This window comes from Ruegeria sp. ABM4_193 (assembly GCF_056158705.1).
Map to the genome: position 1 here is coordinate 691,226 of NZ_JBSWTT010000003.1, position 115,343 is coordinate 806,568.

The 115,343-nt window shown below is 57.3% G+C and carries 98 protein-coding genes (2 of these 98 running past the window's edge); 64 read left to right on the top strand and 34 right to left on the bottom strand.

What is annotated here, in order from left to right:
- The 8 genes from ACXADZ_RS21475 to ACXADZ_RS21510 form a co-directional block, all read right to left on the bottom strand.
- Positions 1-2,063, bottom strand: partial view of a GcvT family protein gene (locus ACXADZ_RS21475; protein WP_475199784.1) — the 5' portion only. The gene continues 352 nt to the left of window position 1, outside the view; 2,063 of the gene's 2,415 nt are visible here — the first part of the coding sequence; it begins with the start codon at positions 2,061-2,063; its stop codon lies beyond the left edge, outside the window.
- Between the two features lie 5 nt (positions 2,064-2,068).
- On the bottom strand, positions 2,069-4,486 hold the full coding sequence (locus ACXADZ_RS21480; protein ID WP_475199786.1) for a GcvT family protein: 2,418 nt from the start codon (positions 4,484-4,486) through the stop codon (positions 2,069-2,071).
- A gap of 4 nt (positions 4,487-4,490) precedes the next feature.
- Positions 4,491-5,987, bottom strand: coding sequence for a trimethylamine methyltransferase family protein (locus ACXADZ_RS21485; protein ID WP_475199787.1), 1,497 nt, complete (start codon positions 5,985-5,987; stop codon positions 4,491-4,493).
- A gap of 176 nt (positions 5,988-6,163) precedes the next feature.
- The gene (locus ACXADZ_RS21490) at positions 6,164-7,408 is read right to left on the bottom strand and encodes a Tm-1-like ATP-binding domain-containing protein (protein ID WP_475199790.1); all 1,245 of its coding nucleotides are present in this window, start codon (positions 7,406-7,408) and stop codon (positions 6,164-6,166) included.
- A 25-nt stretch (positions 7,409-7,433) separates the two neighbouring features.
- A complete protein-coding gene (locus ACXADZ_RS21495) occupies positions 7,434-8,918 on the bottom strand; it encodes an aldehyde dehydrogenase family protein (protein ID WP_475199791.1) in 1,485 nt (494 codons plus the stop codon).
- Between the two features lie 6 nt (positions 8,919-8,924).
- A complete protein-coding gene (locus ACXADZ_RS21500; protein WP_475199793.1) occupies positions 8,925-10,445 on the bottom strand; it encodes a tripartite tricarboxylate transporter permease in 1,521 nt (506 codons plus the stop codon).
- Positions 10,446-10,452: 7 nt separating this feature from the next.
- Positions 10,453-10,989, bottom strand: coding sequence for a tripartite tricarboxylate transporter TctB family protein (locus tag ACXADZ_RS21505; protein WP_171176603.1), 537 nt, complete (start codon positions 10,987-10,989; stop codon positions 10,453-10,455).
- A gap of 62 nt (positions 10,990-11,051) precedes the next feature.
- Entirely contained in the window at positions 11,052-11,981 is a 930-nt protein-coding gene (locus ACXADZ_RS21510) for a tripartite tricarboxylate transporter substrate binding protein (RefSeq protein WP_171176605.1), read from the bottom strand.
- A 108-nt stretch (positions 11,982-12,089) separates the two neighbouring features.
- Here ACXADZ_RS21510 and ACXADZ_RS21515 point away from each other — a divergent pair, with 108 nt between their 5' ends.
- Complete coding sequence (locus ACXADZ_RS21515) at positions 12,090-12,869, top strand: IclR family transcriptional regulator (protein ID WP_171648059.1); 780 nt, start codon at positions 12,090-12,092, stop codon at positions 12,867-12,869.
- Positions 12,870-12,903: 34 nt separating this feature from the next.
- Complete coding sequence (locus tag ACXADZ_RS21520; RefSeq protein ID WP_475199795.1) at positions 12,904-14,256, top strand: aminotransferase class III-fold pyridoxal phosphate-dependent enzyme; 1,353 nt, start codon at positions 12,904-12,906, stop codon at positions 14,254-14,256.
- Positions 14,257-14,289: 33 nt separating this feature from the next.
- On the opposite strand, the gene hpaR is transcribed toward ACXADZ_RS21520, so the two are convergent.
- Positions 14,290-14,730: a homoprotocatechuate degradation operon regulator HpaR gene (gene hpaR, locus ACXADZ_RS21525; RefSeq protein ID WP_475199796.1), complete on the bottom strand. Its 441-nt coding sequence runs from the start codon at positions 14,728-14,730 to the stop codon at positions 14,290-14,292.
- Positions 14,731-14,835: 105 nt separating this feature from the next.
- On the opposite strand from hpaR, the gene ACXADZ_RS21530 reads away from it, so the two are divergent.
- The 8 genes from ACXADZ_RS21530 to ACXADZ_RS21565 all read left to right on the top strand — a co-directional run bounded on the left by ACXADZ_RS21530 (position 14,836) and on the right by ACXADZ_RS21565 (position 22,710).
- The gene (locus tag ACXADZ_RS21530; RefSeq protein ID WP_475199798.1) at positions 14,836-15,234 is read left to right on the top strand and encodes a 5-carboxymethyl-2-hydroxymuconate Delta-isomerase; all 399 of its coding nucleotides are present in this window, start codon (positions 14,836-14,838) and stop codon (positions 15,232-15,234) included.
- A gap of 3 nt (positions 15,235-15,237) precedes the next feature.
- Positions 15,238-16,746 carry a 5-carboxymethyl-2-hydroxymuconate semialdehyde dehydrogenase gene (gene hpaE, locus ACXADZ_RS21535; protein ID WP_475199800.1) on the top strand — a complete coding sequence of 503 codons (1,509 nt, stop codon included), beginning with the start codon at positions 15,238-15,240 and terminating at the stop codon, positions 16,744-16,746.
- 54 nt (positions 16,747-16,800) lie between these two features.
- Entirely contained in the window at positions 16,801-17,643 is an 843-nt protein-coding gene (hpaD, locus tag ACXADZ_RS21540; RefSeq protein WP_475199802.1) for a 3,4-dihydroxyphenylacetate 2,3-dioxygenase, read from the top strand.
- Positions 17,644-17,754: 111 nt separating this feature from the next.
- Entirely contained in the window at positions 17,755-19,152 is a 1,398-nt protein-coding gene (locus ACXADZ_RS21545) for a pyridoxal phosphate-dependent decarboxylase family protein (RefSeq protein ID WP_475199803.1), read from the top strand.
- On the top strand, positions 19,149-20,003 hold the full coding sequence (locus ACXADZ_RS21550; protein WP_475199804.1) for a fumarylacetoacetate hydrolase family protein: 855 nt from the start codon (positions 19,149-19,151) through the stop codon (positions 20,001-20,003). The genes ACXADZ_RS21545 and ACXADZ_RS21550 overlap by 4 nt, the downstream gene beginning before the upstream one ends.
- A complete protein-coding gene (gene hpaH / locus ACXADZ_RS21555) occupies positions 20,000-20,800 on the top strand; it encodes a 2-oxo-hept-4-ene-1,7-dioate hydratase (protein ID WP_475199805.1) in 801 nt (266 codons plus the stop codon). Before ACXADZ_RS21550 ends, hpaH begins: the two co-directional genes overlap by 4 nt.
- Before the next feature lie 11 nt (positions 20,801-20,811).
- Positions 20,812-21,867, top strand: a complete 1,056-nt coding sequence (locus tag ACXADZ_RS21560) for an aldolase/citrate lyase family protein (protein WP_475199806.1) — start codon at positions 20,812-20,814, stop codon at positions 21,865-21,867.
- A 252-nt stretch (positions 21,868-22,119) separates the two neighbouring features.
- Entirely contained in the window at positions 22,120-22,710 is a 591-nt protein-coding gene (locus tag ACXADZ_RS21565) for a hypothetical protein (RefSeq protein ID WP_475199807.1), read from the top strand.
- A 24-nt stretch (positions 22,711-22,734) separates the two neighbouring features.
- Here ACXADZ_RS21565 and ACXADZ_RS21570 read toward each other — a convergent pair whose 3' ends face one another.
- Genes ACXADZ_RS21570 through paaG form a run of 4 tightly spaced genes read right to left on the bottom strand, consistent with a single transcriptional unit; the run spans position 22,735 to position 25,883 of the window.
- On the bottom strand, positions 22,735-23,331 hold the full coding sequence (locus ACXADZ_RS21570) for a TetR-type transcription factor C-terminal domain-containing protein (protein WP_171176628.1): 597 nt from the start codon (positions 23,329-23,331) through the stop codon (positions 22,735-22,737).
- A 3-nt stretch (positions 23,332-23,334) separates the two neighbouring features.
- Complete coding sequence (gene paaK, locus ACXADZ_RS21575) at positions 23,335-24,645, bottom strand: phenylacetate--CoA ligase PaaK (protein WP_475199809.1); 1,311 nt, start codon at positions 24,643-24,645, stop codon at positions 23,335-23,337.
- Positions 24,646-24,669: 24 nt separating this feature from the next.
- Positions 24,670-25,095, bottom strand: a complete 426-nt coding sequence (paaI, locus tag ACXADZ_RS21580) for a hydroxyphenylacetyl-CoA thioesterase PaaI (RefSeq protein WP_475199810.1) — start codon at positions 25,093-25,095, stop codon at positions 24,670-24,672.
- 2 nt (positions 25,096-25,097) lie between these two features.
- The gene (paaG, locus tag ACXADZ_RS21585) at positions 25,098-25,883 is read right to left on the bottom strand and encodes a 2-(1,2-epoxy-1,2-dihydrophenyl)acetyl-CoA isomerase PaaG (protein ID WP_475199811.1); all 786 of its coding nucleotides are present in this window, start codon (positions 25,881-25,883) and stop codon (positions 25,098-25,100) included.
- A 103-nt stretch (positions 25,884-25,986) separates the two neighbouring features.
- On the opposite strand from paaG, the gene ACXADZ_RS21590 reads away from it, so the two are divergent.
- The 22 genes from ACXADZ_RS21590 to ACXADZ_RS21695 all read left to right on the top strand — a co-directional run bounded on the left by ACXADZ_RS21590 (position 25,987) and on the right by ACXADZ_RS21695 (position 52,189).
- Positions 25,987-28,020 (top strand): FAD-dependent oxidoreductase, encoded by a 2,034-nt coding sequence (locus ACXADZ_RS21590; RefSeq protein ID WP_475199812.1) that lies wholly within the window; start codon positions 25,987-25,989, stop codon positions 28,018-28,020.
- Between the two features lie 70 nt (positions 28,021-28,090).
- A complete protein-coding gene (locus tag ACXADZ_RS21595) occupies positions 28,091-29,110 on the top strand; it encodes a TRAP transporter substrate-binding protein (RefSeq protein ID WP_475199813.1) in 1,020 nt (339 codons plus the stop codon).
- A 57-nt stretch (positions 29,111-29,167) separates the two neighbouring features.
- Complete coding sequence (locus tag ACXADZ_RS21600) at positions 29,168-29,671, top strand: TRAP transporter small permease (RefSeq protein ID WP_475199814.1); 504 nt, start codon at positions 29,168-29,170, stop codon at positions 29,669-29,671.
- Positions 29,671-31,023: a TRAP transporter large permease gene (locus ACXADZ_RS21605; protein ID WP_171095159.1), complete on the top strand. Its 1,353-nt coding sequence runs from the start codon at positions 29,671-29,673 to the stop codon at positions 31,021-31,023. Before ACXADZ_RS21600 ends, ACXADZ_RS21605 begins: the two co-directional genes overlap by 1 nt.
- Positions 31,023-32,210: a cytochrome P450 gene (locus ACXADZ_RS21610; protein ID WP_475199817.1), complete on the top strand. Its 1,188-nt coding sequence runs from the start codon at positions 31,023-31,025 to the stop codon at positions 32,208-32,210. Before ACXADZ_RS21605 ends, ACXADZ_RS21610 begins: the two co-directional genes overlap by 1 nt.
- Before the next feature lie 117 nt (positions 32,211-32,327).
- The gene (paaZ, locus tag ACXADZ_RS21615; protein ID WP_475199819.1) at positions 32,328-34,358 is read left to right on the top strand and encodes a phenylacetic acid degradation bifunctional protein PaaZ; all 2,031 of its coding nucleotides are present in this window, start codon (positions 32,328-32,330) and stop codon (positions 34,356-34,358) included.
- Between the two features lie 61 nt (positions 34,359-34,419).
- Entirely contained in the window at positions 34,420-35,235 is an 816-nt protein-coding gene (locus tag ACXADZ_RS21620) for a PaaX family transcriptional regulator C-terminal domain-containing protein (protein WP_475199820.1), read from the top strand.
- Between the two features lie 221 nt (positions 35,236-35,456).
- Positions 35,457-36,659, top strand: coding sequence for a 3-oxoadipyl-CoA thiolase (gene pcaF / locus ACXADZ_RS21625; RefSeq protein WP_475199822.1), 1,203 nt, complete (start codon positions 35,457-35,459; stop codon positions 36,657-36,659).
- A 15-nt stretch (positions 36,660-36,674) separates the two neighbouring features.
- Complete coding sequence (paaA, locus tag ACXADZ_RS21630) at positions 36,675-37,652, top strand: 1,2-phenylacetyl-CoA epoxidase subunit PaaA (protein ID WP_475199824.1); 978 nt, start codon at positions 36,675-36,677, stop codon at positions 37,650-37,652.
- Positions 37,653-37,670: 18 nt separating this feature from the next.
- Entirely contained in the window at positions 37,671-37,955 is a 285-nt protein-coding gene (gene paaB, locus ACXADZ_RS21635) for a 1,2-phenylacetyl-CoA epoxidase subunit PaaB (protein ID WP_475199826.1), read from the top strand.
- Complete coding sequence (paaC, locus tag ACXADZ_RS21640) at positions 37,955-38,713, top strand: 1,2-phenylacetyl-CoA epoxidase subunit PaaC (protein ID WP_475199828.1); 759 nt, start codon at positions 37,955-37,957, stop codon at positions 38,711-38,713. Before paaB ends, paaC begins: the two co-directional genes overlap by 1 nt.
- 6 nt (positions 38,714-38,719) lie before the next feature.
- On the top strand, positions 38,720-39,178 hold the full coding sequence (gene paaD, locus ACXADZ_RS21645; RefSeq protein ID WP_475199830.1) for a 1,2-phenylacetyl-CoA epoxidase subunit PaaD: 459 nt from the start codon (positions 38,720-38,722) through the stop codon (positions 39,176-39,178).
- A 13-nt stretch (positions 39,179-39,191) separates the two neighbouring features.
- Positions 39,192-40,265, top strand: a complete 1,074-nt coding sequence (locus tag ACXADZ_RS21650; protein ID WP_475199831.1) for a 2Fe-2S iron-sulfur cluster-binding protein — start codon at positions 39,192-39,194, stop codon at positions 40,263-40,265.
- 13 nt (positions 40,266-40,278) lie between these two features.
- Entirely contained in the window at positions 40,279-41,040 is a 762-nt protein-coding gene (locus tag ACXADZ_RS21655) for a Phenylacetic acid catabolic protein (protein WP_475199833.1), read from the top strand.
- Between the two features lie 269 nt (positions 41,041-41,309).
- A complete protein-coding gene (locus ACXADZ_RS21660; RefSeq protein ID WP_475199834.1) occupies positions 41,310-43,784 on the top strand; it encodes a CoA transferase in 2,475 nt (824 codons plus the stop codon).
- 9 nt (positions 43,785-43,793) lie between these two features.
- Positions 43,794-45,434 carry a N,N-dimethylformamidase beta subunit family domain-containing protein gene (locus tag ACXADZ_RS21665; RefSeq protein WP_171105465.1) on the top strand — a complete coding sequence of 547 codons (1,641 nt, stop codon included), beginning with the start codon at positions 43,794-43,796 and terminating at the stop codon, positions 45,432-45,434.
- A gap of 132 nt (positions 45,435-45,566) precedes the next feature.
- Positions 45,567-45,842 carry a PepSY domain-containing protein gene (locus tag ACXADZ_RS21670; protein ID WP_171095138.1) on the top strand — a complete coding sequence of 92 codons (276 nt, stop codon included), beginning with the start codon at positions 45,567-45,569 and terminating at the stop codon, positions 45,840-45,842.
- 56 nt (positions 45,843-45,898) lie between these two features.
- The gene (locus ACXADZ_RS21675; RefSeq protein ID WP_475199836.1) at positions 45,899-46,420 is read left to right on the top strand and encodes a helix-turn-helix transcriptional regulator; all 522 of its coding nucleotides are present in this window, start codon (positions 45,899-45,901) and stop codon (positions 46,418-46,420) included.
- 222 nt (positions 46,421-46,642) lie between these two features.
- Positions 46,643-48,739, top strand: a complete 2,097-nt coding sequence (locus ACXADZ_RS21680; RefSeq protein WP_475199838.1) for a hydantoinase/oxoprolinase family protein — start codon at positions 46,643-46,645, stop codon at positions 48,737-48,739.
- Positions 48,736-50,388: a hydantoinase B/oxoprolinase family protein gene (locus ACXADZ_RS21685; protein WP_475199839.1), complete on the top strand. Its 1,653-nt coding sequence runs from the start codon at positions 48,736-48,738 to the stop codon at positions 50,386-50,388. Before ACXADZ_RS21680 ends, ACXADZ_RS21685 begins: the two co-directional genes overlap by 4 nt.
- Positions 50,385-51,452 (top strand): pyridoxal phosphate-dependent aminotransferase, encoded by a 1,068-nt coding sequence (locus tag ACXADZ_RS21690; protein WP_475199841.1) that lies wholly within the window; start codon positions 50,385-50,387, stop codon positions 51,450-51,452. The genes ACXADZ_RS21685 and ACXADZ_RS21690 overlap by 4 nt, the downstream gene beginning before the upstream one ends.
- The gene (locus ACXADZ_RS21695; RefSeq protein ID WP_171669831.1) at positions 51,449-52,189 is read left to right on the top strand and encodes a maleate cis-trans isomerase family protein; all 741 of its coding nucleotides are present in this window, start codon (positions 51,449-51,451) and stop codon (positions 52,187-52,189) included. Before ACXADZ_RS21690 ends, ACXADZ_RS21695 begins: the two co-directional genes overlap by 4 nt.
- Positions 52,190-52,221: 32 nt before the next feature.
- Here ACXADZ_RS21695 and ACXADZ_RS21700 read toward each other — a convergent pair whose 3' ends face one another.
- The 7 genes from ACXADZ_RS21700 to ACXADZ_RS21730 are packed head-to-tail and all read right to left on the bottom strand — an operon-like array spanning position 52,222 to position 60,977.
- Entirely contained in the window at positions 52,222-53,769 is a 1,548-nt protein-coding gene (locus ACXADZ_RS21700; RefSeq protein WP_475199842.1) for a trimethylamine methyltransferase family protein, read from the bottom strand.
- A gap of 1 nt (position 53,770) precedes the next feature.
- Positions 53,771-54,736, bottom strand: a complete 966-nt coding sequence (locus ACXADZ_RS21705) for a D-2-hydroxyacid dehydrogenase (protein WP_475199844.1) — start codon at positions 54,734-54,736, stop codon at positions 53,771-53,773.
- A complete protein-coding gene (locus ACXADZ_RS21710) occupies positions 54,733-55,284 on the bottom strand; it encodes a hypothetical protein (protein ID WP_475199845.1) in 552 nt (183 codons plus the stop codon). Before ACXADZ_RS21710 ends, ACXADZ_RS21705 begins: the two co-directional genes overlap by 4 nt.
- 2 nt (positions 55,285-55,286) lie before the next feature.
- Complete coding sequence (locus ACXADZ_RS21715; protein WP_475199847.1) at positions 55,287-58,109, bottom strand: 2Fe-2S iron-sulfur cluster-binding protein; 2,823 nt, start codon at positions 58,107-58,109, stop codon at positions 55,287-55,289.
- Positions 58,106-58,366 (bottom strand): sarcosine oxidase subunit delta, encoded by a 261-nt coding sequence (locus ACXADZ_RS21720; RefSeq protein ID WP_171669836.1) that lies wholly within the window; start codon positions 58,364-58,366, stop codon positions 58,106-58,108. Before ACXADZ_RS21720 ends, ACXADZ_RS21715 begins: the two co-directional genes overlap by 4 nt.
- 1 nt (position 58,367) lies before the next feature.
- A complete protein-coding gene (locus ACXADZ_RS21725) occupies positions 58,368-59,609 on the bottom strand; it encodes an FAD-dependent oxidoreductase (protein WP_475199849.1) in 1,242 nt (413 codons plus the stop codon).
- Between the two features lie 15 nt (positions 59,610-59,624).
- Positions 59,625-60,977, bottom strand: a complete 1,353-nt coding sequence (locus ACXADZ_RS21730) for an MmgE/PrpD family protein (RefSeq protein WP_475199851.1) — start codon at positions 60,975-60,977, stop codon at positions 59,625-59,627.
- A gap of 223 nt (positions 60,978-61,200) precedes the next feature.
- Between ACXADZ_RS21730 and ACXADZ_RS21735 the strand changes: the two genes are divergently transcribed.
- The 3 genes from ACXADZ_RS21735 to ACXADZ_RS21745 all read left to right on the top strand — a co-directional run bounded on the left by ACXADZ_RS21735 (position 61,201) and on the right by ACXADZ_RS21745 (position 65,974).
- A complete protein-coding gene (locus ACXADZ_RS21735; RefSeq protein WP_475199853.1) occupies positions 61,201-62,097 on the top strand; it encodes a LysR substrate-binding domain-containing protein in 897 nt (298 codons plus the stop codon).
- 180 nt (positions 62,098-62,277) lie between these two features.
- Positions 62,278-63,528 carry an aminotransferase class V-fold PLP-dependent enzyme gene (locus ACXADZ_RS21740; RefSeq protein ID WP_475199856.1) on the top strand — a complete coding sequence of 417 codons (1,251 nt, stop codon included), beginning with the start codon at positions 62,278-62,280 and terminating at the stop codon, positions 63,526-63,528.
- Positions 63,529-63,556: 28 nt separating this feature from the next.
- A complete protein-coding gene (locus ACXADZ_RS21745) occupies positions 63,557-65,974 on the top strand; it encodes a GcvT family protein (RefSeq protein WP_171187732.1) in 2,418 nt (805 codons plus the stop codon).
- A 112-nt stretch (positions 65,975-66,086) separates the two neighbouring features.
- On the opposite strand, the gene ACXADZ_RS21750 is transcribed toward ACXADZ_RS21745, so the two are convergent.
- Positions 66,087-66,965 carry a LysR family transcriptional regulator gene (locus ACXADZ_RS21750; protein WP_171187734.1) on the bottom strand — a complete coding sequence of 293 codons (879 nt, stop codon included), beginning with the start codon at positions 66,963-66,965 and terminating at the stop codon, positions 66,087-66,089.
- A 107-nt stretch (positions 66,966-67,072) separates the two neighbouring features.
- Here ACXADZ_RS21750 and ACXADZ_RS21755 point away from each other — a divergent pair, with 107 nt between their 5' ends.
- The 6 genes from ACXADZ_RS21755 to ACXADZ_RS21780 are packed head-to-tail and all read left to right on the top strand — an operon-like array spanning position 67,073 to position 77,754.
- Positions 67,073-68,617 carry a trimethylamine methyltransferase family protein gene (locus ACXADZ_RS21755; RefSeq protein ID WP_475199861.1) on the top strand — a complete coding sequence of 515 codons (1,545 nt, stop codon included), beginning with the start codon at positions 67,073-67,075 and terminating at the stop codon, positions 68,615-68,617.
- The gene (locus tag ACXADZ_RS21760) at positions 68,614-69,906 is read left to right on the top strand and encodes an aspartate aminotransferase family protein (protein ID WP_475199864.1); all 1,293 of its coding nucleotides are present in this window, start codon (positions 68,614-68,616) and stop codon (positions 69,904-69,906) included. The genes ACXADZ_RS21755 and ACXADZ_RS21760 overlap by 4 nt, the downstream gene beginning before the upstream one ends.
- Entirely contained in the window at positions 69,903-72,302 is a 2,400-nt protein-coding gene (locus ACXADZ_RS21765; RefSeq protein ID WP_475199866.1) for a GcvT family protein, read from the top strand. Before ACXADZ_RS21760 ends, ACXADZ_RS21765 begins: the two co-directional genes overlap by 4 nt.
- The gene (locus ACXADZ_RS21770; protein WP_475199869.1) at positions 72,299-74,710 is read left to right on the top strand and encodes a GcvT family protein; all 2,412 of its coding nucleotides are present in this window, start codon (positions 72,299-72,301) and stop codon (positions 74,708-74,710) included. Before ACXADZ_RS21765 ends, ACXADZ_RS21770 begins: the two co-directional genes overlap by 4 nt.
- Positions 74,711-74,713: 3 nt before the next feature.
- Entirely contained in the window at positions 74,714-76,081 is a 1,368-nt protein-coding gene (locus tag ACXADZ_RS21775; RefSeq protein ID WP_475199872.1) for an amidase, read from the top strand.
- Between the two features lie 2 nt (positions 76,082-76,083).
- On the top strand, positions 76,084-77,754 hold the full coding sequence (locus tag ACXADZ_RS21780) for a thiamine pyrophosphate-binding protein (protein WP_475199874.1): 1,671 nt from the start codon (positions 76,084-76,086) through the stop codon (positions 77,752-77,754).
- 184 nt (positions 77,755-77,938) lie between these two features.
- Here the strand turns inward: ACXADZ_RS21780 and ACXADZ_RS21785 are convergent, their stop codons facing one another.
- The 6 genes from ACXADZ_RS21785 to ACXADZ_RS21810 all read right to left on the bottom strand — a co-directional run bounded on the left by ACXADZ_RS21785 (position 77,939) and on the right by ACXADZ_RS21810 (position 84,218).
- On the bottom strand, positions 77,939-78,880 hold the full coding sequence (locus ACXADZ_RS21785; protein WP_475199877.1) for a hypothetical protein: 942 nt from the start codon (positions 78,878-78,880) through the stop codon (positions 77,939-77,941).
- A gap of 7 nt (positions 78,881-78,887) precedes the next feature.
- Entirely contained in the window at positions 78,888-80,201 is a 1,314-nt protein-coding gene (locus ACXADZ_RS21790; RefSeq protein ID WP_475199879.1) for a TRAP transporter large permease, read from the bottom strand.
- Between the two features lie 3 nt (positions 80,202-80,204).
- Positions 80,205-80,738, bottom strand: coding sequence for a TRAP transporter small permease (locus ACXADZ_RS21795; protein WP_171095088.1), 534 nt, complete (start codon positions 80,736-80,738; stop codon positions 80,205-80,207).
- A 69-nt stretch (positions 80,739-80,807) separates the two neighbouring features.
- The gene (locus ACXADZ_RS21800; protein WP_171095086.1) at positions 80,808-81,785 is read right to left on the bottom strand and encodes a TRAP transporter substrate-binding protein; all 978 of its coding nucleotides are present in this window, start codon (positions 81,783-81,785) and stop codon (positions 80,808-80,810) included.
- Between the two features lie 52 nt (positions 81,786-81,837).
- Complete coding sequence (locus ACXADZ_RS21805; RefSeq protein ID WP_475199883.1) at positions 81,838-83,088, bottom strand: NAD(P)/FAD-dependent oxidoreductase; 1,251 nt, start codon at positions 83,086-83,088, stop codon at positions 81,838-81,840.
- Positions 83,085-84,218, bottom strand: coding sequence for an enolase C-terminal domain-like protein (locus ACXADZ_RS21810; RefSeq protein WP_475199886.1), 1,134 nt, complete (start codon positions 84,216-84,218; stop codon positions 83,085-83,087). Before ACXADZ_RS21810 ends, ACXADZ_RS21805 begins: the two co-directional genes overlap by 4 nt.
- Positions 84,219-84,315: 97 nt before the next feature.
- On the opposite strand from ACXADZ_RS21810, the gene ACXADZ_RS21815 reads away from it, so the two are divergent.
- Positions 84,316-85,236 carry a LysR family transcriptional regulator gene (locus tag ACXADZ_RS21815; RefSeq protein ID WP_475199888.1) on the top strand — a complete coding sequence of 307 codons (921 nt, stop codon included), beginning with the start codon at positions 84,316-84,318 and terminating at the stop codon, positions 85,234-85,236.
- Here the strand turns inward: ACXADZ_RS21815 and ACXADZ_RS21820 are convergent.
- Entirely contained in the window at positions 85,197-86,891 is a 1,695-nt protein-coding gene (locus ACXADZ_RS21820; protein ID WP_475199891.1) for a thiamine pyrophosphate-binding protein, read from the bottom strand. The two genes, ACXADZ_RS21815 and ACXADZ_RS21820, sit on opposite strands and share 40 nt — an antisense overlap.
- 111 nt (positions 86,892-87,002) lie before the next feature.
- Between ACXADZ_RS21820 and ACXADZ_RS21825 the strand changes: the two genes are divergently transcribed.
- Positions 87,003-87,707, top strand: a complete 705-nt coding sequence (locus ACXADZ_RS21825) for a GntR family transcriptional regulator (RefSeq protein WP_475199892.1) — start codon at positions 87,003-87,005, stop codon at positions 87,705-87,707.
- Positions 87,704-88,414 carry an aspartate/glutamate racemase family protein gene (locus ACXADZ_RS21830; protein WP_475199893.1) on the top strand — a complete coding sequence of 237 codons (711 nt, stop codon included), beginning with the start codon at positions 87,704-87,706 and terminating at the stop codon, positions 88,412-88,414. The genes ACXADZ_RS21825 and ACXADZ_RS21830 overlap by 4 nt, the downstream gene beginning before the upstream one ends.
- Positions 88,415-88,517: 103 nt before the next feature.
- Here the strand turns inward: ACXADZ_RS21830 and ACXADZ_RS21835 are convergent, their stop codons facing one another.
- Positions 88,518-89,288, bottom strand: coding sequence for a transporter substrate-binding domain-containing protein (locus ACXADZ_RS21835; protein WP_171095077.1), 771 nt, complete (start codon positions 89,286-89,288; stop codon positions 88,518-88,520).
- A gap of 121 nt (positions 89,289-89,409) precedes the next feature.
- On the opposite strand from ACXADZ_RS21835, the gene ACXADZ_RS21840 reads away from it, so the two are divergent.
- The 3 genes from ACXADZ_RS21840 to ACXADZ_RS21850 are packed head-to-tail and all read left to right on the top strand — an operon-like array spanning position 89,410 to position 91,264.
- Positions 89,410-90,150, top strand: coding sequence for an amino acid ABC transporter ATP-binding protein (locus ACXADZ_RS21840; RefSeq protein WP_171235849.1), 741 nt, complete (start codon positions 89,410-89,412; stop codon positions 90,148-90,150).
- 8 nt (positions 90,151-90,158) lie between these two features.
- Positions 90,159-90,917: an amino acid ABC transporter permease gene (locus tag ACXADZ_RS21845; protein WP_171669858.1), complete on the top strand. Its 759-nt coding sequence runs from the start codon at positions 90,159-90,161 to the stop codon at positions 90,915-90,917.
- 11 nt (positions 90,918-90,928) lie between these two features.
- On the top strand, positions 90,929-91,264 hold the full coding sequence (locus ACXADZ_RS21850) for a carboxymuconolactone decarboxylase family protein (protein WP_475199898.1): 336 nt from the start codon (positions 90,929-90,931) through the stop codon (positions 91,262-91,264).
- Positions 91,265-91,316: 52 nt separating this feature from the next.
- Here the strand turns inward: ACXADZ_RS21850 and ACXADZ_RS21855 are convergent, their stop codons facing one another.
- The gene (locus tag ACXADZ_RS21855; protein ID WP_171095073.1) at positions 91,317-92,249 is read right to left on the bottom strand and encodes a hydrogen peroxide-inducible genes activator; all 933 of its coding nucleotides are present in this window, start codon (positions 92,247-92,249) and stop codon (positions 91,317-91,319) included.
- A 107-nt stretch (positions 92,250-92,356) separates the two neighbouring features.
- On the opposite strand from ACXADZ_RS21855, the gene katG reads away from it, so the two are divergent.
- Positions 92,357-94,537 carry a catalase/peroxidase HPI gene (katG, locus tag ACXADZ_RS21860; protein WP_475199899.1) on the top strand — a complete coding sequence of 727 codons (2,181 nt, stop codon included), beginning with the start codon at positions 92,357-92,359 and terminating at the stop codon, positions 94,535-94,537.
- Positions 94,538-94,669: 132 nt separating this feature from the next.
- On the opposite strand, the gene ACXADZ_RS21865 is transcribed toward katG, so the two are convergent.
- Together ACXADZ_RS21865 and ACXADZ_RS21870 are read right to left on the bottom strand one after the other, a co-directional pair.
- Positions 94,670-95,413 (bottom strand): FHA domain-containing protein, encoded by a 744-nt coding sequence (locus ACXADZ_RS21865; RefSeq protein WP_171095071.1) that lies wholly within the window; start codon positions 95,411-95,413, stop codon positions 94,670-94,672.
- Positions 95,410-95,961, bottom strand: coding sequence for a hypothetical protein (locus ACXADZ_RS21870; protein WP_475199902.1), 552 nt, complete (start codon positions 95,959-95,961; stop codon positions 95,410-95,412). Before ACXADZ_RS21870 ends, ACXADZ_RS21865 begins: the two co-directional genes overlap by 4 nt.
- 161 nt (positions 95,962-96,122) lie before the next feature.
- Between ACXADZ_RS21870 and ACXADZ_RS21875 the strand changes: the two genes are divergently transcribed.
- The 13 genes from ACXADZ_RS21875 to ACXADZ_RS21935 all read left to right on the top strand — a co-directional run bounded on the left by ACXADZ_RS21875 (position 96,123) and on the right by ACXADZ_RS21935 (position 110,274).
- Positions 96,123-96,827: a hypothetical protein gene (locus ACXADZ_RS21875; protein ID WP_171095069.1), complete on the top strand. Its 705-nt coding sequence runs from the start codon at positions 96,123-96,125 to the stop codon at positions 96,825-96,827.
- 59 nt (positions 96,828-96,886) lie between these two features.
- Positions 96,887-97,354 (top strand): hypothetical protein, encoded by a 468-nt coding sequence (locus ACXADZ_RS21880; RefSeq protein WP_475199903.1) that lies wholly within the window; start codon positions 96,887-96,889, stop codon positions 97,352-97,354.
- A gap of 76 nt (positions 97,355-97,430) precedes the next feature.
- Positions 97,431-98,948 (top strand): FHA domain-containing protein, encoded by a 1,518-nt coding sequence (locus ACXADZ_RS21885; RefSeq protein WP_475199905.1) that lies wholly within the window; start codon positions 97,431-97,433, stop codon positions 98,946-98,948.
- Between the two features lie 34 nt (positions 98,949-98,982).
- A complete protein-coding gene (locus tag ACXADZ_RS21890; RefSeq protein ID WP_171095062.1) occupies positions 98,983-99,597 on the top strand; it encodes an FHA domain-containing protein in 615 nt (204 codons plus the stop codon).
- A gap of 5 nt (positions 99,598-99,602) precedes the next feature.
- Positions 99,603-100,811: a PP2C family protein-serine/threonine phosphatase gene (locus ACXADZ_RS21895; protein ID WP_475199909.1), complete on the top strand. Its 1,209-nt coding sequence runs from the start codon at positions 99,603-99,605 to the stop codon at positions 100,809-100,811.
- An 8-nt stretch (positions 100,812-100,819) separates the two neighbouring features.
- Positions 100,820-101,914 carry a serine/threonine protein kinase gene (locus tag ACXADZ_RS21900; protein WP_475199912.1) on the top strand — a complete coding sequence of 365 codons (1,095 nt, stop codon included), beginning with the start codon at positions 100,820-100,822 and terminating at the stop codon, positions 101,912-101,914.
- A gap of 5 nt (positions 101,915-101,919) precedes the next feature.
- Positions 101,920-103,176, top strand: coding sequence for a trypsin-like peptidase domain-containing protein (locus tag ACXADZ_RS21905; RefSeq protein WP_475199914.1), 1,257 nt, complete (start codon positions 101,920-101,922; stop codon positions 103,174-103,176).
- Positions 103,157-103,888 carry an ATP-binding cassette domain-containing protein gene (locus ACXADZ_RS21910; RefSeq protein WP_475199916.1) on the top strand — a complete coding sequence of 244 codons (732 nt, stop codon included), beginning with the start codon at positions 103,157-103,159 and terminating at the stop codon, positions 103,886-103,888. Before ACXADZ_RS21905 ends, ACXADZ_RS21910 begins: the two co-directional genes overlap by 20 nt.
- Positions 103,888-105,078: an ABC transporter permease family protein gene (locus ACXADZ_RS21915; RefSeq protein ID WP_475199918.1), complete on the top strand. Its 1,191-nt coding sequence runs from the start codon at positions 103,888-103,890 to the stop codon at positions 105,076-105,078. Before ACXADZ_RS21910 ends, ACXADZ_RS21915 begins: the two co-directional genes overlap by 1 nt.
- Positions 105,071-106,702: a formylglycine-generating enzyme family protein gene (locus ACXADZ_RS21920; protein WP_475199920.1), complete on the top strand. Its 1,632-nt coding sequence runs from the start codon at positions 105,071-105,073 to the stop codon at positions 106,700-106,702. Before ACXADZ_RS21915 ends, ACXADZ_RS21920 begins: the two co-directional genes overlap by 8 nt.
- A gap of 17 nt (positions 106,703-106,719) precedes the next feature.
- Complete coding sequence (locus ACXADZ_RS21925; RefSeq protein ID WP_171095038.1) at positions 106,720-106,980, top strand: hypothetical protein; 261 nt, start codon at positions 106,720-106,722, stop codon at positions 106,978-106,980.
- 8 nt (positions 106,981-106,988) lie between these two features.
- Positions 106,989-108,320 carry a serine/threonine-protein kinase gene (locus ACXADZ_RS21930; RefSeq protein WP_475199922.1) on the top strand — a complete coding sequence of 444 codons (1,332 nt, stop codon included), beginning with the start codon at positions 106,989-106,991 and terminating at the stop codon, positions 108,318-108,320.
- A 13-nt stretch (positions 108,321-108,333) separates the two neighbouring features.
- Positions 108,334-110,274, top strand: a complete 1,941-nt coding sequence (locus tag ACXADZ_RS21935; RefSeq protein WP_475199924.1) for a vWA domain-containing protein — start codon at positions 108,334-108,336, stop codon at positions 110,272-110,274.
- Positions 110,275-110,328: 54 nt separating this feature from the next.
- On the opposite strand, the gene ACXADZ_RS21940 is transcribed toward ACXADZ_RS21935, so the two are convergent.
- Both ACXADZ_RS21940 and ACXADZ_RS21945 read right to left on the bottom strand, forming a co-directional pair.
- Positions 110,329-112,113, bottom strand: a complete 1,785-nt coding sequence (locus tag ACXADZ_RS21940) for an ABC transporter ATP-binding protein (protein ID WP_475199925.1) — start codon at positions 112,111-112,113, stop codon at positions 110,329-110,331.
- Between the two features lie 287 nt (positions 112,114-112,400).
- On the bottom strand, positions 112,401-113,339 hold the full coding sequence (locus ACXADZ_RS21945) for a c-type cytochrome (RefSeq protein ID WP_475199927.1): 939 nt from the start codon (positions 113,337-113,339) through the stop codon (positions 112,401-112,403).
- A 96-nt stretch (positions 113,340-113,435) separates the two neighbouring features.
- On the opposite strand from ACXADZ_RS21945, the gene ACXADZ_RS21950 reads away from it, so the two are divergent.
- The 3 genes in view from ACXADZ_RS21950 to ACXADZ_RS21960 are tightly spaced (at most 57 nt apart) and all read left to right on the top strand, a layout consistent with a single transcriptional unit that may run on beyond the window.
- Positions 113,436-113,960, top strand: coding sequence for an RNA polymerase sigma factor (locus tag ACXADZ_RS21950; RefSeq protein ID WP_253284777.1), 525 nt, complete (start codon positions 113,436-113,438; stop codon positions 113,958-113,960).
- Positions 113,957-114,694 (top strand): anti-sigma factor, encoded by a 738-nt coding sequence (locus tag ACXADZ_RS21955; protein WP_475199928.1) that lies wholly within the window; start codon positions 113,957-113,959, stop codon positions 114,692-114,694. Before ACXADZ_RS21950 ends, ACXADZ_RS21955 begins: the two co-directional genes overlap by 4 nt.
- Positions 114,695-114,751: 57 nt before the next feature.
- Positions 114,752-115,343: the 5' portion of a helix-turn-helix domain-containing protein gene (locus ACXADZ_RS21960; RefSeq protein WP_475199930.1), read on the top strand. It continues 485 nt past the right edge of the window; only the first 592 of its 1,077 coding nucleotides appear in the window; its start codon is at positions 114,752-114,754; the stop codon falls past the right edge of the window.

Genomic DNA, 115,343 nt, shown 5'->3' on the forward strand with positions numbered 1-115,343 from the left:
AAAGTCAGGCCGCTGTCTACCGGGCTGTCATGCGGGCCGATGTCGTGGCCCCAGTGGCGGAAGCCTTTTTCGATCCGGCAGCTGTCTACTGACATGCCACCGCACAGGCGCGGCGCTTCAGGGGCGGCCATGATGGTCTCGAAAACCTGCTGCGCGAACTCGGCCGGGATGTGCAATTCCCACCCTAGCTCGCCCACATAGGTGATCCGCTGGGCGCGAACTGGCGCGTGACCAACATGCAGGGATTGCCAAGATCCAAAGGGGAAGGCGTCATTCGACAGATCCGCGTCCGTCAGCCCGGCCAGGAAGTCCCGCGCACGCGGGCCCATCAGGGCCAGCGTCGCCTCAGATGAGGTGACGTTGACAACTGAAACCGAGGTGCCTGTCAGTTGCGTTTTCAGCCAATATTCCGTTTGCGGTTCAGCTCCGGCAGACGCCATGACCAAATAGCGGGATGTGCTAAGCCGCGCAACGGTTACATCCGCTTCGATCCCGCCTTGTGGGTTGAACATGTGGGTATAGATCAAAGCACCCGGCGCAACTGCCATATTGGCCCCGCAAAGCCGTTGCATCTGTGACTCGGCATCCTGCCCGTCGACAATGAACCGCCCAAAGGTCAGGTCGATGCAGCCCAGATCGGTGCGCAGAGCCTGATGTTCTGCCTGCCAATCGTCGAACCACGGCTCGCGTCCGAACCCATCCGTCATCTCGCGCCCATAGTACAGCGGGCGTTCCCAGCCATTGGCGCTGCCGAACTGTGCGCCCGCGTCTCGTAGATGCGTATAGTAGGGCGTCCGCCGCAAACCACGTGCCTCAGTCTTGCGAAGATAAGGCCAGTGCATCGCATAGGCATGCCCAAGAGTTTCGGCGGCCTTGGTCGCGGTGTAGCTGCGCGCGTTCAAGCCCGGCACGATGCGGCGGCTGTCCACATCGGTGAGGTCCATGGTCATGTGACCGGCCATGATCCACTCGGCCAGAGCTTTGCCCGCGCCGGGGCCGTTCTGGATCCCGGTTGAGTTGAAACCTGCGGCGACCCAATAGCCTGTCACATCCGAGATTCGGCCCAGATAGTGTTTGGCGTCCGGGGTAAAACACTCAGGCCCGTTAAAGAACTTGCGAATGCCGGATTCAGCCAGCGTGGGAACACGCTCCATTGCCGCTTCAAGGATGGGATAGAGGTGTTCTTCGTCGCAGGGCAGTTCGTCGAATTCGAACGTCTCGGGCAGGCCATCCTTGGGCAGCCAAGGGGTCGCGTTAGGTTCGGAACAGCCGATCAGCAGTTTGCCCGCATCCTCTTTGTAATAGGCGTATTCATCCATCACCCGCAGGACAGGCAGGTCTCCGGTCACACCCTCAATCGGGTCGGTGACCACGTAATAGTGGTTGGTGTAATGCAGCGGGATCTGCACCCCATGAGTCAGGCCAAACTCGCGTGCCCACATGCCGGTGGCGTTGACCACATGCTCGGCGCGGACCAGACCTTCGGCGGTTTCAACACCGACAGCGCGCCCGCCTTCGATCACAACGCGGGTGACCTTGGTATCTTCAAAAACCTGCGCGCCGTTCATCCGCGCGCCCTTGGCCAGAGCCATCGTCGTGTCGATGGGGTTGGTATAGCCGTCGCCGGGAAACCAGAACGCGCCCTTTGCACCGTCGACGGACAGCAGAGGCCAGCGCTCCTGTGCCTCTCTTAGGCTGATCTCTTCTGCGCGCAACCCGCATCCATGGGCATAGTCGACCTTGCGCCGCAGCTCCTCCATACGCGCCTTGGTCAGAGCCACAGTCATCGAGCCGTTGCGCTTGAACCCGGTATTCTGCCCGGTCTCGTCCTCGAGGTTTTCCATCAGGTCGAGGCCGTACTTTGCCAACGCCGACATGACCGGCACGCCTTGTGTTTCGCTGACCAAGCCAGCGGCATGCCATGTCGTTCCGCTGGTCAGTTTCTTGCGCTCGAACAGGGCGACCGACCAGCCTGCCTTGGCGAGGTGATAAGCGGTCGCGCAGCCGACAATGCCGCCGCCGATGATAGCGACCTGAACGTCCGTCGGAAGAGATTTCGCCATGGGTCTTATCCCCGCAACCGGTCGTTTTCGGGATCGTAGAAGGGCACGCTCGACACGGTTGCGTTGACCGGAACACCCAGCACTTCGATCTGGTACACATCACCAGGCTTCGCGGCCTCTGTCAGATAGCCCAGAGCGATCCGCTGGCCGATGCGAAAGCCGGTGCCGCCCGAGCTGACATAGCCCACCGGCTTTCCATCCCGGCAGATGGGGTCGGAAGACAGCGCGTCAGCGCCGTGGCCGTCGAGTACGAAGGCGGTGAAGTGATAGTCCTTCGGCTGCTCAGCCTGCGCCAGAAACGCGTCGCGCCCGACAAAGCTGCTTTTCTTCTTGCTGACAAAGCGATCCAGACCGGCGTCAAAGGCAGTATATTCGATGCCGAAATCAGCGCCCCAGCCGTGATAGCCTTTCTCAAGCCGCATGGCGTTCAGCCCGTAAGAGCCGAACTCGACAATACCGTGAACTGCGCCTTGCTCCATGATAGCGGTGTAGACGCGGACCAGATCCGCGCTGCGCATGTGCAGTTCCCAGCCCAATTCACCTACGTAAGACACCCGCAGCGCGATGACCGGTGCACCTGCAATGGTGATCTCGCGCACCGACATCCAAGGGGCGTTTTCTTTGGACAGATCATCCTCGGTCAACGGTTGCAGCACTTCGCGCGATTTTGGTCCCATGACCATCAGAGCAGCGTCAAAATCAGAACCTCGGGTCAGGGTCACGCCCTCGTCCGGCAGGAATTTCGACATCCAGTCGTGATCGCGCTGATCGGCCAGAGTCGGGCCGCAGAGCAGGTATTTGTTCTCATCCAGCCGTGCAATCGTGGCCTCGGTCCAAATCTTGCCCTTGGGGGTCAGCATATAGGACAGCTTGACCCGGCCCACGGCGGGCATTGCGCCACAGAAGACATGATTGAGGAATTCGGTGGCCTTTGGTCCTTCAACCTCATACCGGGTGAAGCCGCCGTGATCCATCACACCAACCCGGTCGCGCACGCCTTCGCACTCAGCTTTGACCGCATCGTGCCAGACCTCGTGATGGAAGCTGAGCTGGCCGTCATCCTTGACTTGATCCGTTTCAAACCAGAAGGCGCGTTCCCATCCGGCAACCTGTCCGAACACGGCACCTTTAGCTTTGAGCGTATCGTAAAGCGGAGTGGTCTGCACTGGTCGGCCCGATTTCCACAAGCGATGCGGGTAGGGGATCGCGTATTGGTGCTCATACAACTCACTTGATCGTTTGACAGTATAGTCGAACGTCGCCCACTCCTCGCCAAAGCGGCGCGGGTCCCAGAAGGACATGTCCCATTCGGTTTCGCCTTCGGTGATCCACTCGGTCAGGGTTTTCGCTGCTGCTGCTGAGTGGGTGATACCCACCGGGAAACAGCAGGCATGGTAGAAGTTCGGCAGACCAAACGCCGGACCGCAAAGCGGCGCGCCATCGGGGCTGTAGGGGATCGGACCATTCACGAAGCGGCTGACCCCGGCCTCACCCAGCAGCGGAACATGTTCCAATGCGGCTTCGAGGATTTCGGCGATGTCGTCGACGCTGTCGGGATAAAGCTGATTGGCAAAGCAATCGGGCATCCCGTCCAGCCATGCGGGCCGGCCTTCGTGACCGTATGAGCCCAGCAGCAGCCCGTTCCGCTCACGCCGTAGGTAGTACATGATGTCTGGGTCGCGGACGAGCGGGAAGTTTTCCGGATTGGCTTCAAGTTCCGGCAGGCTTTCGGTGACCAGATACTGATGTTCCAGCGTGACAACGGGCAGTTTCTGGCCGACCATCTCACCGACCTGACGACCGTAATAGCCCCCGGCGTTGATCACGATGTCACAGACAACATTGCCCTTGTCGGTCTGAACCTCCCACTCGCCGGACACGCGGCGACTAATGCCGGTGACTGTGGTGAACCGCGCGATCGCCGCGCCCTGATCCCGCGCGCCTTTGGCCAGTGCCTGAGTCAGTTGGCTTGGGTCCACGTCACCTTCATACGGGTCGAAAATCCCGCCGATGATGCTGTCACCCGAGCTGAAATAGGGATGCATGTCGTCCATTTCGGACGGGGTGAGCATCGCCATGTCATAGCCCAAGCCTTTCGAGATGCCGACAAGATGACGGAACAGGTCCATGCGTTCGGGCGTGTGGGCGGGCCAGAACGCACCGGTGTGGCGGTAGGTGATCGGATAGTCGACCTCTTCCGCCAGTTCCTTATACAGTTGCAAGGCGTAGTTGCCCGCGCGCATGCCGCCCCAGCTGTTGGCATAGGTGGGGATGTTACCTGCTGCGTGCCAGGTCGATCCGCTGGTCAATTCGTTCTTTTCGATCAGCAGTGTGTCGGTCACCCCGGCTTTGGCAAGATGATAAAGGGTCGAGACACCAACCGCGCCGCCCCCGATGATCACAACTTTGGTTTGGCTTTTCATGTGTTTAATCTTTCAGATGGATGGGCAGGCGAGCGCGCAGGGCGGCCTCGATATCGGCCGGCAGGTGGGAAGGCGCAGGCTGCGCTTCGATCTCGGCAACGCGGGCTATGGCTTTGTCCCAGACGGTTTGCGCACCGCTTTCAAGCCAATCATTGACGCTCTGGCGGTCGCCCAGAGACGGATAGACGTATTCCTTGGTCATCAGATCCAGGGTCTGAGCGGTGCCGAGGAAGTGCCCTTCGCCGGTCACGACCTGTTCGATCATGTCCAGATCAATCGAGCCTTCGAACATTTCAACGCCGCGCACTGAACGCAGGATGGCACCGCACATGTCGTTGTCGATCACCAGAGCTTCTTTGCTGGCTGCCATGATCGAGCCCAGCATACCCACGGACAAGTTTATCATGTCAGCGCCGCCCTGTGCGGCCAGCGCAGTTGTATAACCCTTTTCATAGCCCGACTGCGCGTCCGCCGTCTTGGCATCGGTCATGCCCGCTGAAACGGTTGAAGGCAGGCCGAGGTTCAAAAGCAGTTGCGCAGCGGCAGCATTGGCCACAGCAGCCTCACCTGAACCGCCGGTCATAGCGCCAGTTCGCAGGTCGGAAATGAACGGCAGGAACGCCAGAATACATGGAAAGCCAGGCTGCATCATGTTGACCAGAACCAGACCGGCCAGAGACTCGGCCAAACCCTGTGCCAATGCGCCAGCCAGCGCGGCCGGACTTGTTGCACCCGCCTGCGCCGCTGAGCAGATCTGCAACGGCATCCCCAATCGGACGCATTCACGCATCACCCCGCAGGCCTCTTCGGCCAGCGTCAGCGGTGGCACCACGTGACAAACGGATGCGAAACAGAAGGGCTGCGCCTTGAACGCGCCGTCGCCGCCTAAGGCCGCATCGAACATTTCAACCACGGGGGTCACGTTGGCAGGCTCGAAAAAGCTTGTGCCAATGGGTTTCGAGGTTGCCTTCATCGCGGCAAAAGCCGTGTTGATATCCAGCGTCAGCGGGTCTTCCAGATCCCGCGCCACAACGGGACGCAGGGAATAGTGAATGCTGTCGCAGGCATCCACGATGCGCATCAGGCTGTACAAGTCTTGTAACGTGCTGTCGCGGAACGTATTTGTGGCGGCGTCAAGCACTTGCACCGCTGCGCCACCGGTACCGATATGGACACGACCGCCGCCAACCTCGATCCCGCGGTCCCGAATGAAACCGGGCAGTTCTACGCGCTTACACGCTCTTGCGATTATGTCCTCGACCAAGGTACGTGAAAAGGTGATGCGGCCATCAGCCCGTTCTGTCGCCCCATTCTCTAACGCCAGTGTGCGAATGTCTTCAGGTGCCCCGGACACACCAATTTTTTCCAAAATGTCGAAGGCGGTATCGGTGATATGCGCCAGTTTGCTGTTATCCAGCGGCATAAATCGACCGCCAAGGGGCGGTAAAGTCATCTGTGGCGTCGCGGAACCAGAAGCCCGTCTTGATCGTGTTCGCCGCATGAGCGCGTCCTTGATGAGGTGTTTTCCCGCGCATCTTAGGAAGGGTGTAGTTTTAGCTCAATTCCATTATTAGCTGATTTTTGTGAATGCAATTCATTCAAAGATGTGGCGCAGCCTATGAATTCACGCGCCGAAGATTTCATGTTTCAATGAGGGCGATACTGCCCCGTGAAAAGTCAAATATGTGGCGTTGACGTAATCACACCACGTTCGACCCAATCGTCGAAAAGCGTTAAAACGGCGTCGCAGAACGCGGTATCGTTGATATGGGCGTCCAGTTCGGTCATTGGCACCTGATCAGGCATCACTCGGCGGGCTTCGTCGATCATTTCGGCTAGTGCTTGTGGGTCATGCGCCTCTTCACCTTCCTTGTCCCAGGCTTCGATGCCTTGCAGTGGCAGAAAGAAATGCGTTGGTCCTTTTGCTGCAACCAATCGATTGGCAAGTTCCCGAATCCAGGCGCGCCGTTCGGCTCCGTTGAAGACCGAACTTTTGATCAGCCGGTTGTGTTCGTGGAAAGGCCGGTCGGCATAGTGTTCGGGGATGTCCTGCCAGCCTGCAAAATCCAGCAAATCCAGCGCGCCGGGGGCGACCATCTGTGGGATACCCATGCGCCCGGCATTTGTAACCCGGTCCTCGCCGCTTGAAACGACCGAGCCCGCCATGAGGTTTCCAAATTCCTGCATGCAGAAATCCATAACACAGGCGAACGCGCCTTCGCTGGCCAGTTTTTCGTAGGCCATGCCACCCATACCTGTGGAATGAAACACGGCCACTTCAAACCCGCGCTCTTCCAGTGCTGGTTTGAGGGTTTTCATGTACCGAAGGCAGGATGATCCCAGGCTGGTCATGCCAACCAGTGGCTTGCTACGGTCCGGTGAAATGGCGGCCTTTGTCGCGCCGACCACGGCCCCAGCCGCCTGACTGAGCGAGGACTGACAGATTGAATTCATGCCATAGAGCCCGCCAGCCCAAAGGATCATCTGAATATCGGGGGCCAGCCGGTGTGGCGGGATAAGCGGTGAAAAGCTGACGGTTGAGACAATGTATTTCGGCACGCCCATCGGCAGCGCCTGCGCACAATCCAGCGCAAGGTCGGTGCCCATTGTGCCGCCGGTGGCCAGCATCCCGTCAAACCGTCCGTCGGCATAGGCCCGTGCAACCACTTTGGCGGCCCCGGCAGACATGATGCGGAAGGCTTTATTTTCGTCTCCTTGGGCGATGACCTCATCAATTGTCATGCCACCAGCTGCGGCCACGTCATGCTTTGAGATGTCAGTTGGTGCAGAGGGATCGCCCAAAACAGACACATCCGTCGTCAATACATTAGCACCCTGCGCTTGAATTGCGTCTTCGATAAAACGCATTTCGGCTTCTTTGGTGTCGTAGGTGCCGATCAACAGGATTGTTTTATTGGTCATTTGTGCCTCTCTTGCTTCTCGGCGGTCAGAGTTTGATCCAAGCGGTTTTCAGATCGAAGTACTTTTCCATTGCATGCAACGACTTGTCATGCCCATTGCCCGACTGACGAACACCACCAAGGGGAACAGTCAGGTCTGCGCCTCCATAGGTGTTCACGTGGACAACCCCGGCACGGATGCCTGCGACCATGCGATGCGCGCGGCCCAAGTTCGAGGTCCAGACCCCGCCCGCCAACCCGTAAACGGTCGCATTGGCCAAACGGATCGCGTCTTCTTCGTCCGTGAAGGGCGTGACGGCCAGAACAGGGCCAAAGACTTCGTTTTGGAACAGCGTGTCGGTCTCTTTCACCCCGGCCATGACCGTCGGGGCCATGTAATAACCACCAGTCTCGGTCAGAATACGGGCTCCACCTATGCGGCGCTCAGCGCCTTCCGCTTCGGCTGTGCTCACGAAATCCAGATTGGCCTCCAGTTCGGACAGGCTGTGAACCGCGCCGATCTGGCTATTCAGGTCCAACGGATCGCCAACGCGAAAGGCTGAGGCGTGGCGGGTGATTTCGGAGACGAAGTCCTCGTAAATCTCCTGTTGGACCAACAGGCGCGATCCGGCGACGCAGACCTGGCCCGAATTGCGGAAAACACCAGCGGCTGAAATCTTGGCCGCTTCGGTAAGGTCCGGGGCATCGGCAAAGACGATGTTCGGCGATTTGCCCCCCAGTTCCAGATAACAGCGCTTTAGGTTGGACCGCGCGGAATATTCCAAAAGCCGCCGCCCTGTTGCGCCGGACCCGGTGAAGACAAGGATGTCGACATCCATCGACAGCGCCAACGCTTCGCCGACGACTGGTCCGCGCCCTGTCACCACGTTGAACACGCCGTCGGGCACCCCGGCCTCAGCTGCCAGTTCGGCGATTTTCAACAGGCTGAGCGAAGCGCTTTCTGCTGGTTTCAAGACCACGGAGTTGCCTGCCGCCAACGCCGGGGCGATTTTCCAACTGCCGATCATCAGAGGGAAGTTCCATGGCACAATCGCGCCGACTACGCCGACGGGTGTGTGATGTATCAGACCCAGAACGTCGTCACCCGTGGGGGCGATCTGGCCGTACAGCTTGTCGATGGCTTCGGCATAATACCGGAACGTTGCCGCGGCTGAGAGTGCCTCGGCCTTATAGGCCATATTGATCTCGGTCCCGTTGTCGCGAACGCCCAGAACAGCGATCTCCAGCGCTTGGGATTCGATTAGATCAGCAAGCTTCAGCAGCACTTTCTTACGGCCCGCAGGGGCCAGTCGTGACCACCGCCCATCTTCAAACGATACCCGCGCCGCACGTACGGCGGCGTCGACATCTGCGGCACTGCCTTCGGCGATCACCGCCAGCGGCTGACCGTTGATTGGGGAATGCACTTGATGCTGAGCACCGGTTTCACCATCCTGAAAGCGGCCGTTTATGAAGTGTCCGCGCGGAGCGATTGCCTGAGTGCGCAGCGCGTCAATCGAGGACTGATCCATGAGGCTTTATCCTTGCTGTGTCGTGTCTTCGTCGAGAACCGGTTGCGGTTTGACGCGGTCCTTGTGTTCCTGGATCAGAGAGCGGATGTGCAACAGTATGATCCCCAGGATCATCACAAAAAGGACTGCCGCGATGGGCCGGTCGATGAAATCAAGCGGTGATTTCACACGGGCCATGGCGCTGCGCAGTTTGACCTCCATGATGCCACCCAAAACCATACCCAAAATGATGGGCACGATCGGCAGGTTCAGGCGTTTCAGGATCAGGCCAAAAACGCCGAACCCGGCCGCAATCGCGCAATCGGTGATCGAGTTTCGCAGGCTGTACACGCCCACAAAAGAAAGGGTCAGGATCATGATGCCCAGAAATCGGGTAGGGATCTGAATGAGTTTCAACAACAGATTGGTCGAAAACAGCAAAAAGATCAGAACGACCACGTTCAGAAGGATCAACGCCATATAGAGCGCCATGACAAAATCCATTTGTTCCGCAAACAGTTGCGGGCCGGGGATCACGTTGTGGACGTAGAAAACCGACAACATCATCGCGGTCAGAGCCTCACCCGGAATGCCCAGCGCCAAAAGCGGGATCATTGCAGCCCCCGGAACAGCGTTGTTGGCGGCCTCAGACGCCACCAGACCTTCGGGTGATCCTTTGCCAAACGCATTGGGATCTTTCGAGCTTTTCTGAGCGTAGGTGTAAGACAGGAACTGAGACGTGAATTCGCCGGTGCCCGGCACCATACCCATGAGAACGCCCAGTGATGACGACACGGTGGCAATGCGCTTCAGGCCCAGAAGCTCCTTCAGGCCGGTAAATATATTGCCGCGAACATGTGCTTCGCCAGGAGCGTGTTCCTTATCGACCAGCAAAAGCAACGCCTGACTGATGGCAAACAGGCCCAATACAACAACGATCAGATCGACGCCCGACGACAGCCAGGTTTGTTCAAAGGTGAAACGCCGCGTGTATTTGACAGGCTCCAGCCCCACCGTGTTCAGAAAAATCCCAAAAAACGCCAGCATGGCGGCGGAAAATGTCTGTCCGCGATGGGCCAGGATCACGAGTAAAATACCCATGAAAGCGGCCAGAAAAATCTCGCGACTGCCGAAATGCGGGGCGACCCATGCCAGAACGGGCGAAAGAACGATCAGGCAAAGGATCGAGAAAATACCCCCAAAGAACGATGCTGAATAGGCCAGCGACAAAGCCCGATGGCCTTCGCCGCGTTTGGTCATGGGATATCCATCATAGGTGGTCAGCGCGTTCACGGCCGTGCCTGGGGTGTTGATCAGAATGGCCGGGATCGCGCCGCCATACATGGATGACCCATAGATGCCCAACAGCAGGGTCAGACCTACGATGGGTTCGAAAGCAAATGTAGCAGGCAGCAGGATCGCGATGGCCACGGCGGCGCCTACGCCGGGCAAGGCGCCAATGATAACGCCCCCGACAGAGCCGATGATCAGCGCCACCATGACCTGCCACTGGGCCAGAATTGCAAATCCGGAAATCAGATTGTCCATTGCGGCCTCATAGATAGGTCAGCGCAAAGGCGCGCAGCCCGTCGGGCAGGTATTCATAAACGCGACCCGCGGGGATGTTCACCTGCAGCAGCGCCCGAAAGACGATTGCGACCACCGCGCCGAAGATGAGTGCAATGCAAAAGGCCCCGGGCAAGCGAAACCCTAGGCGGACCGTCAAAAGGGCGGCGAACAGCATGGTGGAGGGCAGGTACCCAAGCCATGGAACAGCAACAACGTAAATCAGAAAATAGACAACGTATTCGAGCGATTTCAGCCAAAACGTGATCTCTCGCAAACGGCCTGGAATACGTGGTGACAGGAATGAGCTCAGCAAATGCAGACCGCTGAACACAACCATGCCCCAGATCGCGATAGTTGGCCACAAAGCAGGCTGCGCAAACCACTTTGTCCGTTTGACGACCTGAGTTTCGCTTCCAAGCTGGCTGAGAAGGAACAGCGAGAACACGAAGAACATCGTGGCAAACACGATGTCACCGGGGCGTCGATAGCGCCGGAACATGTCTTGCAAGGTCTTTGCAATCATCGTGGCCTCCTGTTGGATGGAAAGAGGCCCGGCAGTGTAAAACGTGCCGGGCCCGTTCCGGTTTATTCGCCCAGGATCTCTTCGATCTTGGCGAACGAGGCTTTGTCCTGCTCGATCTGAGCGTTGGAGGCATCCGGATCCTGCCAATAAATCAGAGCGCCGGTTTCCTCGGCCAATTGTTTGGCCTTGTCAGAGCTCAGCGCCTTTTGAGCCGCCGCCGAAATTTTTTCGCGGGCGTCTGCTGGGGTGTCCTTGTGGACAAACAATCCGTTCCACAGGGCCAAAGGCAGATCCGGGTTTAGTTCCACGACTGTTGGTGTATCGGGCACCAGCGAAATCCGCTCGCCGCCGATGCTGGCAAGGACGTTCACCTGATCCAGACAGGGCAGGATAAGCTGAAGGGTGGTGTTGATCACGTCGACGTCGCCCGATGCCAAAGTGTTGCAGTCCAGCGCATCAAATGCGGCTTCGCTGGCAAAGTCGAACCCGCTGCTGACGGCTGCGGCAAAGGTCACCTGGGTCGGTGGCAAAACGGAACCGAAATGGCCAAGTGCGACGTCGTTTTCCTTACCGTGTTCCGCCAGCTCTTCCCAGCTTGAGAAAGGCGCATCCTTGCTGGCCGCGATCACGAAGGGATAGGTCAGGAAGATCCCGATGGGATCAAACGGGTTGGGGTTGAGCTCGGGGATGCCGATTTCGGGACCAATGACTGGCACGCCGATGACAAAAGACCCGATGGTGTAGCCGTCCGCAGGGGCGGTTGCCACCTCGACGGCACCCGGGAACGGACCACCGCCACCGCCGGGTTTGTTTACGACAGCGGCTGGAACGCCGTACATGGCTTGAAATTCATCGGCGATCATCCGCGTCAGAACATCTTCCAGATCGCCCGGAGGCCACGGCACCACAAAGCTGACCGGCTTTTCGGGGTACTCGGCCAGTGCAGCGGTAGCTGATGCCACTAAAGCCGCAGCTGTAAGAAATTTCTTCATTGACTCCTCCCATACGTGGTTCATTATTTGATCCGCGTTAACAATAATAATGTTGCTTTGTTAAGTTAGTTCTGTCAAGTATTCCCTGAGTAAGAGGAAGCGAAACACATGGGCACAGCCCTTAACGCCTTAAAAATGCTGGATTACTTTTCAAGCGCGCGACCGGAAATCGGGCTGAGTCACTTTGCGCGACTGTCCGGATTGAACAAGGCAACCGCGCTGCGCCACCTGCGTGCGCTTGAGGAATACGGTCTGATCGAACAGAATCCTATGACCAAGTCTTATGCTATCGGACCGGCGGCCTTGCGCCTGGCAGCGCTGCGTGAAATCGCGCGGCCAGGCATCGAAAGTGCGCGCCAGAAAATGCAAATGGCGATGCAAAGCGTTGGCGAAAGCCTGCATTTGTCGCTATTGGAAAAGACTGGGCTGCAAACCGCATTGGTGGTTGAAACAACGCGGCACAGCGTGCGCGTCAGCCTTGACCCCAGTGAGATCCTGCCGATCAATGCAACGGCCTCGGGTCTTTGTATGCTCAGTTTTGGCCCACCCAGTCTGATGGAAGATTTGGATCACAAAGAGCAGGCGCGCTTCACGGACGCCACGCTCATTGATCCTGAAATCATCAAAGAACGGGTTGCGCGGATCAGCGCCTCAGGCTGGGCCAACAGCAACGGCAGCTACGAAGAAGGCGTCTTTGGGTACGCCGCGCCGATTTTTGGTATTGATCAAGTCGCTCTGGGGACCATTGCAATTGCTGTGCCAGAAGGCCGCGCCACCGACGACCGCCTGCCATCCATTCTGTCTGCATTGCACACTCTTTCGACGGACCTGACCGCCGATTTTGGCGGTCAGTTACCCGACACTTTTCCCACTGAATTCCACCCTTGACCGAGGGTGAACGATACTTCCGGAGGCCCGCACCATGAAAGACTCGAACTTTCTGAAGGAAAACAACGCCCGTTATTTCTGGCACCCGATGGCACATCCTGCCGACAGTCAAAAGAACCCGCCGACCATTTTGAATGGCGGTGAAGGTGTCAGCATTATCGATGTTGATGGTCACAAAGCGCTGGATGCCGTGGGGGGGCTGTGGAACGTCAATCTGGGCTATTCCTGCGAACCGGTGAAACAGGCCATTGCCGATCAGCTGAACGCGTTGCCTTACTACTCGACCTTTCGCGGAACCAGCAATGACAAAGCCATTGAACTGTCTTATGAGCTGGCGCAGTTTTTTGCACCAGATGGTTTGACCCGCGCGTTCTTTACGTCGGGCGGATCGGACTCTGTCGAAATTGCACTGAAGCTTGCACGGCAATATCACAAGGTGAGGGGCGATGCCGGTCGCACCAAGTTCATCAGCCTCAAGCAGGGCTATCACGGCACCCATTTCGCGGCGGCATCCGTCAACGGCAATCAAAAGTTTCGCGCGGTCTATGAGCCGATGATGCCGGGTTGTTTCCACGTGCCCGCACCCTGGACCTATCGCAATCCGTTTGATGAGACGGACCCCGAGCGTCTGGCGCAACTTTGCGTCAAGGCGTTGGAAGCCGAGATTGCGTTTCAGGGGGCAAACACGGTTGCGGCGTTTATCATGGAGCCGGTTCTGGGGGCAGGGGGTGTGATCCCTCCGCACAAAAGCTTTATGCCCATGGTGCGCGAGGTGTGTTCCAAACACGGTATTCTTTTGATCTCTGACGAGATCATTACCGCATTTGGCCGCACCGGCAGCGAAAGTGGCGCACGGCATTGGGGTGTTCAGCCCGACATCATGACAACAGCAAAGGCGATCACCAACGGGTACTTTCCGTTTGGCGCGGCAATGATTTCGGGCTCTGTCGCTGAAGTCTTCGAAAAGGACACCACGGGTCTTGCATCGGTCGATCAGGGCTACACTTACTCTGGTCATCCGGTTGGAGCAGCAGCGGCGCTGGCTGCCTTGTCCGAAATCAACAGGCTGCGGGTTTGGGAAAATGCAGCGGCGCGCGGGGATGAATTATTTGCCGGGTTGCAGAAGCTGGCCGAAAAGCATGACGTGATCGGCGACGTGCGCGGTGGCGAGGGCTTGATGTGCGCGCTCGAACTCGTTTCTGATCGGGCGACCAAAGTCCCAATTGCCAAACACCTGCCGTTGCAGATTCAGAAAGCGGCTTACGAAGATGGCGTAATGGTGCGCGTTTCCGGCAACAACATCATTCTGTCGCCCCCGCTGATTATCACGTCAGATGATGTGACTAGAATCCTGTCAGCGTTGGATACGGGTCTGTCGACCCTTTGAGAGTTCAACCGGCCTCGTCTGCTCAAGGCGAGGTCAAACTTTAACGGCCTGTAGTTCTTCCAGAAGATCCAGCAATTGGTCCAGCTTTTCACGACCCATCTGAGCCTCGATATTGCTGGAGATCGCAAGTGACGTGGCCAGGTTTTCCTTAAGGATGGACCGGCCTGCATCCGTGATCGTGACCATGGTGCGGCGCTTGTCGTTACTGTCCTGGCGGCGAGTGATCTGGCCATCAGCCTCCATCGTGCGCAAGATGCGGGTCACACTTGGAAGCAGCAGACAAGCCTCGTGCGCAATGGTGCTTTGTTCCACTTCGCCCAGTTCATCCAGCACGCGTAGGATCCGCCACTTCTGCTCAGTTATCTGGATGCCTTGCAGCATGTCCCGGATCGGGGCCATGACGGTTTCACGGGCACGCAGCAGCGCGATAGGAAGGGACCGGGCGGTGCTCTTGGTGTGGCTTTGAGTGGTCATGCGGCCTTCTAGAGCGGTGGTTCGGAAATTGCAAAGATTAACAAAGCAATCTCTTGACGTGGGACACATTAAATACTAAACATGTTAAGTAATGAGGGAGGAATCATGCCGCATTTCCACGTCGAATATTCCGGAAACCTGGAAGACAAGATCGACATGGGTGGCCTGTGCGAATGCATAAGGGCAACAGCTGCCGAGATCGACACCTTTCCGATGCCTGGCATTCGCGTGCGCGCAACGCGTGTGGACCACTATGCCATTGCGGATGGAAATCCGGCGCATGGATTTGTTGATATCTCGATCCGCCTGCGTGCAGGGCGGTCGGAAGACGTCAAGCAGGACGCGACGCGGCGTATATTTGACGCGGTCAAAGCCTATCTGGCGTCCGCCCTTTCGCAACACTCCATCGCTCTGTCGCTTGAGATGCGCGACATCGACCCCAACCTTTCGCCTAAAACCGGCACGATCCGCGACCATCTGGCCGCGACCACGCAGGAGACCTGAAACATGAGTGCGCTGGATACGAACATCGAAAAACTGACAGGCTTTCTGGCTCGATTCAGAGAAACCGGCATCCGCAATCGTATTGCCGGTGAGGATCGGGACGGGTCTGCGGGAGTGTTCCAATCCACTTCGCCAGTCGACAAATCTGTGATCTGCGATGTTGCTCATGGCACCGCAGCTGATATTGACGCGGCGGCCAAGGCCGCCCATTCCGCGTTTGCTGAATGGCGCGACATGTCTGCCACCGAACGCCGCCGCATCTTGTTGCGCGTTGCAGATGCTATCGAAGCCCGGGCCGAGGAAATCGCGCTGTGTGAATGCTGGGACACGGGCCAGACGCTGCGCTTTATGTCCAAGGCCGCGTTGCGCGGGGCAGAGAATTTTCGGTATTTTGCAGATCAGGTGGTTCAGGCGCGCGACGGGCAACATCTGAAATCCCCGACGCTGATGAACGTGACCACGCGCGTTCCAATTGGACCAGTTGGCGTGATTACCCCATGGAACACACCGTTCATGCTGTCGACCTGGAAAATTGCACCTGCTCTGGCTGCGGGCTGCACGGTGGTTCATAAGCCCGCTGAAGACTCTCCACTGACGGCCCGCCTGCTGGTGGAAATCGCCGAAGAGGCCGGGCTGCCCAAAGGCGTGCTGAACACGGTCAATGGGTTTGGCCCCGATGCAGGCAAAGCCTTGTGCGAACATAAGCTGATCAAGGCGATTGCTTTTGTCGGCGAAAGCCGCACTGGCAGCCTTATCGTCAAGCAGGGCGCGGACACGCATAAGCGCAACCATCTGGAGCTGGGTGGAAAAAACCCTGTGATCGTGTTTGATGACGCCGATCTGGATCGTGCGCTGGATGCGGTGATTTTCATGATCTATTCGATCAACGGCGAGCGTTGCACCTCATCCTCGCGGTTACTGGTGCAAGATACGATCAAGGATGAGTTCGAGGCAAAGCTGGTCGAGCGTGTGAACAATATCAAGGTTGGTCACCCGCTGGACCCGGCGACCGAAATTGGGCCACTGGTGACCGAGGAGCATTACAAGAAAGTCACCAGCTACTTCGACATCGCCAAAAAGGACGGTGCAACCGTTGCTGCCGGTGGGGTCAAGGTGGGCGATGAAGGCTACTTTATCCGTCCGACCTTGTTCACCGATGCCACCAACCAGATGCGCATCGCACGCGAGGAAATCTTTGGACCTGTTCTGACCTCGATCCCCTTTGCAACCGAGGAGGAGGCGCTTCAGATTGCCAACGACACGCCCTATGGTTTGACGGGCTATGTCTGGACCAATGACCTGACCCGTGCCTTACGCTTTACAGACAAGCTGGAGGCTGGGATGATTTGGGTGAATTCAGAAAACGTGCGTCACCTGCCTACGCCCTTTGGCGGGGTCAAAGCGTCTGGAATCGGGCGAGACGGCGGGGATTGGAGCTTTGAGTTCTATATGGAACAAAAGCACATCGGTTTTGCCACCGGTCAGCACAAGATCATGCAATTGGGGAAATAAACCCCTCAGGAGATCCTGATACGGGATCACCAGAACGCATTAGGAGGAACCGTCATGGGAAAGATCGTACAGGCCGCGAAAATAACGCATGTGCCCAGCATCTGGATGTCCCACACGATGCCGAAATACAAAGGTATCCGGCAATCTGCCATTGATGGGTATGCCCGCCTGCGTCAGGACGCGATAGACCGCGAAGTCGAGACGTTCATTGTGTTCGATACCCACTGGATCACCAATCAGGGCTTTCACCTTAACACTAAGGAGCACCACAAAGGTCGATTCATCAGTCACGAACTGCCGCATATGTTGGCTGATATGGAGTTTGACTATCGCGGCGATCATGAGTTGGGGGAAACGATCCTTGATGTTCTGCGCGAGCGTGGAGAGCGCGCGCTGGGTCATTCGCATCCAGATATGGGTATGGAATACGGAACTCTGTTGCCCATGCATTTCATCAACGAAGGGGTGAATGCGCGGGTCTTGCCCGTGGCTGTCAATCAATTCTCTTCAATTGCGGAAAACCGGGTTTGGGGTGAGGCCATTGCCGAAGGCATCCGGCGTTCTGACCGCAACGTGTCTGTTCTGGCATCAGGGTCTCTCAGCCATGATTTCACCCCGAATGAACGATCGGTCGAAGGGTTGAATGCGGTGAATGGTGAATTCAACCGCCAGATGGACATGCGCGTGTTGGAATTATGGGAGCAACGCCGTTTTGAAGAGTTCCTTGAAATGCTGCCCGACTATGCCAAGAAATGCACCGGAGAGTGCGCGATGAACGACACCGCCTTGTTGTTCGGGGCGCTGGGCTGGGGCAGCTACAAGGGTAAGATTGATATCTACACCCCATATTTTGGCAGCTCTGGCACGGGTCAGGCAAATGTCAGCTTTTCGGTCTGACATCAGGCATCACGGATTGCTTCATTAGATCGAAACATATCGGTTTGTTACGACCGCGTATCTCGCAGGGTCGAGCGGGTTGAGTTTTCTGCGACAACAAAAGGCTAACGCATGGATTGGGACACGTTTTCGCATTGGGGCCAGCACATTTCAAAATGGGCGGCCGATTACCATAAGACACTTGCGGAACGCCCCGTGCGCGCACAGACCGCACCGGGGGAAATCGCAGCCCAGCTTGTGGCAACCCCACCCGAGGCGGGTGAACCGATGGATGCCATTTTGGCCGATTTCGAACGGATCGTGATGCCAGGCATCACCCATTGGCAGCACCCACGCTTCTTTGCCTATTTTCCGGCCAACGCTGCGCCCCCGTCGATGCTGGCCGAGATGCTGGTCACGACAATCGCGGCGCAATGCATGTTGTGGCAAACCTCGCCCGCCGCGACCGAGGTCGAAGGCGTCATGGTCGACTGGTTGCGGCAGGCACTTGGACTGCCCGAAGGTATGACCGGAGTTATTCAGGACAGCGCCTCATCCGCCACTTTGTCGGCGGTTCTGACGATGCGGGAACGGGCCACGGGCTTTACCGGCAACCGCGAAGGTTTGAACACCAAAGGAGCGCTGCGAATTTATTGTTCCGATCAAGTGCATTCGTCCATCGACAGGGCTTGCTGGGTAGCGGGGATTGGACAGGACAATCTGGTCAAGCTGCCCACGCAGGGGACCAGCTTTTCAATTGACGCCTCCGAGCTTGAAGCTGCCATTCAACGCGATCTAGCCGCCGGGCATGTCCCTGCTGGTATCATTGCCATCACGGGCGGAACCGGTGTTGGGGCCTGTGATGACTTGGTGGCGGTTGCAGATACCGCGCAGAAACACGACCTTTACACCCACCTGGACGCAGCCTGGGCCGGATCGGCCATGATCTGCCCTGAATTTCGCGAAGCCCTGTGGCAGGGTGCCGACCGCTATGACAGCCTTGTTTTCAACCCGCATAAATGGATGGGCGCGCAATTTGATTGCGCTATCCAGTTCTTACGGGACGCCGCGCCGCAGCTCAACACGCTAAAGATCGAGCCGGAATACCTCAAGACAACCGGAGCAGAGGTGACCAATTACTCGGAGTGGACGATCCCACTGGGGCGCAGGTTCCGGGCGTTGAAGATCTGGTTTCTATTGCGCTCATACGGATTGGAAGGACTGCGCGAACGCATCCGCAATCATGTGACTTGGGCGCAGGAGCTCGTTGATCGGATCGGCGCGATGGAGGGGTTCGAGATAACGACAGGCCCGATTCTAAGCCTGTTTTCGTTCCGGTGTCCGGGAGACGATGCAATGCAGCAGCGGTTGGTCGACGCGTTGAACGATGATGGCCGGATTTATCTCACCCAAGGCATGTTCGACGGCCGCAAGATCATCCGCTTTCAGGTCGGGCAATTCGATACAACCAGAGATGACGTGCTGATTGCAGCCGAAGTGATCCGGGACGTGTGGGAGACACTTGAATGAAGTTTGCAACTTTCTTAGCGGGTGAGGAACGGTTTTTCGGAGCAATCACTGACGACGGTGCGATTGCATTGAACCAAGCGTTCCCCGATCACGACAGCCTTTACGAGGTGATTGTCGCGGGGGCGTTCGAGCAACTTGCAGAGGCCGCTGAGGGCAAAGCCGTCACGCATACCGAATTCACCTATGACATGGTCATGCCAGATGCGCGCCGCATCCTGTGTGTCGGCGTAAACTTCCCTGACCGGAATGCCGAATACAAAGATGGCAGCGAACAGCCCAAGTACATGTCGCTGTTCCCGCGCTTTGCCAGCGGGTTCACCGGTCATGACCGCCCTCTGATCAGGCCACCGGAAAACCACACTCTGGACTATGAAGGCGAAGTGGCCATCGTGATTGGCAAGACTGGTCGGCGCATTTCACAGGACGATGCATACAATCACATTGCCGCGCTGACCTTGTGCAATGAAGGCACCATTCGCGACTGGGTGCGGCACGCAAAGTTCAATGTCACGCAAGGTAAGAACTGGGACAATTCGGGGGCCATTGGTCCATGGCTGGTGCCGTTCACTGACGCGGCCCAACTGGATGATGCCCGCATCCAGACCCGCGTGAACGGTGAGCTTCGACAGGACGATACTCTGAACCGCATGATGTTCCCGATCCGGCGCGAGATTGAATACATCTCGACCTTCATGACGCTTCAGCCGGGCGACATTATTGTCACTGGTACACCAACCGGGGCAGGGGCACGGTTCGACCCGCCGAAATACCTGGTGCCGGGAGATGTGGTCGAGGTTTCGGTCGAAGGTATCGGAACCCTGCGCAACACGGTGGAGGACGAACAGGTATGACGACCGAAGACCACGCCCGAGCCGCCGCCGAATTGTTGCAAGCCGAACGCAGGCGCGAACAGATCGGCCTGCTTAGCCTGCGGCACCCCGAGATGGGTATGGATGACGCTTATGAGATTCAGAACGCCATCTATCGCCAGAAACTGGCCGAAGGGCGCAAGGTGATCGGGTGGAAGATTGGGCTGACTTCGAAGGCGATGCAATATGCCTTGAACATCGACATTCCCGACAGTGGAATTTTGTTTGATGACATGGCGTTTGACAATGGCGCGACCGTTCCGGCAGGCCGTTTCATTCAGCCCCGGATTGAGGCCGAGATCGCCTTTGTTATGAAGTCCGCCGTTGGTGGCGAAAACGTATCTCGCGACGACATCATCGCTGCCACGGATTACGTCGCCCCTGCACTAGAAATTCTGGACACTCGCATACAAAGAGTGGATTCCGAGACCGGCAAGGCGCGCACTGTCTTTGACACGATCAGCGACAACGCCGCCAATGCAGGCATCGTTTTGGGTGCCGAACGCCACGCAGTTGATGCCTTTGATCTGCGTTGGGTTGGGGCGCTTACCTTCCGTAATGATGAGATCGAAGAAACCGGTCTGGGTGCTGGTGTGTTGAACGACCCTGTTGAAAGCGTGGTCTGGTTGGCGCGTCGCATGGCGCAATATGGTCAGAGCATCGAACCGGGGCAGATCATTCTGTCCGGTAGTTTCATCCGCCCCGTCGAATGCCCCTCGGGCACCAAAATTCACGCGGATTTCGGGCCGTTTGGCTCGGTCGATATCAATTTCGCCTGAAAGGAATACCAATGCCTGCGCCACAAAGTGCATTCAAGGCTGCGTTAAAGGCCGGCTCTCCGCAGATCGGATGCTGGGTTGGTTTGGCCAATGCCTATGCGGCCGAGATTGCCGCCACAGCGCAGTTCGATTGGTTGCTGGTCGATGGCGAACACGCGCCTAACGATCTGCAATCGATCCTGGAGCAGGTGCGCGTGATTGAGGGGTCCGGCAGAGTGCCGGTTGCACGCTTGCCGATCGGCGAAACCTGGATGATCAAGCAATATCTGGACGCCGGTGTTCAGAATATCCTGGTGCCGATGGTCGAAAGCGGCGATCAGGCGCGCGAACTGGTTCGGGCCGTTCAGTATCCGCCGCATGGCGTTCGTGGGGTTGGATCATCGTTGGCGCGGGCGTCACGCTTTGCTGCGATCCCGGACTATTTGAAAACCGCCGACGAACAGATTTGCCTGCTTGTGCAGGTCGAGAACAACAAGGGCATGGACGCGCTGGATGATATTCTGGCGACTGATGTGGACGGGGTGTTCATCGGACCCGCCGACCTGGCCGCAGATATGGGTCATCTGGGGGATGCGAACCACCCTGAGGTGGTTACCGCAGTGCTGGATGCAATCCATCGGATCGTGATGGCAGGCAAGGCCGCCGGGATTTTGACACTGGACCCGAGTCTTCAACGCAAGTGCCTGGATCTTGGCGCAACTTTCGTGGCCACCAGCATCGACGTGACCTTGTTTGCCACAGCAATCCGGTCTGCCGCTGTCGCGGGTCTGAGCCTGCTGCCTGATCAGACCGCAACAGGCATTGCGCAAACGAGCGCGGCCTCAAAATACCTGCAGCAGCTCTGCACACATTGGTCGCACAAGGCCGAGGTCTCCTTTGATGGAACACAGGGCAGCGTGTCTTTCCCTGACGGCGATCGGGTGACATTGACAGCAGATGCAGCCACTTTGACGGTGACCGCCACAACCGGCCCGCGTGGCGATCTGCGTCGTTGGCAACAGGTGATCGAGACGCATTTGACCCGCTTTGCGTTTCGAGAAGACCTGAGCATCGACTGGACAGCTTGATGTTTTTGATGCGGTAACCCTAAATGCTGATGTGAGGCGTGGGTTAGTTCAATAGGGTCGATGCTGAAGGTTGTTGTCCATCAAGGGTTTCACAAAACCGGAACCAGAACCCTGCAAACGATGCTGTACAGGAACCGTTTCCGGTTAAAGACCCGAGTCAATGTTTTGGTGCCACGGAATTTGAAAGACGCTGGTGTTGCCGCGCGCCGTTTTTCAGTGGTACCGGCAGAAAGAACGCTTGAAAAATTTCGCATGAAATTCCGTCAGGTTCTGCTGTCGTCGGATGGCCACTCTGAAATGCCGTTGCTGATCAGCAGCGAAGAGTTTGCAGGCATGATCCCGGGGCGCAAGGGTGTTTGGTCCTATGGCCAAACGCACATCCTTGCCGAAGTTATCTGGGAGGAAATCAACAGACTCACAGACAACAAGGCGCGGATCACATTCTTTTACACGACCAGAGATACCGCGGATTGGATCAAAAGCGTGTATTGGCAGAACATTCGCGGAAACAGAATTCAAGAAGACCTGTACGAATACACTGAACTGCTGAACCCGGGCGCGGACCTCGATGGCGTTGTGGCTCGGGTCTCGGATCAGATGTCTTCACGCGCGGACGTTATCTCTTTGAACACCTCGGGTTTAAGCGATCGTCTGTTTCCTGTCACCAAGGTGCTTTCGATTTTGAATGTACGGTCGGACGATCTGAAGCCCGTCAACAACCTGAATGTTCAGCCAGTTGGGGCATCAGAACACTTTCTTGATCTGAACCGATCAAACATGTCGGACGAGGATGTTATGGTCGCAAAACAAGCCTACCTGAAGAGGTTCAAAGCGTCGACATAGCGTATTGTGGGCCGCGCCGCGCGCCTACAGCTTTTGCACGCCATGCACTGTCAGCGTGCTGACCAGATCGGCATAGTCTTCGCGGGCTTTGGGGCCCGCGCCGGTGTTCCACATGTAATACCAGTTCAGCATCCCAAAGACCGACATCGTGGCACCGCGCAATTTATCTTTAGCATCGTCGAAAGCCTCGGGAGACAACTCTTTGAGGATGTCGCGCACAAAATTCACCAAATCAAGCTGATAGCCCCGCAGGAGTTTCTGCTGCTCGTCCGTCAGCGCGCTCATGCCGCTGATTTGTACACGGTGTTCGTCATCCGCGCCCTGATAGGCAAACAGGATTTCGCGCACCGCTGTGCGCAGCTTCTGCTCGGGGTTCAAACCGCTCAGATCCACGTTGCAAATCCGATCCCTTAGCTCGCGCAGATAGGTTTCAAGGATGTCATACAGGATGGCATCCTTGCTGTCGTAGTAGTGGTAGATGTTGGCCTTCGAGATCCCGCACTCTTTGGCGAGCAGTGTCATCGACGCGCGATCAAACCCCTGATCGGCAAACACTTTGGCTGCCATTTTCAGGATCTGTTCCCGCTTTTGGTCGTGGTCTTTGGCGATTGTTCGGGCCACGGTTTATTCCTTATCGCGATTGTCGACGACACGCTTCGCCTTGCCCTGAGAGCGTTCGACGTCGCCGGGGTCACCTACAACAATTTCCGTTGAAACGCCAACGACGTCCTTGATCCGCTTGGTCAGCATGCGGGCCGCCGCAGTTTTGGAGAGTTCGTCGGTGGAATCGGTTGAGGATTCAACAAAGACCCGCATCGCGTCCATGCGGCCCGACTTATACAATTCGATCTGATAATACGGGGCAAGACCCCCCGTCGCCATGACCTGTTCTTCGATCTGGCTGGGGAAGACGTTGACGCCGCGCAGGATCATCATGTCGTCGCTGCGACCTGTGATCTTTGCCATCCGGCGCATGGAACGTGCTGTTCCCGGCAGCAGGCACGTCAGATCGCGCGTGCGGTACCGGATCATCGGCAACCCTTCCTTTGTCAGGGTTGTGAACACCAATTCGCCGGTTTCGCCGTCGGGCAAAACCTCACCAGACACGGGGTCGATGATTTCCGGCAGGAAATGATCTTCCCAGATCACAGGACCGTCTTTGGTTTCAACGCATTCATTGGCCACCCCGGGACCCATGATCTCGGACAGGCCATAGATATCGACCGCATGCATATCAAACGCGGCTTCGACCTCGGCCCGCATCGCATCAGTCCAGGGTTCAGCACCAAACACTCCAACCTTCAATGAGCTTTCGCGGGGGTCGAGACCGGCCTTGTGGAACTGCTCAAGGATATTGAGCATATAGGACGGTGTTACCATGATCCCGTCGGGCCGAAAGTCGTTGATCAGGTTAACCTGCTTTTCGGTTTGCCCCCCGGACATGGGAACAACCGTCGCGCCAAGGCGTTCAATTCCATAATGTGCACCCAGCCCGCCGGTGAACAGCCCATAACCATAAGCATTGTGGACCATGTCGCCTTTGCGCAGGCCCGAAGCGCGCAGAGAGCGCGCGCCCAAATCCGCCCAGTTGTCGATGTCATTCTTGGTGTAACCCACCACGGTCGGTTTGCCCGTCGTGCCCGAGGACGCGTGTAGACGGATGATCTCGCTGCGCGGAACTGCGAACAAACCAAACGGGTAATTGTCACGCAGATCGTTTTTGTATGTGAACGGAAACTTCGAAAGGTCGGACAGTTGCTGTAGATCGTCGGGATGCACTCCGGCCTCGTCAAACCGCTGTTTGTACATCGCAACGTTTTCGTATGCGTGGCGTACGGACCACTTGAGCCGTTCAAGCTGTGTGGCGCGAATTTCGTCGATCGAGGCGATCTCGATCGGGTCCAGATCCGCTTTGTTTGGGGATAGGTCTTCCATCGCGTCACTCCTCCAGTCGCGAAGCTATTCTTGAAAATTCTGACCGCCCACCGCGCGGGACATGCCGCGAAACTCAGCGATCAGAGTGTTGTTTTGGTTTGTGACGCGAACGTCATAGATACCGCTGCGTCCGGACACAGTGACCTCTTTCGCGGTGGCTGTCAGACGGTCGCCTTTGCTTCCGGGGGCGAGGAAGCTGATCATTGTGTGTTGCGCGACGGTTGCCTTGTTTCGGCTGTTGCAGGCAAAGGCAAAAGCGCTGTCGGCCAGAGCGTGGGTGACGCCCCCATGGCATGTGCCATGCCCGTTGCAGTGATGGCTGGCGACCGTCAGGGTCAGAACGGCGTGGCCTTCGTCAATCTCAACAAGCTCCATGCCAAACCATTTGCTTGCCTCGTCATTTGCCCACATTGCAGCGGCGGATTTTTCGGCGCGTTCCTTTGGTGTCATCGTCACCGCCCCTGAAAGTTTGGCGCGCGTTTTTCAAGGAAACTGGATACGCCTTCGGCATAATCCGCGCTTTCCCCGCAGGTTTTCATTGCGTCAGCTTCAATTTCAAGCTGATCTGATAGGGACGTGGTGGCCGCAGCTTGAATGCATTGTTTTGTCAGGCCCAGCCCGAGTGTGGGGCCGTTGGCCAATTGCGCGGCAAGCGCGCGCGCCTCGTTCAGCAGTTGATCGTCGGGCAGTGTTTTCCAGATCAGTCCCCAGTCTTCTGCCTGTTTGGCTGAAAGAGGTTGAGCGGTCAGAGCCAACCCCTTGGCGCGTGCCTCACCCAAAAGGCGTGGCAAGTGCCAACTGCCACCCGTATCCGGGATCAGGCCGACCTTTGAAAAGCTCTGTATGAATTTGGCACTTTCCCCAGCCACAACCATGTCACAGGCCAAAGCCAGATTTGTACCTGCGCCTGCGGCGACCCCGTTTACGGCGCAGATGACCGGGAACTCCAGGGACCGGATCAACCGGACCAGAGGAGCGTAAAACGTTCGTACCGTTTTGCTCAGATCCGGAGGGCCATCCATTTTGGATGGATCGCGATCGCCCAGGTCTTGACCTGCGCAGAACCCGCGCCCGGCACCGGTCAGCAGTATTGCGCGGGCCCCGTTGTCGCGTGCGGTCTTCAAAGCGTTTTGCAGGGCAACGTGCATGTCTTCATTGAACGCGTTCAACTTGTCTGGGCGGTTCAGGGTAATTTCAACCCAGTTCCCGTGGTCTTGTGCAAGTATCGTATCGCTCATGACTGTCTCTTTCGGCCTCATTTCAACTTAATCATTGCATTAACCGAACGGTTGGTCAATATATAAATCAGTACCGAATCTGGTCCGATCAAAAGGGTTGTTGATGTTGCAGTCGTCGCTGGTGAGCGTTGAATTCAAGGGTGACGTGGCTTGGGTCACGGTCAACAACCCACCAGTGAACGCGACCTCTACCGCAGTGCGGCGGGGGCTGTCCGACGCAGTTGATGCGGTTCAAGGTGCGCGCGTGGCGATTCTATTTTGCGCGGGCAGGACCTTCATTGCAGGCGGTGATATGTCCGAGTTTGATGCACCACCAGTTGAGCCGCATTTGCCGGATGTTGTTCAGAAGATCGAAGACAGCAAAGTGCCGTTTGTCGCCTGTATGCACGGCAATGTGCTGGGCGGCGGGTTCGAAATTGCCATGGCTTGCGCGTGGCGGATTGCTGCACCGGACACCGGTTTTGGTTTGCCCGAGGTCAATGTGGGGTTGATCCCCGGGGCAGGCGGCACGCAACGCTTGCCGCGTCTTGTGGGGATGCAGGCAGCAATCGACATTGCGTGTTCCGGCAAGATCCTGAAAGCAGACGCATTGGCGGCACTCGGGGGCGTTGATCTGGTCGCCGACAACCCCAAAGCTGCTGTAATAGAGTTTGTTGCCAAACTGCCAGAGCGGCCATTGGCTGTCAGTCGACGCTCTGTCCCTGATTTCTCGTCTGATCTGCTAGAGACAAGTCGTCAAACGTTGACGAAACGCGCGAAAGGGCAACAATCTCCACTGGAAAACCTGACCGCACTCGGCTGGTCCGTTAAGCCATTCGCTAAGGCGCAACCGAAAGAACGCGCCCGCCATCTGGCCCTGCGCCAAAGCGCTGAAAGCCGGGCGTTGCGCCACGCATTCTTTGCTGAACGCACCGTATCCAGACCTGCGTTGATCAAGGGCGCTACTGCGCGCGACATTTCCCGAATTGCCGTTGTGGGCGGCGGGCTGATGGGCGCAGGCATTGCTACGGCCGCCCTGAATGGTGGATTGTCGGTCACTGTGATCGAGCAAAACGCCGAGGCAGCATTGGCGGCGAAGGGGCGGGTTGAATCTCTGCTTCAAGGGGCTGTTAAACGGGGCAGGATGTCCGAGGCGCAGCTGCGAGACCACCTGTCCAAATTCAAGGCTGCCCATAGCTATGCCGCAGCTGCGGATGCCGAGTTGGCTATCGAAGCCGTGTTCGAAAGCTTGCCCGTCAAGCAGGCGGTGTTTGCGGAACTGGCCAGATACATGAACCACGATGCCATCCTGGCCACGAATACATCCTACCTGAACCCGGTGGATATTTTTGCAGGTGTTGAAAACCAAACCCGCTGCATTGGTCTGCATTTCTTCAGTCCAGCTCATGTCATGAAGTTGCTGGAAATAGTGCACATGCCGCAGACATCCCCAGACACCGTCGCCACTGGCTTTGCGTTGGGTAAGAAGCTGCGAAAAGTTTCGGTTCTGTCCGGCATTTGCGATGGCTTTATCGGCAATCGCATGTTGGCCGCCTATCGGCGACAAGCCGACTATTTGCTGGCCGATGGGGCGCTGCCCTATCAGGTGGATGCGGCGATGCGGGCGTTTGGGATGCCCATGGGGCCTTATGAGCTGCAGGATCTGACTGGTCTTCAGATCGCCTGGGCCAACCGGCAGCGCAATGCCGCAACTCGCGACCCAAACGAACGCTATGTGCCCATCCCTGATCAACTGTGTGAGATGGAGCGTTTTGGTCAGCGTAAAAGTAAGGGTTGGTATCGTTACTCGGATGGCGACCGCACACCGATCCGCGACCCTGAGGTTGAGGCTTTGATCGAAACCTATTCAGCCGAACAGGGCATAACCCGCCGAAACTTTACAGAGCAGGACATTTCCTCGCGTATTCTGGCGGTTCTGGCTAACGAGGGTGCCCTGATCATCCAAGAGGGTATCGCAGAGAACGCAGACGCTGTCGATATGGTACAAATCCATGGATACGGTTTCCCGCGTTGGCGTGGAGGGCCAATGCACTACAGCAACGAGATCGGTATCGACGTATCTCACGCGACGATGCTGACAATTGCGAACGAAAACCCCGGGTCGTGGCGCATCGCGGACCGTGGAGGGAACCATTAACATGTTGATGGTTACAAAAGCGACCATTAACGCATTCTTGACTCATGTTTCACTGGGAGGAGACAGAACCATGAAATTCACCAAGCTAAGCACCTTACTGGCATCGGCTGCGCTTGCCGTCACGGGCACAGTGGCACTGGCGGCAGATTACACGCTGACCATTTCCAGCTGGGCGCCGCCGACCCATGGCATCAATGCCAAGATGTGGCCGAAATTCGTGGAGATGGTTGAAGAGGCGACAGACGGTCAGGTCACGGCAGAACTCAAGTTGGGCATTGCGCCGCCACCGGCACAGATGGACCTGATTATGGATGGCGCGGCAGATGCGTCGATCATCTTCCATGGTTACCAGCCCGGTCGCTTTGTCACCACCAAGATGATCGAACTGCCCGGATATGAGGGCTCGGCCGAGGACGCCTCGGTCGCATATTGGCGTACCTATGACAAGTTCCTAAAAGAGGCAGACGAACATCGCGGTGTGAAGGTAATTGCGCTGCACACGCATGGCCCTGCCCAGTTGCATTCCAGCAGCCCTGTGACCTCGCTGGATGAGGTCTCGGGTCTCAAAGTGCGTATCCCGGGTGGCGTTGGCGGGGACGTCGGCACGGCTCTGGGTGCGACCGGCATTCAGGTGCCTGCGCCGAAAGTCTATGAAACCCTGGCCTCGAAAGCTGCGGATGGGGTTGTGATGCCCTTTGAATCCCGTAAAGGGTTCAAGCTGACGGAAGTGGCGCAGAATGTTTACGAAGTTCCGGGTGGTCTATATCGCGGATCGTTTGCATTCATCATGAACGAAGACACTTTTGCCGATCTGCCCGCCGATCTGCAGGCCGCGCTGGAAGAGAACGTCTTTGGTGAACCGCTGAGCCGTGAGATTGGCAAGATCTGGGACGAGATCGACGCTATAGGTCGCGAAGCAACCGAAACCACTGAAGGCAACGCGATCAACGCGGCCTCTGTTGAAGATCTTGAGAAATTCAACACCATTGCCGTCGATGTGCGCGCCAAGGTCATTGACGAAGTCAACGGCGCGGGTATCGACGCTCAGGCCGCTTATGACATGATCGTAAATGAAATGGCTTCGCAGTAATGCAGCCCGGCTGGCGGGTGTGACCCGCCAGCCCTTTTCACCCGCCGGGGACCAATCATGCACTCACTCGTGACCTTTGCGCGACGCATCAGTGTCGTTCCGACGATGCTGGCCTGCTTGGCGCTGTTCATCCTGATGGTGATGACCTTTTTCGACGTTATCCTGCGCTCTGTCTTCAACGCGCCTATCGAGGCTGCAACCGAGCTGACGCGGATTCTGATGGCGATCCTTGTCTTTTCGGTCCTACCGATAATCTCGGCCGGACGCGGACAGATCGCTGTGGACCTGACAGATGGGATTTTCGCACGTTTGCGGCTAAGCCGAGCGCGTGACGCGATTGTATATCTGGTATCCGGCATCATGCTGATCTGGCCAATTCAGCGCGTGTGGGTGCTGGCAGAGCGGGCGCGGGATTACGGCGATGTCACCGAATACTTGTCGATCCCTGTCTTCTATGTGGGCTGGTTCATCGCCGCCTTCACCGCGATCACTGCTTTCGCGATGATCATCACCGGGATTTTGCACATTTTTGCCCCCCAAGCCTTGTCGGAGCACTCCTGATGACTGCCGCTTTGATCGGTTTTGCCCTTGTCCTTGTTCTGGTGCTGCTGCGCCTGCCCATAGTCTTTGCGATGGGCCTGGTCGGGACGCTTGGCTTTGCATACGAACGCGGCGGCAGCATCCTGTCCGAACGTGGGTTGAAGGCTGCGATGTCCATGGTGGGCCGCCAGATCACTGACACGGCGCAGGATTATGGGCTGTCTGTTGTGCCGTTGTTCATCCTGATGGGCCTGTTCGTCAACAAGGGCGGCCTTGCGCGTGAACTTTATGCGGTATCGAATGCCTTTCTGGGCCATTTCCGCGGCGGCATAGCCATGGCCACGGTTGCAGCCTGTGGTGGGTTTTCTGCCATTTGTGGCTCGTCGCTGGCCACGGCGGCAACGATGTCGAAAGTCGCAATGCCGGAAATGCGTCGCTATGGTTATTCGGATGAGCTGTCGACGGCGTCGATTGCGGCGGGTGGAACACTGGGCATTCTGATCCCGCCATCGGTCATTCTGGTGATCTATGGCCTTTTGACCGAAACCTCGATTGGCAAGCTTTTCGTTGCGGGAATAATTCCCGGCGTGTTGGGCATCCTGTTCTATCTGCTGGCGGTGCGTTGGACCGTTTGGCGCAGACCCGACGCCGGACCAGCAGGAGAGCGGCACGGCTGGGGCGAACGCCTTTCGGCGCTGCGCTCGGTCTGGGCCGTGCTGCTGCTGTTCTTCCTTGTGATCGGCGGGTTGTACGGGGTGTTTGACTTCTATCCGCTGAACCTGACCTTCAGCCCGACCGAGGCAGCTGGCATGGGCGCAATGGGTGCCTTCCTGATTGCGCTGTCTCGGGGTGGGCTAACCCTTGGTTCCACCTTTGAAGTGTTGAAAGAGACCAGTTTCACTGCTGCGGCATTGTTCTCGGTTCTGATCGGGGCGCAGATCTTTTCGAACTTCATCAACTTGGCCGGTCTGCCCGAAGCTTTGATCGCATTGGTCACGGCCTATGAGGTGGAGCCGTTTGTGGTGATCCTGATGATACTCGGGATCTACATCATTCTGGGCTGTGTCTTTGAATCACTGTCGATGCTGCTGCTGACAGTGCCGATCTTCTTCCCGCTGGTGACATCGCTGGGATATGATCCGATCTGGTTTGGCATCGTTGTCGTTGTCGTGACTGAGATCAGCCTGATCACTCCCCCAGTCGGTTTGAACGTGTTCATTCTAAAAGGTGTGGTGGGGGATGTCTCGACCGGGACCATCTTCAAGGGCGTCACTCCGTTTTGGGTGGCAGATATCTTTCGTTTGGCGCTGATTGTTCTGGTGCCATGGCTGGTTCTGGTTCTGCCTGAACATATGGGGGCGATGGGTCACTGATGTTCTCGCTGACCGCACTTCCAACCGGTTTTCACGCAGACCCTTATCCGGCCTATTCTGCGCTGCGCGAAGACACGCCCGTCTGCTTTCAAGCCGATGGGTCTGTCATCCTTTCGCGCTATGACGATCTGGATCTGGTGTATCGGGACACAAAACGTTTCATTTCGGACAAGAAGGCGGTTTTCGGGCCGAAATACGGGGTCGACAGCCCCTTATACGAACATCACACGACCAGTTTGGTGTTCAATGATCCGCCTTTGCACACCCGTGTGCGCAAAGTGATGGTCGGTGCGATGAACCCGCGCGCGCTGGTGCAGATGGAGCCGGGCCTGGTGCAGCTGGTCGACGGCTTGCTGGACCAGATGCAGACCAAGGGCTCTGTTGAGTTGATCGAGGATTTTGCGGGAGCCATCCCGATTGAAATCATCGGCAACTTACTGGGCATTCCCCGATCCGAGCGCGGCCCACTGCGGGATTGGTCTCTGGCCATTTTGGGCGCTTTGGAGCCCGAGCTGACTCAGGAACAAGAAGACTGGGGCAATCGCGCGGTGTCTGACTTCAAGGCATTCCTGCGCCACATCATAGATGATCGTCGCGCTAATCCAGGTGACCCGTCAACGGACGTGCTGACACGATTGATGCAGGATGACACCGATGGCGGGTTGACCGAGGTCGAGCTGTACCAGAACTGCATTTTCATCCTGAATGCTGGGCATGAAACCACGACCAATCTGATCGGCAACGCGCTGGAGTTGCTGGACCGGCACCGTGACAAGCGTGCCGAGTTGCTGGCCGACCCGGAGCTCAAAAACACAGCCGTGGACGAGTTTCTGAGATTGGAAAGCCCCAACCAATTCGGCAACCGTTTAACCGCCGAGGATGTCATCTTCCACGGCCATACCATTCCCGCCGGAACAGATATCCATCTTTGCATCGGGGCCGCCAACCGCGACCCGCGACAGTTTGAGCGGCCCGATGAAATGATGTTGAACCGACGCCCCAATAAACACCACGCCTTTGCTGGTGGGCCACACACCTGCGTTGGCCTGACTTTGGCCCGAATGGAGGGGCGCGTCGCGGTCGGGCGGTTTCTGGCCCGCTTCCCGAATTTTTGCATCACCGATGGTGCTGAACGCGGTGGCCGTATCCGGTTTCGGGGTTTCGCGCGATTGCCCGCGCAGGTTTGAAGGGTACGGTTTGTGGTGTTGCTGTGCAAAAATAACGACCGACCGTACGGTTAAAGATATGACCTCACACGTTCGACTAGGTGATGTGAGGATCCAGACACTGATGAGGAGACGCTCATGACCATCCAACAGATATCCAGCTTTGCCGCCGGTGCATGGGTGCCGCCTGGTGCCGGGGCGCGCACTATTTCCAGCGCCGTAACGGGCGAGGTGATTGCAACTGCGGGCAACGCGGAACTGGATGTGCAAGGAATGCTGGACTATGCGCGCGACGTCGGCGGGCCGGCCCTGCGCAAGATGACCTTTCATGAGCGGGCCAAAATGCTCAAGGCGGTGTCGCTGCATCTGGGTCAGCACAAGCAGGCGCTCTATGATCTGTCTTTCAACACAGGCGCGACGCAGTCGGACCACATGATCGACATCGACGGCGGCATTGGCACAATGTTTGTCTTTGCCTCGAAAGGACGCCGGGAAATGCCGGACGGGCATGTCTATCTGGACGGTGATGTTGAGCAACTATCGCGCAACGGGACGTTTTTGGGCCAGCACATCTGCACCCCGTTGCACGGCGTGGCGGTTCACATAAACGCGTTTAACTTTCCGGTCTGGGGTATGTTGGAGAAACTGGCGCCAACTCTGTTGGCCGGTGTTCCGGCCATCGTTAAACCGGCGACGAATTCTTGCTACGTGACCGAACTGTGCGTGCGGTTGATGTTGGAATCCGGTATTTTGCCCGCCGGGGCGCTTCAGTTGGTGTCGGGCGGTTTGGGCGACATGCTGGACCGTTTGACCCTGCAGGATGTGGTCAGCTTTACCGGCTCGGCGGATACGGCGCTGAAACTGCGATCCAACCCCGTGATCCTTGAAAACTCTGTTCGGTTCGTCGCCGAACAGGACAGCCTGAACTGTTCGATTCTTGGCCCTGATGCCGTACCGGGTACACCCGAGTTTGACCTTTTCGTCAAAGAGGTCCAGCGCGAGACGACGGCGAAGGCTGGTCAGAAATGTACCGCAATCCGTCGGATCATCGCGCCGGAGGTGCAGGTGCAAGCTGTGATCGAGGCGTTGTCCGCGCGGCTGGCCAAAACCGTTATCGGCGACCCAAGGCTTGAAACCACGCGCATGGGCGCATTGGTCTCGAATGGTCAGAAACGTGACGTTCTGGAAAAGGCGGCGATCATTGGCCAAGAGGCCGAGCGTGTCTTTGGCAACCCGGATGATTTTGCGGTCGATGGAGCAGATCCCGAAAAAGGGGCGTTTCTGCCGCCCATGCTTTACCATTGTGCCAACCCTGACGCGGCGCAGCGTGTGCATGATACCGAAGCTTTTGGGCCGGTCAGCACGGTCATGGGCTATCGCGATCTCGACCATGCGATTGAACTGGCAAACCGGGGGCAAGGATCTTTGGTGGCATCGGTCATTACGCATGACCCTGACGTGGCGCGTCAGGTCGCCATTGGGGCAGGGGCCTATCATGGGCGTTTGTACTTCAACAACCGTGACTCGATGAAAGAATCCACCGGTCACGGTTCACCTTTGCCTCATATGGTGCACGGCGGCCCCGGGCGCGCTGGCGGCGGCGAAGAGATGGGCGGCGTACGTGGTGTTAAACACTATATGCAACGGACCGCCATTCAGGGCTCACCTGATCTGTTGACTACGATTGGAAACAGATGGGTGCCCGGTGCGACCGAGGTCAAAGGCCCTGCCCATCCCTTTACGCGCAGGTTTCATGACCTTGCAATTGGCGAGACGATTCACACGGAACCCCGCACCATCACCATGGAAGATATCGAACACTTCGCCACTTTCACCGGCGATACCTTCTATGCCCACATGGATCAGGCTGCGGCGGAACGGAACCCGTTCTTTCCGGGTCGCGTCGCCCATGGCTATTTGTTGCTGTCATTTGCGGCTGGATTGTTCGTCGAACCGAATGAAGGGCCGGTGCTGGCCAACACGGGCCTTGATGGGTTGCGTTTTATGAAGCCGGTTGAAGCCGGTGACAGCATCAAAGTGCGCCTGACGGTCAAGGCCAAAACTAAGCGCAATGACGAATATGGCGAAGTTCGTTGGCACGTCACGCTGACCCAGCAAGATGACGAACAGGTCGCAGAATATGAGCTGTTGACGATGGTTGCTTACTAGCTAGCTGGATGCGTGCGATGGGCCGGATGGTAATTCCCTTCGGCCCGATTATACTTCGTGTATGAAAGACATCAGCCCTGATTGGTTCGAAACCTGTGTCAGTCAACTGACCAACACCGGCACACAGCGGGTGTGGTCAGTGCTGGTTACGATATTTGGAGATTTGGCGCCCAGCGGATCGGACCAAGTCAGTGGCAGCTTGATCACGGCGCTCACCAGTCTGGCCGGAATCAAGTCTGAGGCGACGCGTGTTGCATTGCATCGGTTGCGGAAAGAAGGTTGGATCGAAAGTACGCGGGTGGGGCGCACCAGCGTGCACCGCTTGACGGATTTTGGTCGCAGCCAAAGTGCCGCCGCCGCGCCGCGTATCTATTCCCGCGAGACCGAAAAGCCCGACATCTGGCATGTTCTGATCGCCAGCGGTTCTGAAAGTTCCCGCAAAGAACTGTCAGATCTGATGCTCATTGGTGATTATATCGCTGTGAATGCCTCTACGGCCATGGCACCGGGCCCGGCCCCTGATGGGCTGGAAGACCTTTTGGGGATTGAAAGCAGTGCCATATCAGTGCCCGATTGGATGCGGGATCTATGTGGACCTGAACCTCTGAAAGACGCCTACGATCAGTTCTGGACCACGCTTCAGTTCGTCGAACAGCATTTGCCGACCAAAGGGATGGGCGACCCCATGCTAACTGCCGTTCTGCGTGTTCTGATCGTTCATGGGTGGCGGCGTCTAATCCTGCGCCATCCCCCTTTGCCACCTGCCTTTCTGCCAGAAGACTGGAAAGGTGCGGAGTGCCGACAGTCCGTGGCGCAGCTGTTAGACAGGTTGCCTCGCCCGAGCCTTGCGTCACTGGAAGCCGTATTGGGGGATTGAGACCGAGCGGGACGTGAGTGTCGCCCGGTCAGCTTAATGTTGTTGGGATCACCGCCCTAATCGGCCCCGAATATCGCAACGATAAAGTTCTGATCTTTTATGTTACAAAAATGGTGAAAGAGATCAAATAAAGGTAACATAAAGCTTGCCTCGAATCGGTTGCTTTTATAAAAACCGACCAGACGGTTAATGAATACTGACGCGAACAGGAGACCTCGGACATGGACGCATTCATTTGCGACGCGACGCGTACACCGATTGGGCGGTATGGCGGAGCGCTGTCTTCCGTTCGCACGGATGATCTTGCGGCTTTGCCATTGGCGGCGTTGAAAGAACGCAACCCTCAGGTCGATTGGGCCAGCGTCGACGATGTGATCTATGGCGATGCCAATCAAGCCGGAGAGAGCAACAGGAACGTTGCACGCATGGCGGCCTTGTTGGCCGGGCTGCCGATCGACGTTCCGGGCACAACGGTAAACCGTCTTTGCGCCAGCGGTATGGATGCCGTTGGAATGGCAGCCCGCGGCATCAAGGCAGGCGATTACGATCTGGCCATTGCGGGGGGCGTGGAAAGCATGTCCCGCGCACCATTTGTAATGCCCAAGGCAACTTCGGCGTTCACTCGCAACAACGCGGTATACGACACCACGATCGGCTGGCGTTTCGTGAACCCGAAGATGAAGCAGGACTACGGCGTGGATTCCATGCCGCAGACTGCTGACAATGTGGCCGAAGACTATGGCATCAGTCGTGAAGATCAGGATGCCTTTGCTGCGCGCAGCCAGGCCCGGTGGGCGGCCGCTCATGCGGCGGGTGTTTTCAACGATGAAATCACTCCGGTTTCGGTGCCACAGCGAAAGGGCGACCCGATCATTGTGGATTCGGATGAACACCCGCGTCCGGGAACCACAGCAGAAAAGCTGTCGGGTCTCAAAGGGGTGAACGGACCGGAAAAGACCGTCACAGCGGGCAATGCTTCGGGTGTAAATGATGGCGCGGCAGCCATGCTGATGGCGAATGAGGCGGCAGCGGTCAAGAATGGTCTGACCCCGATGGCCCGAGTGGTGGGGATGTCGGTTGCGGGTGTTGCGCCGCGTGTCATGGGCATCGGCCCGGTGCCCGCCAGCCGCAAGGTTCTGGCCCGTGCAGGGCTGAGCATCGAACAGATGGATGTGATCGAATTGAATGAGGCATTTGCCTCTCAGGGTTTGGCAACATTGCGCGAGTTGGGCCTGCCGGACGATGCGCCCCACGTGAACCCCAATGGCGGGGCCATCGCTTTGGGCCACCCACTGGGCATGAGCGGTGTGCGTCTGGTGCTGACCGCAGCCTATCAATTGAAGCGAACCGGGGGTCGCTTTGCGCTCTGCACCATGTGTGTGGGCGTCGGGCAGGGCGCGGCCCTTATTCTTGAACGCTTGTAACAGAGGAGACGGGACATGTATGCTCAGATGGTTAAATCCGAAGCATCAAACGAAGATCTGGAGAAACTGGCAGAGTTCCAGGCGCGGATTGATGCCGATATCAAGATCGAGCCCAAGGACTGGATGCCTCAGGCTTATCGTAAGACCCTGATCCGTCAGATCGGTCAGCACGCGCACTCTGAAATCGTAGGTCAACTGCCCGAAGGCAACTGGATCACCCGCGCACCGACGTTGGAGCGCAAGGCGATCCTGTTGGCCAAGGTGCAGGATGAGGCCGGGCATGGGCTTTACCTCTATTGCGCAGCTGAAACGCTGGGCGTAAGCCGGGACGAGATCACTGAGATGCTGCTAGACGGGCGCATGAAATACTCGTCGATCTTCAACTATCCAACGCTGAACTGGGCCGATATTGGCGCGGTGGGGTGGTTGGTCGACGGGGCGGCGATCATGAATCAAGTTCCGCTGCAGCGGACATCTTTCGGGCCATACTCGCGCGCCATGATCCGCATCTGTAAAGAAGAGAGCTTTCACCAGCGGCAAGGCTACGACGCGATCCGCAAAATGGCCGAAGGCACGCCCGAGCAGCGCAAGATGGCTCAGGATGCGATGAACCGCTTCTGGTATCCGTCACTGATGATGTTCGGCCCATCCGACAAGGACTCGGTCCATTCCGCGCAGTCGATGGCGTGGAAAATCAAGATCAACACCAACGATGAGCTGCGTCAAAAGTTTGTCGACCAGACCGTGCCGCAGGCCGAGTATCTGGGCCTGTCCATTCCCGATCCAGACCTGAAATGGAACGAAGAACGCGGGCACTACGATTTCTCAGAACCTGACTGGTCGGAATTCTTCGACGTGATCAAGGGCAATGGCCCGTGCAACGTGGATCGTTTGGCCGCGCGAAACAAGGCCTGGGATGACGGGAAATGGGTGCGGGACGGTCTTTTGGCGCACGCCCGCAAGAAGCAATCCGGCAATCTGGCAGCAGAGTGAACCCAAGGAGGAAACCCGATGAACAACGAATGGCCCCTGTGGGAAGTCTTTATACGCGGCCAACACGGTATGAGCCACCGACATGTTGGATCGCTGCACGCCCCGGACGCAGAAATGGCAATCAAGAACGCGCGCGACGTCTACACGCGCCGTAACGAAGGCGTTTCGATCTGGGTTGTCGAGGCAAACAACATCTCGGCCTCATCGCCCAGTGATAAAGGCCCGCTGTACGAACCCAGCGAAAGCAAGGTGTATCGCCACCCGACTTTCTTCGATATCCCAGATGAAGTGGGGGCCATGTGATGACCCGGGATGAGGCACTACTGCAATTCCTGCTGCGGATGGGAGACAACACTCTAATCCTCGGTCATCGCGTCAGCGAGTGGTGTGGTCACGCGCCGGTTCTGGAGGAAGACATAGCGCTAGCCAACACTGCGCTGGATCTGATTGGTCAGACCCAGATGTGGCTTGGTCTTGCGGGCGAGATTGATGGTGGCAAAAGCGCTGACGATCTGGCCTTTCTGCGTGACGCTTGGGATTTCCGCAATGTACTGCTGGTCGAGGTTCCGAACGGAGATTTCGGCCGCACACTGATGCGCCAGTTCTTGTTCGACGCCTGGCATTCGATCAGCCTGGGGCGCTTGATGGCTTCCTCGGACGAACGTGTCGCTGCAATTGCTGCCAAAGCCAGCAAAGAGGTTGCCTATCACCTCGAACGCTCAGGCGACACGGTTGTGGGGCTGGGCGACGGGACCGAGGAAAGCCATGCCCGAATGCAGGAAGCCCTTGATTATCTGTGGCCCTATGTCGGTGAGATGTTTGCCAGCGACGAGGTCGACGCCCAGATGGCCGCCGCAGGTATCGCACCCAATCCGACAGACCTGCGCGAAGAATATGACACTCTGGTCGGAAGGATCCTGACCCAGGCAACACTGAGCATTCCAGAAAGCCAGTTTGCCCATAAGGGCGGGCGTGACGGGCGCATGCATACCGAGCATCTGGGTCATCTGCTGACGCAGATGCAATGGCTGCAACGCGCCTATCCCGGAGCCAAGTGGTGAGAGCGGATGCAATCCTCGACTGATCAGATCTGGAGTTGGTTGGATGCTGTTCCCGATCCCGAGATACCGGTGATCTCGGTCGTGGATCTGGGAATCGTTCGCGGTGTGCGTTGGGACGCCGGAACGTTGGTTGTGACCGTCACACCAACGTACTCAGGCTGTCCGGCGACTTCCGTCATCAGCATGGATATCGAAACCGCGCTGCGAGACCATGGGATCAGCGAAGTGAGGATCGAAACCAGCATTTCGCCCGCCTGGACCACCGATTGGCTAAGTGAAAAAGGCCGCGCCAAGCTGGAAGACTATGGCATTGCGCCACCGCAACCGGCGGGCGGGCCAGAACGGTGCCCGCATTGCGACAGCAAGGCTGTTGAAAAAGTCAGCCAGTTCGGCTCGACCCCATGCAAGGCCCATTGGCGCTGCACCGACTGCCTGGAACCTTTTGACTATTTCAAGTGCATCTGAGGAGGAGCACCGGATGGCACGTTTTCATGACCTGAAAGTCACCGACATCCACAAAACCATCCGCGATGCGGTTGTTGTGACGCTTGAGCCTGTGAATGGCGCAACGGATCAGTTCGACTTTACCGCTGGTCAATACCTGACCTTCCGGCGCGATTTTGAAGGCGAAGAACTGCGCCGCTCGTATTCGATCTGCGCGGGAAAGGATGACGGCGTTCTTCAAGTTGGCATTAAACGCGTCGAAGGGGGCGCTTTCTCAAGCTGGGCCAATGTAGAGTTGAGCGTTGGTGACGTTGTTCAAGCGATGCCGCCAATGGGCAGCTTTCATGTGCCAATCGAAGCGGACGCGGAAAAACAATACCTCGGCTTTGCTGGCGGATCGGGGATTACACCCGTCCTTTCGATCCTGAAAACAACGCTGGCGCGTGAACCCAAGTCCCGCTTCACGCTGATCTACGCCAACAAAGGCATCAACACGATCATGTTCCGAGAGGAGCTGGAGGACCTGAAAAACCTCTATATGGGTCGCTTGAACGTGATCCATATTCTTGAGAGCGACGCGCAGGAGATTGATCTGTTCACCGGGCTTGTAACGCAGGAAAAATGCGGCGAGCTATTTGAACACTGGATCGACATCAAAAACGTGGATACGGCCTTTATTTGTGGACCAGAGCCGATGATGCTGGGGATTGCCGCCGCGCTGCGCGAGCATGGGCTTGAGGACAGCCAGATCAAGTTCGAGCTTTTTGCCAGCGCCCAACCTGGGCGGGCCAAGCGCAAGACAAATGCAGCAGAGGCGGGCACGCAGGCGAACCAGACTAGCGCTTCAATCACGCTTGACGGCTCGACCCAGACAGTAACCCTGCCCAAGGATCAATCCATTTTGGACGCAGCCTTGGAAAACGCCATGGACGCGCCATACGCGTGCAAGGCCGGGGTTTGTTCCACCTGTCGTTGTCGCGTTCTGGAAGGCGAAGTCGAAATGCTCGCCAATCACGCGCTCGAGGATTACGAGGTCGAAAAAGGCTATGTGCTGAGCTGTCAGGCTTATCCGATGACCGACCGTGTGGTCGTGGACTACGACCAGTAAAGGGAGAGGATCAATGACCGAAGCCATGACACTCGACAGCTATCTGGCCGCAGGCGGTGTACTGACCAATCCGACAAACGTGCCACCACGCTACCGCGCCGAATTGATGAAGCTGATGGCCACCTTTGTGGACAGCGAATTGGCTGGCGCCGCGGGTTTTGCGGATATCATCAATCAGGGGCCGGGCATCAAGGAACGGATCGCGGCAGCAAAAATAGTGCTTGAGAAAACCGATCATGCAGATCGCGTTCTTAAAATAATGGGCGAGTTTGGCGCAGATACAGAACGATACGCCACGCACCATCCATGGACCGCGGGACTGGATCGCGATGACGATATCGGCGCAACGCGCAGCGCACATGACATGCGCCTTGCTGTGTTCAATTATCCGATCTCGGGCTGGACCGACGCTGTGATCATGAACCTGTTGATGAGCCGCGCGGTGGCCGAGCAACTGGCTGAGTTTTCGACGGTTTCTTACCAACCGCTGGCTGAAGCCTTCCGACAGATCGCCCCTGTCGAAGCACATCATGGCGCACTTGCCATGGAAGGCGCAGTGAAGCTGGCAGAAGGCGGAGAAACAGAGCAGATGCAACATGCCGTGGACTATTGGTGGCCCCGCGTCGCGCTGTCCTTTGGTGGAGATGATCCGAAACGGTTCGCTTTCCTGACTTCAATCGGTTTGCGTCACAACCGAAACAGCGCTTTGAAAGAACGTTGGAGCCAATCGGCACAGGCCGCTCTTGGGCAGTTGGGTCTGACCGCACCCGAATAACTTCTTAATTTCCCCGTTTCGCCTTTCTGCAATGAGAGGCCCTTCCAAGCGCCGCGCTGCACCAAAGACCTTTTTGCTGCGATTAAAGCGGTCAAATTGCGACATTGGCTGGTTGATTCAAACAACCTCCTCCGCTCATTCGTGCCCAAGATGGTGCTAACGCGCGTGGGAGGACACAATGCGGTGCAACCAAACCCTGATCACTCAGATGTGCCTGTGTATTCCTGCGGTGTGTTCTCTCATATCAGCCTGAAACAAAAGTGCCGCGCATGACATCAAGACCTCTCGACCATATCCGCGTTCTCGACTTTGGCCAGTATCTGGCTGGTCCTTTGGTTGGCATGATGCTGGCCGACATGGGGGCCGAGGTGATCCGTATCGATCCACCCGGCGGACCGCGCTTAAAGGATCCGGCCACCGACATGCTATCGCGGGGCAAGTCGGCCATTACCATCGACCTCAAGTCGGATGAGGGTTTGAAATTAGCGCGCGATCTGGTGGCAAGAGCCGACGTCGTGATCGAAAATTTCCGCCCCGGCGTGATGAGCCGTTTGGGCCTTGGCCCGCAGGCGCTGCGTGATATCAATCCGAGCATCGTGTCTGTCTCATTGCCGGGGTTCGCCTCGAACGACCCCGCTCTTGCGAATGTACCAGCGTGGGAGGCGGTTATCGCTGCGCGCACAGGGCAGTTTACGGATATGGGGTTGAACCGGCGTTTGATGGGGATCAACCCGTCCTTTACGCCGCTCACCCTGGCATCGGCTTACGGAGCAGCCTTTGGGGCAATGGCGGTGCAATTTGCCCTGACGGCGCGCGACCGGAATGGGGGGGATCACATCGAAGTTCCTTTGGCCTCGGCCTTACTGGAAGGGTTGGTTTATAATTGCGAACAGATTGAGGATTATCCCGAACGCTACAAATCCCCTCGAGAGGTGGAGCTGGACCGACGCGCAGCCGAAGGTCTGCCAATGGACCTGAGCTTTGCAGAACTGGAAGAGTTTCTGGATCCATTCTACCGAACCTATACCTGCGCTGATGGCCGAGGATTTTATGTAGTCGCAGGCAGTGTGAAAACGCATCCCCTGCGCGTGCTGGAGGTTCTGGGTTTAGGGGCGTTGGCAGACGAATTGCCGGATTTTGATGCCTACTTGGACACAGCAGACTGGCCCGATGAATGGTCTTTGCGAAATTACCCGGTCGGCGCCAGAGACCGGACACGGGTATCTGCTGCAATGAAACAGGCGTTTCGAACCAAGCCTTCTCATGAATGGGAAGCCTTGTTCGGTGCCGCCAAAGCTCCTGCCACGGCACAGCGATTCACCAAGGAATGGCTGGCAGATCCGCACGCTTTGGCTTCGGGGCTGGTGGTTCAGGTGCAAGACCCGCGTCACGGCGACATGAAACAAATGGGCAATGTGGCTTGGCTTGCCGATGACGCCGGGGCGCTTGGCAAACAGCCTGGACCGGACCCGGACAATGCGCCCATTTCCGCTATCCTGGCCGAGTCACCGCGCAACGGGGTGGCGGGTGTGGAAGAAAGCGGCTGGCTTGAGGGGCTTAAAGTCCTGGACCTGACCAATGTCATCGCTGGTCCAACCATAGGCTCTACGTTGGCGCGCTACGGGGCTCAGGTTACCTCGGTTCAGCCGGTAGAGCCGTCGGTCGACCCGTGGAACACGGTTGTATTTGGTTTGCACGCCCATCGTGGCAAACGCAGCGTGTTGCTGAACCTCGGTTCAGAGCAGGGACAGCGCGCTTTGCGACGGCTCATCGAAGCGTCAGACGTCATAACGATGAACGGCACGGACGAACAGCGCGACGCCTTGGGCCTTGGACCAGAGCAGTTGGCCGCGATCAACCCACGGCTCATTTTGGTTCAACTGGATGCTTTCGGGGGTCCTGCACGCGGCCCCAAATCGGACCATTTGGGCTATGATGATCTGGCACAAGCCGCGACCGGGGTGATGGTGCGCTTTGGCGGAGGGATGGAGACACCGGAAGAACACGCGCATTTCGGCACGATCGACGTTCTGACCGGATATTGCGCCTGTGTTGCGCTGGGCGCGGCCCTTCTGAGGCTGCAGAAAACCGGCAAAGGCGGAATCGCCCGCGCGGCGCTGGCTGGGGCAGGGAACCTCATTCAAGCACAGCTGATGTATGATTTTGAAACCCGCGCCCATTTTGACGAACCCGCAGGGCGTTCGGCGTTGGGATGGGGCCCGTATTACCACTGTTACCGTGCCGCTGACGGTTGGCTTTTCTTCGCGGCACCAAAAGATCAACGAGACGCCTTGCGCCACGTTGACGAACTGGCAGATATTGCTGACATGCCGGAACCGCAGATGGCCAAAGCCCTGGCAGATCGGATTGCCACGCAACCCGCCGCATTTTGGCAACAAGCTTTCACGGGCACGTCTTCAACTGTTGTGCCGCTGGGTTCGCTGCACGACACACGTGATGCTGTTTTGCATCTCGAAAGCTCTGGTCAGGTTGATCTGACGCAGAATACGTTCAGCGTCATCCGGCATGATTTGCACCCTATGGGTCGTTGGTGTGATCTTGTTGCTCCGAACGCAGTTCGGCCTGAACGAGCTAGGATCGTAATCCCCGGACCGATGCCAAAGTACGGCGCGGATACACGATCAATCCTGAGCGAAGTCGGGTTTTCTGACGCGGAAATTGACGCAATGATCGCCAGCGGTTCGGCAGGTGAAAGCTGGTCAGACCGCTACCTGCCGGAGTGACACCAACCCATGACGCGTTCTGAGGACCAAGGCCCTGCCATCACCCCAAGAACCCGCGCCAAGGCGCGACATATTCTCGACCACTACTACATCGGGCCGTCCCGTGACGCGTCGGTTCTTGAGATATGGGGGTACACAGAGCGTATGACTTATGCGCCGGGCGAACTGTTGGCTCTGCGCGTTTCTACCACCGCTCGGGAGTGGGATCTGGAGATCGGGCGCGATGGTGCAACTTACGAGGTGATGCATCGCGAGAGCGGCTTGAAAGGTGTGCATCAGAGGACGCCCAAAGATTGCTCGGTCACCGGATGCGGGTGGGAGGTGACTTACGAGTTCAGGATACCGGACGACTGGCGTGAAGGCGGCTACCTGGTGACATTGCGTGCCGAACAAGATGGGGATCGGGTGGAAGAGCATCACTTGTTCCTGCTGCGGCGCGCGCCTGAAAAACCAGCAGCACCTTTTGTACTGATCTGCGCCACTGGGACATGGCTGGCCTACAATTGCTGGGGAGGGTCCAATCACTACGAAGGCATCACCGGACCCGAGGGCAAGTCGTTCTCTCCGGTGGTGTCGACACAACGGCCGTGGTCACGGGGATTTTGTAAGCTTCCTGCAGGTGCCCCGCGTGCTGTGCCGGATACACCGCATAAACCAGGAGATATGGTGCGCTACCCCTATATGGAATGGGCCTATTCCTATGGATATTCCAAGAAATACGCCTCGGCGGGATGGGCCAGCTACGAGCGTCATTTTGCGCGCTGGGCCGAAGCGGAAGGGTACGAGTTCGATTTCGCGACCCAGCATGATCTTGAGGCTGACCCGGACCTGTTGAAGGACTATCAATGCGCTGTTTTTGTGGGCCACGACGAATATTGGTCAGCCAATATGCGCCACGCTGTCGACAGCTTTACGGAAGGTGGCGGGCGTGTCGCCCGATTCGCTGGAAACTTCCTGTGGCAAACCCGGATCGAAGATCAGGGCCGAACCCAGGTTTGCTATAAATACACCGCAGATCTTGACCCTTTGGTGGCGAGCGACCGCGAACATCTCGTGACATCGGCGTGGGAGGTCTTTCCCGCTAACTGGCCTGGTGCCCGGACCTTTGGGGTTAACGGCTTGAAGGGCGTCTATGCAGGTCTGGGCCGATGTGTCGGGCAGGGAAGTGGCGGATTTACGGTCTATCGACCCGACCACTGGGCGTTTGAAGGCGCACAACTGGGATATGGTGACCAATTGGGCGCAGGAGCGCGTGTCTTCGGGTATGAAGTCGACGGTCTGGATTACAGAATGGACGACGGGCTGCCCTTTCCCACCGGCTTGGATGGCGCGGATTTGGGCGTACAGATCCTCGCACTCGGTCTGGCGACCAATATCGAGCCTGACCACGAAATCTGGGGCGAGACCTTGTATATCGGAAACTCAGATGCGGTGTTTAAAGCCGAAAGCATGTTTGGGGTTTGCACGGACGAGACACTGGATCGCAGCAGCCGGGGCAACGGGGCGGTCATCTATTGGCAACGTGGGCTTGGAGAGGTCTTTACCGCAGGCACGTGTGAATGGGTGATGGGCCTTGTTCGCCAAGATCGTCAGGTCGAACAGATCACGCGCAATGTACTGAACAGGTTTGGAAACTGTCAGCCGCTCTAACGTTTTTCTGCATAAACCTTTGGCCTAAGCCGGTTGAATTCTGCCAAAAGTCCAATTTTGTTGAGCCAGCAAGCCGCACAGTTCAGGACAACCGCAATCTCGCGGTGACTGATATCCTTGAAAGGAATGCAAATGAACAAAATTGGCAAACTGGCAGTGCTGGCGGCTTTTGTGACACCCGGCTTGGCGTTGGCGCAAATCAACGTGAATGATGTGCTGGGATCCTCTGAGGGTGCAATTCGCGCGGCATTAGAAGCCAAGGGCTATTCCATCACAAAGTTCGAAGTCGAAGAGGACGAGATTGAAGTTTATGCGTCACTCGACGGCAAGACCTATGAGATCGAAGTTTCACCTGAAACCGGCGCCGTTCTGGAAATTGAGCTGGAAGACGACGAGGACGACAGCTGATATTAATGGGGTGTGTCCAGCTCCGGACGCACCCCGGACTGACCGAAAGCAAAATCATGACGCGTGCCACAGTTTTATGGTCCTTATTTGCAGTGCAGGCTAGCTGTAGCGCTTACTTCCTGTTGGACATTGTTTTGGACTTTTGGCCCAACTCCACGTTTTTTCTGGCGGAAAGTGATCTTGTCGAATTGTTCGTCACGGTTGCGCTGATTAGTGGGTTGGCGTTCACCACGGTCGAGCTGCGCAAAATGCTGAGCCGTCAGGCCAAGCTTGAGGATCAGATGAAAGTCGCCTCTGGCGCATTTGGCGAGGTGCTTGAAGCGCGGTTCCAGGCATGGTCGTTGACTCGAGCCGAACGGGACGTCGCCATTCTGGCGATAAAAGGATACGCGATCGCTGAAATCGCTGAAATTCGGGCGACAAAACAGGGCACGATCAAAGCGCAATGTGCGTCAATTTACCGAAAGGCCGGAGTATCGGGTCGATTGCAACTTTTAAGTCTTTTTGTTGATGACCTGCTTGCGGATGATCTGGTCTCTGTCCCCACTCATCAAACAGGCAAAGTGGGTTTGACCTGAAGTCTATTGGCGAGGTGGACAACATTGTGTCGCTTGAGGACAGTAATGTCGCAAACTCGCTAGTGGGATTTTGGTCAACGGGCCAAAGAACGGTATGACTCGTTTGTGTATCCCCAATCGTCTGGACCGCCGTGCAACCGGTTGTGATCTGGTGACACCGCGCCGGTAGCCGCCCTGCGGGGCGAACTACCTGCATGCTTTCAGACGACAACGGAATACCAAATGACTACCGCGCTACGCCTTGCCATCGATATTGGTGGCACCTTTACCGACACAGTTTTGGTCTCGGGGGATGAGACGATACTGGCGTCGACGAAAACCCTGACCACGCATAAAAACCCAGCCGAAGGCGCTATGGAAGGCGCTCAGCGCGTCATGACGCAGACCGGTCGGTCGCTAATGGAAGTTACCGGGTTTATTCATGGTACTACGCTTGCGACCAACGCGCTGATTGAACGGCGTGGGGCGGTTGTGGCAACGATCTGTACCGAAGGGTTCCGAGACATCCTCGATATCGGGTACGAGCGGCGCTATTCGCAATACGACATTAATCTTGAAAAGCCGGACCTTCTGGTGCCGCGTGAACGATCCTTCGTCATTCGCGAACGTATGTCGGCCGAAGGCGGGGTTCTGATCGATTTGGATGAGGCGCAGATTGAGCACCTGCTGATCGAGCTCGATGCCAGCGGTGCCGAGGCGGTGGCGATCTGCCTTATGCACTCTTACGCCAACCCCACCCACGAACAACGCTTGCGCGATCTTCTGGCTGAACACCGTCCCGATTTAACGGTTTCGATCTCGTCCGACGTCAGTCCCGAAGCGCGTGAGTTTGACCGGCTCTGCACCACCGTCGCAAACGCCTACATTCAACCGTTGATGGAATCTTATCTGTCCCGGTTCGTCGAACAGTTCGCGGCCGAGGGTGTAACTTGTCCGATCCTGATGATGACTGCGGGTGGTGGGATGTGCACCGTGGAAACTGCTGCACGGTTTCCAATCCGTCTGGTTGAATCCGGCCCTGCGGGCGGTGCCATTCTGGCTGCACGGATTGCGGCGCGGTCTGGGCTGGATCAGGTCCTGTCATTTGATGTCGGTGGCACCACAGCCAAGCTTTGCCTGATCGACAACGCGCGTCCTCAGACCTCCAGATCCTTTGAAATTGCACGTGCGGCACGGTTCATCAAAGGCTCGGGCATGCCGGTGCGTATCCCGGTGATTGAGATGATTGAAATCGGCGCTGGTGGTGGCTCGATAGCAGGTGTTGACCGTCTGGGCCGTCTGACCGTTGGCCCCAAATCCGCGGGGTCAGAACCCGGGCCGGTGGCCTTCATGCGCGGCGGCACAGATCCAACCGTGACCGACAGCGACATCACGCTTGGCTATATCGTGCCAGACACGTTTGCCGAGGGGCATATTCAACTGGACCCCGAAGGCTCAAAGGCCGCACTAACGCGCGTGATCGGCGAGAAACTGGACTTGGATGCGGTCGGTTCGGCGGACGGCGTCAGCCGGATCGTGGATGAAAGCATGGCCAGCGCCGGGCGTATGCATGCCGTTGAAAGCGGCAAGGATCTGGGGCCGCGCACGATGATAGCCTTTGGCGGCAACGGGCCGTTGCATGCAAGCCGCGTTGCACGCTCAGCCGGGGTGTCGCGTATCGTGATCCCACCCAATCCGGGCGTTGGATCAGCGGTTGGTTTCCTGTTTGCGCCGGTGTCGTTCGAAATCGTCCGCTCACGCTATTCCTTGCTCGACAGTATGGATATGGATGGGGTGAATGCCCTTTTCGATACAATGATTGCCGAAGCAAAAGAGGTTGTTGCCAAAGGGGCAGGCGATGCACCGACCGAAAGCCAGCGCACTGCCTTTATGCGATATAACGGGCAGGGCCACGAGATCGAGATCCAGCTACCGGATCGTGCCCTGACGCGCGACGATATTGCGCCGCTGACCGCCGCCTTTGAAGAGGAATACAGAAAGCAATTCTCGCGCCCCGTGCCGGGGATGGAGATTGAGATTCTCAATTGGGCGGTTCGGGTCGCAACGCCGGACAGTTCTGTGCCGCCGGTGCCTCAAACACCGGACCTCACGGCGTTTGACGTCACTGAAACGCGGCCCATCACTTGCGATGTGGATGGTGCTGCGAAAAACGCGGCCTTTGTGGCTCGTGCCGACCTGAAACCCGGTGACCATGTACGCGGCCCGGCGCTGATCCATGAACCGCAAACCACCACGCTCGTATCTGCCGATTTCTCGGCGCACATGGATGCCATTGGCAACCTTGTCCTGGTCCAGGACCAGAAAGGAGGCGCAAAATGACTGCTGAACTTTCCCCCGCCCGTTTGCAAGTGATGTGGAACCGCCTGCTGGCCGTAGTAGAAGAGCAGGGCCAAACCCTGATCCGTGCCGCGTTCTCGCCCATTGTACGCGAATGTGGCGATATTTCCGCCGGTATCTTTGACGTCAATGGTCGGATGCTGGCCCAGGCCGTGACCGGCACGCCCGGCCATATCAACACAATGGCCGAAGCTGTTCTGCACTTGCGAGAGCGATTTGCGCTGCAGGACATGAAACCCGGCGACATCTACATGACCAATGATCCGTGGCTGGCCTCGGGGCACCTGAACGACTTTCTGCTGATGATGCCCGCGTTCAAGGATGGCAAAGTTGTTGGGTTTACATCGTGCACCTCGCATCTGGTCGATCTGGGTGGTCTGGGGATGGGGCCAGAGGGGTCAGACATCTACGACGAAGGCCTTTTGATCCCGCCTTGTAAACTGGTCGAAGAAGGTACGCCCAACGCGCTTTTGATGGACATTATCCGCGCAAACTCGCGCGAGCCGATCGCCAACGAAGGCGACATCTACGCTCTGATCGCCTGTTGCGAGGCGGGCGTGAACCGTCTGGTGGCGATGATGGAAGAGTTCGGGATCGACGATCTGGACACGTTGGGCAGCTATATCATCGAAACCTCGCGCAAGGGCGCGCTGGAGGCCATCGCCGAGGTGCCAGAAGGCGTTTACAAGAACGTGCTGCGCATGGACGGATATGAGAATGAGCTGGAGTTGCACGCCACGCTGACTGTCACCAAGGACGGGATGCATGTGGATTTTACCGGCACATCGGGTTGTTCGAAAAAAGGTATCAACGTCCCGTTGAACTATGCAACGGCCTATACGGTGTTTGCCTTGCGCTGCATCGTTGGCCCGGACATTCCGAACAATGCAGGTTCGCTGGAGCCGTTCACGGTGGATGGCCCCAAGGGCTGTATTCTGAATGCACAACGCCCTGTGCCGGTCGCCATGCGCCATACGCTGGGACAAGTGACCCCGGATCTGGTCTTGGGATGCCTGCATCAGGCACTGCCGGATCAGGTTCCGGCCGAGGGTGCGTCGTGCATGTTCGATCTGCCCATGCGCCATGCGCCCGAAGTTGCGGCCAATGGCGGGCGGGAATTTGCGATCGAACCTGTCCACAACGGTGGCACCGGTGCGCGACCCCACGCAGACGGATTGTCTGCAACCGCCTACCCCTCGGGCGTGTTTGGATCGCAGGTCGAGATCACAGAAAGCGTCGCACCAGTCGTGATGTGGCGGCGCGAACTGTTGCCGGATTCAGGAGGAGCAGGTAAATATCGCGGAGGTCTCGGACAAAGGATCGAAATGACCTCGTCCAACAACGCGCCTTTCATCGTTTTCCTCTCGGTCGAGCGTCTGAAGTTCCCAGCCTTGGGCCGAATGGGCGGCCAGCCTGGTGCCCCGGGGCGCATCCGGTTCCGCGATGGCAACAGCGACATTCCCGGCAAAGGAGAACTGCGAGTGGAAGGCGATGATTACCTGATCTTCGACACGCCGGGCGGTGGAGGCTTTGGCGATCCGTCAGAACGGGATCCAAAGGCCCTGGCGCTGGACCTCAAACGTGGTTTTGTGACCGAAGCAGGCGCGAAAGCTTATGGAGGGACGTCATGATCCGCGCGGTCGAGCATGTCCGCCAGATGGCAGCGTACGCTCTGGCAGATCTGGGAGGCCCCGAGACCGTGTCTCTGGCCCAAAACGAAAGCGCCTTTCCAGCCAGTCCAGCGGCGGTTGCGGCAGGGCAGGCGGCGTTGGACCAAATGCCACTTTACCCCGATCCCGATTGGCCAGAGCTTCGCGCTGCAATTGCCGAAACCCATGGTGTCGCGGCCGGGAATATCCTGTGCGGTGCGGGCTCGATGGAGTTGATCGGATGCCTGATCCGGGCATTCGCCGGGCCGGGCGACCGGGTGCTGGGCACGGATTATGGCTATGCTTACGTTGCTTCTGCAACGGCGCAAGTGCAGGCCGACTACGTGAAAGCGCGTGAGGTGGATTTGACCGTTTCGGTCGATGACATATTGGCCGCTATCACGCCTCAAACGCGGATTGCTTTTGTCTGTAACCCGGGCAACCCCACAGGGACATTGATCCCGAATGCCGAAATTCTGCGCCTGCGTAACGCGTTACCGGCGGACGTGTTGTTGGTGGTCGACCAGGCCTATGCCGAGTTCGCCGATCAGGATCAAAACCCGGACGAAGTCTTCGCGCTGGTAGATCGCGGCGACACTGTGGTCATGAGAACCTTTTCCAAGGCCTACGGATTGGCGGGCGCGCGCGTGGGTTGGGGTCTGTTCCCCGACGCTATTGCCGGTGAGGTGCGGAAGCTGTTGAACCCGAACAATGTCTCAATACCCTCGCAGGCCATGGCGACCGCAGCCATGCGGGATCAGGCTCATATGCTGGATACGGTTTCCAAAACCGCTGCCATTCGGGATCAGTTCGCCAATGGGTGCCGCGCTCTGGGGCTGACGGTCGCGTCCAGCCATACGAATTTCGTGTTGATCCGTTTTGCGGACGTGGAGATGGCGCAAAAAGCAGATGATGCCCTGCGTGCCCAAGGGTTACTGATGCGCGGGATGGGGGGCTATGGATTGGGCGATTGTCTACGCGCCACCATCTGTGAAGAACCAGTCATGGATCGGTGCCTGACCGTTTTGAAAGAGGTGACGTCATGACCCATGAGACCCGAACACGGGCCAAGATCGGCGTGCTGGTGCCGTTCACCAACACCAACCTTGAGGCAGACATGATGCTGATGCGCTGCCCGGACACGACGGTGCATTTCCAGCGCATGGGCGGGTATGACGTCGATGAAATTCCAGGCTCGGATCAAATGGCGGGTCTTGGGGCGTCGGACATCAGCCATGATCTGAAGATGATAGCAGGTGTGCGACCCGATGTGGTGCTCTATGGCTGCACGTCCGCCACCCTGACACACGGCCCGTCATTTGATGAGCAATTGGCACAGGACATCAAGGCAGGGTCGGGCGCACTATCTTTGACCGCCGCCGGATCATTGATCCAAGCAATCAAGGCTTTGGGCGTGACCAAAGTGGGGTTCTCGTCACCCTATCTGGGCGAGATCAACACGCAGGCAGTTGATTTTCTGGCGCAAAACCAAATCACAACAGTCAAATGCGCCGATATTGGTCGTGAGCTTGGGAATTACGGGCAGGGTGAACTAACCCCGGATGAGGTGTTCGATCTGGCCTGTCAGGCCGATCATCCAGAAGCCGAAGCCATCGTACTCAGCTGTACCGACATGCGCGCGGTCGAGGCCGTAGACCGGATCGAAGCCACGCTGGGCAAACCCGTGGTGACGTCCAATCAGGCCATGATGTTTGCGCTGATGCGGGCTTTGGGCTTGCCCCGACAAGGAAACGTGCCGGGGCGCTTGTTCGATCTGTTGTAAACAAAAGCCGGGCTGATAACCCGGCCTTTTCTTTAAGGCTCGTCGGAACCGATTTCTTCTTTGCGCTTGGCAATATAAGCGTCCAATTCCTCGCGGATCGCTGGGTCCATAACTGGTTCTTCGTATTCGCGCAGCGCTTGCTGCCAGATTTCCGTCGCCCGGTTCAGCGCGGTTTTTGACCCCGCTGCTTCCCATGCGCCATGGTTTTGCCAGTCGGACAGCATGGGGGCATAAAACGCAGTTTCATAGCGCTCCATCGTGTGTTCAGTGCCAAAGAAATGGCCACCAGTGGGCACGTCTTTGATCGCGTCCAGCGCCAGTTCGCTTTCGTCGAACTTCAGTGGTTTCAGATACTCCATCATGTTTTGCAGGATTTCCACATCCATGACGAGCTTCTCATAAGACGCCGTCAGCCCACCTTCGAGCCAACCGGCTGCGTGATAGACCAGATTGGCCCCACCCAGCACAGCGCCCCAAGTTGCCATCATCGTCTCATAGGCTGCCTGCAAATCGACCACGTTCGAGGCGTTGGCGTTCGAAGTTCGGTAGGGAATGCCATAACGGCGGGTCAGCTGACCGCTGATCATATTGGCCTTGGTGTTTTCTGGCGTTCCAAAGGCGGGCGCCCCCGAGCGCATGTCCACGTTCGAGGTGAACGCCCCGTACATCACCGGCGTGCCGGGATTGACCAATTGAGTCAGGGTCACGCCGAACAGCGCCTCGGCATTTTGCTGGGCCAAAGCGGCGGGAAGGGTGACAGGGGTCATAGCGCCCATCAAAGTGAAGGGTGTGATAGTGACCGGCTGTCCGTGCTCGGCCATTGCGATCAGGCCGTCGCCCATCGCGTCGTCAAACAGGCGGGGCGAGTTCACGGAAATGATCGTAATCAGCCCAGGGTCGGCGCGCATCTGATCCAATGAGATACCCCGAGCGATGGCCATCATGTTGATGCCATCCATCGCCCGTCCTCGGCCAATCGCTGTGGCGTGAAAACTGAGGTCGCTATAGCTGAGGTTCGCGTTGTAGGTATCCAGATGCCGATTATTGGCCGGCATTTCCTGCGGCGCGGTCACCTGATTGCCGATCAGGTGGATGGCGTTGAAGTGGTGCGCCAGCTTGATGAAGTTGCAATAGTCTTCATAATTGCCCGAACGTCGCCCGTTGATGCAATCATCCACATTCGGCGGACCGGCCACGAGACCGAAATTGACGTGTTCGCCACCCAACGTAATCCGTTTGTCCGGGTTGCGGCCTGTCAGCGTAAAGGTCTTCGGAACGGTTTTCAGAGCCTCATTGACGATGCTTTCGTCGATACGGATCGTCTTGGTTTCGCGGTCCACTAGGGCTCCGGCCTGTTCAAACAGGTTCATCACGTTGTCGCCCATGACACGAATACCTGCTTCAGACAGGATACGCATCGACGTGGCGTGAAGCTGATCCAGTTGCTCTTCGCTCAGCAATTCCATCTTGGGGGACGTGTTGATCACATCCTGCCAGGGCAACTGCCGGATGGCTGCGCTACCGCGATCGCTTTTGCTTCGTCGCCCGCCACCCCGGGTGCTACGTCTTTCTCGTGCCATGTCAGTATCCTCGTTCGGGGTTAACGATATTGGTCAGCGCTTCACCCTTGCGATAGCGCCAGAGGTTGTCAGAAAACATCTCGACCGATTTCAGGTCCCAACCTTCATAAACCGATGAGCAATGTGGGGTGATGATCACGTTGTCGAAGCCCCAAAGCACATGGTCCGAAGGCAGTGGTTCGATGGTAAAGACATCAAGCGCCGCGCCTTTCAACGCGCCGGTTTCCAGAGCGTAAACCAGAGGGGCTTCATCTATCACACCGCCGCGCGAGACATCGATGATCAGGGCGCCGGGCTTCATGCCGGCAAACGCGCGGGCATTGACCAGTCCTTTGGTACTGTCCAGCAGCGGGACACAAACGACGATGAAATCCGCACGCACCCAAAGGTCGTGCAGATCGTCCATGCCATACACTTCATCTACATTTGGGGTCTGTTTGGGACGGGCCCGTACACCGACCGTGGTCAGACCCATCGCCTTGCACCGCGCGGCGACGGCCATACCCGTCTGGCCGAGGCCGAGGATCAGTACCGTTTTGCCGTCAATTGGTTCAACTGTGCCCGACACCCATTCGCGACGGGTTTGAGCCGCGCGAAACCCGGGCAGGTCCAACGTAAAGTGGAACATTGCCCCCAGCGCATATTGCGCCATCATGTCAGCGGCCACTCCGGCGGCGTTGGTCACGGTAAGGGTTTCAGGGTCCCAAGGATTCATATGGTCGGTGCCCGAGCCGCCGACCGAAACCCATTTGACGCTGGGCGCATCAATCAGTGCTTGGCGTGGAAAGCCGGGTGTGCCTGCAAAGCGGACGGAATAGACCACCTCAGCTTTGGTATCCGCGATCATCTGCGGCAAAGCCTCGTAGCTGTCGCAGGTGTGGATTTCCAGATCCGGGTGCCGCTGGGCCAGCACGGCCTTGGATCCCGAAGGGTTGTCTGTGTGAAGGATGGTGACAGGGGAATTCACAGTACAGCCTCTTTCTTGAACTCCTGAGCGGCGGTTTCAATGGCTTGGGCGAAAAAGGCAGTGGCGGAGATGTCGAACAGAACGCAGAATCCGTCCAACCCCTTATGATGCGCGCGCCACACAACCGCTTCTGTGTAACCGACGCGAGTTTGGGCGATCTGGCCTTCGGTGAATGTGTTTGCACGCAGGTCTACGGGGCAAATCTTGGCCATCAGATCATCAAGCCGCGGGCCGGACAGATGCATCCAGGCCCATGTTTCTTCGCGCCATGCATTATAACCTTTGGGCGCGTCTGCTGCCTGCCATGCCGCGCGCAGGTCGTCGGCCCCTTCGATGACAACAAGATCATTGCCGCCAAGGCGTAGAACACCATCGCTCAATCGATTGATCTCGGGCAGATTATACCCTTGGGCGGCAAGCCAGTCGGCGCTACCGCGGCCCTTCAGGCCAAAGCGCGGCAGAGCGGTCATGTCAGACAACGTGACTGGTCCTGACGCAAGGGCCACACCCTCGGCGGCCCCGCCCGGTTGCAACGGATAGATCTGCATCCTTACACCTCCTGCCGCGTGTTGTCCGGGTCAAAGAAGGCATGACCTTCGACCGGCACCTGAACCCGATTGCCATTGCGACACTTCACCGTGACAGGAGAGCCGATTTCGGCGTCGCGCCCGTCCACATAGGCCAACGCGATATGTTTACGCAGGGTAGGGGACCACAGAACCGAGGTTACATGCCCCACCGGCACTTCGTCGCGCAGAACCAGACAGCTTTCGTGCGGAACATCGCCCCCTTCAAAGCTGAGGCCCACCAGCTTGCGGGACAGCCCCTTGTTCCGGCGCATCTCGATGGAGCGTTTGCCGACGAAGAACGGTTTGGTCTTGGACACGGCCCAGTCAAAGCCCAGCTCGTCCGGCGAGGTCAGCGCGTCTGTATCCTGCCCAATCAGAATATGCCCTTTTTCCAGGCGTAAGATGCGGCTTGCCTCAAGGCCGTAAGGGCGCAGACCAACGGGTTCGCCCGCCGCCAAAATCGCATCCCATAGGGTTTTGGCATAGCTTGAAGGGCAGTGAAGCTCATAGCTCAGCTCGCCGGTAAAGCCGATCCGCATGGCACGTACCGGTATGCTCGACACCGAACCCGAGCGCCCGTCGAGATAGGCAAACCCGTCGCGCGAGAAGTCGATGTCGCTGTGCAGTGCTTCGACCACCTGACGCGCCTTTGGCCCGGTGATGTTGAACCCGGAGAAAGCAGAAGTGACATTCAGCACATCCACATCCAGCCGCCATTGCGCGTTCCAGAACAGCATATCCGCATAGACGCGGGCCACAGCACCGGTGGTGGCTGTGACATAATACATGTCTTCAGCCAGACGATAGGCGACGCCATCATCTATCACGGTGCCCATTTCATTGGTCATCAGACAATACCGGCATCTTCCGACGGGCTGTTTTTTATACGCCATCGTATAGATACGGTTGAGTAATTCGCCCGCATCCGGGCCGCGCACTTCCAACCCGCCAAGGGTCGAGACATCCAGCACGCCGACACCTTCGCGCACCGCTTTGACTTCTTCTTCGATCAGCCGGTTGGCATCGGCTTCAGGCCCGTAGAAATAGGGCCGCCACCACGCGCCCACGGGCCTCATATCAGCGCCCAGTCGGATATGTTCCTGATGCAACGCGCTGCGCCGCTGCGCGGGATGGTGATGCCCGGACAATACCCCCAGCGTTTCCGGCGCAAACGGGGGCCGCGCCGTGGTCACGCCGGTCTCAGCAATATTGCGCCCGGTGGCGTCGGCCACAACCCGCGCCGTTGCCAGAGCGGAATGGCGGCCCTGTGATGGTCCCATGCCCACCGTGGTAAACCGCTTGATCAGCTCCAGCTCGCGATAGCCCTCTTTCGCAGCATTTTGCAGGTCTTTGACTTGAATATCCTCGTCACGGTCGATGATATCCTTGCCTTTGGGGTGCGGGGTGATGTTGGGCTCGAAATTGGCCAATTCAGCTTCAGGGTCGGCGATCTGGGCTATCTTTTCATGCGGCAGACCCAGCCGAGCCAGCGCCGCATGGCTCGCGATGCGGGCATCATTGATCACCACATCCGCAGCGACCGGTCCGTTGATGCTGCCTGCGGTTCCCAGTGGGCCATTGGGCAAAGCCAGAGAGAAGCGGGCGGTCGCGTCATCGTAGCTGAGTTTTGCGCCAGCCTGACAAGGCAACTGCCAACTGGGCGCTGACCCGACCGAGACCACCACCAGACCGCAGTCGATCCGCTGACCGGCGACTGTGATGCCGGTGACATGGGTTTTACCGTGCGCCTCAGTGATATCGCCTGCAATGGTCTGGACGCCCTGTAGTGCTTCGCCCGAGCCGCCATCGCGCGGATCAACAATTGCGGCCAGTTCGACCCCCGCGTCCCGCAAGTCATGCGCGACGCGATAGCCCTCGGGATTGGCGGCCAGAACCACTGCACGCTGACCGGGTTTGACCGCATAGTGCCGCATAAGGCGTTGCGCGGCTGAACCCAGAATGATGCCGGGCAGGTCATTGTTTCGGAAGACAGCGGGCTGTTCGATGCAGCCGGTTGCCAGAATGACCTCTCGCGCGCGGGTTTTGAACAGTTTGTTGCCCCGGATCAGCGGCAACCAGTTATCCTCGTACCAGCCATTCACAATCGTTGAGGTCATGATCCGGAGGTTGGCCAATTTATCTGCGCGCTCTGTCAGGTCTGCCAGCCGGTCCGCGCCGTCGCGGCGGTAAGTTAACGCACCACCCAGATCCGGCTCCATCTCGGCCAGGATCACATCGGCGCCTGCCTCAGCGGCTTCAATCGCTGCAGTCAGTCCCGCCAGACCGCCACCCACGACCAGCAGGTCGCAGAACAGGTTTACTTTTTCGAAGTCCTTATGTTCGGCATTGGTGTCCAAAACGCCCAGACCCGCCTTCTTGCGGATCAAGGGCTCCCAGAGCTTTAACCAACTATTACGCGTGGGGCCCATGAAGGTGCGGTAATAGAAGCCCACGGGCATGAAACGGCCCAGCTTGTCGAGAAACGCATCCCGGTCCCGCGCAAGTGAGCCATTGACGTTTTGTGCCGTGACCGTCAGTCCTTCGGTGATCCCGTGCCGGTCCGCCTGCACGTTGGGGTCCGAGGGCAACTGCACCAGCGTGTCTGCCTCTGATCCGGCCATTGACATCAAACCGCGCGGGCGGTGGTACTTGAAACTGCGCGACAGCATCCACTGGCCATTTGCGGCGAGTGCCGAGGCGATCACGTCGCCGTCAAACCCGCTAAAGTTTTGACCTTCAAAGGTAAACCGCACCGGGGTGTCGCGCCGAATGCGCGTGCCATAAGGTTCGGGCAGGCGGGTCATTGGGCGATCTCCGATGCGTCGAATGTGCGGATCACCTCGTTGGTCGTCGCGTTGCGCTCGGCCAGAAAGAAATAGTTGGACGGTACGTGCCGCCACCACTCGGTGATCACTCCGGTTGTATTGTCTGCGCGGAAAAGATGCCGCGCCCAATCCTGATCCGAGGATGTGGCGGGATCGGGGTCGGATTTCACAGGGCCAAAGCACTGGAATTCGTTGATATTGCGGGGGCCGTTCATCGGGCAGGTCAGAATCTTCATGTCAGTGACTCGCGGCGGTTGCGCCCATTTCGTTGAGCAGATCGAACGTAGCGAAGCGTTCCATGGTGAAGGGTTCGAGGATCGGCGCGACCTTTTGGTTGGCGATTGTCTGGGCCATGTACTTCCCGGCCACGGGCGTCGCCTTGAACCCCCACGTGCCCCAGCCGCAATCTAGCCACAGGTTCGCCAGCGGGCTGGCCCCCATGATGGGCGAATAATCGGGCGTCATATCGGTGATCCCGGCCCATTGCCGCAGCAGACGCACACCTTGCAGGAAGGGGAACAGATGCACTGCGCCTTCGGCCAGATGCTCTTTCATATCCAGCGTCGAGCGGGTGGAATACAGCTGATACGGGTCCGAGCCGCCGCCAATCACGATCTCACCGCGCGAAGATTGCACCAGATAGGTGTGCAGACTGACCGAGCTGACCAGCGTGTGCAGCCAGGGTTTCAGCGGCTGTGTCACCATGGCCTGCAAGGGAAAGCAGCGGATCGGCAGCTCAACGCCTGCCTTAAGGGCCATATCGTAATTCATGCCGCCCACGGCAATCATCACCTGACCGGCAGAGATGTTCCCCCGGTTGGTGCGGACCGTGGTGATCTTGCCGCCGTCGATGTCGAAGCCTTCGACCTCGGTGCGCTGGTGGATTTCCACGCCCCGACGGCTAGCCTGCGCGGCATAACCCCATGCCACAGCGTCATGCCGCGCTGTGCCGCCATCGGCGTGCCACAGCCCGCCCATGATCTCAAGCGGGCCGCCTTGGTCCATGTTCAGATGCGGGCTGAGTTCTTTTACGGTTTGCGGATCCACTACTTCGATATTGGTGCCCGCGTGCTTGCCCATCTCGGCGCGCAGGTGGAAACTGCGCAAGGTGGCCTCGGTATGGGCCAAAGTCAGCTGACCGCGCTGGCTGAACATCACGTTGAAGTCCAGCTCTTCGCTCATCTCCTCATAAAGCTGAACGCCTTCCTTGTAGAATGCGATGCCCTCTTTGGTGATATAGTTCGAGCGGATTGTTGTGGTGTTCCGGGCGGTATTGCCACCGGCCAGATAGCCTTTTTCTAGAACGGCGACGTTTGAGATGCCGTGATACTTGGACAGGTAGTGTGCGCAGGCCAAACCGTGGCCTCCGCCGCCCACGATCACCACGTCATAGTTGGGCTTTAGATCGGGTGTCGCCGGGATGTCACCGGTCACGGGATAGGTCGATGACAACCCGTATTTCAGGAGCGTAAATAGCATTCCAGTAAGCCCCACCTACGCTTTTGGCGCGTCATAGAGCAGCGCTGAAAGGTCCGAGAACCTGGAACCCGGCTGGCACAGCCCCCATACGGCATCGCGGATGGCAGCGGCGCGGGTGTCTCCCAGCGATGGGGCCGCGAACTCCATGAATTTTTCGTCCACTTCCGCGTCATCCATAGGGGCTTCGGGTCCACCCCGGGCGTGAACGTCGCCAGAGTCCAGAATGCGGCCGTCTTTCAACGTTATGGAAATATCAGCAATGCGGCTTTTCGGGAAGCGGGCCGAATGGCGTTCGGTTTCAAAAACGGAAACGCGGTCTACAATCGACGCAACAAGAGGGTCTGACAATCCGGACCCTGTTATATGTTCGACCCCTATCCGCCCATACGCGGCCATGGTGGCGACCGCAAACGGCAGGGAGTATTGCGCCTTTGACGTGTCGTCCGGCATTCCCCGAAACAAACAAGCACTTTCGCGGAACGTGTTGACGCGGATTGATGCGATGTCCTTGTGCGTAATGTCATGATCCCGCATCAGGGCGCGTGTGGCGTCGATTGCAGCGTGCGCCCAGCGGCAGATTGGATAAGGCTTCACGTATTGATGCTCCATCTGCCAGAACTGGCCCAGATCCTGCCAATATGGCGCGACCTCGTCAGCTTCGATGGTGATGGCGGGTGCGCCAGTAAATCCTTTTTCGGCCAGTAGGGTCGACGAGAGCCCGACCAACGCACCCCAGCCCGAGCCGTCATGCAGCATTGTGGGATTGGCGATTTCGCGCATCATCTGGCTGCGGGGTCCGTGATACTCGGCGATACCCATGGCCTGCCGCATCTGGTCTTGGTTCATTCCGCGCAATCGCGCCGCGACGGCCACCACCCCCAACGCGTTCCAAGCGCCTGAGGTATGGTAATCGCTGACAGTGTTGTGCAGTGAAATACCGGCGCGCCCTGCAACTTCGTAGCCGATGGTCACGGCGCTCAGTGCCTCGGGGCCAGAAATATCCCCTATCGTTTCCGCGACTGCTGCAAGCGCGGGAACGACCGCCACCCCGATATGGCCTTTGGTCGGGTTGTAGCCGTCATGCCCGTCCAGGTTGTCAGTTTGTGTAGCAGCGGCATAAGCCGCCCCAGCGGCGCTGACCCGACGCCCATCAAACATCATACGTGCGCTGAATGTTTCGTCACCGGCGCCGTACAAGGCAAGTGCGCTTTCGCGCGCGATCACCCCTGCTGTCATGGGGCCTGAGCCGATTGTGATGCCCAGCGTGTCCAGCGTCATTCTGGCTGCGGCGCTCAGCGTCGAGTCCGGGATATCTCCGGCAGTCGTTTCAAGAGTAAAACATGCTATTTTGTGAAATCTGTCTGCCACGGGCTGCCTGCTTGCGTTTGAAGTCTGGATACCGGTCTCAGCTCACATGTTAGGCTCAATTGTGTCCGGCGGCACGAAAACAATCTTTGGGCTATGGCACCGGAATTTTTGTGGGTCCGCTGGTGGCCATGTCGCTTGCGTAACAGTGTTTATGTCGCAAAAGAACAAGAGGCCGGGCCGGTCACGCCATACTCGACATATATACCGCACCGGATCACTGCACATGATGAACCTGCCGCACCTGTCTTTTCTGCGCTCTTTCGAGGCCGCCGCCCGCCATCTGAGCTTTACAAGTGCTGCGGAAGAGTTGAACTGCACGCAATCCGCCGTCAGCAATCACGTCCGATCGCTTGAGGAGTTTCTCAAACGACCGCTCTTTGTGCGCCACCCACGGTCTCTGTCACTCACCGATGTGGGCAAAGCGTATCTGCCTTCAGTGCGCCATGCGTTGCAGGAAATTGACGTAGCCACTCAGTCACTTGTACTTAGACCGCATACCCGAACTGTGGTCGTCTCCTGTCCTGTTAGCCTCGCCGCAAACTGGCTGCCCGACGTCATTCGGGGATTTTCCGAAAATCACCCGGATATTTCCGTGACTGTCCACGGGACCATCTGGACGGATGTGGACCCCAACGTTTCGGACATTTCGATCACGATCAATCATAGGGATGATGCATCTGAAAGCCTGACGCGTTTGTGGGCGGAAAAGCTGACGGTGGTCTGTGCGCCGGGCTATACCGTCGGTGATCAACCTTTGACCGACCCACAGCAATTGCACGATGCGCAACTGATCCATATTCTGGGTCGCTCGGCGTATTGGGAAAAAGTGGCTGCAAAATTTGGGCTAAAGGATCTGGACCAGAAAGAAGGCCCAAGAAGCAACAGTTCGAACCTGGCGCTGGAATTGGCGGCAAAATCCCTGGGATGTGTGGCTTTGCCGAAATCGCTGGCGCGGCCTTATGTCGAACGCGGGCTTCTGATCGAGCCTTTTGCCCTGAACCTCGACAGCCCATGGGCGTATTATGCCAATCTGCGCGAGGCGAATGCCACGCCAGCGGTTCGACTGTTTCAAAACTGGTTGTTGAAAGTCGCGGCTGAAACGGAGGGTCAGATTGGTTAGTCTGTCCATTCCGTGCGGTGTATTCGATACCCCGACCGCGCCCCAGCCAGCCAATCGGTGTTTGCCTTTGGTGCAGAAAATTCGACTGCATTGCATCCGTTTTTTTTGCATGTCCTGCAGGTGGAACCGTCATAGGGTCCGCGACATACCGCGCACCATCAACACAAAGCATCGCATGTCATGAGCCAGATATCAGAAAGCCTGCTAGAGCAGATCCGCAACCAGTTTGCCCAGATCGACCATTGCCCCCAACAGGGTGAGCGCATTTTTTTCGAAAATGCAGGCGGCGCGCTGACCCTGAATTCGGTTCTGGACAGTTCTGAGCGTTACGCGGCGATCCCGGATAATCAGGGGCGCGACAACCCAGGGTCACATGCGCTTGTTGATACCATCAATGCTGCAAAAGCCGATATGCGAGATTTCATGAATGCGCCCGGCGGGCAGTTCTTTGTTGGGGAAAGCGGCACTGAATTGCTGTTTCGGTTGATCATGAACGCCTGTCTGGGCACAGGTTCAGGTGTCGTACTGGGATCGACGCTGGAACATCCTGCCACGCGTTCGGCTTGCGATCGCTGGGCACGTATTGCCGGGCAGGAACATGTGTTGATACCGCATGATGATGAGACGGGGCTTGTGACGGCCGATGCCTATGCAGCAGCCGTCACCCCAGAGACCAAAGTGGCAACGATCCTGCACACGTCGCCGGTGACAGGGATGGGCGTGGATGTGGCCGCCGTATCAAAGGTTATTCGTGCCGTAGCGCCCGACTGTTTCATTATCGTCGATGGCATCCAGCACGCGGCGCATGGTCGGATCGATCTGACTGCCTATGACGTCGATGGATACGTGATCTCACCCTACAAAGTGTTTTCGCGTCATGGATATGGTGTTGCCTGGATATCCGACCGATTGACCGTGTTGGACCACAACGCTCTTTTGGATGGCCCTGCGGAAAATTGGGAAATGGGGACCCGAGACACCGGGGCTTATGCCACCATGTCCGATGTCGTGTCTTATTTTGAGTGGTTGGGCAGTCAGGTCAGCGATGCCAGCGACCGGCGTGGCAAGTTCCTGGCGGCGGGTGATGCCATCCATACGCAGGAGAAAGCGCTGACCGATGCGATGATCCACGGTACTGGCAACCTGAGTGGCCTGGCCGAAATGGAGAAAGTCACCATTCTGGGTGGGGTCGATAATCCGGCGCGCGAAGGCTTGGTCTCGCTGCGTGTTGAGGGCGTGGCCTCTGTCGATGTGGTGAAACGACTGAACGATCAGGGCATTCGTACCCATCTGCGCAAAGCAGATCACTATTCAGGGAATATTCTCACCCCGTTGGGCTACGACTCTTGCGTGCGGGTTTCGATGTGTCACTACAACTCAACTGGCGAGGTCGCTCAATTCCTTGCCGCTATGAAAGAAATCGCCGCCTGAGCCGCGTCATATCTAGGGAAACAGATCCATGAAAACCCACGCACAAGCTGTTGTCATCGGTGGCGGTCTCGCCGGTACGTCGATTTTGTATCACCTTGCCAAACTCGGCTGGACGGACTCGATCCTGCTGGAGCGCGATGAACTGACCAGTGGCTCAACCTGGCACGCGGCGGCCAATATTCACGGGCTGCACGACAACAACAACATCACGCGAATCCAGCACTATACGATGAACCTGTATAAAGAGCTGGAAAAGGAAACCGGCCAAAGTTGCGGCGTGTTCCAGCCGGGCTCGCTGTACTTGGCCCAAACCGAAGAACGCGAGCAGCAATTGCGCTTGCAAGAGGCCAAAGCGCGTTTTTACGGCCTGAACTTTCACGAAGTCAGCCGCGAAGAAGCGAAAGAGCTTCACCCGCTGGCACAGTTCGATGACATCCGTTGCATCATGTACGAACCCGATGGCGGCAATGTGGACCCTTCGGGCGTGCCCCATGCTTATGCTGCCGGGGCGCGTGCCATGGGCGCAACAATCGAACGTTTCTGCCCCGTAACAGGGACCGAGCAGCAACAGGACGGAAGCTGGATTGTTCGGACACCGAAAGGTGATATCCACACACAATGGGTGGTCAATGCATCTGGTCTTTGGGGGCGCGAAGTGGCGGCTCTGGCAGGGTTGACGCTGCCGCTGCAACCGACCGAACATCAGTATTTCGTGACCGAAACCATCGATGAAGTCGCCAATCTGGGCCGTCGATTACCTTCGATCGCCGACCGGGACGGCGAGTATTACTTCCGGCAGGAAGGCAACGGGCTTCTTATTGGTGCCTATGAAAAGGATATGAAGTTCTGGGCCGAAGAGGGCACACCGTTGGATTTTGCCCACGATCTGTTCCCTGACGATTTGGACCGGATCATGGAAAACGTGATCCGCGCGACCGAACGCGTACCGGTTGCAGCAACAGCCGGGGTCAAGCGGGTGATCAATGGGCCGATGATATGGTCGCCCGATGCCAACATGCTGTGGGGGCCTGTGCCAGAGTTGAAGAACTATTTCCTCTGTGGCGGTCTGATCCCGGGCTTTTCGCAATCAGGTGGGTTGGGCTTGCTGGCAGCGCAGTGGATGATCGAGGGCGAGCCGCAATATGACATGTTCGCTTGGGATCTGGCACGGTTTGGCGACTGGGCCGACAAGAAATTCACCAAAGCGCGGGTGGAAGACGCCTATACGCACCGTTTCAAGATCCACTTCCCCAATGAAGAACGCAGCGCTGGCCGTCCGGCCCGTGTGCGCCCGGCCTTTGAAATGCAAAAACAGATGGGCTGTGTCTTTGGTCTGAACTGCGGTTGGGAACACCCGCTGTGGTTCGCGGATGAACCCGGCGCCCAAGAGACAACCGGTTTTACCCGCCAAAATTGGTTCGATCCGGTTGGTCGCGAGGTGCAGATGCTGCGCGACAGCGTGGGCGTCATCGACATCTCGAACTTTGCAAATTACGTGATCAAAGGACCGGGTGCTTACGACTGGCTGGACCGTCTAGTGGCCAACCGTGTGCCAACCGAAGTCGGGCGCAGTTGCCTGACGCCTCTGATCTCGGTTCGCGGTGGCGTGGCAGGGGACTTTACCATTACCAAGCTGGCCGAAGACGAATACATGATGATCGGATCGGGTATGGCCGAGCGCTATCATCAACGCTTTTTCCAGATGGTCGAGATGCCCGAGGGCACCACGCTGGAGGTCGCGACAGACCGCATTGCCGGGTTCAACGTCGCAGGTCCGAAATCGCGTGAGGCATTGGCACGTCTGACCAATGCCGATCTGTCCAATGAAGCGTTCCGTTTCATGCGATCCCAGAAAATCACCGTTGCAGGTGTGGACTGTGTGGCCATCCGCGTCAGTTTTTCAGGTGATCTGGGTTGGGAGCTGCACTGCGCCGAGGCTGATCAGGTCGCGCTTTACACCGCATTGCTTGAGGCCGCCAAAGACTGCGGTGGCGGTCCCGTTGGCGGGCGTGCGCTGGGGTCGTTGCGCATCGAAAAGGGCTATGGATCCTGGGGTCGGGAATACAGCCAGGAATACTGGCCGCAAGAGGTTGGGCTGACCGGTCTGATCAAGCTCGACAAGGATTTCCTTCACAAGGACGCCTACCTTTCCGTAAAGGACAACGCCCCACGAGAAGTTCTGACGGTCTTCGAACTGGACGTGACCGAGGACGCAGATGCCACCGGCAGTGAGCCGATTTTTACACCCGACGGCACGCCTGTTGGCCGGGTCACATCCGGGGCGTATGGCTATTCGGTCGGGAAATCACTGGCCATTGGCTTCCGCAACCCCGAAGTGGCGCAACCCGGAGATGAGGTGGTGATTCAGGTGATTGGCAAGGCGCACAAAGGGCGTGTTCTGTCAGAGGCGCCGTTTGACCCCATGGGCAGCAGACTGCGAAGCTAAGCTTTACATAGGCTTAGAAGGACGCGCCAGGTCAAAACCGATCTGTGTCCGACGAGACAAATTAAGCGCGCTGCCTTCAGCGGCGTGCTTTTGCCTTCAATGGCCAATGTTTTTAGCCAGGTTCGCAGCTCTGGGACCTCAGCCACTCAATAACGTCCCGGACTTCACGCTTGTCCCGGCTTCCGTCCTGTGCCTCGACAAAATAGCCGTGTGTGGGTTTGATATCTTCGTCGAACAGGCGCAAAATCCGCCCCTCCCTGAGATCTTGATCAATCAGTGGCAGCCAGCCCACCACTGCGCCTTGTCCTTCGGCAGCCCCGCGTAACAGAATGTTTGCATCTTCAAACACAACGCCCATCAGGGGGGACCCCGGCTGCACGTTCATCGCGGCAAACCAGTCCAACCAGCCCCAATGATTGCGTTGGTGCAGGATGGGTTTGTTCAATAGATCTTCAGGCGCATCGATGGGCCCATATTGGTCGATGTACTGCGCGCTTGCTATGGCGACAGGTCGAAGTTCCAGCAGTTTGAGTGAGCCGCGCGGCATGTCCGCCAATCGATGCCAGCTCAGAACAATATCTGCGTGGGTTTGGTCCGCCATCCGCGGACGATACGAAGGCACGACCTCAAGCTCGACCTCGGGGAAACTCTGCCAAAGGTCGCTGATGCGTGGCATCAGCCACCGGGCCGTTAAGATGGGTCCGGCGGCCAATCGCACAACCTTGCGTGATGTTCTGCGCAAGGCTCCAACCGTGTCTTCCAGCATCCCAAACGCCCGTCCAGTCGTTTCGGCCAGCCGTGTTCCATCCTCCGTTAGTCTGACCTCGCGCCCCACGCGTTCAAACAATAGGGTGCCCAGTTGATCTTCCAGTCCACGGATGTGGTGGCTGATGGCCGTTGGCGTCACCACAAGATGCTCGGCGGCGGCGCGAAAACTGCCGGTTTTCGCGGCTGCATCGAAAGCGCGTAGTGCGGAAAGAGAGGGGAGCATAACCGTCCTAATGATGAGTGAAACTTACTAGTCGCTGAGGAAAGACCATTTGTAAACTGCTGTTTGGGCTGTAATCATGGCAAGTAGGTAATCTGGACTCATGTAAAATGACCGCTACAGTGCGCAGGCGTGGCCGCAAACAGCGCCTCACCCAAACAACAGAACCCGAGTCGAACCCGCCTGTTTGGCCAGGTATCTGTGGCGGGCGTTTCAAGCCGCTTTCTCCCCAAGAGGTCGCGCTGGTTGAAGAAACGGCGCTGACCCTTCTGGAAACGCTTGGCCTGAGTCAGGCTATACCTTCGATGATCGAAAAGGTGGTTGCTGCGGGTGGGTCATTGACAGATGACCACCGTTTGCAGTTCCCCCGCGCTTTGGTGCGTCAGGCGATCAGCGAAGCAAACCGTGATTTTAGCCTTTGCGGTCAAGTTCCTGAACATGATCTGGATATCAGTCAGGCCCGCGCGCACATGTCCAGTGGCGGCGCGGCCCCCGGTGTTTTTGATCTGGACACGGGCGTCTATCGGGACTCGACACTGGCTGACCTGTATGACGCGGCCCGCATTGTCGACCAGATGGACAATATCCACCATTTCAGCCGTTCAGTGGTTGCCCGGGATATCGAAGACAACGCGGTTATGGATCTCAACACGGCTTATGCATGTCTGGCGGGGACGTCCAAGCATGTGTCGATCTCGATCACCGAGCCCGACAATGTGCCCGCGATCGCACAGCTGTGTTATGCCATTGCCGGCAGTGAAGAGGCCTTTCGCGCGCGTCCTTTCTTGACTGTGATGGTGTGCCACGTCGTGCCACCCATGCGCTTTGCCGAAGAAGCGTGTGAAGTTCTCGAAGCCGCAATTCTGGCCGGGTTCCCGGTTCAATTGATCAGCGCTGGACAGGCCGGTGCTACCAGCCCGGCAACCATTGCCGGTTCATTGGTTCAGGCCGTTGCGGAAACGCTGGCAGGGCTGGTGTTCGCCCGTCTTGTCGACCCAGAGGTCAAGGCGATCTTTGCACCAAAACCTTTGGTTGCGGATCTGCGCACCGGCTCTATGTGCGGCGGCGGAGGGGAGCAGGCGATCCTCATGGCGGGCGCTGCACAGATGGGGCGGCATTTCGATCTGCCAACCTCCTCTATTGCGGGCATTACCGATGCCAAATGTTTGGATGCGCAATACGGGGCCGAAAAATCGCTTGCCGTGACCATGGCTGCCCATGCGGGTTCGAACATTGTGACACAGGCGGCCGGGATGCAGGCCAGCTTGCTGGGTGTCAGCCATGCGGCTTATGTCAGTGACAATGACATGCTGGGTAATATCCTGCGTACATTGCGCGGGATCGAAGCCACGCCTGAAAACATCGCTGCCGACGTGATTGCCGATGTTTGCCGGGGCGAGGGGCATTATTTGGGCGAACAGCATACATTCAACAGGATGAAATCAGACTATTTCTATCCTGAAATCGGTGACCGCAGGACGCCGCGGGAATGGCAGGAAGACGGCTCTCAGCCTGTCGGCGATGTTGCTCGGGAAAAAGCGCGCGAGATTTTGTCCAATCACTTTCCACAGCACATTCCCGACGACGTTGACCGCGCGTTGCGCACGCGTTTCGACATCCGTCTGACACGACAGGAAACCGGCAGATCCTCATGAAAAGTCAAAACCTAAGCGCCCGCGCCCGTGCGGTTATGCCTGGCGGCGTCAGTCACGAGTTGCGTTACAAAACCCCGTATCCGATCTATTTCGACCGCGCCAAAGGGGCCGAGAAATGGGATGTGGACGGCAAGCGTTACATCGATTTCAAGCTGGGTGCGGCCAGTCAGATTCTGGGTCATGCCCACCCTGAGATTGCTGAAGCAGTGGCCCGTCAGATGGAGAGGATGCCCTACACCGCAGACTGTCATCCGATTGAGGTCGAATGGGCCGAATGGCTGGCCCGCCTGTTCCCCTCTGCCGAACGGGTGCGGTTCACGGGGTCTGGTACAGAGTCGACAATGCTTGCTCTGCGGCTGGGTCGGGCGTACTCGGGTCGTGATAAAGTACTGCGTATCGACGGCCATTTCCACGGCTGGCATGACATGTTGATGAAAGGTGCCAAACCCGGCACCAACACAGCGCCGAGTCTGGGTATACCGCAGGCTGTGACCGACCTGACGGTGGTATCCCCGCCGGATCTGGACGCCGTCGCCGACCTGCTGGACAGCGATCCACAGATCGGAACCGTCTTTGTCGAAGCCTCCGGCGCAAATTATGGATCGGTCCCTCTGCCGGACGGTTTTTTGCAGGGGGTGCGAACCTTGACCGAAAGAACGGGCCATGTGCTTGTTTTTGATGAGGTGATCACGGGTCTACGCTGGTCGCCGGGCGGCCGTCAGGCGCGAGATGGGGTGACGCCGGATCTGACAACATTGGCCAAGATCGTCACTGGTGGTCTGCCGGGCGGGGCGGTTGTTGGTCGGGCTCACGTCATGGATCTGCTCAGCCCCGGCGAGACCCGTGAAGGGCTATCGCCTCCGGTCGGACACAAAGGCACTTTCAACGCGGCCCCCTTGGTGGCTTCGGGGGCGGTTAAGGCGATGGAAATCCTTTCGACCGGCGACGTTCAGGCCCATGCCGATGCAATGGCCGCGCGTCTGCGGGATGGCTTCAACGCAGCTTTCAGTGAGCTGGACGTGCAAGCACTGGCTTATGGCGACAGCTCGACCTGCCACCTCTATTTCGGTGGACGATCCATTGAAGGGCTGGATGCCGCAAAAATCCGAAAAACGCCGCCCGCTGTCGTCAAAAGCTTGCGTGACGGGTTGTTAGAGAGAGGCGTGGATTTCATGTCTTTCACCTCCTGCGTGACTGGCCTGCCGCATACACCCGGCCTGATTGACGAGGCGGTCGCACTTTTCCGCGACACTATTTCGGATATGGTCCGCGACGGAGTGCTGTCATGACATTGCCCACCCATGCCCGCACCGTCATCATTGGTGGCGGCGTCATCGGCTGTTCGATTGCCTATCATTTGGCCCGCGAAGGTCGGAAAGATATTGTCGTTCTGGAACGCTCGAAACTGACCAGCGGCACGACGTGGCATGCGGCTGGTCTGGTGCGGCGTTTGCGCCCGTCGGCGACACTGACCAAGCTGATCAACTATTCCATCGACCTTTATGGAGAACTGGAACGTGAAACCGGGCAAGCCACGGGATGGACCCAAACCGGCTCGCTGACGCTGGCCACCAACCAGGACCGGCTGACGAACATCAAACGTCAGGTCTCGCTTGGCCGCGCCTTTGGGCTTGAGGCCGAAGTTGTGGATGCCGCCCGTGCCAAGGACTTGTGGCCGCTGATTGAGGTCGATGACGTGATCGGCGCGGTTTGGTCGCCGTCGGACGGACGGGTCAACCCCTCCGACGTGGCCCTTGCGCTGTCCAAGGGTGCACGGGCACGAGGGGTTCAGATCTTTGAAGATACCCGCGTGACTGGGCTGCAAAAGATAGGCGGGCGGATATCGGGCGTCGAGGTCGGTGACCATGTGATCGAGGCCGACGAGGTTGTGATCGCCTGTGGGCTTTGGTCGCGTGAGGTCGCGGCCATGGCCGGGGCGCATATGCCGCTTTATGCCTGTGAACATTTCTACATTCTGACCAAGCCCTTGCCCGAGGTTCAGGCCCTTGGCAAAGGCGCGCATCTGCCAACGCTGAACGATCAGGATGCGTTTCTCTATGCCCGCGACGATGTCGAAGGGCTGCTTGTTGGCTCGTTCGAACCCCATGCCAAAGGCCTGCCGCTGGATCGGCTGCCCGCCGATTTCTCGTTCGATCTGCTGGACGAGGATTGGGATCATTTCATGCCGATGATAGAAAACGCACTGCGCCGCATTCCGGCACTGGAACAGGCCGAGGTTCGGATGTTGCTGAACGGCCCGGAAAGCTTCACGCTCGACAGCCAATTCATGCTGGGCGAAAGCCCCGAAGTGCCGGGGCTGTTTCTGATGGGAGGGATGAATTCGACCGGAATTGCTCTGGCAGGTGGGGCAGGCAAAGCCATGGCCGAATGGATCATCGCCGGAGAGCCGACGATGGAGTTGAACGAGGCCGACATTCGCCGCTTCAGCCCCGAAATGAACGTTCTGGGCGCGTTGGAAGCCCGTATTCCTGAAGTTCTTGGACGCCACTATGACAATCCGTTTCTCGGTCGCGCGATGGAGACCGCAAGGGGTCAGCGTCGTTCGCCAATCCATGCCGGTCTCGTCGCCGCCGGGGCGCGGTTCGAAGCGCGGGGCGGCTGGGAACGTGCCGTGCATTTCGGGGGCGAAGCTGCCCATCTGCCACTGACCTTCGGCGCGCCTGCATGGCGCGAACAGGTCGGGCAAGAGGTCGAAACCTGCCGATCGGGCGCGGCCATTCTGGATCAAAGCGCCTTTGGTAAAATCATGGTGCAGGGGCCGGATGCCAGCGCCTTTTTGAACCGGCTCTGCGCCGCGCAGATGGACGTGCCCGAGGGGCGCATTGCGTATACCCAGATCCTGAATGCGAAGGGCGGTGTGGAAAGCGATCTGACCGTTCAGCGGCATGGGCAAGAAACATATCTGCTGATCGTCGGGGCCAATGAAACCGTTCGTGTGATGCAGCGGATGCGGGACACAAGAGGTGATTACCTAGCGGAGTTCACGGATGTTACCAGCGGGTATGCCATTCTGGGCCTTGCTGGTGCACGGGCCCGAGACGTGTTGCAGGCCACGACAAACGCGGCTGTCCCGGACCTCAAGCGGTTCTGCTTTGCACCCGTCGAGATTGGTTTGGCCCGGGGTTGGGCAGGTCGGCTGAGCTTTACCGGGGAAGAGGGCTTTGAGTTTTACATCCCTGCCGACATGGCCATGGCTGCCTATGAGGCGCTGGTCGCCGCAGGCGCAAGCCATGCGGGTCTTTACGCAAGTGGATCGTTGCGCATCGAAAGCGGTTTTCGGGCATTCGGTCACGAACTCACACCGGGCACCACGCCGCTTGAAGCCGGGCTAGGTGCGTTTTGCGCCATGGGCACGGGTTTTGTGGGCGAAGCCGCCTTACGGGATCACAAGCCCGAACGGCGCATCGTTTCGATTCTGTTCGACGATCCCGCAGCGATCCCGCTGCATGATGAACCCATTTACTTTGGCGGCAAGGTCGTGGGGCAGATCACCTCAGCCACATGGAGCTACCGGTTTGGTCGTTCCGTGGCGCTTGGCCTGATCAACGCGCCTTTGGACCTGCTTGAAACGCAAGACGTTTTGGACGGGTTCGAAGTCGAAATCGCGTGCGCCCGTTACACAGCCAAAGCCTCTCTCAAACCCGTAAAGGTAGCTTTTGCATGAGCGACACGATCCAATCCACCCAAGTGGCGATCATTGGCGGCGGTATCATGGGCGTGGCCGCGCAGTTTCAACTGGCCGAGAATGGCTGGACTGACACGATCCTTTTTGAAAAGGTCGAATTGACCAGCGGTTCCACTTGGCACGCGGCCGGACAGATTGCCCATGCGGTAGGCAGTCGCCTGATGGGGTGGATCAACAAAACCTCCATCGAAACCTATAAACGGGTCGAGGCCGAAACCGGACAGAGCATAGGTTGGCACGAAGTCGGCGGCATCCGGATTGCCACTACCGACGATGAAGTCGATTGGATGAAGTCGATCATGGGCGTGGGCAAGCTGTTGGATCTGCCAATGGATCTGATCGGCCCGGAAGAGGTGGCGCAGGTTAATCCCTTCTACAAAGTCGACGACGTTAAAGCTGCGGTGCGCACTTACGAGGATGGTCATATCGACCCCTCAAGCGTGACCATGGCGCTGGCTGCTGCAACCCGGTCGCGCGGCGCCCGGATTGAACGGCACAACCGGGTGATCGGGGCGTCCCGCAAAGGCGATATGTGGCTGTTGCGCACCGAAAAAGGCGATGTGCTGGCCGAACATGTGGTGATTGCCGCTGGGTCTTACGCCAATCAGGTGGGGGAGTGGTTCGGGCTGAAAATCCCCTCGGTGTCGTGCCTTCACCACTATCTTGTGACGGACACCGTACCACAGTTCGCCGACCGTCCGGAATTGCCCGTGATGCGGGACAATGCCTTTGGCGGTTACATCCGGCAGGAGCAGAAATCCGGCTTGATCGGAATTTACGAAGGCCATGTCTGCCCAACGGTCTGGGAAATGCCCGAAGGCGCGCCTTGGGCGGCGGAGAATGAGCTGTTCCAGGCCGATTACGACTCGATTGGCGATTTCCTGATGGTGGCTTTCGACAAAATGCCAATTCTGGCTGATCTTGGCATCAAACGCGTCGTGCGTGGGGCAATCACGCACACACCTGATGGCGGAATGCTGGTCGGGCCATCGGGCGCGCCGAATGTCTGGTTGTCCTGCGGCTCGTCCATCGGGCTGGCCTGGGGCGGCGGCGCGGGCAAAGTGCTGGCCGATTGGATGGTGCATGGTGAAGCCGAAATCAACACCCGCGGTTTCGACCCGCGCCGATACGGAGATTTCGCCTCGGATAATTTCATTGTCGAGCGCACCAAGGACGAGTTCATGCGCCGCCATGACACGCCTTGCCCGGGTAAGCAGTTCCACAGCCTTCGGCCGCTGAAAAAACACCCACTGTATGACCGCCTTGCCGCCAAGGGTGCAGTTTTCGGAGAAGTCGCCGGTTGGGAGCGTCCGCGCTATTTCGGTGGAGTAGGCGAAGCAGAACAGATCGGCTGGGGTCATCAGCCGTGGCATGCAAATGCGACGGCCGAGGCAAAAGCGACGCGCGATGCCGCGGGTGTCATCGATCTCTGCGCTTTTGCCCAGTTCGAGATCTCGGGCAAGGATGCGGGCGCTTTGCTGGACCGGCTGTCGGCCAACCGAATACCTTCGAAAGACGGGCGGATGAGCCTGAACCATTTGCTGACGGCGCAGGGAAGGTTCGAGACAGAAATCACGATCTGGCGCATGGCCGAAGACCGGTTCTTCACAGGTTCCCCCATTGCCCGCGCCACACCGGATTTCGATTGGATCAAGTCCCACATCCGACCCGGCGAGGATGTGACGATGATCAACCGCTCGGCAGATTGGGGGATGCTGGCACTGTCAGGCCCCGCGACCCGCCGTATCCTGTCTGAACTGACAGACGTTGATCTGTCCAATCGCGCTTTCCCTTGGTTATCTGGGCAGGAAATCCGCGTTGCAGGCATGTCTTGCTATGCACTGCGCGTTTCGTTTGTCGGAGAATTGGGCTGGGAATTGCACGCGCCGCTGGATCAGATTGGTGCAATCTACGACGCGCTTTTCGAAGCCGGGTCCAAACACGGTTTGACGGATCTGGGTTCTTACGCGTTCAACGGGATGCGTATGGAAAAGGCTTATCGCGCCAGCGGGGATCTGACCACGGATGTCGGCCCGCTTGACGTCGGCCTCGAACGCTTTGTCGTGAGCGAAGGACGCGATTTTCTGGGCCGCAATGCGCTGCTCAGCCGAGATCCGGCATGGCAGCTATTCTATGCAGAGCTGCACTCAGAAGACATCGACATTCATGGTGGCGAACCGGTGTTGCTGAACGATCAGCCTGTGGGCCTGACCACATCGGGTGGGTATGGCTATACGATCGGCAAGTCCCTGGGGTGGTTGTTTGTTCGCAAGGGCACCCCGCAAACGGGCCTCAGCGTTCGAATTCTAAATCGTGACATCCCGGTTACGGTACATCAAGATGCGCTCTTCGATCCGCAGAATTTGCGACCCCGATCCGAGGAATAACTCTTGCTGCAACCGATAGATATCACTCAGAAGTCGGCCATCGAACTTGCGGGAGACCTGCGTAAACGAACCCTGAGTAGCTCGGAGGTTTTGGCAACCTACCGCGTGCGCATCGAAGGCGATACAGCCGGTGTGAACGCCTTTGTCACGCTGGATTGGGACGCTGCCAGCGTCCGTGCTGATGAGTTGGACAAGATGGCCGCACGGGGGCAGTTCGCAGGGCCACTGCACGGGTTGCCGGTCGCGATCAAAGACTGTTTTGATACCGCCGGTCTGCGCACAACGCATGGATCAAAGAGCTTTTCTGACCATGTCCCGTCCAGTGACGCGCTCCACGTCGCGCGTCTGAGGGCGGCAGGTGCGGTGATCGTTGGCAAGACAAACACGCCCGAGTTCACATTTTCTGGCCAGACCACGAACTTTGTATCGGGCACGACGCGTAATCCATTGAACCCCGAAAAGACGGTTGCGGGCAGTTCTGGTGGCGCGGCTGCCGCGTTGGCGGCCAACATGGTTGCCCTTGCTGATGGCTCGGATCTTGGCGGCAGTGCCCGCACACCTGCTGCATGGTGCGGTGTCGTCGGTCTGCGGCCAACATCGGGATTGGTTCCCATGGACCCGAACCCGGCCCCGTTTGACGGTTTGTCCGTGCCATGCCCGATGGCGCGTACGGTTTCGGACCTCGCTTTGATGCTGAGTGTGATGCAAGGCCCGACGCCCAACCAGCCTTTGGCATACACCGGCGCTTACCCGGACCCGGTTGAGATTGATACCCCGCTGACTGCGGGCCGCGTGGCGTTGAGCCTTTCGCCCTTCGGGGCAAGTGTTGAGCCATCGGTTCAGGCGGCCTTGGCACCAATCGCAGATGTTTGCCGCGCTTTGGGCTGGCGTGTCGATGAAGATACGGCCCCGGACCTTGCGCCGCTGATTGCATATGGCGACATCATTCGGGGCCAATGTGCCCTGCAAATTCGCGCGGCGCTCGATCCCGACATGACGCTGGCCACAGACAGCTATCGCACGGCTTGCGCACAGGGAGAACGGCAAAGCTTTGCCGATCTGATCGCCTATCAGACGACACGCCGTCATGTCTGGGACTCTGTTGCTACATTCTTCGCCCACTATGATTTTGCCCTTTGGCCTACCGCAACCGGATTACCGTTCAGCGCAGACCTGCGAGACGGGGAAATCACCGAAGACTGGTGCACGGTGACTCTGACACCGACAATGGAGCTTCCATCGATTTCCATCCCCATGGGGCAGTCCTCGGACGGTATGCCCGTGGGTCTTCACATCACCGGTCCGAAAGGGTCGGACGCGCGGTTGCTGCGCTTTGCCCGCCAGATTGAACGCCAAATTTCCGGAGACTGAACATGACCACCATCAACGGCGGAGAAGCCGCCTATCGCGTTCTGAAAGCCAACGGCATCGATACCGTTTTCGGCCTGCTGGGCGGCTCGATGCTGGAACTCTATGATGCCATGTATAAAGGCGGTCAGATCGCCTATGTCGGAGCGCGGGACGAACGTGCTGCGGGCCACATGGCTGATGCCTGGGCGCGGATGACGGGCAAACCCGGTGTGGTTTTGGGGGCGCAGGCAGGGCCCGGCGTGGTCAACATCGTGACAGCAGTGGCCGAGGCGCAACTGGCCTATTCCCCACTTGTGGTGATTGCCGGAGCGATCACCCGTGCCGATCAATGCAAGGATACGTTTCAGGAAATAGATCAGGTCGCGTTGTTTGCACCTATTTCCAAGCGTTCGGTCATGGTGACAGATCCGGCGCGGCTGGCACCGATGCTGGAAGACGCCATCCGGTTGGCCAACACTGGCCGACGCGGACCAGTGGTGCTGCATGTCCCGCGTGACTTGTTTGCCGCTGAGATACCAGCTTTTGAGCCGACCCGGGTGAACATCGCGCGCCCCGGCCCTGCCGCACCGTCGGACGTCGCCGCCATTGCCAAGCTGCTATCTGGGGCCGAAAGGCCGGTGATCTTTGCCGGTGGGGGCTTCAAATGGGGGGACGGGCGCGACGCTTTGACGGCGTTGGCCGAAAAGCTTGAGGTTCCGGTCGTCGCATCAACCGGCCATGCCGATGTCATGCCCCACGGCCACCCGTGGTTTTCAGGGCAAGCCGGGCCACGTGGCAATGTGGTCGCCAGCAGGCTGACGCGCGAGGCGGATGTCATGGTGGTTCTCGGAGCCCGGCTTGGGTTCAACTCGACCTTTCATTCCAACGACTATGTCGGGGCAGATACCCGGATTGCCCATGTCGATATCGAAGGCGCAGCGGTTGGCCGTTATTTCCCCGCCGAGATCGCGGCACAGGGCGATGCCCGCCTGACTGCCGAAGCTTTGACAGATACAGCAACGCGCCCGGATTGCGATCCGTGGCGCGAAGCGTTTCGGTCTGGCATGTCCGACCTCGCAACCGAGCGCGCGGCGGAGGCAGAGCTGGACAGCTTGCCTATGCACCCGCGCCGTGCTCTGGCCGAAATCCGCGCGACTTTGCCTGAAGACGCGATCGTAACGCTGGACACGGGCAACACTTGTCTGCAAGCCGCTGACCGGCTGGCCCACTATGCACCGATGTCTCTGATCACACCTTTGGATTTTGGCCTTGTCGGCTTTGGTCTTGCCGCCGCAATCGGGGCCAAGGCTGCTACGCCAGATCGCCCTGTCGTGGCTGTGATGGGGGATGGGGCCGTCGGCTATACGATGATCGAGATTCAGACAGCCATTCAGCACAATCTGCCAATCACCATCGTTGTTTTGGACAATCAGGCTTGGGGAGCGGAAAAGGCTTATCAGCAAGAGTTTTACGGAGGCCGTTTGCTGGGTGCAGAAATCCAATCGCCCCGTTTCGACAAATTTGCCGAACTATGTGGTGGGAAAGGTATATGGGTCGATGGGCCCGGTGGCATGGGCCCGGCGTTGCAAAAGGCTATCGCGTCGAATGAAACAACGGTTATTCAGGCCAAAATCGACCCAAGTGCGTTGATGACCTTGCGCAAAGACCTGTTCAAGGCACCGCAAAAAGACTGAGCTCTCCCCGATCGATCTATGCGGATTAGTCTTGGCTGTTACCCCGGCATGGAAGGTTAGCGCAGGTTCTGGCAAAGCACCGGAAGCGACGCGCTTGTCTGTGTTGACCTTCAAATCGTTCTTTTTGAATCGGATCGGGGTGTTTGCCGGGACGATTTTTTGCTTCCGCGCGTTTGATCAGACTTTACGTCGAACGGCCATCAGGGGTCTCACCACCGTAAAAGCGCCGCATGATCATGGGCGTGAGGTACATGGGTATCTGATAAGCACCGATGAAGGCCATGATTGGCGCAGTCACCTCGGGCGGCAGGGCTACAAAAAAGATCGCGATGTTTCGGTTACCAGCGATCAATGAAACTGCCGCTGCCCGTGCAGCGGGAAGCCTGCTTTGCGTCAAATGAAACATGACAATTTGCGCGCCAAAGTTGGCCAGACAGGCAAAGGCGATCCAGAATGCTGCCAAAGCCGGATTCTCCAACGCTGTTGCGCTGACCGACGGCATCAGGCCAATGACAAATATAGCCAGCGTAAGCGTTCCCAATCCTTCAAGACTTAGCAATGTGGATTGCGAAGGCGCGCGCAGGACCGTCTTTCGTACGAACATGGCGGCACCGGTTGCACCTAAAATTGTAAGTGAAAGACGCAAGCCAGCCTCTAAAACCGACTGAATATCGCCAAGCTCGGGCATGAGCAGGAAAATGGGCAGTGCGGTAAAAGGCAACAGAGCCGTTCCGACAACCATCAGTCGCATCGCGTGTTCCGGTGCGTGACCCATCATCATGCACATATTCGGGCTGCCTAAAATGGACGGAGCCGCCGTCATGATCAGCAGGCATAGAAGCACTGGCGCTCCGATCCACCCACAGGCATATCCGAATGCTATGACGATCATCGGCGTCACCAGCTGAAATCCGACAACAGTTAGCGCGACGTTGGGCAGGTCACTCAATGACCCAACGATGGCTTTGGGGTCCATCCTCAGCAAAGTCACGAAAAGCAAAAGGATGACCAAAGGGGCCAGCAGGTTTCGCATTGGTTCCGCCAGAGATGGCAACAGAAGACCTGCTGCCAATCCGCCGATCAGAACATAAGGTCCATGGCGCGCGGCCAGATGAAGCGGGTTCAAAGCCGCCTTATCCGCCCGGGCTTTGTCTTAGGTTCTCAGGCAGCCAAGTCGCGAGATCAGGGAACCAGATCAGGATGAAGACCATCAGAACCATGATCAGGAACATTGGAATGGCGGCCCGCGCGATATAGCTCATCTCGTGGTTGGTCATGCCCTGCATGACGAACAGGTTGAACCCGATCGGAGGCGTGATCTGCGCCATCTCGACGACGACCACGATGAAGATGCCGAACCAGATTAGGTCGATCCCGGCGTCACGGATCATGGGCTCGACCACCGCCATTGTCAGTACGACCGAAGAGATGCCGTCCAGAAAACAACCCAGAATAATGTAGAAAATCAGCAGCACCATGAGCAGTTCGAACCGGGTCAGTTCCCAACCGGCAATCAAATCGGCCAGACCACGCGGCAAGCCTGTAAAGCCCATGGACAGCGAAAGGAACGCCGCGCCCGCCAGAATGAGCGCAATCATCGCGCTGGTGCGCGTGGCCCCCATCAGACTTTCGGTAAAGGTTTTCCAACTCAAAGATCCCTGACCTGCCGCCAACAGCAGCCCGCCGATGACCCCAAAAGCCGCGGCCTCGGTTGCGGTGGCATATCCCAGATACATCGACCCAATCACCACCATGATCAAAAGGATTACAGGCAGCAGGAAGCGAGAGTTCTTGATCTTTTCTGAGAAACTCAGCTTGGCTTCGGTATTGGGGCTCCAGTCTTTGCCGAGTTTGGAATAGATCGCCACGTATCCCATGAACATCGCCGCCAGAACCAGACCGGGAAGGATCCCGGCAAAGAACAGCTTGGTGATGGATTCATTGATTGTCACACCGTAGACGATCAGGGTCAGCGAGGGCGGGATCATCAGCCCGAGTGTCGCCGCGCCGGTCAATGTTCCGATGATCATGCGTTCGGGATAATTGCGCTTGCGCAGTTCGGGGATCGACATCTTTCCAACAGTTGTCAGCGTGGCTGCTGAAGAGCCCGAGACGGCTGCAAAAACCGTGCAACCAACGATATTGGTGTGTACCAGCCCGCCTGGCAAAGGGGCCATCCACGGGGACAGGCCCTTGAACATGTCTTCCGATAATCGCGTTCGATACAGGATTTCACCCATCCAGATGAACATGGGCAGTGCGGTCAGGGTCCACGACGACGACGCCGACCAGATGGTGGTGATCATCACGTCCCCGACGGGGCGGGTGGTGAACAGTTCCATCCCGACCCAGGCAACGCCCATCAGGGCCAACCCGACCCAGACGCCGGTGCCCAGCAAAGTGAAAAGAACAAAGAGAAAGAGGATGATGACAGAGAGGTTTTCCATGAGTTACTCTCCGTGGCTCTGATCGGCGAGATCGCGGACGATGCGGTGTTCGCCCTTGAAAAGCACGTGGATTAAATGATCAGTCAGTGCAATGGCCAGAATGACTGCGCCTAACAGCATCGCGGATTGTGGGATCCAAAGGGCAGTTCGGTCCTGGCCTTGGCTAATGTCGTTGAACTTCCAGCTCCAATAGACAAAGCGATATGCGTACCAGCAAAAATACCACATGACAGCGGTGCCGATGGCGAAGCACCAGACCTCCAGAATACGCCTTACCCCATCCGGAACGGCGTTCAGAAGGATGGAAACCCGGATATGACTGCCCCGGTTCAGTGCATTGGCAAAGGCCAGAAAGGATGCTGCGGCCATCGCGTAACCCGCATAGTCGGGTGCTCCGGGAAACACTTCACCGGTCCAGCGGGCAAGCATCTGCACGACGATCAGCAACAGAATGGCGATCAGGCTGAGTGCCGCTAAAACCCCTGCCGCCAGATAGATGAAGTCGAGTACGGACCGAAGCCCTCGCAAAACCGCCATGCTGTCCCCGCTGTTTTTTGATTGGATGCGAAAAGGGCGGCCGGATGAACCGCCGCCCAAATCGAAAGGTTACTGAGACGCGTTGAAGGCGTCGACGATGGCTTTGCCTTCGTCACCGGCAGCTTCCAGCCATTCGTTGGTCATGGTCACGCCGATCTCTTTCAGCTCGTTGGTCATCTGTTCAGAGGCCGGACCAACAGTCATACCGCCATCCCGCAAACCCTGCAGTGTGAACCCGGTATATTCCTTAGCGCGCCAGTTGCCTGCGTACTCTGCCAGCTCTGCACAGCCCTTGATGACGTTCTTGTTGGCATCAGACACACCAGACCAGACATCAGAATTGACCATCACGTAATTACGCGGCAACCACGCATCGACTTCGTAGAAATAGTTCAGGCTTTCCCAGACTTTGCGGTCATAACCGGTCGATCCAGACGACACCATCGAATCCGCCACACCCGTTGCAAAGGCCTGACTGATTTCCGCCGCTTCAATCGTCACCGGTAGCATCCCGGTCAGCTCGGCCAGTCGCGAGGTCGCATTGTTGTATGAGCGGAACTTGATGCCCTTCATGTCAGCGACCGAGTTTACCTCGTTCTTGAAATACAGACCCTGAGGCGGCCACGGCACAGCGTAAAGCAACGTCAGGTTCTGTTCGGCCAGTACTTTTTCAATAGAAGGCTTGGCGGCCTCCCAAAGCTTGGCGCTGTCGTCGAACGAGGTTGCGAGGAAGGGGATGGAGTCAAAGCCAAACAGCGCGTTTTCGTTTTGGTGGCCGGATAGAAGACGTTCACCAATCGGGGCCTGCCCTGTCTGGATTGCGCGTTTGATATCGGCACCCTTGAACAGTGAACCGGAAGGGTGTGTGACGATCTCGATCTCACCACCAGTGCCTGTGGTCACGCATTTAGCGAACTCCGCGCCTGTGGCCGAGTGGAAGTTTGACGCCGAATAAGCCATCGGCATGTCCCATTTCTCCGCCATGGCCGGTGCGGCTGCAGCTGCAGTCAAAGCGGTCGCTGCCAGAAGATTTGTCAGTTTTTTCATCGTTTTCTCCCTATTGAATTTTGAAACGCTGATGTTTCTCATCAGCTTGTTCTTATGTTGCGTAGCGTGACGGCGCGTAGACGCTGACATCCGCGTTTGGAGTTCTGCCCGCGATCATCTGGGCCAAAAGGCGTCCGGTTTTTGGCCCGCCTGTCAGGCCGATGTGATGGTGCCCAAAGCCCATGTAGGCCCCCTTGATGCCGGGCACGTCGCCAATGATCGGGATCGAGTCAGCCGGGGCGGGCCTGTGCCCCATCCATTCCACTTCCTCCTTCCATGTTATGCCCGGGAAAGCTGTCCGGGCATTCTTGCGCATCAATTCAAACGGCGCGCGAGAGGGCGGTGCATCCAGCCCTCCGAACTCTACAATGCCTGCCAAGCGTATGCGCCCATCCATGGGTGTTGCAACAAACTTACCCGATGCAACCATGACCGGACTTCGCGGCATGGCAGAAGGTTCCACCAATTCAAGATGATACCCGCGTTCGCTTTCCAGTGGGACCGAAACCCCCAGGCGCTTGGCCAAAGGTTCTGACCAGACGCCTGCCGTCACGATAGCTGTGTCGCACGCAATGGTTTCACCGCTCGTGCGAACGCCTGTTACGCTTCCGCCTTCGCGCGTGACGTCTTCGACATTGGCTTGGATGATCCGACCTCCTTGCGCCTCAACATGTGCAGCTAGGTCTTTGACATATCGCCCCGGATCGGTGATGTGGCCATGGTCTGACAGCTTGGCCGCAAACCCAATATCCTGACTGAACACGGGATCGTAATCGTGGAAAGCCTTGCCCTCCAATTCTTCCCACGCAAAGCCATGCTTACGCCGAATGCCCCAACCAAAGGCATCGCCTTCGAAATGGGCTCGGTTTTCATAAAGGAACAGATAATCGCTGGGGACGATCCATTTGTCAGCGCCAGTTCCGGCGGCCAGCGCTTTGTGGTCGTTCAGGCTGTCGCCCACGATGGGCGTCAGGGCTGCTGCGATCCGCTCCACGTCTGTGGCGTTTGCATGGCTTAAATACTGCCTTAGCCATGGCAACAGCTTCGGTAAGTACCTCCATTTCAGGAACAGTGGCTGAGAGGCGCTGAACAGCATCTTCGGCGCTTTGCCGAGCAGTCCCGGAACCGTCACAGGCACGATAGAGCATGACGCAAGCACGCCGCCATTGCCATGCGAGGTTCCTTCGCCAGGCCCGGCCTTATCGATCAAAATCACATCGTGACCGTCGCGCTGCAGCCAGATAGCCGCGGAGACTCCGACAATTCCAGCCCCGATGATGGCTATGGTCTTCTTCTCGCTCACGCCGCCACCGCCTTTGAAACTGCGTAGTGGTTCAGTTTGTCCAAGTCTGGTTTGCCGCCTAGCCCAGGACCATCCGGCACGCACACCTGTCCGTTCCTGATCTGGAACGGTTCTTCCAATATGTCCTTTTTCAGGAAATACGACGCCTGATAGAACTCACAGCCCAGAGTGATTTCTGGTGTCGCGGCAATCATGTGCGTGCCGGCCAAATGGGCCAGGCCAGCCTCGAACATGTCGCCACCATAGGCTGTCAGGCCGTGAGCCGCCGCAATACGCGCAACAGTCTGACCGCGTGTCAGGCCGCCGGATTTCATAATCTTGACGGAAACACCGTCGCAAATGCCTTCGCGGGCTGCACGCTCCATGTCTTCGGGGCCAAACACACTCTCGTCTGCCAGCAAAGGCACATCTGTCATTTGGCGCAGCTTGGCCATCATGCCGAAGTGATGGGCTCGCATGGGCTGTTCGATGAAATCCGGATCGAACCGGGCGACGTCGCGGACCTGGGCCGGGGCATCCTCGATGTTGAGCCCTTGGTTATAATCCACGCGCACCGAAATCTCGGGGCAGTTCTGGGCCAGGTATTCCAGCCGCATGATGTCAAAGGCGTGATCCTTGAACCCGGTCTTGAGTTTGACAATCCGGACACCATCGTCCTGCAACCGTGCCAACAGGTCGACGTCTTGCGAGAAATCAGGGTTGGCGATGGAACAACTCAGCGGGATTGCGTCCCGGCATTTCCCGCCCAACAAGGACCAAACGGGCACGTTACTGATCCGGCCTGTAAGATCCAGCAGCGCGGTTTCCAGTGCGGCTTTGGCCTCGGTGCAATGCGCCACAGCATATGCGGCGCGCGCCATGATCGCGGATCTGTCGCCGACCTTTGCGCCCAAAACAAGTGGGCGCAGATACCGATCAAGCGCAGCAAAGGTTGCCTCTGGCGTGCCGGTGAATACTGACCAGGGCGATGCTTCGCCATACCCTTGCGAGCCGTCCTCGGATGTCAGCCGCAGGATAACAATTTCACAAACGCCTTCGACAGATCCAATGCCGTGATCCCGCCGCGAGGTCACTGGCAGCTTGAGGTGCCATAGGTCATAGCCCGAGATTTTTTGTGACAGATCGCTCATTCGGCCCCCTATAGATGTGCGGAAGCCTGCCTTGACCGGCATATCATTTCAAATACTATATCTTCGACAGTTCATCAGAAAAAATGATACTATACAAATGTCATTGCGCTTTCGTCAGCTTCAAGCCTTTCACGCCATCATGGAAACCGGAACCGTGACCGGCGCAGCATCGGTTCTTGGCATATCGCAACCCGGCATCAGCAACCTTTTGGCGCAACTGGAGCGCGAGGCGCGATTACCTCTGTTCGAACGCAACAAGGGGCGTCTGTTGCCTACGCCCGAAGCCGAGTTGTTGTACCGCGAAGTCGACACTGTTGTGCGTGGGTTGGACCATGTTGCGCAGGCGGTAACGGATTTGCAAAACAAGCATCCCGGTCAGTTACAGGTTGCTGCGCCACACCTGCTTTCATTTGGTTTCATGCCACGTGAGATCGCGCGGTTTGCCAAAAGCCGCCCGAACCTGTCCGTTAGCTTTCAGTCGCAATACTCGTCGAAGATTCAAGAATGGGTGACGTCTGGCCTGTTTGAGATCGGTATCGTCGAGATGCCCATTTTGCATGACACGCTGAACTATCAGGTGTTTCAGTTCGAAACGCTGGCCACTTTCCCGGAAGACAGTCCTTTGTCAGCGCATGACGTTCTGACGCCAGAAATTCTGGAAAACGAGCCTTTTATTGTCATGGGGCCGGAACATCAGACGCATCGTAAAACCCGCGACATCTTTCAAGGTGCCGGGCGCACATGGCGCACGCAGATTCACACGCATTTGTCCGAAAACCTACTGAGCTTCGTGAAGCAAGGCATGGGGGTCGCCATGATCGACCCCTTTACCGTTACCTTTGATGAAGAGAGCGGATATCAAACCCGCCCTTTCAAACCTGCAGTCATGTTGGAGCTTGCACTCATCACAGCAAAAGGTCGCCCCTTATCCAGGATCGCTCAGGAGTTTCTGGATCAGCTGATCCCGTCGATCGCCTCTTACGCAACCCATTCGGATACTGGCGCAGCCGCGTTGTGAAGCTGTTGCGAATGGATGTCGACCAGCGTGGGGCCGTCATGTTCGATAGCCTGTCTCAGGATTTTTGGCAGGTCTTCGGGGTCTTTGACCGTCCATGATTTCACGCCAAAGGCTGACGCCACTGCGGCATGATCTGTGCGGTTGAAGTCAACGTTGTAGAATCTTTGACCAAAGCCCGCATCTTGACCTGCTTTGATCCAGCCGAAGACCGCGTTTGAGAAGACAATCGATGTGATGGGCATTTTGTGCCGCACCATCGTTTCAAACTCGCCACATGTGAAGCCGAACGAGCCATCGCCCATGACGGCCAGGGTCTTTACCGACGGACGCCCGACATGTGCCCCCATCGCTGCACCTAATGAATAGCCCAGAGCGCCATGCGCCCGGTTGGTGATGAACTGCCGTCCCGATGTCCGCCAGCGATAATGCGCGCTGAAATAGGGGCAGGGGGTGCCGGGGTCAGCCACAACAATTGCGTCATCATCCAGAATATCCATCAACGCAGCCATGACAGCTTCGGGCCGGATCGGCATTTCACGACTTGCGGCCAGTGGCGCGAAAGCGGCCAGCTTGGCATCCCACGCGGCACGGGCTTTATCCGCCCCGCCTTGTGCGTTCAGGTCTTGCCGATCTTCTAAAGCGCGGGTGAGAGCCTCGAGCGCCAGACGGGCATCTGCGCAGATTGCTACTTCGGTCTGGTAGTTTGCGCCAATCACCATGGGATCGCTGTCGATGTGAATGATCGTGGCATCGCGCCCTGGGCTTCTCCACCGTTCGGTTGTGACCGAGCCGGCGCGGCAGCCTATGAACAGAACAACATCCGCCTGATCCACGACGGCACGTGTCGCGGGCACACCTCCGTTAGACCCGACAACGCCCAAGGCCAGCGGGTCGGTTTCGGCGATGGAACCCTGGCCGGAAACGGTTGTAGCAACGGGCATGTCCAACAAATTTGCGACCTGTCGCAGTGCGTCGGTTGCACCTGACAGAACTGGCCCCCCGCCACAGACCGCAACAGCGGAATTGGCCCGTGCCAGAATATCCGCCGCGGCTGCGATCGCATCCATGTCCGGAGCAGCGCGCTCGGCAGGATAGCTGCGATGCCTATCATCCGCCCAGATTTCGGCCTCATCCACCTGCGCTTTTTGCGTGTCGAAGGGCAGGGCCAGATGGGTGGCCCCCGGCGTGCCCGTTGTCATCGCCCGAAAGGCGGCCCGCACCATGGCCGGAAGCCGCGCGGCGTCGTCCAGCGAGGTGTTCCACTTGGCCAACGGCTTGAACAGGGCGGGCTGATCCAGTTCGGTCAATGGGTATTTGCCCCGGCTGGTTGTCGCGACGTCCGAGGTGATCGCCAGTATCGGAACGGAACTTTCATTGGCTTCGACAACGCCGGGCAGAATGTAAGTTGCGCCACCGCCCGAGGGACCTTCGCAGACACCGGGCTTCCCAGTCACACGCGCGTAACCATCCGCCATATAGGCCGCGTGCCGTTCATCCCGTGTCAAAATGTGCTGAATACCGTGATCCATGCGGGCCAGAGCGTCATAGAGCGGCAAGGTGGTATCGCCGCACAGACCGAACATGTGCTTCACGCCATGTGCCTCGAGCATACGCACCATAGCCTCTGCCCCGGTCAGATAATTCGTCCCTGTCATGATCTACGAGCCTCTCGATTCCACACTGTACGCAGAACTGTATACAGTTTCGTATATTGATTTCAAGCTCTGCCTGTGGCACCTGTGGCAAACAAGAGGAAGGGCAGGTTAATGGCGGGTCCAAGGGTCGGCGACATCTATGATCAGGTTAAGGCGATGGCGGTTTCCTTCCGTCTGCGCCCCGGGGATCGTCTGAACGAAGTTGCTCTGTCCAAGGATCTGGGCGTCAGCCGAACGCCACTGCGCGAGGCGTTGAACCGGCTGGTTGCCGAGCGGCTTTTTGACTTTCGCCCCGGGCAAGGGTTTTTCTGCCGCCCGTTGGATGCGCAAAGCGTGTTTGACCTTTTCGAACTGCGCCAGATTATCGAAACTGCCGCCGCGCGTGCGGCGTGTTCCAAGGCCTCTGACAAAGACCTGCAGAATCTGCGGGATGAGCTTTACTCAACGGGTATCGATATCACCGGCCTGACCGTCGAAGAAGCCGTCAGCCGGGATGAGGCGTTTCACCTTGGGATAGCCAAACTGTCGGGCAATATGGAACTTTTGCAAACCCTGGCGCGGATCAATGAGCGCATTCGCTATATCCGTTGGATTTCCATGAGTATGGACCGGGTGCAACGATCAAAAGACGAGCATAAGCGAGTTATGCAGGCGTTGATAGAACGGGATGCGGAAGAGGCCGCACGTGTTCTGGGTGCTCATATCACCAAGCGCATGGATCAGGTGCAGGACGCTGTGCGTCACGGGATTAGCAGCATTTATATGGAAGGGTCCGAAGAAATCTCGGCCCGAATAATCGAGGAGGTCGAGGGATGATCGCGCAGGGGGGAAAATCCATCTACGGCGCATCCGTCGGTATTCTGATGCTGGATGCCCAATTCCCAAGAATCCCGGGTGACATGGGCAACGCGCTGACCTGGCCGTTTCCGGTGCTCTATCGCATTGTCCGCGATGCCTCGCCGGATCGGGTGGTTCGGCACCGGGCCGAGGGGATGCTGGATGTGTTCATCGACGCGGCGCGAGATCTGGTAAGGGATGGTGTGGATGGCATAACCACCAATTGCGGTTTCCTGTCCTTGTTCCAGAAAGAACTGGCCCAAGCCGTCCCGGTTCCGGTGGCAACATCGTCCTTGATGCAGGTAGAAATGGTGAACCGCATCCTGCCTGCGGGCAAGCGCGCAGGGGTTTTGACCATTTCAGCCTCGACCCTGACGAAAGATCATCTGCGGGCGGCCAACGTGCCGTTGGATACCCCGATTGGCACAACCGAAGGCGGGCAGGAGTTTACCCGCGCGATCCTTGGGAATGAGCTAAGGCTGGATGTTCAGAAAGCGCGCGAAGACAATGTACAGGCGGCGCGTACCTTGGTTGCGGGCAACCCTGACTTGGGTGCAATCGTGCTGGAATGCACAAATATGTGCCCCTATGCACGCGATATCCAACAGGCTACTGGGTTGCCCGTGTTTTCTATCGTCTCTTTTATTCAATGGTTTCAGGCCGGTCTGGTTCCGCGGACATATTAATCGAAAAATTAGTGCGCAAAGCACCTTGCTCAGTCACGTCAAAATAGAAAACGCCCGGTCCTGAAGACCGGGCGTTAAAGTGTAGGTTCTGTCTGAAAATGGATCAGAGACCCCATTTCTCACGATTAGCTTCGAAGAAGCCTTGCGCTTTTTTCACTTCGATCCAGTTGTTCACGTAGTTGATCCAGACCTGATCGCCTTGCGGCAGGATCATCGCGATGGGCGATGGCGACCGGGGACCCGCATTCTTGACACGGACCACAGGGAACTTCTCCTCAAGTGTCGATCCTTCGATGTTCGACGTGATGAACACATCTGCGCGTCCAGCGATCACTTCCTGAAAACCACGGGCCGGGGCTTCGACAACTTTAATCTCGGCGTTCGGGAACCATTCACGCACACGCTTTTCAAACGTCGTGCCCAGCGTGGTGGCAACCGTGACACCCGGCTGGTTGATGGAGTCATAGCCGTCAAATTTGTCCGCCTTGTCCTTGGTCGTGTACGGGAAAAGCTCCACCGCGATGTAGCTATCCGAAAAACCGGCGACCTTCATGCGCGGCGGAGAGATCGAGGCCGAACCGGTCAGGTGGTACTTGCCCGCCACCACGCCGTTGACCAGCGTTTTCCAATCGGTCGGCACATATTCGACCTCAACCCCCAGATCGGCGGCCAACTCGTTCATGATGTCGATGTCATAGCCTTTGTAGCTGTTGGTGGCCGGATCGCGCAGCGACATGGGGTTCCAGTCACCGGTGGTGCCCACTTTAAGCACGCCGGAATCCAGAATCTCGTTCAGTGCGGATTGCGCCTGTGCGGCACCTGACAATACCAGACCCAGCGCGGCTGCTGCCGCTGCTTTCAAAAAAGTGTTCATCGCTTTCTCCCGTTGGTGATGTTTATGTCTTGCCGCCGTGTTCATCATTGATTTAACCCGAAAGAGAAAGATAACCTCAAGAAAATATTACAACTTGACCAAAACAAGGGCAGACCAGCTTATGCCAGACGCCGCAATTGAACTTGTGGGCGTGAACAAGTGGTTCGACACGTTTCACGTACTCAAGGATATAAACCTGACGGTCAACAGCGGCGAGAAGGTGGTGATATGCGGGCCTTCGGGCTCAGGTAAGTCAACCGTCGTTCGGTGTATCAACCAGTTGGAAAAACACCAGAAAGGAACCATCCGCGTGGATGGGGTCGAACTTACGGATGATGCAAAATCTGCGGCGACGATCCGGTCCGAGGTTGGAATGGTGTTTCAACAGTTTAACCTGTTTCCGCATCTGACCGTGTTGGAAAACCTGACTCTGGGCCCGATCAAAGCGCGGGGTCTGAGCCGTAAGGAGGCCGAGGAAAAGGCACGTCTCTATCTGGAGCGCGTACACATCCCTGATCAGGCGGACAAAAAACCCATTCAGTTGTCCGGTGGTCAACAACAACGCGTCGCCATTGCACGATCCCTTTGTATGGAACCGCGCGTGCTGTTGTTCGATGAGCCGACCTCGGCCCTGGATCCCGAAATGATCTCGGAAGTGCTGGATGTAATGGTCGAATTGGCGAATGAAGGCATGACCATGGTTGTTGTAACCCATGAGATGGGGTTTGCGCGCAAAGTGGCCGACAAGATGATCTTCATGGACGCGGGCGAGATCGTCGAAGAGGGCAAGCCCGAGCATTTCTTCACCAACCCGCAATCCGAGCGGTGTCGTAAATTCCTGTCGCAGATATTGCAGCACTGAGAGGGGCTATGAAAAAACTTCTTCTGATAGCGCCCTTGCTGTTGCTGGCGGGTTGTTCCTCGTCCCAGACTTGGGGCTGGTATGTGATCGACCCTACCACGGCATCGGGCTGGACCAATGTTAAATTCCTGATTTCTGGCATGTGGGCGACGATACAGATCTCTCTTATTGCCGCAGTTCTGTCGATTGTCATCGGATTGATGGTGGCATTGCCGGGCCTGTCCGAGAAACGCGGCTGGCGTTTGATCAACCGGGTCTACGTGGAATTCATCCGCGCCATTCCACTGCTGCCGATGCTGTTTTGGGTCTTTTATGGATTGCCTATCGTGTTCCAGTCGATGGGAATGAACGTGCCAATCGATCCATTCTGGGGCGCGATCATCACCCTTGCGATTTCGGACAGTGCCTTTACCGCCGAGATCTATCGTGCGGGTATTCAATCCATCGCGCGCGGTCAGCGTGAAGCGGCGCAAACCATAGGTCTGAACTATGTACAGACCATGCGTTACGTGATCCTGCCTCAGGCGATCCGGCGTATTCTGCCTCCATTGGCAAACCAGTTCATCTACATCGTCAAGATGAGCGCCTTTGCCAGCGTTATCGGGATGCAGGAATTGACTCGCCGCGCGAATGAATTGGTGGTGACGGAATACCGCCCGCTGGAAATCTACACACTGCTGATCTTTGAATATTTGATCCTCGTACTGATCATCAGTGCTGGTGTGCGCTGGTTGGAACGCCGCATGGGCGCAGATGAGCGCGGATAAGGAGCTTACTTATGGACTGGAAAGATTTCATGGCCGAGACCGAGGTCAACATCGGCACCTTCTCGAAAGAGGTTCCCGAAACGGTGCGTGGCTTTGGCATCATGGGCAAGGCCGCCAAGTCCGACGGTGTATTGAGCGAAAAGACCAAGGAATTCATCGCGTTGGGCATCGCTGTCGCGACCCGTTGTGACAGCTGCATCGGGTTTCATGTGAAGTCGCTTGTTCGTCTGGGGGCCACGCGCGAAGAGATGTGCGAGGCGTTGGCCATGGCGACCTATATGGGCGGCGGGCCGTCCTATGCTTACAGTGCAAAGGCTCTCAAAGCTTATGATGTTTTTTCTGCGTGAGCGTCAGACAGCCAGATGAGCGCTGAAAGGCTTGGCTGACCTCGCCTCACACTCAATCAGCGATCGCTTGGCCATTTTGCCCCGCGTGCAGAATATTCTCTTCCGCGGTTTTACGTACAATTGCACCGATCTTAAGAAGGTTTTCGCTGAGCGGGTTTGTTTTCCGCCAGACCAATCCAATCGTCCGGGCAGGCGGTGTGTCCTGGAACCGGGCGATTGAAACGTCGGCGGAACGGGTTTCCAAGCCGACTGCCATTTCCGGTATCAGCGTCACGCCAATCCCGGCCCCAACCATCTGCACGAGTGTGGAAAGCGAACTTCCCTCCATGATCTGCTGCGGTTCGATATTGCGGATCGAACAAAAAGACAGGGCCTGGTCACGGAAACAATGGCCTTCCTCCAGCAACAACAACCGCATTGTTCTGAGCTGCGACGAACTGGGCATGGGAAGGCTGGCGTCTTGTGCCGGGCGGACCAGTAAGAAGTCTTCGTTGAACAGCGAAAACTCTCGAAGGCTGGGCTCGGAAACAGGTAGGGCGACAACTCCGACATCCAGCCGCGAGTCAAGAATCTCCCGGATCACCGACTCTGTGATGGTCTCTTTGGGTTCGATTGTCAGCTGTGGGAATCGCTGCGACAAAGCCTTGATGATCGACGGCAGCAGGTAAGGCGCCACTGTTGGGATAACGCCTATACGCAAACGGCCTGACAATGGGCCGGACGGTGATTGTACCAGATTGCCCAAATCTTCGACCCGCATCAGGATTTCTCGGCCGTGGCTCAGAACGTCTTCTCCAAGTGCCGTCAGCCGGGTCTCACGCGCGGCGCGTTCTACCAGCGGACCGCCCATTATGGCCTCCAGCTCTTTAATCTGAATGGAAAGGGCAGGTTGCGAGATTGCACTGGCCGCCGCGGCTTTGCCGAAGTGACCATGAGTGGCAAGGGCCTCGAAGTAACGCAGGTGCTTGAGCGTCAGTGCTTTCATTTGAAAAACTAATCACAATGATAGAAATTACAAATTTCCATTTATCGATTGGGTCGGGTACGAGTCAACCTATCTGAACCCCTAGGTAAATACTCAGGAGATTTACAATGGACGGTAACCCTCACAATCACCAATCCGGCGGCTGCCCTGTTATGCATGGCGGGAACACAGGCACGGGCAATTCTGTCACCAAATGGTGGCCGGATGCGCTGAACCTGGACATTCTGAGCCAGCACGACACGCGCACAAACCCGATGGATGCGGATTACAACCACCGTGAAGCGGTCAAAGGTCTGGATTTCAAAGCCGTTCGCGCCGATGTCGAAGCATTGCTGACCGATAGCCAAGACTGGTGGCCGGCGGACTGGGGCCACTATGGCGGCCTGATGATCCGTCTGGCGTGGCACTCGGCCGGCTCTTATCGCCTGGGTGACGGTCGCGGCGGCGCGGGTTCGGGCAACATCCGATTTGCTCCGCTGAACTCGTGGCCAGACAACGCCAGCCTGGATAAAGCGCGCCGTTTGCTTTGGCCGGTGAAAAAGAAATACGGCAACGCACTGTCTTGGGCTGACCTGATCGTCCTGTCGGGCACTGTTGCGTATGAATCGATGGGCCTGAAAACCTTTGGTTTCGGTTTTGGCCGCGAAGACATCTGGGGCCCGGAAAAAGACGTGTACTGGGGTTCGGAAAACCAATGGCTGGCCCCGTCCGAGAGCCGCTATGGCGATCTGGAAACACCCAGCACGCTGGAAAACCCGCTGGGTGCTGTACATATGGGACTGATCTATGTGAATCCCGAAGGTGTGAACGGCAACCCGGACCCGGCACGTACCGCTTTGCATATCCGTGAAACCTTTGCTCGTATGGCTATGGATGACGAAGAGACTGCAGCGCTGACATGCGGTGGTCACACGGTCGGTAAGGCGCACGGCGCGATGGCGGGTGACAACATCGGTGCCGAGCCTGAAGCCTGTCCTGTGTCTGGCCAGGGCTTGGGTTGGGACAACCCTGATCAGAACGGCAAGGCGACCAACGCGTTCACATCAGGCATTGAGGGCGCCTGGACGAAAGAGCCGCTGAAGTTCGATATGGGCTATTTCGACTATCTGTTCGGTTACGAATGGGAACTGGGCAAATCGCCCGCTGGCGCGCATCAGTGGCAGCCCATCGACATGCCGGAAGATGAAAAGCCGGTCGATCCGACCGACTCGTCTGTCCGCCGGATGCCGATGATGACTGATGCGGATATGGCGATGAAAGTTGATCCGGCCTACAACGCGATCTGTCAGAAATTCATGGCCGATCCGGACTATTTCGCGGACACCTTCGCGCGTGCGTGGTTCAAGCTGACCCACCGCGATATGGGCCCACGTGTTAACTACTACGGTCCGGACGTGCCCGCAGAAGACCTGATCTGGCAGGATCCGATCCCTGCAGGTTCGACCGGGTATGACGTTGATGCGGTCAAAGCAAAGATCGCGGACAGCGGCCTGACTGCAGTCGAGATGATCACCACCGCCTGGGACAGCGCCCGCACCTTCCGTGGGTCTGACAAACGCGGCGGCGCAAATGGTGCGCGCATCCGTCTGGCACCGCAGAAAGACTGGGCGGGCAACGAGCCTGAGCGTCTGGCAAAAGTGCTGGGCGTGCTCGAGCCGATCGCTGCTGAAACCGGAGCGTCGGTCGCTGACGTGATCGTTCTGGCAGGTAATGTCGGTCTGGAACAGTCGATCAAGGCTGCAGGCTTTAATGTCACGGTTCCCTTCTCGGCTGGTCGCGGCGACGCGACAGACGAACAGACCGATACAGACAGCTTCTCGGTGCTTGAACCACTGGCTGACGGGTTCCGAAACTGGCAGCTGAAAGAATACGCCGTGTCGCCCGAAGCGATGATGCTAGACCGAGCGCAATTGCTGGGCCTGACGGCATCTGAGATGACCGTTCTGGTCGGCGGCCTGCGTGTTCTGGGTGCCAATCATGGCGGATCGGCGCATGGTGTCTTTACCGACCGTGTCGGACAGCTGACCACTGACTTCTTCGTCAACCTGACGGATATGTCGCTCAGCTGGCATCCGGTCGAGGGTGGAACCTACGAGTTGCGTGATCGCGCATCCGGTGAGGTCAAGTTCACGGCCACCAGTGCTGATCTGGTCTTCGGCTCGAACTCGATCCTGCGTGGCTATGCCGAGGTTTATGCTCAGGATGACAACGCCGAGAAGTTCGCGCGCGACTTCGTTGCGGCCTGGACCAAGGTCATGAACAACGACCGGTTTGATCTGGTCGCCTAAAGTATGAAAAAACCAGGCGAGGATTCCCTCGCCTGGTTTTCAATTGAAGATCCTTCAAGTGGTTCAAGGTGGTTCCAGCCAGCGAAACTAAGCTTGAGCGTTTGGTCCTTGAAACAGCGGTTTATGATCTCATCACCGCAGCACAGCGACCGTTATATTCCCAACGCGGAACCGACCGTCTGGTGCCAGAGGCATCCATTTCTCGGGTCCAACCCGGCGACCACCTGTCCAGGTGCCGTTGGAAGAGTTCATGTCCCGGATGTACAGAACACCCTTCTTTTCAACCCTTAACACACAGTGTTGGCCCGAGGCTTTTTCGCTGCGGGATAGTGCCAGGTCTGCCCAGTTTGGATCGCGGCCAATCTTGATTTGATGGGATTTCTGCAAGCCCGCCACCTTCCGAAACTCGATGACCTTGCCGCGATCCGGGCCATCCATTACGGCAAGTTGCCAATAGGCCAGGGGACGCGGTGCCATGGGGCTGTACCATGTCACCTCAGCCGCTCGGTCATATCCTGAAACGGCATTGGGGTTCATTCCTGTAAGACCCAGAGACATGATCTTTTTGACGGCGCGGGTGGATCGCCGCACAGGTGAAATGGGTTTACCTTGCTTGTCCCGCATGTTCAGGCGCATGGCGTAGCGCCCAAGGCTCAGCCCACCTAGGAACCCTTCGCAGATCAGCCAATAGATCAGTACAAGAGCCACATAGAGCCCGATTGGCAGGGCCAGGCCGACGTGACGCAACCCCAACTCCTGACGCAAGACAGGTTCTATCGTTGCCAGCACAAAGCCAAGAAACATGAAGTCGAGGATTGCGGCCGCGCTCAGCAAGCGTGCCGCGCTTTTGGAATCTAGTGGACCACCAAGCTTCATGTGCCTGCTCCCAACAGTGTCAGTGCCAAGAACAAGGCTGAACCAATCGAAAACAAAAGCAACGCATCGCACTGAACACGCAGTATGCGCTTGCTCCTTGAAGAGGCGCTTTGGAAATGGAATCCGGCGATCCAAAGGGCCAGTCCGGTTCCGGCCACGGTGAACAACAAGGTCTCGGACAAGACCTGATGGCGCGGTGCAACAGCAAGCCAGTCAGCCGCCCCGACCATCAAGCCCCCCCAGAGCAGAGCAACAATATATGCTATGAAACTCAGCGAGTCATTTCTGGAATGGCAGAGTTTTCCAACAACTGCCCCAATCCCCCATCCCAAAGCCGCTGCAATCAAAAGTAGAAGTGTAAGGCGCACCGGTAGCGAGAGTGAAGAAACCTGAACATTAAATATGACATTTGTGGTATTGTTCGCTAAATTAGAGGTAATTCCAAGAAATGCCAACAATGCGCCAATTCCGGCGCCAATGTTGCCAAGAAAAGAAAAAACATCATTTGCAAGAGAGATTTTGTCTCTGACTTCAAAGGGTAATTTCATATTGTAACCAAGCTTTGAGAGAAAGTGTCCATAATATAAGCCGCACCAAACTTCATCGATTTTTGTTAATCACGCGAACACGCGAATCGTTGATTGAAAATAAAAAGTATGTGAGTTCATAATCAACTACGAAGAATAATTTATGTGTACGGAGTTACTTGATGCGTTCAGTCGCTATTTCCATTTTTGCCGCTTTTTCATTGCTACTGTCAGCCTGTACTGAAGAAACGATTCAATCTGCCACATCGTCGGCAGTTGCGGGTAAGACGCAGCAGGAAAAGCAACTTGAGAAACAGGTGCGCAGCCTTGATCAGGTTTCAAAGGATATCATCGTGAACAATACGGTGCAGGGCGCACTGGCCGGTGCCGCAGTGGGCTGTGGTGTGGCCTTGCTGCTTGGCGGCGGTGCAAGTGATTGTGCCGCTGGTGCAGCGGCAGGCGGCTTGATCGGTGGTGTCGGCGGCAACCAGGTTGGTAAGAAAGCTGCAGCCAAGAATGTTGATATCGTCAACAGCAAGGCCGTACTGGCAAATCTGTCCAACGTGAGCAATCAGCTGAATTCGGTTCAGTCAAACCTGCGTTCGGTTCTGGCGTCGCAAAACGCCGAGTTGAAGTCTCTGCGTCGGCAGCTGGACGGTGGGCAACTGTCACAGTCCGCTTACAACAAGCGCGTCAACGCGATCAAATCGAACCGTCAGGTTGTGTCCAACGAGCTGAAGCGCAGTGAACAGAATATGGACAAAACGATTTCCGAGTTGCGCACCGCATCCAGCAAGGGGCAACCCGGTCTGGGTGGCGCAACCAACGCGGCAGTCAGCAATAAGAATCGCCTTGCGCGCACACGTGCGTCCATCAATCTTCTTTAAGAATTTCTTTGACCCGCGCCTGGCGACAGGCGCGGGTTTTCTAATCATAAGTGTGTAAAATGAACTCTGATCTTTTTCGTTTCTCGAAACCGCTCGTACTGGTTTCCGTCATCACAGTAGCGGGATGTACAGGGTCGACTGACCCGACTACGGCAACACTTTTCGACAACATCTCAAACTTGAATTCGGGTGAATACGACCGCCAGATCGCGCAGAACAAAGCGCAGGCGGACGCTATCCTGGCCCAGAACAAAGCGGCTGAACAGCGTAACGCACAGTTGGCAGCACAGCGTGACGCCAACCAAAGCGAGATTAATGCGCTGCGGCAGCAGATTGCCGATGTAAAGGCGCAAGGGGCCAAGGCGCGTGCCGCGTCGGCATCGGATCCGGCCAAACTGCAACAAGTGCAGGCGCTGGACAGCCAACTCAACGCTGTTGAACGGGATGTTGCCGCAGGGGTCAGCCCATCTGTGGTGCGTTCGGAGTTGAGCCGGATCAAGTCAGCCTACCGCGCGCTGTCAATCTGATACGAAACACGTCAGGTCGGCGCTTGTCGACGCATGCGACGACCGGGACGTCTTGCCTGAGGGGGGTCTTGGGATCGTGACCTACGGAATTTCTCGCACATTTATTGCGGTTGCGGCTGCAATGTTTTTTGCAGGCGCGGCCACCGCGCAAGACGGTAAGACACGCGCGCCAGCGACGGGTCTTGCCATTCTCGATTGCGCTCCTGCAAAGCCCGCGCCAGAAGACAGTTGCCTGGTGCGCGTCCCTTCGGGCAACGAACGGGGTGGCATGAGCTTTCGGTCGTTGGGCGACAGCCAAGCCGATTTTGAGTTCGTGAAAGACGTTGATGAAATCCCCGGAAACCTGACTCTGTCCGCCACGATGGTTCTGATTGACCTGTCGGTCGGGGATCGCAGCGGTCGCGTACGTAGTTGGACCCGAGAGCGCGATCTCATTTCACGCGTGGTAGCCAACCTGCCACCGGATGAGAAAGTGGCGATCTACGGCTTTGGCAACGATATTGTCGAGCTTTCGCCGTTCTCCACCAGTCGGTCTCGGGCCGAAGACGTAATCGATGGGCTGGAAATCAAAGAACAGAACACGCGTTTGGTGGCGAATTCCACGCGGGCGATAGAACTGCTGAGCGAGCAGGACGATGTTCTTCTAAAGAACCTGATCCTGATCACTGATGGCGACGAAGAAGGGCTGGCCACGGTCGAAGAAATTTCGGAAGCGGCGGAAAAGGCTGGCGTGTCGGTCTCTGCTTTGGGGATGTTCTGGCGCGCGCAAGGCAATGCGCGCACCACCCGCGGCATAGATGTTTTGAAACGCCTGACCAACCCACAAAACGGGTTGATGGAAGAAGTTTTCCTGCAGAACCAGCAGACGGCAAACACTGTTGTTTCCAGTTTTATCCGCAGCTACGGAAACGCTGTCAAAGGCTCTGGGCTGATTGTGCCGGTTGGTGATCCGGCCCCGGCACGGATCACAATCGACATGATTGAACCGGTGGTTGGGCAGCCTGGTCAAACCCAGACCAAAAGCTACTCGGCTGAATTCCAGCCCGTAAACGTTGCAGCGGTAGAACCGGAGGAACCAGCCGAGCCCGCTGAGGAAGAACCGCTGATTTTTGGCCTGCCTGCGCTTTATGTCTATATTGGTGCTGGTGTTATTGCCCTGCTGGCCCTTTTGCTGGCGGTTTTGCTTATGCGCCGGGGTGGCACCGAAGAAGAGGATGATCTGGACGATCTTGGTCCAGATGATCTGCAGGATGTAACGGAAATGCCCGCGCAAGACAGCGCACCGACCGCAGCATATGCTCCACCTCCGGTAGCTTATCTGGTGCGTGTCGATAACGGGCATCGCTTCCCGGTTCCGGCAGGCCGTTCGACGCTGGGGCGCAGCAGCACTAACGCAGTGGTCATCCCTGACGGTGGCGTGTCGCGTGTCCATGCCGAGCTGAGCGGAACTCAGGACGGGCGGTTTACGCTCAGCGATCTGGACAGTCTGAACGGCACGCTTGTGAATGACCGCAAAATCAAAGGCGCGCAGAAGATTAATGTAGGTGACACTGTGGGCCTTGGGTCCGTACGCCTGAAACTGGTCCGGGCATAAGCCGCGGGATCAACTGAACAGGAAAGGTGAAAAAATGGGAAATGACAACAAAACCAGCTGGCTGTTCGACAAGGACGAAGAAGAGCTGAGCGACGTGGATTTCGGCTCGGATGAAGGGTTTACCGAGAGCATTTCTCCGTCCGACAACGAGCCGACACACGCGATTGGCGGGTCGTCGTTCAGCGAAGCTCCCACCGAATACGTCGAATCCGAGAAAACTCAGATTTATCATGGCGGGATGTCCAAAGAGTTTTCGGGAAAGGCCGAGTTCGATCCCATGGTCGATCCCATTACCGGATGGCTGGTCGTGGTCAAAGGTCCGGGCCTTGGCCAGTCGGTCAATCTGGGCTCTGGCATGAACACTTTGGGCCGGGATGGTGATGAGCGTGTGGCCCTGGATTTCGGCGACAAGATGATTTCCGGCAAGGACCATCTGAGGGTTATCTTCGATGACGCAAACCGAGTGTTCTTCGCGGCGCCGGGGACCGGGCGGAACATCAGCCGGATCAACGGCCAGATCGTGGCAACGACCATGCCGCTGGAGAATTACGCGCTGATCGAGTTGTCGAAACAGACGCATGTGCGCTTTGTGGCCTTCTGTAACGAGGATTTTGACTGGTCTGAACTGGCCGAAAGCTCTGACGACTGATCCAGATGACAATCATCAGCGGCAAACAGAGCCTGGGTCAGCGAGAGAACCAGGAAGACGCGTTCGACATCGTATTTCAAAACGAGCGCGACCCAAAATCCGATATCCTCATGCTGGTCGCCGATGGAATGGGCGGCCATGCCGGGGGCGAGGTGGCGGCAAATCTGGCGCTGTCGGTCTTTAAATCTCATTTCATCGAAGGCTCGGTCGCACCGCGCCCGCGTGAACGGCTGCAGGATTCGTTGACCGCAGCGAATGAAGCACTGCGTCAGAAGATCGCCAGCCAGCCCGACCTAAAGGGTATGGGTTGCACACTGGTTGCTGCACTCAAACTGGGGGATCGTCTGGTTTGGGTTTCCGTGGGCGACAGCAGTCTGTTTCTGCTACGCGACGGGAGGTTGAAAAAGCTGAACGCAGATCATTCGCTTTATGGCGAATTGCTGCAAATGGTGGCCGCAGGCCAGATCACGCAAGAAGAGGCGGACAATCATCCACGCCGCAACGCGCTGCGGTCTGCGCTCATGGGCGATCGGATCTCGTTGACGGACGTCAATGCAATAAGCCTCAAGCCCGGCGACGTGGTATTGGCGTGTTCGGATGGGCTGGACACATTGCCCCAAGCCGAAATCGCCAGCGTTCTGCAAAACGGCAAAAGCAGAGATATGCGTGGAGTTGCCTCGGACTTGCTGAACGCGGTCGAAGCGAAAGGTAAGCCAAAGCAGGATAATACAACGGTTGTTGTTTATGCCCATGTTCAAGATGGTATGAGCAGTATGCTGCGCGGCAGCCAATGGGCTTTCAACGGTGCAGAAAACAATAAGAAAACGTTGAAATATGCTGCAATTGGCCTTGGCGCTTTGGCGATTGGGGCCGCTGTTGGCGCGCTCACCTTCAAAGGCGAAGAAGTGGCCGAGACCGAGCCTGAACCCGCGCAAGAAACGGCGGCACCGTCTCAGGAAGAGCGTAGCATAGGCGATCGCTCGGTCACGACCGATCCGGAACCGTCAGATGACACATCGGATGGGGAACAGATCGCGCCGTCTGATGAGGCCGAAAGTCAAGTGCCTGAAGTTGAGCCGGATGCAACCGATGAAAGTGATACGGATGAAAGCAATGCGCCAGCTGAATCATCTGAACCCGCCGAGGATCAAACCCCGGACGAAGTGACCAATCAGGACGAGCAACCGTCCTCAGGTGCAATAGATCAGGAGTAGCCCCGCCCGTGTCAGTTCACTTGCCAAAGGGAGAAACCTTTGCCGGCTACGTCCTGGGGGACGTGCTGGGGCAAGGGGGCTTTGGCATCACCTATCAGTCGCGAAATCGGGAAACCGGTGAAAGGTTCGCGATCAAGGAGTATTTTCCGGCAGATTATGCGAACCGAGGGCCCAACAATGCAGTTGCTCCGACGTCAGAGGGGCGGCAGCTGTTTCACATGGGGCTGGAGGCGTTCCTGCAGGAGGCCAATTTGCTGCGAGATCTGCCACAGCAGCAGGGCCTGATGCGCGTGCGCGCCGCTTTCCGCAAACACGGTACGGCCTATTGTGTGATGGAGTACATCCATGGCGACCCGCTTGACCGGATGATGGCGCGTATGATCGATGCACGCGGATCGGTGCCGCAGGAACTGGTAAAGACTTTTCTGCGGTCTATGCTCGGGGCTTTGGATGCAGTGCACAAAGTGGGTGTTGTGCATCGTGACATGAAGCCAGCAAATGTCATGATCCGAAAAGATGGTCAGCCTATCCTGATCGACTTCGGGGCCGCGCGTTTAATGGGAAAATCCAGAGGGCTGGCGTCAATGTTCACGCGGAAATACGCAGCGATTGAACAGTTCCCCCCCGAAAAGACGGGTTTGGCTGGCGGCGTACATGAAGGACCGTGGAGCGATCTATTCGCGTTGTCGGTGATCCTGTACGAAATGGTATCCCAAAGTTTGCCGCCCAATGCGGAAGAGCGTTGGCAGGATGTGCGTTCTTCCGGGCGTGACCCGTATGTTCCCGTGCGTCAAAATCTGGTCCGCAACAGGGTGCAGGACACGTATGATGACGCCCTGCTGAATGCGATTGACTTGGGGTGCAAGCTTTTACCGCGAGATCGCATTCGAACCGCGCGTGACTATGCAAGGGTCGCAGAGATTGATCTGGACGTGCCCCAGATCAAATCGCAACAGCCGGAGCCTAACGTCACACGAAAACCGGAGATGCGCAAAACCCGGCAAAAGCGTGGCCGGTCGGGTGGGCACAAGGCGTCTTTGCTGGTGTTGTTTTTCATTCTGGTCGTTGCTCTGGCCGTGATTGCTTATGGAACCTTGATGTGAATGTAATGATTGTTCTTCGAGTTTTTGTGTATTCCGTTCTGTGTTCGGTATGCTTTGGAGCCTCGTCCGCTTGGTCCCAAATCCAATCAGAAGTGGTTGCTGTGGCCGATGCCGCTGTTGGTCGTGTGGTTGTCCAATATGACGGCGGATGGGGCACTGGCTCGGGATTTGTTCTTGCGCCTTTGCCCGGCGAAGACGGGTATTACTTTTTAACCAACCACCATGTCATCGACGGCGGCACGGGGGCCTTTGTTGGGTTCAAAGAAGGAAACCGGATCTACAAATACGACGTTCAGGTAGCCTATGCATCGTTCGAAAAGGACATGGCGATCCTGAAAATCACGCCGCAGGAAAGCTTTGGGCACACGCCAAACATTCTGGCAGTGCGTGTCGGCACCATCAACAAAGGCGAACAGGTCGCTGCCGTTGGGTTTCCGGGCACGTCGGACGTGTCGAATGACAGTGGCAACGAATTGGCGTTTTTCGAAACCACGCTGACGCAAGGAGCTGTCAGTAAAGTGTCGCCAGGCAAAACGCAGCGCAACCGTGGCACGCAAGAGATTGTGCAGCATACCGCCGCAATCAACCCCGGCAACTCGGGCGGGCCGATGATCGATTTCTGTGGCTCGGTTCTGGGGATCAACACGGCTGGAGTGGTGTTGAATTCCGATGGTGAGACACCAGCCAACGGTACCTTCTTTGCGCCGTCTGCCAACTCCATCGTTGGGTTTTTGCAAGACAGTAACGTACCTTTCACGCGCCACAAGGCTGGCTGTGATCCTGACAATCCGACTATTGTGTCGGGCGGCGGGGGATCGGACAGCACTCTTTTAATCATTCTCTCGGTGCTGTGCGGCGGCGGCGCTTTGGTGATCGGCGGAATGTATTTGGTAGCTTCGAGAAAGCGGGACGATGCCGAAGACACGCCCAACCATGTTGCCGCTGTCGTCAAGCCAAGCGGGCGTTCCATTCTGGCAGTCACAATGGCCGGACAATCCGCGCAGTTCAGTGCGGCACAGCTGCAATCCGGTGTGACCATAGGTCGGGCGAGTGAAAACACGCTGACAGTCACCGACCGCAACCTAAGCCGTCGTCATGCAAGTCTTTCGTTGCAGGGGCGCAAAATGATGCTGACGGATCTGGGATCGTCCAACGGCACCAAGGTCGATGGGCGTCGGCTGAAACCTAATGAGCCGGTGCAAATTAACACGAAGTCCAAGGTCGAATTGGGAGGGATCGCTCTTGTCCTCAAACGACCCTGACACTGTTCTGTCGATCCGAAACCTCGGCATCGAACGGGCGCCGGGGTTCTTTGTTGTGATCGAAGAGCTGGATTTGAAAGCGGGCGAGACCATCGTCTTGGATGCCGTCAGTGGTGCCGGTAAAAGCACGGCCTTGGGATTGATCGCCGGGGCGTTGCCGTTGGTGGATTTGCCGGACATGCGGCATGAAATCGTCGGTGTGCAGGTCGCGCCTGACACGCCGCGTGCTGCATTTGCCGGTCCCGACCGGCTTGGCTTTGTTTTGCAAACCAATACCTTGGTTCCATATCTGAACTTGCTGGAAAACATCGAACTTCCTGTACGGGTGGCCGGGCAGGCACCGGATGCCGAGTGGCAGGATCACCTGATCCGGGCACTGGGGCTGGGCGATTACAAAGCACGCAAACCCGGTCAGTTATCGGTTGGTCAGCGGCAGCGCGTGTCGGTTGCGCGGGCTTTGCTGGGTCGGCCCGCGCTATTGTTGTTGGATGAACCGGTCTCAGCACTGGACCCTGCCAATGTGTCCGAGGTTGAAGGGTTGATCGTGCATCTGGCGGCCGAGGCTGGATCGGCCGTTGTATTGGCCAGCCATCAGGCCCAGACCGGGGACTTCGCAAACGCACCCCGCGCGGACCACCGGCTGATTGACCATCAGGGCCAATCCTATTCCATCTTTTCTACGGCAGGCCGCGTCGCGGCGCGGGTGGCGTGATGCTGAAGATTCCTGCGAAACTGGCTCTACGGGAACTGCGGCACGATTGGCAGTCAGCCCTGTGCTTCGTGGCCGCCTTGGCAGGTGTGCTTGGCCCGTTGTTGATCATTCTGGCCCTGAAGAACGGTGTCATAGGCACCATGGTCGGGCGCTTGATCGAGGACCCTTCAAATCGTGAAATCCTGGCGATCGGGGCGGGACAGCATGATGCAGCTTTTTTTGCCGCCTTGGGGGCACGTCAAGACGTTGGGTTTATTGTGCCTGCGACCCGCTCGATCAACACGTCTGCCAATGCTGTGCGAAATGAAGCGCAGCGAAAATTGGAACGGGCAGTTCCTCTGATCCCGTCAGCTGCCGGGGATCCTTTGATTGACGGTGAAGCTGTTTCGCCCGGCACTGTCTGGGTTTCCGACAAGTTGGCCCAGGACCTGTCGGTGACGGCAGGGGACACTTTGGACATGATCATTGGTCGCGAAGTTGACGGGCAACGCGAGAATGCTCGGCGGGATCTGACGGTCATCGGTGTCGTTCCGGCAGAAGTCTGGCCTCGTTCAGCGATTTTTCTGTCTGTGCCCGATCTGTTAGCCGTTGAAAGGTTTCGGGACGACCTGTCGGTGACACCGGGGAACTGGACGGATCCGGTGTCAGATCCTGACAGCTATGCGAGTTATCGCCTGTATGCCCGAACGTTAGAGGACATTGCGACTTTGTCAGCGCACCTTACCGATCTTGGCTTGCAAACGCGTCCGCGGGCCGAAAACGCGGCACTTTTGTTGTCGTTCCGCCGGAATTTGAACCTCCTCTTCACGGCAATTGCCGCCTTGGCGATGTTTGGGTTCTGGGCGGCAATGTCGGCCAACCTTCGTGGTATGGTCGAACGTCAACGGGTAATTTTCAGTCTGTTCTCGATGCTGACCATGCCAGACCGTCAGCGCTGCGTTGTTCCGGTGGTCCAAAGTTTGACACTGGTTCTGGGGGGTGTTGTCGCGACCATGGTCCTTATCCTTCCGTTTCTTTTGGCCATCAACGCCACGTTCGAAACCGCGCCCGGAGAATCTGTCGCGCGCCTGTACACCGGCGACATTCTGGCAACGCTGGTTTTGGGGGCGGTGACCGCTGTGACTGCAGCAATCTGGGCCGTGTTTGCCGTTCGCAACGTCGAACCACAGGAGGTTCTGACTCATGCTTAAACCGTCTTTTTCCAAAGTGGCTGCGTTGACTTGCCTGCTGGGTTTTTCAGCCGCAGCACAGGCGCAGGACATCACCTGGAAGGAAAAATACTTTAACCCGCAGCCTGCCGAAGGGGACCTGACCCTGCCTATGCCCTGCGGGGGCGCTATGACGTTTCGCAAGGTAGCGACACCAAACACGGATGGGGTGATTGGTGACGTGTCAGTTGTGCTTGGGCAGGAGGGAAGCGATCAGCCCTATTTGAACGGTCTGCGCCGCGCTTTTGTTTCGGGTGCGTTTGCGGATGACGATGGGGTGGCCAAAGGCTATTTCTACATGGCCAAATACGAGCTTGCGCAAGCGCAGTGGGACGTTGTCATGGTCGGTTGCCCCGACAAAGAACCTCGCCGTCGTGCCTTTGTGCCTGCCGTCGGTCAAACCAAGCTGGACTATCAGCGGTTTGCCGAAACCTACACGCTTTGGCTGATGCAGAATGCGCCGAACAGTTTGCCCCGCGTTGGTGAGACGCGCGCCTATCTACGGCTTCCGACCGAAGAGGAATGGGAGTATTCGGCACGCGGCGGTTTGGCTGTGGATCAGGCGCTGTTTCGCGCGCCGCTGCCGCCCGTCCCCGATGGTACGCCGCAGGATGAGTTCATTGCGCACGGAGGTACCGCCTCGGCTGGCGGTAAATTGCAGGTGATGGGATCGCTGCGCCCAAATCCGTTGGGTTTGCACGACATGTTGGGCAATGCCGCCGAGATTGTCGGTGATCCGTTTGCTCTGGTGCGGCATGGGCGTTTGCACGGTCAGGCAGGCGGGTTTGTGAAGCGAGGAGGGGATGCCCGGACACCATTGGCGGACATTACCTCGTCGACCCGGTTCGAGGTGCCCCCGTTTGATATCTTGTCCAACACGGCCTCTGCCGACAGGTTCACAGGCACGCGTCTGGTGTTGCAAGGCTTGGCGATTACCTCTGCCGATCAGGATCAGGCGCTCAAGGACGGTCTGGACCAGTTGGCGCGCCCTGATGAAGGTTTGGCAGTGGCCGCAAGTGAGCAGGAGGCAATGGACCTGCTGGACGAAATTTCGAGTGAGACACTCTCGGATCGGACCAAAACCCAGTTAGCCGTGATCAAGGACACTCTGAACCGCGGGCGCGTGGAACGTAACGCGCAACGAGATCAGTCGATCCGCCTGATCCTGACCTCGGGCGTGTTGGTGTGTGGGCAAGGTATCCGGCGGTATCTGAATGCGTTGATCTCATCGCTGACCATTCAGCCCGAGCTGGACGCGCTTGAAAACGAAGCTCGTCAAAGCGGCGACCAGGCGTTTCTGGAAGAAGTTTTGATCGCGAAAGAAGAAGCCGCTGCAAAACTGGCCGAGCTGGAAGCCAAGGCAAAAGCCGATATTGTTGAGTACGCCAACCTGATTGAAGGTCTGGTCGATCAATATTCGCCTGTTTTGCTGCGTAAGCAGATTGATTTCATCTACCCGACCGAAGCCGAACGAGGTCGCGAGCGTGCGACCTGTCTGGCGATGGTGCAGGACCATATCGGTGCGCGCTCGGTGGCTGGGTATTCGGACTTGGATCAGATTGCAGACGACTTTCAGGCGGTGGCCCTGTCGTTTGTCGAAGAATGAATTGGAAAGGTTGAACGATGCGGGATGTATTAAGCAAATCGCTTGAAGTGTTGGTCTGGATTACAGCCGGACTGTCCATTGTGTTTTTCTGTTTTACGGCCATAGCGATGCTGCGCCTGTCTCCGTTGGGTCCGGATACGACAACGATCATTGCAGCATTTTTGACTGTTGTTTTTGGGATCACCTCGTCTTTGGTGTTTGCAGGCATCTGTTTTCAGATCATGGACATTCGCACCTTCACCAAACACAGCGCCATTAGCCTGAAGAACCGGAGGTAAGGGGGGTCATGGAACACTCGGTACTGGGTCTGAAACCCGGCAGCGTCCTGCAAGACACCTATGAGATCAAATCGCTTTTAGGCGAAGGCGGCATGGGCGCCACATTCCGTGGGCTGAACCGGGCCAGCGGGCATGAGGTGGCGATCAAGGTGATGACGCCCAGCTTCGCCAAGAATCAAAAAGCGGTGGACCTGTTCCGGCGCGAGGCGAACCTGTTGCGTACCGTCCGCAGCGATGCGGTGGTTCGGTTTGAAACCTCGATGCTGGACAAGGATGGCCGCCTGTTTCTGGTGATGGAATTTGTTCCGGGGCACCCGCTGGCACATTACCTCAAGAAAGGCGCCCGGTTGTCATCTGACGATGTTTTGAAACTGGGTTTGCGATTGGCCGAAGGTTTGGAAGCGATTCACAAACTGGGTATCGTGCACCGTGACGTAGCCCCCGATAACGTCATGATTTCACATGAGGATATCAATCAGGCAAAATTCATCGACTTCGGCCTTGCCTCGGACAGTGTTGGTACGGACAAGTCGATTATTGGCGACAGTTTCGCAGGAAAGCTGCGCTATTGCGCGCCTGAACAATTGGGGTTGTTTGGAAACAAGGTCTCTGCGGCCACAGATGCTTATGCTTTGGGTTTGGTCCTGATGCGAACTGCCGGGTTGGAATTGCCGGGCGAAGGCAAAGGGTTCGCAGCGGTCGAAGACCGCAAAGTGGATGTGAAAATCACTCATCCAAAAGTTGCTCCTGCCCTAAAATCAGTTCTGGAGCATCTGCTGAAAGCCGATCCCAAGGATCGCCCAACTGACCTGCCGGGATTGTTCCATGCCGCGCTCAGTGGAAATACCCCGGCACCTGCACCTGCTGCTGCCGCGCGCAAACCAGCGGCGGCGGAAGAAGCATCTGGTGGTAACAAGCTTCCTTTGATCGCAGCCGGGGTCGTCGGACTGATCGCGATTGCAGGCGCGGCATGGTATTTTCTGTCGGGTGCGGGTGGATCATCTGCAAAGGTCAATGAATCTGTCGAGATCGCGCAAGAGGCGGTTGCAGCGGACAATCCTTTGACCGCGGCGCGTGATCTACTGGCCGCTGGCGGCGCTCAGAATCTGGATGCGGCTCTTGGGGCTTTGATTGCAATCAGCAACGATCAGGAGATTTCGCAACAGGATCGCGCCTCGGCCAATATTCTTATTGCGGAAATGTATGATCCAAAGACGCACAGCACAGTGACGTCGCCTTTCCCGCGTCCCGATACGTCTGCTGCGCGACGCTATTATCAGCGGGCCGCTGACCTGGGTTCAGACCCGGCACGGGACGCTTTGGATCGATTGGGTGAGTGAGGAGACGGTTAAGATGTTGAGACGGATACTACCCTTGACGGCCCTGCTGGCTGCGTTGGCTGTGCCAGCATTGGCGCAATCTAAATCTCCGCTACCGATCGAAGGCAAAACAAGCCTGTTCCAAAGGGTGCTGATCCGCGAGCGGATCGAAGCCAAACCGGCACCTGACAGTGACAGCACCGCTGCGGCGTTGTCGCCGTTACAGGTGTTTTTTGTTTACGACCGCGACGGTGATTGGATGCAGATTGGGGCCAGCGATCAGGGCGACGACCTGATGTGGATCCCGGCAGCGGCATCCATCCCCTGGAACCAGAATATTGTCGCCACGCTGGAGGGCAGCGACAATGTCGGGAGGGTATTGTTCTTCAATGACATCGACCCGATTTACGACATCATCGAAAGTGAAAATCCGGCTGGTTTGGCCAAGGACGCCAGGGATGAAGCCTTAGCTGCGGAACAAGGCGGGGAACCGTCGGAAACCGTTATCGCGCTTGGTCCGCGTGAAACGATTGATCAGCGGCAGAACCTTTACGTCATGCCGATCCTTTCCACCGAAGAGGCCGTGTTTGACATCGGCCCCTTTGTCAATCTGTTGCAAGTCGCTGTAGCCAGCGCCAACGCGCCGAACACGCCCTTGCCATCAGATGACGCGGGTGCAGGTGACTTGAAAACGGCAGTGGTTTTTGTTGTGGACACCACGATTTCGATGGAGCCATACATCCGGGCAACCCGCGATGCACTGCAAGAGGTTTATCGTGAAGCTGCCGGATCCGCAGCGGCAGACGCCGTCAGCTTTGGGCTGGTGGGTTATCGCGACAGCCTCGAGGCAGCGCCGGGTCTTGGCTATGACGTTCGGACTTTTGTCGACCTTCAGGAAGGGCTGAACGTTGACAATTTCCTGAATGGCATCGACCAGATGCAAGAAGCGGATTCCAGCAGTAAGAACTTTCGCGAAGACAGCTATCGCGGGATCGAGCATGCTCTGGAAGACATGGATTGGAGCGGCTTCGGAGCGCGTTTCATCGTGTTGGTGACGGATGCTGGCCCCCGTGAGTTCGATGATCAATACTCGTCTACAGGTCTCAGCGCGGAAAGTCTGAACAGGATTATCCGTGAACGGATCGGCGGCGCGATGGCGGTTATGCATCTACGTACTGACCGTGGGGCGAAAGACCATCCATCGGCGGAAGCGGCTTACAAACAGCTGACGGCGTTTCCGAATTCGGCACCGTTATACTTCCCCATCCAAAACGGTGATCCTGAGGTTTACCGAGAAACTGCCCGTACGTTGGGTGCAATCGTTGCTCAGCAAACGTCTTCCTATCGACGGAGTGGTGGGGATGAGATTTTGGACGAAGATGCCATCAGCGATGAGGGCGACGATCGGTTTTCGGGTCTCAGTACTGCAGGTCGAACCATGCAGTTGGCGTATCTTGGCAAGACAGAAGGCGCTCGTGCACCGGATTTGTTCGAAGCTTATGTGGCGGATCGCGACTTTGACCGCACCGGCTTAAAACCGTTGTCGATCCGGTTGCTGATTTCCAAAGCCGATCTGAGCAACCTGGAAGAAGCGCTGCGGATCATCGTGGACCAGGCGGAACGCAACGTGGTCAATCCCGATCAGTTTTTTGCGCAGGTTCTGGGTGTAGCTGCGGATATGAGCCGAAGACCTGATCAGGTGTCGCGGCAGTCGGACCCTAGCCTTGCGGAAGCTGTGGCTTTGGACGAATACCTAGCGGACTTGCCTTACAAATCTCAGATTATGGCCATCACCGAAGACGATTGGGTTCGCCTTCCGATTTCTGAACAACAGACCATCGTCAACGGGCTTTATGACAAGATTGAGCGGTACCGCCGATACAATGAATCCACCGATCAATGGGTTGATTATCTTGGCGCAGGCCCGCAGGCAGGCAATCTGCTTTACCCGATGCTGTTGGATGATCTGCCATAGCCCCGGGCACTTAGTCCCGGGACATGAGTTTAGAATACAGGGTTGAAGTCGCGGTTATTCCGCGACTTCTGGAGCGGGAACGTGTTTTTTGAATTGTTGATCAAACAGTGTTCGGAAACTACCGCTTTTCTTCATCAACTGATCCAGATTGCCCTGCTCTACGATTGCTCCATCCTGAACCACGATGATTTTGTCTGCCTCAAGCACTGTCGATAGACGGTGTGCGATTACGATGACTGTTACGTTCTGCGTCAAGGCATCCAGAGCCTTCTTGACCAGAGACTCCGATTCAGCATCCAAGGCGCTTGTGGCTTCGTCCAACAAGAGAATTTCGGCGTTGCGCAGTATGGCACGCGCAATGGCGATCCTCTGTTTTTGGCCTCCTGACAGGAAGGTACCATTTTCACCCACCTGAGTGTCGTATCCGTCTGGCAAATCCATGATGAAATCATGCGCATGGGCTGCTTTGGCGGCTTCAAACACTTCTTCATCGGACGCTTCCGGAGCCGAACAACGCAGATTGTCCATGATTGATGCCGAAAACAGAAAGGTGTCCTGACCTACGTATGAGATCTTTCGGCGCAAGGAAGCAAAGCTAACTTCTCTCAGATCTTGTCCGTCGATCTCAACAACGCCCTTATCAGGATCGTAAAACCGCATGATCAATCCGAACAAGGTGGATTTGCCGCCGCCGGACTGGCCAACAAGGGCCGTTGTCTTACCTGCTTCGAACGAGACGTTCATATCTTCGATCACAGGCACCGCACCTTGATAGCCAAAGGTCACGTTGCGCAGGGCAATGTGGCCGGGTCCGGCGTTCAAGTCGTGGGCTTTGGGGCTTTCCACCATCGTGTCTTGCGAATCCAGCAAGCTGAACAACAACCCAACACCCATCATGTTGGTTTCGATCTGGACGCGCATGCGTGAAAGGCGCTTTGCTGGCTCGTAAGCCATCAGCAAAGCTGTGATAAAGGACATAAGCTGACCGGCGGACGGTTGCTCAGACCCTGCTATGCCCATCGTGCTGACAATCAGCACACCCGCAACGGCAAGACCCGCCAAGAACTCCATCAGCGGACTGGCGATTGCCTGAAGCCTGGCAATGTCGTTCGAACGTTGCTCGACTTTGCGGATGGCGGTTTCCATCCGGTCAATCATTCTGTCTTCAAGCGAAAAGACCTTGATGACTTTGATACCCGCCGAGGTTTCTTGCAGCACGCGGATAATTTCGGCCAGCGACTTGAATTCGGCCTGCATAATCGAGCGAACGCTTTTCAGCAAATAGCGAACGCCCAGCAAGGCAACGGGGCCGACAATAAAGAACATCACTGACAGAACGGGCTGCTGATAGACCATCACAGCCACCAGCCCGACCAGAGTCAGGGCGTCGCGGACAAAACCGGTCACCAATACATCGATCAAATTTCGCGCCGCTTGCGCACCATTGGTGGTACGCATCAGCAGATCTGACGACTCATTTGCACTAAAAAAGGATACGCCATGCCGAAGCAGTTTGCGGTACACCTTTTCCTGTTGCTGAGCCACGATCCGGTTACCCGCCCGAGCGAGAAAAGTGGCTTGGATATACGAGGCAATCGCCTTTGTGAGGAACAGCAGCACCACCGCCAACGCAATCACCTGCGCCCATCCTCGCAAATCTGGGCTGGTCATGGCGTCAACGATGTATTCCATCATATAAGCCGACCCCGCCGTGGTTACGGCGACCACGATCATTGCCAAAATCGCAATGCCATATAATGGGCCTTGTGCATAAAAGCTTTCGCCTACAAGGCGGCCCATATGGCCTGATCGCCATTTTTTCCAGGCGCGCGTTATCATTGCGTTCTCCAAATCGTGAAACGGTGCGCACGTTCAGATACCCTAATTCTTCGCGGGCCAAAAGGGCAGATACCGGGCTGCGTCAGTGCGGCCCATGTTTACTGTCTTTCGTGCGCAGCCGTAGATAGGGATTGCAATGGTACCAAACAAGTGCAATGCGCCAATTTACGCCGATTTCTCTTTTTAGGGCAGAACGATTTGGACTCGTTGCAAAACTGAAATGGGAACAGAGCCGTTGTCGCGCGACGGTGCAACTTGGTTGTCACGAAACCGGCGCCTAGAAGGACTCAGCCCTCTTGCTGCAAGTACGCCATCAGGTTCAATATATCGTCTTCCTTTTTCAAACCGGGAAACTGCATTCGATTGCCGGGCAGAAATGCCTTGGGATCGGCAAGAAACGCAGTCAAACTCTCTGGCGTCCACACAATGTCGGCGTTCTGTAGCGCTTTGGAGTATTTGAATCCTTCCACCTTACCTGCGGACTTTCCGAAAATAGCGTGCAGGGACGGACCGACGCCGTTACGGCCTTCGTCTAGCTTGTGACAAGCGCTGCATTTGCGAAAAACTTTTTTTCCCGCTTTGGCGTCCCCTGACACTGATGTTGCGCTAACCGCTGTTGGTGTCGTGGTCTGTGCTGCGGCCTGTTTGCCGTCTGAATGAAACACCAGCCGCGCCGTGATGGGTACCGTTCGGGTGATGCCAGGAAGGTTGGCCAGGTCCATCAGTTTGTCGACGCCCGCATTGACACCGGCGTCCTCAGTGTTGAGGAAAACCATGTCATTGGTCGAGACCAATACAGATGTTTCAGACAAGCGGGCGACGAACATCTCGGTGTCAAAGGCAACCTCTGTTCCGGCCAGCGTTAGGACTGATGCGGCATCCACCGTCGTGGTTTCTCCGACGGCCAGCCCAGACACCTCGGCCATGTCAAAATCTGCATTCAGGATTGCGGTGCCTGCTTTGCGAAAGACAAATTCAATCATCCGTTCATTTCGAATGTCGATATTTGTCTCGACAGTTGACAGGTCGATTTCGATTTCTGCACGGCCGTTTTGGGTCACATGCCCGCTGAGTTTGGTGAAGCTGTTAACCTCGCCAACAGAGTTTTTCTTGATGGTTCCGTAAGCCAGATGAGAGTTGTCGCTGTCCAGCGTCCAATTGTCTGCCAGAACAGGCGTTGCAACAATCGTCGACGCAATCGTGACTGCTTTCAACAGAAGTTTCATTTCAATCCTCCAAGGTTTGTGACACTTTCGCCCCGGCGGGCGTGGTCCGTGAGAGACAAACACACACAGGTCGCGATTTATTCGATGAGTGCCGAAATGACTTCTGAACAGGCCGTCCGCGACGCGGTGCAGACGCATTCGAAACGCGTCTGGCGGTTTGCGCTGGCTTTGTCAGGGGCATCGGACGTGGCGGACGATCTTCTGCAGGCCACGTGCCTGCGCGCGCTGGAACGCCATCATCAGGTCACCTCGCACAACCGTCTGGACAGCTGGTTGATGACGATTTGCCGCTCAATCTGGTTGAACGAGGTTCGGTCGCGCTCGGTTCGGCGGGCACAGGCCTTGTCGGTGACGCCAGAAGCTGACCTTGTGGCCAGCGGACCGGATTCAGAAACGAATATTTTCGCGACTGAAGTGTTTACACAAGTGATGCAGCTGCCAGAAGCGCAGCGGGAAACGGTTATGCTTGTATTCGTTGAAGGGTACAGCTACCGCGAAGCCGCTGCCATGCTGGAGGTTCCCATCGGTACGATTATGAGCCGGCTATCGAACGCCCGGCAGAAACTGAAAACCGTAATGCAGCTTGATGCGGCTGACGCCGCGCGACGGAGTGGCAAATGACGTTTTCCGACGAGACGCTGTTGGCGTATCTGGAAGGCACACTGGACGAGACTCAGAGCCGCGCCATCGAGGCCGCGGTTGAGGAAGATTCTGAACTTGAACGCCGCCTAATGGCGTTGGACCCGTTCGCGCCAGTGATTCAGAAAGTCTTCGAAACACTGCCTGCCGAAGCGCCGAAGATAGAATTACCCGAACCCGTGGAGCAAGCCCCAGGCGGTGGGGTATTGCGCCTTTTTGCTGTGGCTGCGAGCGTCGGAGCTGCGGCCGTTGCCCTGACGTTTTGGGCCACACGTCCGGCAGATTTGGGCTGGGCGCAGCAAGCGGCGATCTATCAGTCGCTTTATGTGCCCGAGACGATTGCCTCTCTGGACAGTTCCGAAGCGTCACTGAACAAGCAATTTGAAATGGCCGAGGCCGAGCTTGGACGGTCTTTGAACCGTGAAACGCTGGAATCCTTGCCAGGTCTGGAGCTTAAGCGGGCGCAGGTTCTGTCTTTCAAAGGCAAGCCTTTGATCCAGGTTGTCTTTGCAGATGAACAGGGTCAGCCATTTGCGTTCTGCATAATTCGTCAGGGACCTGACGCACCGCCCGCTGAGATCAAGCAAGCGGTGCTGAGCGGTTTGGCGACGGCCACCTGGGCTCAGGACGGCTATGGGTACATGTTGTTGGGAAGTTCTCCGCAGACAGATTTACAAAGTGAGCTGGACGTTCTGACCCGTACTTTTGCAGGTTGATCAGAAACTCTTTCAAAGCCTCTTGTGAACAGTGGCAAATGCCCGAAGAATACCGGCATGAAATCGAAGAAACCCTTACCCCTTCCTGAGGAAGAGGTCGATGATCTCGGCCCGGCCAGTATTTTTGATGGCGATCCGTCTGAGGAAGAAGATCTTTGGTTTCTGCCCCCCGATGAGGTCGAAGAAAAGGATTACTTCCTTCCCGGTCCGCGATCGGATCAACGTTTGCTGTTTGACCCACGCGATTGGCGGGCGGCGCAGTCTGAGTTGTCGTCGGAGCTTGCAGATCTTGCGCTGACCTTCGGTGCGTTGGATGAACGATTGCGCGCAGGCCCCAAGGGGTGGACGCATCGTTTGGCCCTGATGGAGACGTCTGACTTGGGCTGGTGGACTGGCGATCGCGTCAGTGTTGACCGATTGGCTTTGTGGACCGGTCTGCGCATCGGAGCAACCCATGATGACGTGCAGGCATTGTTCCGCGCCGGATGGGCCGTGCGCCGACTGAGCTCGGGGGCTGCTCCTGCAGATGGGGGATGGGAAACCGGACTGACTGCATTTCTGGAACGTCTGGCGCAAGGGTCCGATGCAGCCCCGGATGCAATTATGGATCTGGCAGAAGTTATGCGAGGCGTAGAAGGTTTGCATCCGG

Bases quoted from the DNA above. Each gene is read 5' to 3' on its own strand.
- ACXADZ_RS21480 (WP_475199786.1), bottom strand. From the start codon at position 4,486: ATGAAAAGCCAAACCAAAGTTGTGATCATCGGGGGCGGCGCGGTTGGT.
- ACXADZ_RS21485 (WP_475199787.1), bottom strand. From the start codon at position 5,987: ATGCGGCGAACACGATCAAGACGGGCTTCTGGTTCCGCGACGCCACAG.
- ACXADZ_RS21490 (WP_475199790.1), bottom strand. From the start codon at position 7,408: ATGACCAATAAAACAATCCTGTTGATCGGCACCTACGACACCAAAGAA.
- ACXADZ_RS21495 (WP_475199791.1), bottom strand. From the start codon at position 8,918: ATGGATCAGTCCTCGATTGACGCGCTGCGCACTCAGGCAATCGCTCCG.
- ACXADZ_RS21500 (WP_475199793.1), bottom strand. From the start codon at position 10,445: ATGGACAATCTGATTTCCGGATTTGCAATTCTGGCCCAGTGGCAGGTC.
- ACXADZ_RS21505 (WP_171176603.1), bottom strand. From the start codon at position 10,989: ATGATTGCAAAGACCTTGCAAGACATGTTCCGGCGCTATCGACGCCCC.
- ACXADZ_RS21510 (WP_171176605.1), bottom strand. From the start codon at position 11,981: ATGAAGAAATTTCTTACAGCTGCGGCTTTAGTGGCATCAGCTACCGCT.
- ACXADZ_RS21515 (WP_171648059.1), top strand. From the start codon at position 12,090: ATGGGCACAGCCCTTAACGCCTTAAAAATGCTGGATTACTTTTCAAGC.
- ACXADZ_RS21520 (WP_475199795.1), top strand. From the start codon at position 12,904: ATGAAAGACTCGAACTTTCTGAAGGAAAACAACGCCCGTTATTTCTGG.
- hpaR (WP_475199796.1), bottom strand. From the start codon at position 14,730: ATGACCACTCAAAGCCACACCAAGAGCACCGCCCGGTCCCTTCCTATC.
- ACXADZ_RS21530 (WP_475199798.1), top strand. From the start codon at position 14,836: ATGCCGCATTTCCACGTCGAATATTCCGGAAACCTGGAAGACAAGATC.
- hpaE (WP_475199800.1), top strand. From the start codon at position 15,238: ATGAGTGCGCTGGATACGAACATCGAAAAACTGACAGGCTTTCTGGCT.
- hpaD (WP_475199802.1), top strand. From the start codon at position 16,801: ATGGGAAAGATCGTACAGGCCGCGAAAATAACGCATGTGCCCAGCATC.
- ACXADZ_RS21545 (WP_475199803.1), top strand. From the start codon at position 17,755: ATGGATTGGGACACGTTTTCGCATTGGGGCCAGCACATTTCAAAATGG.
- ACXADZ_RS21550 (WP_475199804.1), top strand. From the start codon at position 19,149: ATGAAGTTTGCAACTTTCTTAGCGGGTGAGGAACGGTTTTTCGGAGCA.
- hpaH (WP_475199805.1), top strand. From the start codon at position 20,000: ATGACGACCGAAGACCACGCCCGAGCCGCCGCCGAATTGTTGCAAGCC.
- ACXADZ_RS21560 (WP_475199806.1), top strand. From the start codon at position 20,812: ATGCCTGCGCCACAAAGTGCATTCAAGGCTGCGTTAAAGGCCGGCTCT.
- ACXADZ_RS21565 (WP_475199807.1), top strand. From the start codon at position 22,120: ATGAAATTCCGTCAGGTTCTGCTGTCGTCGGATGGCCACTCTGAAATG.
- paaK (WP_475199809.1), bottom strand. From the start codon at position 24,645: ATGGAAGACCTATCCCCAAACAAAGCGGATCTGGACCCGATCGAGATC.
- paaI (WP_475199810.1), bottom strand. From the start codon at position 25,095: ATGACACCAAAGGAACGCGCCGAAAAATCCGCCGCTGCAATGTGGGCA.
- paaG (WP_475199811.1), bottom strand. From the start codon at position 25,883: ATGAGCGATACGATACTTGCACAAGACCACGGGAACTGGGTTGAAATT.
- ACXADZ_RS21590 (WP_475199812.1), top strand. From the start codon at position 25,987: ATGTTGCAGTCGTCGCTGGTGAGCGTTGAATTCAAGGGTGACGTGGCT.
- ACXADZ_RS21595 (WP_475199813.1), top strand. From the start codon at position 28,091: ATGAAATTCACCAAGCTAAGCACCTTACTGGCATCGGCTGCGCTTGCC.
- ACXADZ_RS21600 (WP_475199814.1), top strand. From the start codon at position 29,168: ATGCACTCACTCGTGACCTTTGCGCGACGCATCAGTGTCGTTCCGACG.
- ACXADZ_RS21605 (WP_171095159.1), top strand. From the start codon at position 29,671: ATGACTGCCGCTTTGATCGGTTTTGCCCTTGTCCTTGTTCTGGTGCTG.
- ACXADZ_RS21610 (WP_475199817.1), top strand. From the start codon at position 31,023: ATGTTCTCGCTGACCGCACTTCCAACCGGTTTTCACGCAGACCCTTAT.
- paaZ (WP_475199819.1), top strand. From the start codon at position 32,328: ATGACCATCCAACAGATATCCAGCTTTGCCGCCGGTGCATGGGTGCCG.
- ACXADZ_RS21620 (WP_475199820.1), top strand. From the start codon at position 34,420: ATGAAAGACATCAGCCCTGATTGGTTCGAAACCTGTGTCAGTCAACTG.
- pcaF (WP_475199822.1), top strand. From the start codon at position 35,457: ATGGACGCATTCATTTGCGACGCGACGCGTACACCGATTGGGCGGTAT.
- paaA (WP_475199824.1), top strand. From the start codon at position 36,675: ATGTATGCTCAGATGGTTAAATCCGAAGCATCAAACGAAGATCTGGAG.
- paaB (WP_475199826.1), top strand. From the start codon at position 37,671: ATGAACAACGAATGGCCCCTGTGGGAAGTCTTTATACGCGGCCAACAC.
- paaC (WP_475199828.1), top strand. From the start codon at position 37,955: ATGACCCGGGATGAGGCACTACTGCAATTCCTGCTGCGGATGGGAGAC.
- paaD (WP_475199830.1), top strand. From the start codon at position 38,720: ATGCAATCCTCGACTGATCAGATCTGGAGTTGGTTGGATGCTGTTCCC.
- ACXADZ_RS21650 (WP_475199831.1), top strand. From the start codon at position 39,192: ATGGCACGTTTTCATGACCTGAAAGTCACCGACATCCACAAAACCATC.
- ACXADZ_RS21655 (WP_475199833.1), top strand. From the start codon at position 40,279: ATGACCGAAGCCATGACACTCGACAGCTATCTGGCCGCAGGCGGTGTA.
- ACXADZ_RS21660 (WP_475199834.1), top strand. From the start codon at position 41,310: ATGACATCAAGACCTCTCGACCATATCCGCGTTCTCGACTTTGGCCAG.
- ACXADZ_RS21665 (WP_171105465.1), top strand. From the start codon at position 43,794: ATGACGCGTTCTGAGGACCAAGGCCCTGCCATCACCCCAAGAACCCGC.
- ACXADZ_RS21670 (WP_171095138.1), top strand. From the start codon at position 45,567: ATGAACAAAATTGGCAAACTGGCAGTGCTGGCGGCTTTTGTGACACCC.
- ACXADZ_RS21675 (WP_475199836.1), top strand. From the start codon at position 45,899: ATGACGCGTGCCACAGTTTTATGGTCCTTATTTGCAGTGCAGGCTAGC.
- ACXADZ_RS21680 (WP_475199838.1), top strand. From the start codon at position 46,643: ATGACTACCGCGCTACGCCTTGCCATCGATATTGGTGGCACCTTTACC.
- ACXADZ_RS21685 (WP_475199839.1), top strand. From the start codon at position 48,736: ATGACTGCTGAACTTTCCCCCGCCCGTTTGCAAGTGATGTGGAACCGC.
- ACXADZ_RS21690 (WP_475199841.1), top strand. From the start codon at position 50,385: ATGATCCGCGCGGTCGAGCATGTCCGCCAGATGGCAGCGTACGCTCTG.
- ACXADZ_RS21695 (WP_171669831.1), top strand. From the start codon at position 51,449: ATGACCCATGAGACCCGAACACGGGCCAAGATCGGCGTGCTGGTGCCG.
- ACXADZ_RS21700 (WP_475199842.1), bottom strand. From the start codon at position 53,769: ATGGCACGAGAAAGACGTAGCACCCGGGGTGGCGGGCGACGAAGCAAA.
- ACXADZ_RS21710 (WP_475199845.1), bottom strand. From the start codon at position 55,284: ATGCAGATCTATCCGTTGCAACCGGGCGGGGCCGCCGAGGGTGTGGCC.
- ACXADZ_RS21715 (WP_475199847.1), bottom strand. From the start codon at position 58,109: ATGACCCGCCTGCCCGAACCTTATGGCACGCGCATTCGGCGCGACACC.
- ACXADZ_RS21720 (WP_171669836.1), bottom strand. From the start codon at position 58,366: ATGAAGATTCTGACCTGCCCGATGAACGGCCCCCGCAATATCAACGAA.
- ACXADZ_RS21725 (WP_475199849.1), bottom strand. From the start codon at position 59,609: ATGCTATTTACGCTCCTGAAATACGGGTTGTCATCGACCTATCCCGTG.
- ACXADZ_RS21735 (WP_475199853.1), top strand. From the start codon at position 61,201: ATGATGAACCTGCCGCACCTGTCTTTTCTGCGCTCTTTCGAGGCCGCC.
- ACXADZ_RS21740 (WP_475199856.1), top strand. From the start codon at position 62,278: ATGAGCCAGATATCAGAAAGCCTGCTAGAGCAGATCCGCAACCAGTTT.
- ACXADZ_RS21745 (WP_171187732.1), top strand. From the start codon at position 63,557: ATGAAAACCCACGCACAAGCTGTTGTCATCGGTGGCGGTCTCGCCGGT.
- ACXADZ_RS21750 (WP_171187734.1), bottom strand. From the start codon at position 66,965: ATGCTCCCCTCTCTTTCCGCACTACGCGCTTTCGATGCAGCCGCGAAA.
- ACXADZ_RS21755 (WP_475199861.1), top strand. From the start codon at position 67,073: ATGACCGCTACAGTGCGCAGGCGTGGCCGCAAACAGCGCCTCACCCAA.
- ACXADZ_RS21760 (WP_475199864.1), top strand. From the start codon at position 68,614: ATGAAAAGTCAAAACCTAAGCGCCCGCGCCCGTGCGGTTATGCCTGGC.
- ACXADZ_RS21765 (WP_475199866.1), top strand. From the start codon at position 69,903: ATGACATTGCCCACCCATGCCCGCACCGTCATCATTGGTGGCGGCGTC.
- ACXADZ_RS21770 (WP_475199869.1), top strand. From the start codon at position 72,299: ATGAGCGACACGATCCAATCCACCCAAGTGGCGATCATTGGCGGCGGT.
- ACXADZ_RS21780 (WP_475199874.1), top strand. From the start codon at position 76,084: ATGACCACCATCAACGGCGGAGAAGCCGCCTATCGCGTTCTGAAAGCC.
- ACXADZ_RS21790 (WP_475199879.1), bottom strand. From the start codon at position 80,201: ATGGAAAACCTCTCTGTCATCATCCTCTTTCTCTTTGTTCTTTTCACT.
- ACXADZ_RS21795 (WP_171095088.1), bottom strand. From the start codon at position 80,738: ATGGCGGTTTTGCGAGGGCTTCGGTCCGTACTCGACTTCATCTATCTG.
- ACXADZ_RS21800 (WP_171095086.1), bottom strand. From the start codon at position 81,785: ATGAAAAAACTGACAAATCTTCTGGCAGCGACCGCTTTGACTGCAGCT.
- ACXADZ_RS21810 (WP_475199886.1), bottom strand. From the start codon at position 84,218: ATGAGCGATCTGTCACAAAAAATCTCGGGCTATGACCTATGGCACCTC.
- ACXADZ_RS21815 (WP_475199888.1), top strand. From the start codon at position 84,316: ATGTCATTGCGCTTTCGTCAGCTTCAAGCCTTTCACGCCATCATGGAA.
- ACXADZ_RS21820 (WP_475199891.1), bottom strand. From the start codon at position 86,891: ATGACAGGGACGAATTATCTGACCGGGGCAGAGGCTATGGTGCGTATG.
- ACXADZ_RS21825 (WP_475199892.1), top strand. From the start codon at position 87,003: ATGGCGGGTCCAAGGGTCGGCGACATCTATGATCAGGTTAAGGCGATG.
- ACXADZ_RS21830 (WP_475199893.1), top strand. From the start codon at position 87,704: ATGATCGCGCAGGGGGGAAAATCCATCTACGGCGCATCCGTCGGTATT.
- ACXADZ_RS21835 (WP_171095077.1), bottom strand. From the start codon at position 89,288: ATGAACACTTTTTTGAAAGCAGCGGCAGCAGCCGCGCTGGGTCTGGTA.
- ACXADZ_RS21840 (WP_171235849.1), top strand. From the start codon at position 89,410: ATGCCAGACGCCGCAATTGAACTTGTGGGCGTGAACAAGTGGTTCGAC.
- ACXADZ_RS21845 (WP_171669858.1), top strand. From the start codon at position 90,159: ATGAAAAAACTTCTTCTGATAGCGCCCTTGCTGTTGCTGGCGGGTTGT.
- ACXADZ_RS21850 (WP_475199898.1), top strand. From the start codon at position 90,929: ATGGACTGGAAAGATTTCATGGCCGAGACCGAGGTCAACATCGGCACC.
- ACXADZ_RS21855 (WP_171095073.1), bottom strand. From the start codon at position 92,249: ATGAAAGCACTGACGCTCAAGCACCTGCGTTACTTCGAGGCCCTTGCC.
- katG (WP_475199899.1), top strand. From the start codon at position 92,357: ATGGACGGTAACCCTCACAATCACCAATCCGGCGGCTGCCCTGTTATG.
- ACXADZ_RS21865 (WP_171095071.1), bottom strand. From the start codon at position 95,413: ATGAAGCTTGGTGGTCCACTAGATTCCAAAAGCGCGGCACGCTTGCTG.
- ACXADZ_RS21870 (WP_475199902.1), bottom strand. From the start codon at position 95,961: ATGAAATTACCCTTTGAAGTCAGAGACAAAATCTCTCTTGCAAATGAT.
- ACXADZ_RS21875 (WP_171095069.1), top strand. From the start codon at position 96,123: ATGCGTTCAGTCGCTATTTCCATTTTTGCCGCTTTTTCATTGCTACTG.
- ACXADZ_RS21880 (WP_475199903.1), top strand. From the start codon at position 96,887: ATGAACTCTGATCTTTTTCGTTTCTCGAAACCGCTCGTACTGGTTTCC.
- ACXADZ_RS21890 (WP_171095062.1), top strand. From the start codon at position 98,983: ATGGGAAATGACAACAAAACCAGCTGGCTGTTCGACAAGGACGAAGAA.
- ACXADZ_RS21895 (WP_475199909.1), top strand. From the start codon at position 99,603: ATGACAATCATCAGCGGCAAACAGAGCCTGGGTCAGCGAGAGAACCAG.
- ACXADZ_RS21905 (WP_475199914.1), top strand. From the start codon at position 101,920: ATGATTGTTCTTCGAGTTTTTGTGTATTCCGTTCTGTGTTCGGTATGC.
- ACXADZ_RS21915 (WP_475199918.1), top strand. From the start codon at position 103,888: ATGCTGAAGATTCCTGCGAAACTGGCTCTACGGGAACTGCGGCACGAT.
- ACXADZ_RS21920 (WP_475199920.1), top strand. From the start codon at position 105,071: ATGCTTAAACCGTCTTTTTCCAAAGTGGCTGCGTTGACTTGCCTGCTG.
- ACXADZ_RS21925 (WP_171095038.1), top strand. From the start codon at position 106,720: ATGCGGGATGTATTAAGCAAATCGCTTGAAGTGTTGGTCTGGATTACA.
- ACXADZ_RS21930 (WP_475199922.1), top strand. From the start codon at position 106,989: ATGGAACACTCGGTACTGGGTCTGAAACCCGGCAGCGTCCTGCAAGAC.
- ACXADZ_RS21935 (WP_475199924.1), top strand. From the start codon at position 108,334: ATGTTGAGACGGATACTACCCTTGACGGCCCTGCTGGCTGCGTTGGCT.
- ACXADZ_RS21940 (WP_475199925.1), bottom strand. From the start codon at position 112,113: ATGATAACGCGCGCCTGGAAAAAATGGCGATCAGGCCATATGGGCCGC.
- ACXADZ_RS21945 (WP_475199927.1), bottom strand. From the start codon at position 113,339: ATGAAACTTCTGTTGAAAGCAGTCACGATTGCGTCGACGATTGTTGCA.
- ACXADZ_RS21950 (WP_253284777.1), top strand. From the start codon at position 113,436: ATGACTTCTGAACAGGCCGTCCGCGACGCGGTGCAGACGCATTCGAAA.
- ACXADZ_RS21955 (WP_475199928.1), top strand. From the start codon at position 113,957: ATGACGTTTTCCGACGAGACGCTGTTGGCGTATCTGGAAGGCACACTG.